At 30.2% G+C, this 81186-nt stretch carries 75 protein-coding genes, 1 pseudogene and 1 riboswitch (1 of these 77 cut by a window edge); of the genes and pseudogenes, 18 read left to right on the top strand and 58 right to left on the bottom strand.

What is annotated here, in order from left to right; all coding sequences use genetic code 11:
• The 4 genes and pseudogenes from HMPREF2782_RS08190 to HMPREF2782_RS08175 all read left to right on the top strand — a co-directional run.
• Positions 1-1085 (top strand): annotated as a pseudogene (locus HMPREF2782_RS08190) (MobA/MobL family protein); the annotation flags it as partial.
• An 87-nt stretch (positions 1086-1172) separates the two neighbouring features.
• Positions 1173-1532: a DUF3796 domain-containing protein gene (locus HMPREF2782_RS08185; protein WP_070642215.1), complete on the top strand. Its 360-nt coding sequence runs from the start codon at positions 1173-1175 to the stop codon at positions 1530-1532.
• Positions 1525-1728 (top strand): helix-turn-helix transcriptional regulator, encoded by a 204-nt coding sequence (locus tag HMPREF2782_RS08180; protein ID WP_070642212.1) that lies wholly within the window; start codon positions 1525-1527, stop codon positions 1726-1728. Before HMPREF2782_RS08185 ends, HMPREF2782_RS08180 begins: the two co-directional genes overlap by 8 nt.
• 100 nt (positions 1729-1828) lie before the next feature.
• A complete protein-coding gene (locus tag HMPREF2782_RS08175; RefSeq protein WP_070642209.1) occupies positions 1829-1993 on the top strand; it encodes a transposon-encoded TnpW family protein in 165 nt (54 codons plus the stop codon).
• A gap of 179 nt (positions 1994-2172) precedes the next feature.
• Here the strand turns inward: HMPREF2782_RS08175 and HMPREF2782_RS08170 are convergent, their stop codons facing one another.
• The 3 genes from HMPREF2782_RS08170 to HMPREF2782_RS08160 all read right to left on the bottom strand — a co-directional run bounded on the left by HMPREF2782_RS08170 (position 2173) and on the right by HMPREF2782_RS08160 (position 6411).
• The gene (locus tag HMPREF2782_RS08170) at positions 2173-3507 is read right to left on the bottom strand and encodes a sodium-dependent transporter (RefSeq protein WP_070642206.1); all 1335 of its coding nucleotides are present in this window, start codon (positions 3505-3507) and stop codon (positions 2173-2175) included.
• A 199-nt stretch (positions 3508-3706) separates the two neighbouring features.
• On the bottom strand, positions 3707-4981 hold the full coding sequence (locus tag HMPREF2782_RS08165) for an amidohydrolase family protein (RefSeq protein ID WP_070642203.1): 1275 nt from the start codon (positions 4979-4981) through the stop codon (positions 3707-3709).
• 8 nt (positions 4982-4989) lie between these two features.
• On the bottom strand, positions 4990-6411 hold the full coding sequence (locus HMPREF2782_RS08160; RefSeq protein ID WP_070606463.1) for an NCS2 family permease: 1422 nt from the start codon (positions 6409-6411) through the stop codon (positions 4990-4992).
• Positions 6412-6469: 58 nt separating this feature from the next.
• A riboswitch (purine riboswitch) is annotated at positions 6470-6566 on the bottom strand.
• A gap of 201 nt (positions 6567-6767) precedes the next feature.
• On the opposite strand from HMPREF2782_RS08160, the gene HMPREF2782_RS08155 reads away from it, so the two are divergent.
• The gene (locus HMPREF2782_RS08155; protein WP_070642201.1) at positions 6768-7556 is read left to right on the top strand and encodes a hypothetical protein; all 789 of its coding nucleotides are present in this window, start codon (positions 6768-6770) and stop codon (positions 7554-7556) included.
• A 68-nt stretch (positions 7557-7624) separates the two neighbouring features.
• On the opposite strand, the gene HMPREF2782_RS08150 is transcribed toward HMPREF2782_RS08155, so the two are convergent.
• Together HMPREF2782_RS08150 and HMPREF2782_RS08145 are read right to left on the bottom strand one after the other, a co-directional pair.
• Entirely contained in the window at positions 7625-8926 is a 1302-nt protein-coding gene (locus HMPREF2782_RS08150; RefSeq protein WP_070642199.1) for a pyrimidine-nucleoside phosphorylase, read from the bottom strand.
• Between the two features lie 60 nt (positions 8927-8986).
• Complete coding sequence (locus tag HMPREF2782_RS08145; protein WP_070642195.1) at positions 8987-9211, bottom strand: hypothetical protein; 225 nt, start codon at positions 9209-9211, stop codon at positions 8987-8989.
• 92 nt (positions 9212-9303) lie between these two features.
• Here HMPREF2782_RS08145 and HMPREF2782_RS08140 point away from each other — a divergent pair, with 92 nt between their 5' ends.
• Entirely contained in the window at positions 9304-9708 is a 405-nt protein-coding gene (locus tag HMPREF2782_RS08140) for a hypothetical protein (RefSeq protein ID WP_019118623.1), read from the top strand.
• A 12-nt stretch (positions 9709-9720) separates the two neighbouring features.
• On the opposite strand, the gene HMPREF2782_RS08135 is transcribed toward HMPREF2782_RS08140, so the two are convergent.
• The 12 genes from HMPREF2782_RS08135 to xdhA all read right to left on the bottom strand — a co-directional run bounded on the left by HMPREF2782_RS08135 (position 9721) and on the right by xdhA (position 23315).
• Positions 9721-10161, bottom strand: a complete 441-nt coding sequence (locus tag HMPREF2782_RS08135; protein ID WP_070642192.1) for a hypothetical protein — start codon at positions 10159-10161, stop codon at positions 9721-9723.
• Positions 10162-10169: 8 nt separating this feature from the next.
• Positions 10170-11333: a M20 metallopeptidase family protein gene (locus HMPREF2782_RS08130; RefSeq protein ID WP_070642190.1), complete on the bottom strand. Its 1164-nt coding sequence runs from the start codon at positions 11331-11333 to the stop codon at positions 10170-10172.
• Positions 11333-12316, bottom strand: coding sequence for a molybdopterin-binding protein (locus HMPREF2782_RS08125; protein WP_070642188.1), 984 nt, complete (start codon positions 12314-12316; stop codon positions 11333-11335). The genes HMPREF2782_RS08130 and HMPREF2782_RS08125 overlap by 1 nt, the downstream gene beginning before the upstream one ends.
• A gap of 69 nt (positions 12317-12385) precedes the next feature.
• Positions 12386-13162, bottom strand: coding sequence for an XdhC family protein (locus tag HMPREF2782_RS08120; RefSeq protein WP_019118628.1), 777 nt, complete (start codon positions 13160-13162; stop codon positions 12386-12388).
• Complete coding sequence (yqeB, locus tag HMPREF2782_RS08115) at positions 13143-13964, bottom strand: selenium-dependent molybdenum cofactor biosynthesis protein YqeB (RefSeq protein ID WP_070642185.1); 822 nt, start codon at positions 13962-13964, stop codon at positions 13143-13145. The genes HMPREF2782_RS08120 and yqeB overlap by 20 nt, the downstream gene beginning before the upstream one ends.
• A complete protein-coding gene (locus HMPREF2782_RS08110) occupies positions 13951-14523 on the bottom strand; it encodes a nucleotidyltransferase family protein (RefSeq protein WP_019118630.1) in 573 nt (190 codons plus the stop codon). The genes yqeB and HMPREF2782_RS08110 overlap by 14 nt, the downstream gene beginning before the upstream one ends.
• On the bottom strand, positions 14513-15220 hold the full coding sequence (gene yqeC / locus HMPREF2782_RS08105) for a selenium cofactor biosynthesis protein YqeC (protein WP_148130029.1): 708 nt from the start codon (positions 15218-15220) through the stop codon (positions 14513-14515). The genes HMPREF2782_RS08110 and yqeC overlap by 11 nt, the downstream gene beginning before the upstream one ends.
• Before the next feature lie 257 nt (positions 15221-15477).
• Positions 15478-18114, bottom strand: a complete 2637-nt coding sequence (gene xdh / locus HMPREF2782_RS08100) for a selenium-dependent xanthine dehydrogenase (protein WP_222563145.1) — start codon at positions 18112-18114, stop codon at positions 15478-15480.
• On the bottom strand, positions 18114-19496 hold the full coding sequence (gene hydA / locus HMPREF2782_RS08095; RefSeq protein WP_070642182.1) for a dihydropyrimidinase: 1383 nt from the start codon (positions 19494-19496) through the stop codon (positions 18114-18116). Before hydA ends, xdh begins: the two co-directional genes overlap by 1 nt.
• A gap of 14 nt (positions 19497-19510) precedes the next feature.
• The gene (gene xdhC, locus HMPREF2782_RS08090) at positions 19511-20110 is read right to left on the bottom strand and encodes a xanthine dehydrogenase subunit XdhC (RefSeq protein ID WP_004839373.1); all 600 of its coding nucleotides are present in this window, start codon (positions 20108-20110) and stop codon (positions 19511-19513) included.
• Positions 20103-20987, bottom strand: coding sequence for a xanthine dehydrogenase subunit XdhB (gene xdhB, locus HMPREF2782_RS08085; RefSeq protein WP_070642179.1), 885 nt, complete (start codon positions 20985-20987; stop codon positions 20103-20105). The genes xdhC and xdhB overlap by 8 nt, the downstream gene beginning before the upstream one ends.
• Before the next feature lie 12 nt (positions 20988-20999).
• Complete coding sequence (gene xdhA, locus HMPREF2782_RS08080) at positions 21000-23315, bottom strand: xanthine dehydrogenase subunit XdhA (protein ID WP_070642177.1); 2316 nt, start codon at positions 23313-23315, stop codon at positions 21000-21002.
• A gap of 465 nt (positions 23316-23780) precedes the next feature.
• Here xdhA and HMPREF2782_RS08075 point away from each other — a divergent pair, with 465 nt between their 5' ends.
• On the top strand, positions 23781-25019 hold the full coding sequence (locus HMPREF2782_RS08075) for an MFS transporter (protein ID WP_070605972.1): 1239 nt from the start codon (positions 23781-23783) through the stop codon (positions 25017-25019).
• A 4-nt stretch (positions 25020-25023) separates the two neighbouring features.
• The gene (locus HMPREF2782_RS08070; RefSeq protein ID WP_070642174.1) at positions 25024-25872 is read left to right on the top strand and encodes a hypothetical protein; all 849 of its coding nucleotides are present in this window, start codon (positions 25024-25026) and stop codon (positions 25870-25872) included.
• A gap of 106 nt (positions 25873-25978) precedes the next feature.
• Here HMPREF2782_RS08070 and HMPREF2782_RS08065 read toward each other — a convergent pair whose 3' ends face one another.
• The 7 genes from HMPREF2782_RS08065 to dpaL form a co-directional block, all read right to left on the bottom strand.
• Positions 25979-27385: a uracil-xanthine permease family protein gene (locus tag HMPREF2782_RS08065; RefSeq protein WP_070605971.1), complete on the bottom strand. Its 1407-nt coding sequence runs from the start codon at positions 27383-27385 to the stop codon at positions 25979-25981.
• A 100-nt stretch (positions 27386-27485) separates the two neighbouring features.
• Positions 27486-28865, bottom strand: coding sequence for a uracil-xanthine permease family protein (locus HMPREF2782_RS08060; protein WP_070642173.1), 1380 nt, complete (start codon positions 28863-28865; stop codon positions 27486-27488).
• Between the two features lie 207 nt (positions 28866-29072).
• Positions 29073-30395 carry a putative aminohydrolase SsnA gene (ssnA, locus tag HMPREF2782_RS08055; protein WP_070642170.1) on the bottom strand — a complete coding sequence of 441 codons (1323 nt, stop codon included), beginning with the start codon at positions 30393-30395 and terminating at the stop codon, positions 29073-29075.
• A gap of 9 nt (positions 30396-30404) precedes the next feature.
• Positions 30405-33440, bottom strand: coding sequence for a putative selenate reductase subunit YgfK (gene ygfK / locus HMPREF2782_RS08050; protein WP_070642167.1), 3036 nt, complete (start codon positions 33438-33440; stop codon positions 30405-30407).
• A 303-nt stretch (positions 33441-33743) separates the two neighbouring features.
• Positions 33744-35063, bottom strand: coding sequence for a YgeY family selenium metabolism-linked hydrolase (locus HMPREF2782_RS08045; RefSeq protein ID WP_083304911.1), 1320 nt, complete (start codon positions 35061-35063; stop codon positions 33744-33746).
• 28 nt (positions 35064-35091) lie between these two features.
• Positions 35092-36306, bottom strand: a complete 1215-nt coding sequence (gene ygeW / locus HMPREF2782_RS08040) for a knotted carbamoyltransferase YgeW (protein WP_004839385.1) — start codon at positions 36304-36306, stop codon at positions 35092-35094.
• A 12-nt stretch (positions 36307-36318) separates the two neighbouring features.
• Positions 36319-37563, bottom strand: coding sequence for a diaminopropionate ammonia-lyase (gene dpaL, locus HMPREF2782_RS08035; RefSeq protein WP_070642165.1), 1245 nt, complete (start codon positions 37561-37563; stop codon positions 36319-36321).
• Between the two features lie 253 nt (positions 37564-37816).
• Here dpaL and selD point away from each other — a divergent pair, with 253 nt between their 5' ends.
• Genes selD through HMPREF2782_RS08015 form a run of 4 tightly spaced genes read left to right on the top strand, consistent with a single transcriptional unit; the run spans position 37817 to position 40828 of the window.
• Positions 37817-38836 carry a selenide, water dikinase SelD gene (gene selD / locus HMPREF2782_RS08030; RefSeq protein ID WP_070642163.1) on the top strand — a complete coding sequence of 340 codons (1020 nt, stop codon included), beginning with the start codon at positions 37817-37819 and terminating at the stop codon, positions 38834-38836.
• Between the two features lie 18 nt (positions 38837-38854).
• A complete protein-coding gene (gene yedF, locus HMPREF2782_RS08025; RefSeq protein ID WP_070642160.1) occupies positions 38855-39439 on the top strand; it encodes a sulfurtransferase-like selenium metabolism protein YedF in 585 nt (194 codons plus the stop codon).
• Entirely contained in the window at positions 39439-39708 is a 270-nt protein-coding gene (locus HMPREF2782_RS08020) for a putative Se/S carrier protein (protein WP_070642156.1), read from the top strand. The genes yedF and HMPREF2782_RS08020 overlap by 1 nt, the downstream gene beginning before the upstream one ends.
• On the top strand, positions 39695-40828 hold the full coding sequence (locus HMPREF2782_RS08015; protein WP_070642154.1) for an aminotransferase class V-fold PLP-dependent enzyme: 1134 nt from the start codon (positions 39695-39697) through the stop codon (positions 40826-40828). The genes HMPREF2782_RS08020 and HMPREF2782_RS08015 overlap by 14 nt, the downstream gene beginning before the upstream one ends.
• 14 nt (positions 40829-40842) lie before the next feature.
• On the opposite strand, the gene HMPREF2782_RS08010 is transcribed toward HMPREF2782_RS08015, so the two are convergent.
• The 9 genes from HMPREF2782_RS08010 to HMPREF2782_RS07970 all read right to left on the bottom strand — a co-directional run bounded on the left by HMPREF2782_RS08010 (position 40843) and on the right by HMPREF2782_RS07970 (position 47345).
• Positions 40843-41877 (bottom strand): sulfate/molybdate ABC transporter ATP-binding protein, encoded by a 1035-nt coding sequence (locus HMPREF2782_RS08010; RefSeq protein WP_070642151.1) that lies wholly within the window; start codon positions 41875-41877, stop codon positions 40843-40845.
• Positions 41870-42544 (bottom strand): molybdate ABC transporter permease subunit, encoded by a 675-nt coding sequence (gene modB, locus HMPREF2782_RS08005; protein WP_070642149.1) that lies wholly within the window; start codon positions 42542-42544, stop codon positions 41870-41872. Before modB ends, HMPREF2782_RS08010 begins: the two co-directional genes overlap by 8 nt.
• 6 nt (positions 42545-42550) lie before the next feature.
• Positions 42551-43417, bottom strand: a complete 867-nt coding sequence (gene modA / locus HMPREF2782_RS08000; protein ID WP_070642147.1) for a molybdate ABC transporter substrate-binding protein — start codon at positions 43415-43417, stop codon at positions 42551-42553.
• Complete coding sequence (locus HMPREF2782_RS07995) at positions 43407-43865, bottom strand: MOSC domain-containing protein (protein ID WP_070642143.1); 459 nt, start codon at positions 43863-43865, stop codon at positions 43407-43409. Before HMPREF2782_RS07995 ends, modA begins: the two co-directional genes overlap by 11 nt.
• A complete protein-coding gene (locus tag HMPREF2782_RS07990; RefSeq protein WP_070642140.1) occupies positions 43852-44343 on the bottom strand; it encodes a MogA/MoaB family molybdenum cofactor biosynthesis protein in 492 nt (163 codons plus the stop codon). The genes HMPREF2782_RS07995 and HMPREF2782_RS07990 overlap by 14 nt, the downstream gene beginning before the upstream one ends.
• Entirely contained in the window at positions 44324-44794 is a 471-nt protein-coding gene (moaC, locus tag HMPREF2782_RS07985) for a cyclic pyranopterin monophosphate synthase MoaC (protein WP_070642136.1), read from the bottom strand. Before moaC ends, HMPREF2782_RS07990 begins: the two co-directional genes overlap by 20 nt.
• The gene (gene moaA / locus HMPREF2782_RS07980; RefSeq protein WP_083304910.1) at positions 44795-45742 is read right to left on the bottom strand and encodes a GTP 3',8-cyclase MoaA; all 948 of its coding nucleotides are present in this window, start codon (positions 45740-45742) and stop codon (positions 44795-44797) included. It lies immediately after the preceding gene.
• Between the two features lie 175 nt (positions 45743-45917).
• Positions 45918-47063, bottom strand: a complete 1146-nt coding sequence (locus HMPREF2782_RS07975; RefSeq protein WP_070642132.1) for a double-cubane-cluster-containing anaerobic reductase — start codon at positions 47061-47063, stop codon at positions 45918-45920.
• A gap of 60 nt (positions 47064-47123) precedes the next feature.
• Positions 47124-47345, bottom strand: a complete 222-nt coding sequence (locus HMPREF2782_RS07970; RefSeq protein WP_070642129.1) for a putative Se/S carrier protein — start codon at positions 47343-47345, stop codon at positions 47124-47126.
• Positions 47346-47471: 126 nt separating this feature from the next.
• On the opposite strand from HMPREF2782_RS07970, the gene HMPREF2782_RS07965 reads away from it, so the two are divergent.
• Positions 47472-48185, top strand: a complete 714-nt coding sequence (locus tag HMPREF2782_RS07965; protein WP_070642127.1) for a GntR family transcriptional regulator — start codon at positions 47472-47474, stop codon at positions 48183-48185.
• 56 nt (positions 48186-48241) lie between these two features.
• Here HMPREF2782_RS07965 and HMPREF2782_RS07960 read toward each other — a convergent pair whose 3' ends face one another.
• The 14 genes from HMPREF2782_RS07960 to HMPREF2782_RS07900 form a co-directional block, all read right to left on the bottom strand.
• The gene (locus HMPREF2782_RS07960) at positions 48242-49423 is read right to left on the bottom strand and encodes a diaminopimelate decarboxylase family protein (RefSeq protein ID WP_070642124.1); all 1182 of its coding nucleotides are present in this window, start codon (positions 49421-49423) and stop codon (positions 48242-48244) included.
• 130 nt (positions 49424-49553) lie between these two features.
• Entirely contained in the window at positions 49554-50633 is a 1080-nt protein-coding gene (locus HMPREF2782_RS07955) for an ABC transporter substrate-binding protein (RefSeq protein ID WP_070642121.1), read from the bottom strand.
• The gene (locus HMPREF2782_RS07950; protein ID WP_070642119.1) at positions 50630-51427 is read right to left on the bottom strand and encodes an ABC transporter permease; all 798 of its coding nucleotides are present in this window, start codon (positions 51425-51427) and stop codon (positions 50630-50632) included. Before HMPREF2782_RS07950 ends, HMPREF2782_RS07955 begins: the two co-directional genes overlap by 4 nt.
• Positions 51417-52214: an ABC transporter permease gene (locus HMPREF2782_RS07945; protein WP_070642115.1), complete on the bottom strand. Its 798-nt coding sequence runs from the start codon at positions 52212-52214 to the stop codon at positions 51417-51419. The genes HMPREF2782_RS07950 and HMPREF2782_RS07945 overlap by 11 nt, the downstream gene beginning before the upstream one ends.
• Positions 52207-53319 carry an ABC transporter ATP-binding protein gene (locus HMPREF2782_RS07940; RefSeq protein WP_070642112.1) on the bottom strand — a complete coding sequence of 371 codons (1113 nt, stop codon included), beginning with the start codon at positions 53317-53319 and terminating at the stop codon, positions 52207-52209. The genes HMPREF2782_RS07945 and HMPREF2782_RS07940 overlap by 8 nt, the downstream gene beginning before the upstream one ends.
• 241 nt (positions 53320-53560) lie before the next feature.
• Positions 53561-53743, bottom strand: coding sequence for a hypothetical protein (locus tag HMPREF2782_RS09530; protein WP_186821669.1), 183 nt, complete (start codon positions 53741-53743; stop codon positions 53561-53563).
• A gap of 89 nt (positions 53744-53832) precedes the next feature.
• Positions 53833-54063, bottom strand: a complete 231-nt coding sequence (locus HMPREF2782_RS09370) for a restriction endonuclease subunit S (RefSeq protein ID WP_261668832.1) — start codon at positions 54061-54063, stop codon at positions 53833-53835.
• A gap of 38 nt (positions 54064-54101) precedes the next feature.
• Positions 54102-55232: a restriction endonuclease subunit S gene (locus HMPREF2782_RS07930; RefSeq protein WP_070642110.1), complete on the bottom strand. Its 1131-nt coding sequence runs from the start codon at positions 55230-55232 to the stop codon at positions 54102-54104.
• Positions 55220-57325, bottom strand: coding sequence for an HsdM family class I SAM-dependent methyltransferase (locus HMPREF2782_RS07925; protein WP_070642107.1), 2106 nt, complete (start codon positions 57323-57325; stop codon positions 55220-55222). Before HMPREF2782_RS07925 ends, HMPREF2782_RS07930 begins: the two co-directional genes overlap by 13 nt.
• Before the next feature lies 1 nt (position 57326).
• A complete protein-coding gene (locus HMPREF2782_RS07920) occupies positions 57327-57536 on the bottom strand; it encodes a helix-turn-helix domain-containing protein (RefSeq protein WP_070642104.1) in 210 nt (69 codons plus the stop codon).
• A 546-nt stretch (positions 57537-58082) separates the two neighbouring features.
• Complete coding sequence (locus HMPREF2782_RS07915; RefSeq protein ID WP_070642101.1) at positions 58083-58541, bottom strand: NUDIX domain-containing protein; 459 nt, start codon at positions 58539-58541, stop codon at positions 58083-58085.
• A gap of 53 nt (positions 58542-58594) precedes the next feature.
• On the bottom strand, positions 58595-61705 hold the full coding sequence (ileS, locus tag HMPREF2782_RS07910) for an isoleucine--tRNA ligase (protein ID WP_070642099.1): 3111 nt from the start codon (positions 61703-61705) through the stop codon (positions 58595-58597).
• Between the two features lie 308 nt (positions 61706-62013).
• Entirely contained in the window at positions 62014-62427 is a 414-nt protein-coding gene (locus HMPREF2782_RS07905) for an EamA family transporter (protein WP_026074082.1), read from the bottom strand.
• A 10-nt stretch (positions 62428-62437) separates the two neighbouring features.
• On the bottom strand, positions 62438-62929 hold the full coding sequence (locus HMPREF2782_RS07900; protein WP_070642097.1) for an AMMECR1 domain-containing protein: 492 nt from the start codon (positions 62927-62929) through the stop codon (positions 62438-62440).
• A gap of 147 nt (positions 62930-63076) precedes the next feature.
• Between HMPREF2782_RS07900 and HMPREF2782_RS07895 the strand changes: the two genes are divergently transcribed.
• The gene (locus tag HMPREF2782_RS07895) at positions 63077-64258 is read left to right on the top strand and encodes an NAD(P)/FAD-dependent oxidoreductase (protein WP_070642094.1); all 1182 of its coding nucleotides are present in this window, start codon (positions 63077-63079) and stop codon (positions 64256-64258) included.
• 32 nt (positions 64259-64290) lie between these two features.
• Here the strand turns inward: HMPREF2782_RS07895 and HMPREF2782_RS07890 are convergent, their stop codons facing one another.
• The 5 genes from HMPREF2782_RS07890 to HMPREF2782_RS07870 all read right to left on the bottom strand — a co-directional run bounded on the left by HMPREF2782_RS07890 (position 64291) and on the right by HMPREF2782_RS07870 (position 69989).
• Positions 64291-65511 carry an erythromycin esterase family protein gene (locus HMPREF2782_RS07890; protein WP_070642092.1) on the bottom strand — a complete coding sequence of 407 codons (1221 nt, stop codon included), beginning with the start codon at positions 65509-65511 and terminating at the stop codon, positions 64291-64293.
• A gap of 2 nt (positions 65512-65513) precedes the next feature.
• A complete protein-coding gene (locus HMPREF2782_RS07885; RefSeq protein WP_261668799.1) occupies positions 65514-67514 on the bottom strand; it encodes an FtsX-like permease family protein in 2001 nt (666 codons plus the stop codon).
• Positions 67492-68265, bottom strand: a complete 774-nt coding sequence (locus HMPREF2782_RS07880; protein WP_070642087.1) for an ABC transporter ATP-binding protein — start codon at positions 68263-68265, stop codon at positions 67492-67494. Before HMPREF2782_RS07880 ends, HMPREF2782_RS07885 begins: the two co-directional genes overlap by 23 nt.
• A 114-nt stretch (positions 68266-68379) precedes the next feature.
• Positions 68380-69132: a sensor histidine kinase gene (locus HMPREF2782_RS07875; protein WP_261668797.1), complete on the bottom strand. Its 753-nt coding sequence runs from the start codon at positions 69130-69132 to the stop codon at positions 68380-68382.
• 188 nt (positions 69133-69320) lie between these two features.
• Complete coding sequence (locus HMPREF2782_RS07870) at positions 69321-69989, bottom strand: response regulator transcription factor (protein ID WP_070642082.1); 669 nt, start codon at positions 69987-69989, stop codon at positions 69321-69323.
• A 363-nt stretch (positions 69990-70352) separates the two neighbouring features.
• On the opposite strand from HMPREF2782_RS07870, the gene HMPREF2782_RS07865 reads away from it, so the two are divergent.
• Positions 70353-70793, top strand: coding sequence for a GNAT family N-acetyltransferase (locus HMPREF2782_RS07865; protein ID WP_083304908.1), 441 nt, complete (start codon positions 70353-70355; stop codon positions 70791-70793).
• Positions 70794-70955: 162 nt separating this feature from the next.
• Here HMPREF2782_RS07865 and HMPREF2782_RS07860 read toward each other — a convergent pair whose 3' ends face one another.
• The 6 genes from HMPREF2782_RS07860 to ilvA form a co-directional block, all read right to left on the bottom strand.
• Positions 70956-71837, bottom strand: coding sequence for a GTP-binding protein (locus tag HMPREF2782_RS07860; protein ID WP_070642077.1), 882 nt, complete (start codon positions 71835-71837; stop codon positions 70956-70958).
• Positions 71838-72914, bottom strand: coding sequence for an NAD(P)-dependent alcohol dehydrogenase (locus tag HMPREF2782_RS07855; RefSeq protein ID WP_060802884.1), 1077 nt, complete (start codon positions 72912-72914; stop codon positions 71838-71840).
• Positions 72915-73295: 381 nt separating this feature from the next.
• Complete coding sequence (locus HMPREF2782_RS07850) at positions 73296-74588, bottom strand: NAD(P)H-dependent oxidoreductase (protein WP_019118696.1); 1293 nt, start codon at positions 74586-74588, stop codon at positions 73296-73298.
• Complete coding sequence (locus HMPREF2782_RS07845) at positions 74581-75783, bottom strand: aminoacetone oxidase family FAD-binding enzyme (RefSeq protein ID WP_070642075.1); 1203 nt, start codon at positions 75781-75783, stop codon at positions 74581-74583. Before HMPREF2782_RS07845 ends, HMPREF2782_RS07850 begins: the two co-directional genes overlap by 8 nt.
• Complete coding sequence (locus HMPREF2782_RS07840) at positions 75780-77210, bottom strand: UDP-N-acetylmuramoyl-L-alanyl-D-glutamate--2,6-diaminopimelate ligase (protein WP_070642072.1); 1431 nt, start codon at positions 77208-77210, stop codon at positions 75780-75782. The genes HMPREF2782_RS07845 and HMPREF2782_RS07840 overlap by 4 nt, the downstream gene beginning before the upstream one ends.
• Positions 77211-78395 carry a threonine ammonia-lyase gene (gene ilvA / locus HMPREF2782_RS07835; RefSeq protein WP_070642069.1) on the bottom strand — a complete coding sequence of 395 codons (1185 nt, stop codon included), beginning with the start codon at positions 78393-78395 and terminating at the stop codon, positions 77211-77213.
• A 464-nt stretch (positions 78396-78859) separates the two neighbouring features.
• Here ilvA and HMPREF2782_RS07830 point away from each other — a divergent pair, with 464 nt between their 5' ends.
• The 3 genes in view from HMPREF2782_RS07830 to HMPREF2782_RS07820 are tightly spaced (at most 24 nt apart) and all read left to right on the top strand, a layout consistent with a single transcriptional unit that may run on beyond the window.
• Positions 78860-79531 (top strand): N-acetylmannosamine-6-phosphate 2-epimerase, encoded by a 672-nt coding sequence (locus HMPREF2782_RS07830; protein ID WP_070642066.1) that lies wholly within the window; start codon positions 78860-78862, stop codon positions 79529-79531.
• Positions 79532-79544: 13 nt separating this feature from the next.
• On the top strand, positions 79545-81050 hold the full coding sequence (locus HMPREF2782_RS07825) for a PTS transporter subunit EIIC (protein ID WP_070642064.1): 1506 nt from the start codon (positions 79545-79547) through the stop codon (positions 81048-81050).
• Between the two features lie 24 nt (positions 81051-81074).
• Positions 81075-81186, top strand: the beginning of a protein-coding gene (locus HMPREF2782_RS07820; protein ID WP_019118702.1) for a MurR/RpiR family transcriptional regulator. It continues 707 nt past the right edge of the window; only the first 112 of its 819 coding nucleotides appear in the window; the start codon lies at positions 81075-81077; the stop codon falls past the right edge of the window.

Below are 81186 nucleotides of genomic sequence, written 5' to 3'. Positions count from 1 at the left end.
GATAAAAATGACGGAAACCCACACGCACATATCTTACTTACCATGCGACCATTAAACAAAGATAAAACATGGGGAGCAAAATCAAAAAAGGAATATATCCTTGATGAAAACGGAGAAAAAGTAAAACTCAAAAACGGCAATTACAAAACAAGAAAAATAGATACAGTCGATTGGAATGAGCAAGACAAAGCAGAAGAGTGGCGAAAGTCGTGGGCAGATATTACAAACAAGTATCTTGAAGAAAATAGCATAAAAGAAAAAGTAGACCACCGCTCTTATCAAAGACAAGGGATAGAACAAATACCGACCATTCATTTAGGAGTATCAGCAAGTCAAATGGAAAAAAAGGTATTGTTACAGACAGAGGAAATATCAACCGAGAAATCAAACATCAAAATATGATTTTAAGAGAAATCTCAAGACGAATAAAAGCCTTACTAAATTGGATAAGAGGAATTGGAAAAGAAGAAAAAGCAGAAATTGATAATCTCAAATCTACCCTCCAATCCAAAGAAAATTTGCTATCCATTTTTGAAAATCTTATCCGTAAAAAAGCAGATAGCAATAACACAGATTTAGGAAAGTATGTTGAAAGCTATCAGTTCTTAAAAGAGAAAAATATCATTTCTGTATCTGAACTGAAAGAAAATATAGTTACTTTAAGAGATAAGAACTACAAGACTACGAGAACTATTAAAGACACCGAAAAGAAAATAGATGATAGAGTACAACTTATCGACCACGCCGAGAAATATTTGAAGCATAAAGATACCTATAAAGCCTATACCAAGCTAAAGAAAAATAAACAAGATACTTTCTACAATGAACATACCGCAGAGATTATTTTATTTGAAAGTGCAAAGAAATATCTCAAAGAGCATTTAGGAGAAAGCAAGACCCTAAATATATCCAAATGGAAATCAGAAATAGGCACTTTGAGGAAAGAAAAAGATACTTTATATTCTCAAATCACAGATATACGAAAAGAAGTGGAGCAGGCTGAAAGTGTTAGAAGCTGTATAGAGAATCTACTAACAGAAAACAGAGGACTAACACAGGTTAAGAGAAATGAGTTGGACATATAATTTTAATATTAATTTGTTGACACCAAAAACTGAATGTGGTATATTTATATCATAAAGATAGAAATATACCACATTAGGAGGTCTATTATGAAAAGAAAATTAAATCCAGTCGGGTTTTTATCCTGTATTTCCATTATTGCGTTGATGGGGTTTATTACAAATAATCGAGGATGGTTTGGTTTTTTAGGTTTTCTTTATTATTTTAGATACTTTTGGATTATACCAGATGAATCTTTCCGAAATAATATCAAGAAATCAGCTACAGTCGCTTTTTCTGCTCAACTTTTTTCTTTAGCTCCATTATTGTTTTTAACCAAATTCTTAATAAGACACGAAAATTTTGTTCCTATATCATTTGGGATAAGCTTTTGCGTAGGGATTTTATTCTTTACCTTGACAATAGTTGTTTTGGAATGGAGGGAATCTAAAGGGATATCAAATGATTAAAAATAAGATAAAGGAATATAGGGCTAGAAATAATATGAAACAGGAAGAGTTGGCTCAAAAAGTAGGTGTAAGAAGAGAAACGATAGGAAATTTAGAAAAAGGTAGATATAATCCGTCTTTGGTACTTGCTTGGAATATAGCAAAACAGTTCAATGCTTCAATTGAAGAAATATTCACCGTAGAAGATGAGATATAAATTTATATTTTACAGAAGATAATGTAATGAGGATTCAAGAAACAGTAAATCGAAAAAGGTTTACTGTTTTTTCTTTGCTTAAAAACGGAAAGGAGGACACATGGAAGAAGAAAAAAGAAAAATAAAAACACCACCCAATAAACAATTAACAATGGATATTGGAAAGACAAAATATACTGTAAACCTACATTTCAAGCAAGGTACAGGGGAAACATACAAAGATAAAATACTAAGGCTAATCAAGAGAGAAACAGAGAAGATATAAATTTTTCAAAGAAATTTTGTTTATGTCCTTGACAAATCTTCCCAAATCAAGGCACAATCATCTAGTCGAGATGAGTTTTAGCATAATTTTATTTTTGAATTATTAATGAACTATTAAACTGACTTTGTCTGCGCTCTAACTAGATAAAATAATTATCTCGTTTACTTTTATATAATTTATCAGCCTATTCCTCCAAGAATTGCTCCTGCTATCAAGGCTATTAGTGCTGCTCCTACGTATATATATTTTGAAAGTAGAAAATAAAAATTTCCGACTGGTTTTTTTGCTCCTTGATTTACTGCTTTTAGGGCAAAATCTTTTCCTCCTACCCACAAAAACATTATTCCAGCAAGTCCTGCTCCCAATGGGCAAACATAAATCGAAATTACATCCATCCACTCTCCTACAATTTTTTGAATCAATATTGCCATTATGCAACCAAAAATATGAATTATAAGGGTTGATTTTTTTCTAGAAAAATTAAATTTTTCTTGCAAATAGGCTACTGATGATTCGTATAGATTTATAATTGAGCTAATTCCTGCAAACAAAACGCAAAGGTAAAAAATTATTCCCAAATATCTTCCAGCTGGCATAGAATTTAAAACATTTACTAAGTATATAAACATAAGTCCTGGCCCGCCAGTATCAAGCGGTGTATTTGTTGTTGCCATGGCTGGAATTATTACAAAAGATGCCATAAGTGATGCTATTGTATCAAAAATCGCTACATTTTTTGCGGATGCAATGAGATCTTCTTTTTTTGATAAATATGAGCCATAAATTATTGTTCCAGATCCTGCTACTGATAGTGAAAAAAATGCTTGGCCAAAGGCATATATCCAAACTTTTGGATTTTTTATTAAATCTTTGTTGATGGTAAAAATATATTCGTATCCTTTTGATGAGTCTTTCATTGTTGAAATATAAATTGCAAGAAATACAAATAAAATAAAAAGTGTTGGCATCATTATTTTATTTGATTTTTCTATTCCTTTTGAAACGCCCAAAATCATAATAAAAAAACTTACAATTATGGCTATTACTATCCAAAGATTTGCCTCGCTTGCTGTTTTTGAGAAAGTTTCGCCAATTAGGTCCATATTATTTCCCATAGCTTTCAAATCTCCAGAAAAAGCCATAAAAGTGTATTTAAAAATCCAAGCCATTACGCAAGTATAGCCAATAGCAAGGGCAAGCGAACCTACAACTGGAATTATTCCAAGTCTTTCTCCAATTTTTTTGTTCTTGTATCTTAATTCGGTGCATTTACCAAAAGCTCTAACAGTTCCAGATTCTGTAAATCTTCCCAAAGCCATCTCGCTTATAACTCCTGTTGATGCAATTAAAATTACAAATATAAAATATGGAATTAAAAAAGTCATCCCATCATATTGAGAAACAAGAATTGGAAATCTCCAAATATTTCCCATCCCAACAGCCGAACCTATACAAGCTAAAATAAAGCCCCACTTACTTTGAAATCCATCTCTTTTTAAATTCTTTTCTTTCATAATTTACTCCTAGTATTATTATAACAGAAAATAATAATTTTTATTTTATTTTAATAAATATTAAAAAAGTAGGCAAGTAAGTTTTATAACTTTGTAAAAAAGATTAAAATAAATCCATAAAAATCCTTCCGATTTTAAAATTTATAAAGAGTTTTTATTAACAAAAAAACTCCGCCTGCTTTAAAACAGGCGAAGTTTTTTAAAATATTTTATTTCCTCTTACAAATTTTGAAACTATATCTTCATCTTTTGACAAATATACTATTCTTTCAAGTCTTTGTTTTAAGTTGAATTTATCTTCTTCTAATAATTTTTCATCATCTATTACTATAGCATCGAATTCGTAGCCTTTTTCAAATGAACCGACCTTTCCAAAAAATTCTCCTCCGCCCAAAGTTGCCATATAAAATGCTTCTTCAAGGCTTAATGGTTTTATTTTTTCGTCAACTAATCTATATCTTAATTTTGAAACTTTTATGGCATCTGCCATGGCTTTAAAAATTGATGCGTGAGTTCCTCCTGCAACATCCGAACCAAGTCCAATTTTTTGTCCTTCTCTTAGATATTTTCCTGCTGGAGCAATTCCTGATGTTAAATTTGTATTTGAATCTGGACAATGTGCAATGAAAACTTCGTTTTCTTTTATCAAATCTTGTTCATCATCATTTGAATATACACAATGAGCCATTACTGTTTTGTTGTTTTTGCCAAATAAATCAAAAATATTGTAAGCATCTCCATAAAATTTAGCCTTTGGTACTAATTCTTTTACCCATTCTATCTCTCCCAAATTTTCTGATAAGTGGGATTGGATAGGAAGATTGTATTCATCTTTTATTTTTCTTAATTTTTCAAGCAATTCGTCAGTACATGATGGGATAAATCTTGGTGTTAAAATTGGATAGGTGTTTTTATATTTTCCTTTAATGGATTCAAGCCAATCAAGTGTGGCATTTTCTGATTCATCTGCATCTTTTTCTTCAAGGTCTACTCCACCATTTCTATCCATATTAACTTTTCCAACAAATGAAACCATTTTTGATTCTTCCATCAAATCCATCAAAATTTGTGTAGATTTTACATGAAGACTTGCAAAAATTACATGTCTTGTATTTGGTCCATATTTTAAATAATCTACAAATCTTTGGTAAGATCTTTTGGCATAATCTTTGTCTTTAAATTTTGCCTCGCTTGGAAATGTGTAAGTGTTTAACCAATCCAACAATTCCAAATCCATGCCCATACCCCTAAAATTATATTGAGGGGCGTGGATATGAAGGTCAACAAGACCTGGGCAAATTATTTTTTCTCCAAAATCTATTACTTCTATGTCTTTATATTTTTCATCTAATTTTTCGAAAACTCCCATTGATTTTCCATCTTGGCAAATAAGATAAGAATTTTCAAAACAATTTATTTCGTTTTGATTTTTGCTATAAATTATATTTCCCTTTAGGGCATAAGTTTTTATCATTTGTCCACCTACCCTAAGGTTATAAAGGCATACCTAAATACAAAGGTAAGGGCAATTATTAGTGTTAGTGGTTTTATTTGATCTTTTTGTCCTGTAAAGAATTTTGCTATACAATATGTGATTAAGCCAAGTGCTATACCATTTGCTATTGAATATGTAAATGGCATGAAAACTATTGTACAAAATGCTGGGAGTGCATTTGTTATGTCGTTAAAATCTATGTCTTTTACGCCACCAAGCATCAAAATTCCTACAAAAATTAAGGCTGGTGCTGTAGCTTGTGCTGGGATTATTGAAATAATTGGCACAAATATTATTGATAGTAAAAATAAAAGTGCTGTTGTAAGACTTGTAAGTCCTGTTCTTCCACCTTCTGCAATACCTGCTGATGATTCTACAACTGTAGTTACTGTACTTGTTCCAACCAAAGCTCCTGCTGCAGTAGAAATTGCATCACTCATTAGAGCCTTTTTCAAATTAATAACTTCTCCTTTTTCATCAACAAGACCAGATTGTTTTGCTGCTGCAAGCAAAGTTCCAAGTGAGTCAAACATATTTACAAGTGAAAAGCTTAGAACAAGCATAGTTACTGTAAAAATTGATGTCCACATATTTTCTCCCGCAAAAAGTCCTGCGAAATCTAAATTAAAAAATGAAACTTCAAAAAAGTCATTAACTTGTGCTCCCAAATTTAAGCTTAAATTTGAAATGTGAGTTAGTCCCATTGGAATACCTAAAAGAGTTGAAGCTAAAATAGAAATCAAAATTGCTCCCTTAACTTTTTTGTAAGATAAAATTGCTATCAAACAAAGTCCAATAAGTGAAAGGACTGCACCCATAACAAGTTCTACATTTGCATCAGGGCCTCTCCATTTTGCAAAATCTACAAGGGAAACCAAGGTAGCCTCATTACCTACAACAAGACCTGCGTTTTTCAAACCAATTATGGTAATAAACAAACCAATTCCAGGTGTCATAGCAAGTTTTATAGAATCGGGAATAGCACGAATAATTGCCTCCCTAATTCCAAGAGCTGTGATTACAATAAATAATATTCCTGAGATAAAAACAATTACAAGAGCTTGGGCATAAGAATATCCCATACCAAGCATAGTAGTATAAGCAAAAAATGCACTTAGGCCCATGCCGGGAGCTTGAGCAAAAGGAAGTTTTGCATAAAAAGCAACTAAAATTGTACCAATAAAGGCACCAAGACAAGTTCCGATAAATACACCGTTTGAAATTTTTTGAGCCATTTGGCTATCACCCATAATTTCAAAAGGCGAAGACAAAACTTGAGGGTTAATTATCAACACATATGCGATAGTGATAAAAGTAGTGATTCCAGCGATAATTTCAGTTTTTACATTAGTATTATTTTCATTAAGATGAAAAAACCTATTTAGAAAACCATTTGTTTTTGAGTCCATAAGGATCCTCCTTCATAATTTTTTTCTAATTTAATAGTTATAGTTATTTTAAGATTAACTATTAATCTTTAAAAGCCATAGCCACTTATTTACGGTAAGTCGTAGAAACTCTCAACCAATTATGAGATTATATCGCTTTTAGTCAAAACTTATCATTTGTCGACAATTAAGATAACGTTTTCTGTATTATACTACATACAACATTTCTTTGTCAATAGCTTATTAGCGAAATAAAGTTATTTTTTAATTTTTTTATAAGATTTTTTCAAAATTATGTTATTTTCAAAAAATAAAAATTAAAAATTCAAATTATTTTAAAAATGGGTAAATATCTATTGAGATTTTTAGGAGGACTTATGAAAAAGAAATTAAAAAATAAAAATTACCTAATCGGATTAATAATGTTCATTTTGACATTGATTTTTTCTTATATGGCTTATGTTGGAGTATTTTTTTTACACAAATATAAAGATATTTTAGAAATGTATGAAAATCCACTTGTACCCGACTTTTTTACTTTTTATATTTGGATTTTCATTTATATTTTTTCTCTTTTATTTTTGCTTTTGCCATATATAAAAAAACTTTCAATGACAAATGAGGAAATTTATTACGAGAAATTAATGCCACTTTTTATTTTTTGGAATATGGCAAATGGAATTTATGTAGTAATGGTAAACAATAATTATCTTATGCCCGCCCTTATAGGAGCAATGGCTTATGCTTTGATTTTGATTAATCTTGTAAAAACTATTGACCAAAATAAGGATTTTTCTAAAAAATACAAATATCTTATTACTCTTCCTACAGGAATTCATGCAGGATGGATTATTTTTTCGGTTTTTACAAATATAATGATGGTTCTTTTCGAAAATAGAAAAGACCCTTATTCAACTTTTGCAATAATTATAAGCCTAATTTTATTAATTCTTGCAAGTGCTGTGGTTTTATTTGTATTTAAAGAAAACAAAAACTCAGGCTTAATTATTGGATTTTTATTTTCCTTGATTGGAATAATAGGAAAACAAAGACCATCATCAAGTTTTCAAAATTCTAATTATATTGTATTTATTGAAGCGATTATTTTATTTATAATGACAAGCCTTGTCGCAATTTATATTTTTAAATTCATTAAAGAAAAGTAAAATTTAAAAATCCTAGCATTTTGCTAGGATTGTTTTTTTAAAAAAATTTTATTATTTTTACTTCAAAACTATTCCAAAATTTCTTCTACAACTGGAATTGGATTTGTTTTTTCATTTGAGTAGGAAAATGTATTGTAAAAACTTTCTATCCATTCATATGTTAGTTTTTCGTCGTGATAAACTGTTGCGAGAATATCGTCTTTTTTGATTTTATCGCCTTTTTTTACTTTCATTTCAAGTCCTACTGCATAATTTATATTATCTTCTTTCTTTTCGCGTCCTCCTCCAAGTTTCATTGATAAAATTCCAAGGTTCATTGAATGAATGTTATCAATATAACCTTCTTTTTGGGATTTCATTTGAGTTTTAAATTTTGCTTGAGGCAAAAGGTCTGGATCTTCTATTTGTTTTACATTTCCGCCTTGGTATTCAACCATTTTCTTTAACTTTTCAAAGGCTTTTCCAGAATTTATTGCATCTTCAAGCATAGCTCTTGCCTCATTTTTATTTTTGGCAATTTTTCCTTGAACAAGCATAATCTCTCCTGCAGTCAAAACCAATTCTGTAAAATCTTTTGGCCCATTTCCTTTTACAGTTTCAATTGCCTCTTTTACTTCAAGAGCATTGCCGATTGTATTTCCCAAAGGTTGATTCATATCAGTAATCATTGCCTTGGTGTCTTTGCCAAGTTTTTTTCCTATATTTATCATTGCATTTGCCAATTTTTTGGCATCTTCAATTGTGTGCATAAAAGCACCTTCTCCATATTTTACATCAAGTAAAATTGTGTCAGAGCCAGATGCAAGTTTTTTACTCATTATAGATGATGCAATAAGCGGAATCGAATCTACAGTTGCTGTAACATCCCTTAGAGCATACAATTTTTTATCAGCTGGAACCAACTCTCCTGTTTGACCAATAATTGCAAAGCCAATTTCATTGACTTGTTTTTTAAAATCTTCTTCTTTTAAAAATACATTGAAGCCTTCTATTGATTCCAATTTATCAAGTGTTCCACCAGTATGACCCAAACCGCGTCCGCTCATCTTTGCAAGTTTTAAACCACAAGCAGAAATTATTGGGCCAAGAGCAAGAGAAGTTTTATCTCCAACCCCACCAGTAGAATGTTTGTCAGCCTTTATTCCATTAATATCTGACAAATCAATTACATCGCCACTATTCATCATACACTCTGCAAGTTTTGCAGTTTCATGATCTGTCATGCCATTTAAAACAATAGCCATAAGAAGAGCAGAAGTTTGATAATCAGGAATTGATTCATCCGTTACACCATCAATCCAAAATTTAATTTCCTCATCTGTTAATTCTTCTTTATTTTTCTTTTTTTCAATTATATCTACAAATCTCATCATATCCTCCTAATTATATATAAATACCCATTTTTCAAATTTTTGAAAAATTTATATAAATCAAAAGTTTTCTTTATCAATTAATTTTTCAATATTCTTATTAAGCCTATCAAGTTGTTTAATCATAAGCCAATTTTGTGCAAATAAGGCATTGATTCCACCACTAGCAAACATAGTAGAATTATTAAAAATAAGGTCTAAATCCTCTTTCTTAATTTCTTCTAGTTCATAATAATCAACAATTTGTTCAAATGCTTTCTCATTTTTCCTATCAAAAATCGCCATATTTTCCTCCAATCTATATATTAATTTTACCCCATATAAAAAATATATATAAATTTCTTTTTATTATGATATTATTTATATAGGAGGATTTTATGATTAAAAAATTAATTAAGAATTTTAAACCTAATCTTTTTAGGGTTTTTATTTTACTAATTTTATTTTTAGCGATGGGCGGAGTATTTTTGGCAACAAATATGAGTGGAGCTGTACTTTTGATTGGAGATTTACTTTTTATTTTTGTTACCTTGCTTTTTTCAGATCATTTTGACTTGTATAAGTCCAAAAAATATAAAAATCAATTTTTAATAACCGTAGTATTTACAATTATTTTAATATTAATTTTGTCTATGGTTTTGGTTTCTTTGGATATGGATGTAAATGATTTTAAAGGATTTAAATCTATTTCATTTAACTTATATATGCTAACAGGAGCTTATATTTTATCCTTACTTTACAAGGAAATCAGATATTTTTTGGATAAAAGGGCAAAAAAATAAGAGCTTTTGCTCTTATTTTTTTAGTATATCCAAAGGATTAATTGCTTGTGGGCTTATGGATAATTTGTTTTTATTGTTGTAGAAAACAAAGATTGGAAAGTTTGTTTTGCCTTCTTCTAAGTTTTCTCCTAGGCTTTCTAGGAAAAATTTCATGTCTTCTTTGTTTATATTTTTCTTTTCTTTTTCAAGCCAAAATGGGGATATGGGTTTTATTTCTTCTATATCAATAAGGATTCCCACTTCATATTCCCTATTTAAAAAACTTGCCCCAAAGGCATAGATTCCATTTTCGTGGTCTTCTTTTTGGTCTATATTTAAATTTTTTGGAAGACTTACCACATCTATTTCCATTACATTTGTAATTTTTCCATTTATTTTTTCAAAATTTTCTAAAATTTTATCTTTTTCTAATTGTTTTTTTACTAGATTGTAGTATTTTTTGTTTTTTAACATGATCCCTCCTATTTTTGTAAATCCAAAACTGCATTTGCTATAACTTCTACTGCTGGCTTTATCGCCTTATCTGAGCAGTAGAAATTTTTGCTGTGGAGGGCTTCTTTTTTATGATTTTCTTCTCCGCTTCCAAACCAATAGAAAAATCCTGGGACTTTTTCCATATAGAAGGCAAAGTCTTCGCTTGCCATGGTTTGTCCTTCTTTTATTATATTTTCTTCTCCCAAAATTTTTTCTGCTGATTTTAAAACTTTCTCATACATTTTTTCTGGATTATAGACTAGGGGAATTTTTTCTGTGTATTTTATTTCGTACTTACATTCATAGGCATCAGCCACATTTTTTACAATCTCTTCCATTCTTTTTATTGATTTTTCCAAAGATTTTTTTGAAAGGGACCTTATTGTTGCAGACAGATGAGCCCTATCTACAACTAGATTATTTTCTGAGCCTCCATTTATGGAATTTACAGATAAAACTGTGGAGTCAAATGGATTTGTGTTTCTTGAAATAATTGTTTGAAGCGCCATAACTATATTTGATGCGCAAACAATTGGGTCAATGTTTAAATGTGGCATGGAACCATGTTGGCCTTTTCCTATAATTTCAATTTTAAAATTAACCTTTGTGCTCATAAGAGGGCCTTTTTTTAAAACCACCTTGCCATAGTTAATTTCTGGCCAATTGTGAAGGCCCAAAATCTTGTCGATTTTCACCTTTTCAAAAAGTCCCTTGTCCAAATATTCCTTGGCACCTGTCGTTATTTCTTCTGATTTTTGGAAAATAAAAACCACATCGCCTTTTAATTTTTCTTTATTTTTTGATAAAAGTTTAGCTATAGCAAGGACAACCGATGTGTGATAATCGTGACCACAAGCATGCATTACCTTATCATTTTTTGATTTGTAGGAAATTTCTGTTTCTTCTTTTTGTAAAAGAGCATCAATATCTGCCCTAAGACCAATAACTTCTCCATTTTTTCCAGTATTAAGCCTTGCGATTAAACCAGTTTCTATGGGAAAATCTATAATTTCCATCCCATCAATTTTTTCTAAAAATTCTCTTATGATTTTTGTTGTCCTAAATTCATTTTCAGAAATTTCTGGGTGCATGTGGATATCATGTCTTATTTTTATTATTTCTTCTAAATCTTCTTTCGAAATTTCAAGCATTATCTGTTTAAAAGTCCTCCCTCTCCAAGTTCAATAAAATCTTCTTTTTTAAGGTCGATTTTTGCAAAAATTCTTGGCAAAAATATGTCAAAACTTGTAAATTTTGAATGCATACTTGCTCCTGGCACTCCAACCAAATAAGTTTTTCCCTTCATTCCAACCGTAAGCATATTGCCTGGTTGGACTGGCATTCCTTGGATGATAAATTTGTCAGATAAATCTTTTATGGTTGATGGAGTTATATCGTCAGGATCTACACTCATCCCACCAGAAAATACAACAAGGTCTACGCCTTTTTCAAAGTATTTTTGACAAATATTTTCTATATATTCTCTATCGTCTGGGCATTTTTCGATTCCAATTAATTCGTGGTCAAAGTGGGATAATTTTTCCCTAACTACCGGCTCAAACATATCTTTTATTCTACCTGTAAAAACTTCATTTCCAGTAATAATTACACCAACTCTGAGCTTTTGAAATTTTTTCACTTCAAAAATCGGCTCATATTTTTTGGCGATTTTTTTAATATTTTGAACCTGATTTTCTTCGGTAAAAAGAGGAACAATCCTTCCCCCAACCAAATTGTCCCCTTCATTTACAATTGAATATGAAGGGATTGTTGCAAAAGTGTAATCTCCTTCCATATTTAGGTCAAAAAGTCCCTTTCTGTTTATCACAAAAAGTCCATAGGTCTTGCTTTTAAAGCCAATTTTCCCTTCTGATGGATTTGAATAGGAAATATTTTCTCCAATCAAATCATCTGCAACTTCTCTTATTGCATCTTCTTCGTGGACAAAACCTTTGTCAAGCTCTCCCACAAATATATTCTCTTTTCCAATATCTTTTAATTTTTCTATATCTTCTTTTTGGATTACATGGCCTCTTTTAAAAAGCACACCCTTAAAGCCACTTGCTTTTATTCCAGTTAAATCATGAAAAAGCACATGCCCAACTGCATCTTCTACTTTTATTTTTTTTAGCATAAATTCTCCTGTTTATAAATTTTTCCAAAAAATTACAAACCATTAAATATTTAATGGTTTGTATTTTTTTTAATTTTCTATTACTTTATTATTTTTAATTGAAATCATCAAGGATAGAATTGAAATTGCAATTTCCTCAACACTTCCATCGTCAATATCATAACCTACTGGAGCGTGAACTTTTTTAAGTAAATCTTCACTTACTCCTTTTTCTTTCAAATTATCAAAAACTCTTTTTACTTTTCTTTTTGAACCAATCATACCTAGGAATTTATAATCTTTGTCGATTACATTTTCCAAAACTTCCTCATCATAATCTGGTGTGCAGATTAAAATGTAGGTATTTTTGTTAAATTTATAGGTTGAAGCAAAATCTTTTGGATTTGAAATTACAAATTCTCTTATATTTTCCAAATCTTTTTTGTCTTCGAAATCTTCTCTTTGGTCAACTACGGTCACGTCAAAATTTGTATTTACAGCAACTCTTGCAAGCTTTTGTCCAACATGACCTGCCCCAAAAATAATCAAACTGGGATTTGCCCTAAAAATTTTGATATACCCCTTATTTCTTCCCCCACAAGACATTTTCACTTCTTGTTTTTCATTTAAAGTATAATCAAAAGATTTTTCTTCGTCATCTTCTAGAGCTTTTTTTGCTTGTTTAATGAGGTCAAATTCTATAGGACCTCCGCCGATTGTTCCAGAAATTTCTCCATTTTCAAAAACTGCCATAGAAGAATTGTCCTTGCCGGGAGCTGAACCCTTGGTTTCTGTAAGAATTACCAAGGCAACATTTTCTCCCCCATCAAGTTTTTCTACAATTTTTTTAAGAATTTGTATATCCATTTTCAATTCTCCTTTTTCCTATAAGAATAGCCTCAAGGCATCCTCCACCAATAAGCCTTGCCTTATCAGAAATAGTTTTTGCATTTTTTGGAATAACTCTTGGATCAACATCTCCAATTTTTAAACCCTTTGTAACAAAAGAGCCATTTCCAATCATGCCCCTAACCATTCCATCAAGTTGTGATTTTATTTCTTTTCCATTTACAAGAGCGACAACTTGGTCTTTTTTTACAACAGAACCAATATCTTCTATAACTTGGATTTGTCCATCGTCTACTGCTCTTAAAATTCTTTCACTTGTAAAGCCTTTAATATTTCCAGGAATTCCTGTATTTTTTTCTGCAAAACCTTCAAAAATTAACCTACCAAGGTCATGGCCCCTGTTTGTTTCAATTACATAATCAACATCAACTCCTGCCTCATAACCAGGTCCAAGAGCGATTGTAATGTCGGCCATATTTTTATTTGTTCCAATATTTTTTTTGGCAAGAGTTCCATCAACCACAGCCATAGGTTTTAATTCTTCTAAAATTTCAGCCTTTGGGTCAACAAAAACTGGAACTACATTTTCATCCCAGGCTTTTTTAATTTGTTCAAGACTTTCAACTTTTCTTGCAGTAAAATCTTCAATTTGCACTTCTCCATCAAAAATTGCTTGGGCAGTTGAAACATATCTTCTTATACAAAGAGGTTTTTCCATCTCCAAAACCAAAACCTTAAAACCAGTTCTAAATAATTTTTGGATAGAACCAGTTGCAACATCGCCACCGCCCCTAAAAACTACAATATTATTTAGAGGCATCTTCTAATTCCTCCAAATTTTTGTAGGTATCAATATCCCACAATTCTTTAATATCGTCAATTTTAACTTCATTTTTATTATCATCCTTAACCAAAATCATTCCGCCTTGGTCAAAATCTAAAGACAAAAGACCTTCCCTGTATTCTGGTGAAAATATTACAGGAGCTCCCCTTCTTTTTTCAGTTCTTGGATAGGTAATCAATTGATTTTCCTTATATTTTTCAATTAATTTATTAACAGTTTCAACTTTTAATAATGGTTGGTCAGCTACAAAAAACATCATAGCAGAATCCTTATCACAATTTAAAACTCCAAGCTTAATTGATGCAGATTTGCCAACTTCGTTGTTGTCGTTGAAAATCGCCTTAAATCCTCTTTTTTTGCCAGATTCAAGAATTTCATCATAAGATGAAACAAGGATAACATCATCAAAATCAATTTCTTCTACCAAATCAAGAACCCATTCATAAAGTTTGTCGCCCTTAAAATCAAGTAAAAGTTTGTTTTCTCCCATTCTTCTAGAAAGTCCAGACGCCATAACAATTGCACTAATTTTCATAATATTTCTCCTTTAAAATTGATCCATAAAAATATTTCAAATTTATTTTCTCTCTTAAATAACTTATTACCCCTTTTGCCTGATTTTTCTCAAAAATACTATCAGCTTGGTTAAAGAAAATAAATTTTTCTCCGCAAAAATCTCCGAAAATTCCAGATTTTATAAGTTTTTCAAAAACTTCTTCATCTACAATATCACTTTTTATATTCTCCCTAAATTCATCAAAATTATAAATGAAATCAGGAGAAATTTCTTTTCCATAAACTTTTATAGAAAAAATTCCAACAAGTTTATCTGTAAAATCATAAATAACTGGTTCATATTCTTTCCAAAATTTTAGGGGAAGATTTCTACATCCATCTGCTTCTATTATAATATAATCAAAGTCTTTTTTTATAGTTTTTAAATTATTTTCTCCAATAGACTTTAATTTATTAACTCCATCAAGCTTTTGGCCAATTCCTACAATCTTATTTTTAAAATCTTTTTTTATATAATCATCAAAAGATAAAAAAAGTTCGTCGACTTGGTCTTTTTCTGGAACTTTTATTTTTGTAGAAGTAGTAATTAAAACTGAACCTTTTTTCTTTAAAATATTTGCAAGATAAAACATAAGAGAAGTCTTGCCACCAGATCCTGTGATAGAAATCACATCATTTTTTTTGATTTTTAAAATCTCATCTAAATTTTTTTCCATAATAAAATAAATTAAAGGACTGTGAAAGACAATTTTTAAAAAAGCAGAAAATCGAAATGCTAAGAATATCATGCGGAAAAAATTGTTTTGATTTCAAATTTAAAACTTCGTCCAAAATCGCACTGTTTGAGGGCGTCGCCAGAGTTTGCGATTTTAGAAGTTTTAAATTTAGAAATCATCAATTTTTGTAGTCCGATATTCGTGCATGTCGATTTATCTACTTAATTAAAGTGTGAAATTCACAATCCTTTATTCTCCTATTTTTTTATAATTTTCTTTTTATTTTTACTATAAGCTGTATCTCTTAATGGAAGCTCTAATCTTAAATCGTGGTCTTTTGCATAATATGCTCCTTGAACTGCTGGTGCTGTTGGAATTGTTGCAATTTCTCCAATTCCTTTTGCTCCGTAAGCAAGGTCTAATAATTCATCTTTTTCAATTAAAATTGTATGAATATTTGGAGCATCTGGTGCTTTCCACAAGCCCATTGTTCCATATTTTGCTTTTAAAACAGAATTTTGAACTTTCAAATCTTCTGTTAAAGCATAACCAAGACTCATTATAACTCCACCTTCGATTTGGCCTTCAATTGTTGTAGGATTTACAACTTTTCCAGAATCGTGAGCAGCATAAACATCTGTAACTTTTCCATCATCATCTAAAATTGCAACATGGGCTGCAAAGCCGTAAGCAATGTGTGATTTTGGATTTGGTTTATCTGAGCCAAGTGGATCTGTTGGGTCATCATATTCGTAAAAATATTCTTTTTTATCAAGCTCTTCAAGGCTATGGTTTTCTAAATCTTTTGCAAGTTGTTCAGCACATTTTTTTGCAGCCTCACCAGTTATAAGGGTATGTCTTGAACCTGATGTTGTTCCAGAATCTGGACTTGTTAAAGTGCTTGGTGGCATAACTTTTATTTTGTGATATGGAAGTCCTGTTGCCTTTCCAACCATTTGTAAAATAATTGTACCAACACCTTGACCTATACAAGTTGCTCCAGAAAATACTCTTACAAAATCTTTTTCAACAACAATTTTTACCCTACCAATATCTTTTAGTCCAACACCAACTCCGGCATTTTTCATAGCAACTGCAATTCCTGCGTGATCTTTATTTTTTTCATAAATATCTTTTACAGCCTCAAGACATTCAACCATTGCAGTAGATCTATCAGCAATTTGTCCGTTTGGAAGAACTTCGCCTGGTTTTATTGCATTTCTATACCTAATTTCCCATGGAGAAATTCCAACTTTTTCTGCTAAAATATTTATGTTTGATTCCATTGCAAAATTTGATTGGCAAACTCCAAATCCTCTAAAAGCTCCTGCTGTAGGATTGTTTGTATAATATCCGTAGCCTTTTATATCTGTATTTTGATAATTGTAAGGACCTACTGAGTGAGTACAAGCTCTTTCCAAAACTGGTCCACAAAGTGAAGCATAAGCTCCTGTATCAAAATAAATTTCACATTCCATTCCTTGGAAAATTCCATTTTCATCACAGCCGATTGTAAATGTTCCTTCCATTGGGTGGCGTTTTGGATGCCATCTTAATGATTCATCTCTTGTAAATTTATGTTTTACTGGTATTTTGAAAAGGTAAGCTGCAAGAGCTGCTGGTGGTTGAACACTCATGTCTTCTTTTCCACCAAATCCTCCGCCGACAAATGGATTTACTACGACAATTCTTTCTGGATTATCTTCCCAATCAAACATAATTGACAATTCTCTTCTTGTATCATAAACTGATTGGTCGGATGAATAAACTCTTACTCCATCCTTGTATGGTTCTGCCACGCAACATTCTGGTTCAAGAAAAGCGTGTTCGCCAAGTGGAGTTTTGTAAGTGAAGGTTGCTGTATATTTTGAATTCTCCAAAGCTTTTTTTGCATCTCCACGAGAAACATGTCTTTGTTGACAAAGATTGTCAACGCCTTCGTGAACTTGTGGGGCATCTTCTGCCATAGCATCTTTGATTGAACTAACAGGTTCTAATTCTTCAAGCTCAACCTTTACAAGTTTTTTTGCTTTTTCCAAAGTTTTTTCATCTTCTGCAACTACAAAACAAAATGCATCTGCAAGGGAAGCTGTTGTTTGCCCAACATCAATAAATACTGGCCAATCTCTTTGGATGTGTCCAACTTTTTGTACTGGTAAATCTTTTGCTGTAAGAACTCCAACAACTCCATCAAGTTTTTCCGCTTCGCTTGTATCAAGACTTAAAAGTCTTGCTCTTGGGAATTTACTTCTTACACAAGAACCATAAGTCATATTTGGAAGTTCTATATCATCTGCATAAGTTCCCGTTCCAAGAATTTTTTCTTTTGCATCAATTCTGTCGGCTCTTGCTCCAACAAAAGATTCACTTTCCTCATTCTTTATTTCTTCTTCGCCTCTTAAAATTTTTCCGGCTAAAGTTATTCCATCAACGATTTTTTTGTAGCCTGTACACCTACAAATATTTCCTTTTATGGCTTCTCTTATTTCTATTTCTGTAGGATTTGGATTTTGTCTAATTAGACTTGATCCACTCATAACCATTCCAGGAATACAAAAACCGCATTGGACAGCTCCTGCCTTAGTAAAGGCATATGTAAAGGCATCTTTTTCTTTTTGAGATAGACCTTCGTTTGTTATAATTTCTTCTCCATTAAGTTTTGATAGCCTAACTATACAAGATTTTTTGTGAATATCTCCAACTATAACTGTACAAGTTCCACAAGCTCCTTGGCTACAACCATCTTTAACAGAAAATAATTTTAAGTCATCTCTAAGAAATCTTAATAAAGATTTATCTTCGTATGTTTCATAAGTTTTCCCATTAACTTTTATAATAAAGGGATCCTGTCCTTCTATTTTTTTTCCTATTAAAATCGTATCTTTATTTGTCATCATATTTCCTTATCTAATTTTCTTTTTATAAATTTGCCCATGCCTTTTTTTCCATAATATCCATTTTTATCCAAAATAATTTTTCCTTTTGCTATTACTGTATCTACTTTTACATCTGTTTTGTATCCTTCATAGCTTGTATAATCACATTTTGAATGTCTGTTTTCTTCTTTTATTGTGTAGGAATTTTTGGAAAATATCCCTATGTCTGCGTCCTTTTTTTCTTCTAAACTTCCTTTTTTATTTGAAAATCCAAAAATTTCTGCTGGATTTTTGCACAAAAGATTTGTCAATTTACTTAATGGAATATTTCTTTTTAAGCCTTCGGTTAAAACCACTTCCATTCTTTCTTCAACTCCAGGAATTCCTCCTGGTGCTTTTGTAAAATCATCAGCATAAGGTTTTTTTTCGCTCTCATATATAAATGGACAATGATCAGTTGCTATTACGTCAACATCTCCATTTTTTATTCCCTCCCACAAGGCTTCTATGTCTGATTTTTTTCTAAGGGGAGGTGCGCAAATATATTTAACCGCTTCTTCGTTTGGATTATCCATATATTTACTTTCATCATAAGTTAAATATTGGGTGCATGTTTCGCAATAAATATTTTTTAGTCCTCTGGCTCTTGCTGCTTTTATTTCATCAAGTCCTTCTTTGGTTGATGTGTGAACTATATATAATTTTGGATCATTTGCAACTTTTGAAAGGTAGGCAAGTCTATTTATTGTTTCTGCTTCGCTTTCATTTGGTCTTGTAAGGGCATGGTATTTTGGAGAAAGATTACCAGCTTCTATCGCCTCTTTTCTCAATTCTTTTATGAGCCCATCGTTTTCACAATGAACACAAACTATTGTTCCAACTTCTTTTGCTTTTTTCAAAACTCTTAGGATTTCATCATCTTCAAGTTTTCCTGCATAAGTTGAATAGATTTTGATGGATGGGATTCCCTCATCCATCAATTCCTCTATTTCTTCTATCAATTCATCATTTACTTCATACATTGCTCCGTGAAAAGAATAATCTATAACAGCTTTTCCGTCTGCAATATCGTGATAATGGTTGATTAATTTGTGAAGGCTTGCTCCTTTTTCTAAGGCTCCTATATGATCACAAATGGTAGTTGTCGCTCCACAACTTGCTGCTTTTGTTCCTGTATAAAAATCATCACAAGCAACAAATTTTCCCAAATCCAAAGACATGTGGGTGTGAACGTCTACTCCACCTGCCGTAACTATTTTATCTTTGGCATCAATAATTTTTTCAGCACTTAGGTTTAAATTTTTGCCAATTTTTTGGATTTTTTCATCTTCTATATAAATATCTAAATTTTCTATTTTTTCATCTAGAACTACCGTTCCATTTTTAATCAATATAGACACGCCTTCACCTGCTTTTACATATAATCTTTTTTATCTTCTTCTTTGATTTGATTTACTACATGTTCTTCTATTTCTTCAAAACCATTTTCAATATTATTTGCTTTTTGTACTGCTATTAAAATATTTTCGTAACCTGTACATCTACACATGTGATTTGCCAATTCTTTTCTTAGCTCATCAATTGTGTAATATTTTCCTCTTGAAATTATTTCTGTTGCTGAAACAATAAAGCCTGGTGTACAAAAACCACATTGAACTGCTGCTTCATCTACAAAGGCTTGTTGGATTATTGAAAGTGAACCATCAGATGCTGTCAAGCCTTCTGTTGTCCAAATATCTTTTCCTTCTGCCCAAATTGCAAGATAAATACATGAGTTAAAGCTTTCGCCGTCAATTAAAACTGCACAAGCTCCACATTCTCCAACTTCGCATCCTTTTTTTACACTTGTAAGGGCAAATTCATTTCTCAAAAAATCTGTAAGTGATGCTCTCACATCAACCATTTTTGTAACCCTGATTCCATTAATTCTACATTTTACAATTTTATATTGAGGTTCGTAATGTAGTTTTTCTTCTGGTTTTGGGCCGTATGGTCCATATTCTCTGCTATGCATTTAATCCCTCCTCATGTTTTTTTCTAATTTCTTTTAAACATCTTGTGGTTATTTCGTAAAGTATTTGTGTTCTTAAAGCTTTTGATGCTCTCCATGAATCTCTAGGAGATAATTCATCTAGAGCTTTTTTTGCAAATACATTTATATTATTATCTGTAAGTTCTCTTCCTACCAAAGTTTTTTCTGCTTCAAAAGCTCTAACCGGAATTGCAGCTGCAACTCCATAAGATATTCTTACTTCTTCTACTTTATTATTTTCATCAAATTTTACATTTGCTGATGCTGTTGATGTTGCTATATCCATAGCATTTCTCATTGCATATTTAAAATAGTGTCCGTAATGATTTTCGTAGGATTCTTTTTTAATTTTTATTGCTGTAACAATTTCAGTTTCTCTTATGTCTACTGTTGCATATTTTATATAAAAATCTTTTACAGGAACTTCCCTGTAGCCATTTTCGCCTTTTAATTCAATTATTGCATCATAAGCCATAACTGTTGTACAAGAATCTGCTGATGGAGCTGCGTTACAAATATTTCCACCAATTGTTGCAATATTTCTAAGTTGAGGACCACCTGCAGTGTCAACTGCTTCTCCCAAAGTATTTATATATTTTTGAATTATTGGATCATTTGTAATGTGAGTAAAGCTTGTCAATGAACCAATTCTAATTGTTCCATCTTCCTCCATGCTAACTCCCCTAAGCTCATCTATAAGGTAAAGTGAAATAAGCTCAAGGCCTGCCATTTTTCCTTCTCTAATTTTTACCAAAACATCAGAACCACCAGCTATATATCTTGCTTCAGGATGTTCTTTTTTTAATTGTATTGCCTCATCGATTGTATAGGCTTCATAAATTCTTTTTACATCATACATAATTTTTCTCCTTTAAGCATCATATTCAATATCTTGTTCGTAATCATTTTCAATTAGTCCAGCTTCTTTGAAAAGTGGGAACAAAACGTGTGGTGTCATTGGACATTTATTAACTTGTACTCCTGTTGCATTTAAAATTGCATTTCTTATTGCTGGAGCTGGAGAACAAGTTGGTGGTTCACCAAGTGATTTTGTATTAAATGGTGAAACTGGTGATGGATTTTCTATAAAGTAAACTTCAAAGTGTGGATGATCCATTGTTGTTGATAATTTATAATCGAGAAGGTTATTATTTAAAATTTGTCCCTTATCATTGTATTTTAATTCTTCTGATAAAGCATAACCTACTGCCATACTCATTCCGCCATGAGCTTGAGCTTCAGCAAGTCTAGGATTTATAAGTCTACCACAATCGTGAACATTTATAAGTCTTAGAAGTTTAACTTTTCCAAGTGAAATATCAACTTCAACTTCTGCAAATGAACAACCAAATGAGAAAGCATTATTTCTTATTGTATAAGTTTCTTCAGCAGAAATATGTTCACTATCACGAGTATCATACAAGGCTTCTGTTGCAAGCTCACCCAAAGTCATTAGTGGTTTATTATCAACTTTTCTAATTATCATACTATCAACAAGGTCAAGATTGTTTGGAGTATATTCCAAAATTTTTCTTGCCCTATCTAATATTTTTTCTTTAAATACTCTAGCAGTATTTGTAATAGAAAAACTTGAAACAAAAGTTTGTCTTGAAGCATAAGCTCCCAAACCAAATGGTGTTACATCTGTATCTTGAGTTGAAACTATATGAACATCTTCCATTTTTACACCAATAGCATCTGCTGCCATTTGTGAAAATGCTGTATCTCCACCTTGTCCAATTTCAGTTTCTCCAAGTTGCATTTGAACTGAACCATCTTGGTTTAAAACCATTCTACAAGAAGAAGATTCTAGAGAAATTGGATAAACTGCTGTGTTATACCAAAATGTTGCAAGTCCTATTCCTCTTCTTATATTTCCAGTTTGATTTTTATATTCTTCTTTCTTTTTATCATAGTCAATTGCTTTTCTACCAACTGCCATTGCTTCTCTAAATGAATCATAATAATTTTCATTTCTAGAGAAACCATCAACAAATCCTTTTGGCATTATATTTTGAAATCTCAATTCCAAAGGATCCATATTCATAGCTTTTGCAACATCATCAAGATGAGATTCAAAAGCAAACATAGTTTGTGGAATTCCATATCCTCTCATAGCTCCTGCTGTTGGAAGATTTGTATAAACAGTATAACCATCAGCTTGAGTATTATCGCAAGGATATAATTGATGGAAACAATTTGTTCCCTTTGCAGCTATAGAATGACCGTGAGATGCATAAGCACCATTGTTAGAAAATAATTCCAATTTTCTTGCAGCAAAAGTTCCATCAGCTCTTACATAAGAAATAATATGAAGTTTTTGTGAGTGTCTTGTTCTTGTTGAAACAAAAGTTTCTTCTCTTGATGTATCAAGTTTTACAGGATGACCTCCAACTTGAGTTGTAAGATAAGCTGCTAATGGTTCATACAAAGCATCTTGTTTGTTACCAAAACCTCCACCAATATATGGTTTTACAATTCTAATTTTTCCCCAGCCAATTCCCAAAGCTTGACCGCAAACACGTCTTACAATGTGAGGAATTTGAGTTGAAGCAATAACAACAATTTTTCCTTGCTCTTCATAAGCACAAGCAATTCCATTTTCGATATGAGAATGTTGAACGATTGGAGTTTCGTACCAGCCTTCAACTTTTGTAAGTCCTTCTTCTTTTATAGCCTCTTCATAATTTCCCCTATGATTTTTAGTATGACCTATAATATTATCAGGAAATTCATCGTGAATTGGTCTTAATCCATTATTCATTGATTCAATAGGATCCAAAACAACTTCATATTCTTCATATTCAACTTCAATTAATTTCAAAGCCTGACTTGCAGAAACTTCATTTTCTGCAATAACAACAGCCACATCGTCGCCATAATATCTAACATGTTCATTTAATAATCTTCTATCAGCAATATCTTGGTGGCCTTTGTCAGTTGACCAAGGGTGGCCTGCTGTTGGGAAAGTATGTTTTGGAACATCAAAACAAGTAATAATTTTTACAACTCCCTCAACTTCTTCAGCCTTTTTAGTATCAATTGAGATAACCTTTCCATGACCGATTGTTGAATGCAAAACTTTAGCAACATAAGCTCCCTTCATAATAAGGTCTTCTGTGTATTTTGCATGACCAGTTACTTTATCGTACGCATCTACTCTTTTAACACTTTTTCCTACATACATTTTAACCTCCTAAAATGTTTCAAAGCATTTTTCATTTATGTACATTTACATTACTATTGTATTTTGTATATAATATATTACCACAAAATACTAATCGTTTTCAAGGTTTTTTCGCAAATTTTTAATCAAATCAAAAATAATTTTCAAAATTTTTTCAAACAATATTTTAGAATTAATAAAATTTAGAATTTTTAAATTTTTTAATGAACTTTTCATTTATATAAATCTGATTTTATAATCTTTATTAAGCCGTCATTAGCAAATTTTTCTTTTATGCTCTTAAAAATAATTATAATTATTTTTGATATAATACTCATGCTAAGGTATGTTTAATTTATATTGCTATGAGAAATTATTAGATAATTTAGTTTGATAAAAATTAATTTCGTCATTATTATGGCATAGAATTTCTTATACAAAAACAAATTTATTAATGCAAACTTAAAAAAGAGAGGTTATTATATCTTGAATCAAAAAAATAAAAATTTTTCAAAGTTGCTACTTCTTTTAGGAAACTCTATCGGTCAACTAGGAAGTAGCATACTTTCTTTTGTACTTGGGCTTTATATTTTAAAAAAATTAAATTGTTCTATATTTTTTTATAGCCTTTCTCAAATTATAGGACCTTTAGTGGCAATTTTTTTATTGCCTATTTTAGGAAGTGCAATTGATAAATACAATAAAAATAGAATTATTAGATTTTCTCAATTTCTTAGTGCTATCTCCCTGTTTTTATTTATTATAACAAGTAGAAAAATAGAGATAGAATATATACATATTATAGGTCTGTTAATAATTTTAAAACTTTCCGATCAAATCCTATCTACAAGCTTAAATTCTTCTACTATTAATATAGTTGATGAAGAGGATATTCAATCGTTTAGAGCTCATCTACAAATAATTCAAGCAGTAAGTATGGTTTTATCTCCCATTATAGCAATATTTATTATTGATAAATTTGCACTAATTGGAATTTTACTTATAGAAATGTTTATGGAATTATTAGTATTAGTAATCTATTGGAAAGTTGATTTCAATAAAAATACAAAGAAAGAAGTTAATGAAAGTCAAAGCTTACTACTTTTGTTTAAAGAGGGGATTGATTTTATATTTAAATACAAAAAAATTGTATTTGGTTTAGCTTTTGTTTTAGTAGTAAACTTTATTCTTGGTATTGTTAATATAGGTTTACCATTTGTTGAAATAAAAATTTTAAATTTATCAAGCAAGAATTATGCTTTAAATGATAGTATTTTGGCTATAGGTTTATTATTAGGTTCATTAATTTCATCAAAAATTAAATCCCAAAAAACTTTAAATATTGCTAGAAATTCTATAAGCTTAATATCTTTAGTAACTTTTGTGTTAGGTTTGTTATTAACATTAGAATTAACTAAAAATATTTGGTCTATTATATTGGCAGGATATTTCTTAATAATCGGTATTTCAATTACTATATGTAATATACTTCTGTCAAGCTGGTCTATACTAAATATCCCTCAAGAATTTCAAGGAAGGGTTTTTAGTATATTAAACACATTAACTCAAGTGTCTTTGCCACTAAGTATGTTATTATTTGGATACTTATTTGAAATAATATCAGTATATATAGTTTTTGTAGGAGCTGGAATCTTTTTATTATTATTTACAATTGGTATTCCTTCTTTATTTAAAATTAATTTAAAAAATGATAAATTGGAGTAATTTTATGCAAATTAATGACATCAAGCAAATTCTTGAAATTTCTGAATCCGAATGGATTTATTTTTCAAATTTTATTAACCAGCAAATCAAAACTACTATCCTTGTAAATATGCCGTTTTTAAACAAAAATAAAAATTTACAATCAATTTCTCTTTATTCTCTGTACCCTTTATTATTTAGAAAAGAATTTAAATTATTCGGTTCAAACTTAGAGAATTTGATTGTATTTTCTCATAACCATTTCATGTCATTATTTATACTTGATAAGATATACGATTCACAAAAAGTTTACGAACCGATAGATCTTTTGGTTTTATTAGAGCAATATTCTAATAACAAATCTTTTCTTAAATCTTTAAATATTGAAGATGATACGTTTATATCTGAAAACATAACTAAAACATTATATGGATTATATAAAGAAAAATATGTATATAAATATAATAAAATCTTAACTCACAATGAAGAAATAGAATATGCCTATGACAAATATTCATTTGCCAAAATAGCCTTAAAAGTATTTAATCTTACTTCTGGCTATCCTATTAACGAAAAAGTTTTTGAAGAATTATGTCTTTCTCATAATTATTTTTCTTATGGAAGGCAAATATTAGATGATATAGAGGATTTTTCAGTTGATTTTGACAATAATCATTTTAATATTTATACAAATAGATACTTCTTTGAGACCAATTCTTTTGAACGTCCGTTATTCAAAAATTCTATATTTATAGATTTGCTATTAGAGTCAAAAAAATATTTTTATATGGCTTTAGATGTTCTTTCTATTGATTTCAAACTTTGGAGAAATTATATTAATTTCTACATATCTATTTGTGACAGATATTTGTAATTACCATCTGTTAAATATTAAAAAGTCTATAATATTGCGTAAAATATTTAACGCAATATTATAGACTTTTCTTTTATTTTATTATAAATTTTAAGCTTTTTAAATTTTATTCTTCTTCTAATTCTTCTAGTTCAAGATTTGCTAAAGAATCTTCTTTTGCTTTATCTTCTTCTTTTTCTGGAATAATTAAGTTCATTAAAACTGCAGAAATTGCTGCAAGTACAACTGGTGATGATCCGATTGCTACTGTTAATTCTTCTGGCATAAAGAAAACGCCAGCATTTTGTGCGCTTGCAACTACTGTAGTAAATCCAACACCAAGAGCTACAGAAACTCCAACTATTGAAGTATTTCTTCCACTTAGAGGTTGGCTTGCGATCATTCTAATTCCGTTCATTGTTATAGCAGCAAAAATTGAAAGTGTTGCTCCTCCCAAAACTGGATAAGGAATTGTTGTAAGAATTGATGATAATTTTGGAACAAGTCCTGATACTAAAATTATCAAAGATGCGAGAGTAAATACTTTTTTATTTACTACCTTATTTATTGAAACTATTCCTGCATTTTGTGAAAATGTAGCTGTTGGAAGACATCCAAAAATCGCTCCAACTAAGTTTGCAACACCATATCCAACAATTCCACCTCTTAATTCTTTTGGTGTAGGAATCCTATCCATACCACCTACTGTTGTTGAAGTCATATCTCCTATTCCTTCAATTGCTGTTACTATAAAAATAATTGTAATTGAAATTATTGCTGATGGCTCAAAAGCAATTCCAAAGTGAAATGGTTCTACAACTGAAATCCAACCTGCTTCTTTTACTGGAGAAAAATCTACCATTCCAAAAAACATTGATACTATGAATCCAATAATCATAGCAAATAATACATTTGCAAGTTTAAACATTCCTTTTCCAAAATGTGTAAATCCAAGTCCTAATATTAAAGTTATTCCTCCGACTAACCAATTTTGCCAAGCTCCCCAGCCTGCAACTTCTACGCTTCCTGCTCCTCCCATATAATTCATAGCTACAGGATAAAGTGAAAGTCCTATTACTAAAACTACTGTTCCTGAAACAAGTGGTGGGAAAAGTGGCATTATGTATTTTAATCCTAGTCCAAAAAGTATTGAACAAATTCCACCAACGATTTGCGCTCCCAATACTATGGCAACAACTTCAACAGGGCCTCGAGCTCCAAATTGATTGGCAAGTCCAATCATTGTAGGTACATACGCAAATGAAACCCCAAATATCATAGGAAGTCTTGATCCTATAATTTTAATTGGATAAATCATCAATAAAGTTGTAAGTGCTGAGCCTATAAGGGCAATTTGAATTAAAATCATTGTATCTTTTGGTGAAAGTCCACTTGCTCCTGCAAGCATTATTGGTGGTGTAATACAACTTGCAATCATTGCTACAACGTGTTGAAAGGCAAGTGGCAACGCCTCTTTTGTAGTTACCTCTCCGTCGAAACTAAAAAGTCCGCTAAATTTTTTTTCTTTTTCCATAAAAATTTTCCTTCTCTTTTATTTTTATTTTTTTCCGTAAGGAAGGGAGCTATTTTAAAACTCCCCTTATAATAATTTTATTTTTAAAACAAAATTATTATTATTTATCATCCATCGCCTTTCTTTCAGCTTCTTCTTCTGCTATAGTTTTCTTTGGCATTATTATATTTAGTAAGAAAACTACTAAAGTTGCTAAAACTACAGGTGATGATGTAAATACCATTCTAAACCATTCTGGAAATTGTGCTAAAGCCTGATCGCCTAGTTGAACAATTCCCATTCCAAGCGCTATTCCAAGTCCTACTATGGTTACATTTCTTGAGCTCATTTCGTCTGACATTATTAATTTCATTCCGCTCATTGTTATTTGTGCAAAAACTGTAATTGTTGCACCACCAATAACCGCTTGTGGAACTGAAAGCATCAAAGCTCCAAATTTTGGAATAAATCCTGCAACAAGAATAAGGCTTGCTGTGATTGCAAAAACTTTTCTTGCAACAACTTTTGTAAGTGAAACTATTCCTACGTTTTGGCTGTAAGTTGCTGTTGGCATTCCACCAATTAATGAACCAATCACTGAAGCTAAACCGTTTGCTTTAATTCCACCTTCAAGCTCATCTGCTGTTGGAACTCTATTAAGTCCTCCAGCTGTTGTTGATGATAAATCTCCTACAGCTTGAATTGAATTTACAACAAACATTACTGACATTGTAATAACTGCATCAATTGGAAATTCTAATTTAAATGGCATAATTCTTGGTAGAGTTACCCAAGCGGCTTCTTTTACTCCATCAAAATTAACTATTCCAAAAAATATTGATGCAACATATCCAACGCCAATTCCTATTAAAATAGCTGCAAGTTTTATAATTCCTTTTCCAAACATATTACAGCAAAGAGTTACTGCTAAAGTTAAAAATGCTACACCCCAATAAACTAAATCTCCTTGGTTCGGATTTCCATTTCCTCCTGCCATATAATTTAAGGCAACTGAATAAAGTGAAAGTCCAATTGTTAAAACTACTGTTCCTGAAACCATTGGTGGGAAGAATTTATAAATTCTTTTTATGTTCATTCCAACTATAAATGCTATGACACCACCAACCAATTGAGCTCCATAAACTGCTCCCAATCCATATTTTAAACCTATTGATGTTAAAACTGGAATATAGGCAAAACTTACTCCCATAATTACTGGAAGTTTTGCTCCGACTTTGAATACTGGGTATAATTGCAAAAATGTTGCTATTGCAGCTACAAACATTCCAGCTTGAATCAAATAAACTGCATCTTGAGCTGATACTGCAAATTCTGTATTCGCTAACTGTCCTGTAAGAACGATTGCCGGAAGTGTATTACCTACTATCATTGCTAATAAATGTTGGAGGGCTATTGGCAAACTCCTTTTAAAACTCGGATTTGCATCCATGTCAAACAAGGACGTGTTTGTGTTTTTTTCTTTTTTTTCTTTTTTTCCCATCTCATCTCCTTTTTTTTGATATAAATTTTTTCTATATCCTATATTAGAATTTTTTAAACTCCAATAATATGATACATTTACTTATAATTTAAACAAATAAATTAATAAAAAAATTTTTTCTTATATTTTAAAAATAAGTTCATAAAATATTTAAATAAGAATTTTATTTATTAAGCTAGTTTAAAAAATAAACTAGCTTAATAAATTTTAAAGATTTTTCCAAACTTTTGCAGCTCTTTGTCTTGAATCTGCATGGATTTTGGCTTGGTCGACTGTTGTAATTATTTTATCTTTCATTACAAATTTTCCATTTATAATTGTATCGTTTACAAGTCTTCCTGTTAGACCAAATAGGCTATGTCCACCCCAATTGTCTTTGTTGATTGGAGTGTATGGATCATAATTAAATGTAATTAAATCCGCATAAGCTCCCTTTTTAATTCTTCCTACTTCATTGTTTAGGAAATGTGAAACTATGTCAGGGTTATTTTTAAATTGCATTTCCAAAGTTTCTCCAAATCCTTTTGTTGGATCTTGGGTATTGTGAGCTTGGATTATATTTGCAACTTTCATTGATTCAAACATATCGTTTGTATAGGCATCTGTTCCTATTCCTACTTTTAATCCTTTTTCAAAAAATCTATTTACTGGAGGAACTCCTACTGCGTTGTTCATATTTGATTCTGGATTGAAAATTACTGGAGTATTATTTTTCTTTAATATATCCATTTCTCTTCCGTTTATATGAACGCAGTGGATAGCTAAGGAATTTTCATTTATTATGCCAAAATCATTTAATCTTTCTACAATTCTTTTGCCATATTTTCTTTGACAATCCCATTGGTCTTCGATTCCTTCTGCTACGTGAACATGGAAGCCGTTATAAACTCCATCCATTGCATCAAGAGCTTTCTCTAATGACTCATCTGAAAGAGTAAAAGATGCGTGAAGTCCAAATAATCCTCTTAGCATATCATCATTTTCTTTTTGAGAATATTTAATCCAATCTACGTTTTCTTTTATTTCTTTATCTCTAATTTCAGCTCCATCACGATCTGAAAGCTCGTAGCAAAGATTTGTTCTAATTCCTACTTCTTTTGCAGCTTCTCCAAGAGTAAATAGAGAATTTTCTACAGAATTTGGTCCTGAATGGTGGTCAATTACTGTTGTAACTCCATTAGCTATTGATTCCATATAAGTTGTTAGGGCATTTAATCTTACATCTTCTGTTGTAAGCTCCCTATCAAGAGACCACCACAAATTTTCTAAGACATTAAAGAAATTATCTGTTGGTTTTGAAACTGCCATTCCTCTTGCGTAAGCTGAATAAATATGTGAGTGAGCACAAATCATTCCTGGCATAAGAAGTTTTCCTTTTAAATCAATTACTTCTTCATCAGGATATTTTTTTAAAATATCCTGATTTTCTCCAACATCTTCTATTAATTTGTCCTTGATTAAAACTGCGCCGTTTTCATAAAAATTATTATTTTCATCGTTTGTAATTATTAGGCAATTTGATAATATCATCTTATCTCCTTATGAATTTAAAATTTCACTTGGCTTTATATAGTAAGCATAGTTTTCTTCGATAGCTTTTATTAATTTTTGCATATTTTCTGACAAATCATCTAAGTTTTCTGTTTCAATTACTTTGCCATTTTCAAGTCTAACTAGATATTTATTACCATCTTTTAAGAAACCTGTATTTGTTGAATCATCAAAGTCTTCTTTTGTCCAAAATACTGTAAGTTTATCTTTGTAAGGACGTCCTGCGTGTGGGCAATAGAATCCACAGTTGCCACATTCGTTACACATTCCATCTAAGTGGATTATTTGATGAAGATTTTCAAATCCATCAACTTTTATTGCTACGTTTGCTCTGTTTGGACAAACTTCTGTACACATTTCACAAATTTGATTACATTTTAAACATCTGTATCCTTCATTTTTGCCTTGGATTTTTTCTTGAAGTCTTCCTCTTTTTTCAAAAATTATTTTGTTTTGTTCTTTAACTTCAAATTTTTCAAAATCATTTTCTAGATTTTCTTTTGCTAAAATATCAAGACAAACTGCTTTTGCTTCTCCCATTGCTTTTACAATAGTGCTTGCTCCAGCTCTACAATCTCCAATTACATAAACATTGTCGATATTTGTTTCGTAATTTTCTGTAGTTTTTACATTGCCCCAATCATCTAAATTAATATTATTTTCTTTGAATGCGCTTGTGTCAACTCTTGCACCTGTTGCACCAATTACTGTATCAAATTCAAGATCAAGTTTTTCTCCTGTTGAATTGATTGATCTTCTTCCAGATTCATCAAATGCCCCAAGCTCCATTTTTTCGCATTTTAAAACTTTTCCGTCATAAGAATAAGGAGCTACTAATTCATAAATTTTGTGTCCTTCTTCTTTAACATCATTTACTTCTTCTTGAGTTGCAGGCATGTAAGCTTCTGTTCTTCTATAAACTAAGGCTACGCTTTCAACTCCATCAAGTCTTGCTGCAGTTCTTGTACAATCCATAGCTACATCTCCTGCACCTACAACTGCAACTTTTTTACCAACATTTGCCTTGCCATTCATTCTTACATCCCATAAGAAATCAAGAGCATCAAGGATATTTTCGCTTCCTTCTTTTACTGGAGATCTTCCCTTCTCCCAAGCACCTGTTGCTGCAATTATATAATCATAATCTTTTTTCAATTCTTCGTAAGATTCTTTTACTTCAGAATCAAAAATAAATTTTACGCCTTGTTTTACAGCAATTTGGTAATCTCTTTCGATTTGTTCATCAGAAATTCTAAATTTAGGAATAACATGGCTTACAATTCCGTAAGGTTTTGATAATTTTTCTCTTACTGTAACGTTCATTCCATTTCTTCTTAGATAAGATGCTACAGCAATTCCACCAGGACCTGCTCCTATAACAAGAACTTTTTTGTCTGATTTTATTTCTGATTCTTTAATATTTTCTACAAACTTATCTTGAGCCTTATCAGCTGCTATAAGTTTCATATCTCTTATTTGAAGGCTCTTTTCATAGTCAACTCTTGTACAATGATCTTGGCAATAATGTGCACAAAGTTTTCCAAGAATTGTTGGTGCTGTATTGTCCATCGCAATAACTTCAATCGCCTTATCGTATTCACATTCAGCAACTAATTGCAAATATTCAGGAATTTGTTGTTGGATTGGACATCCACCATCTTTACAAGGAGCCTTGTAGCAATCTGTAAGTGGAAGAGTTGAATTTGTTTTTCTTGATCCAACTTTTTCTCTGTATAATTTATTATTAACCCATTCGTTTATGATTTTATCTCTAAGTTTTACAGTTTTTTCTACATCAACATCGTGGAGTTTATCGCTTAATAAATCCTCAGTTTCTTTTGCCAATTGGTTAAATCTTAAATATCCACCTGGTTTAAGAATTGTTGTAGCAACTGTAATTGGTTGACCTAAAGCTTCAAAAATTTCTTTAATATTTCTAGCATCAGCACCACCAGAATATGACATTGGAAGTTTGCCATCAAATTTTTCTGAAAGCATAGCTGCCATAGAAATAGTTAATGGAAGAAGAGCTCTTCCTGACATATACATTTCTTCTGCTGGAAGTTCATTTCTTTTTACATCAACTGGGAAAGTATTTGTAAGCTTTACACCAAAGGCAAGATCATTTTTCTTTGCAAGTTCTAATAATCTTTCAATCATAACAACTGCATCTTCGTATTGAAGGTCATCTTTGAAATGGAAATCTGTAAAAGAAATATAATCAAAGCCCATATCATCAAGAGTTTTTCTTGCATATTCGTAACCTAACATTGTTGGATTACATTTTATAAATGTAGATATTTTCTTTTCATCTATTAGATATGATGCAATTTTTTCAATTTCTTCTGCAGGACAACCGTGAAGGGTTGAAAGTGTTATAGAATCACAAATATTTGTGCTGATTTTTTCTAAATCTTTTTTATCAAATTTTGAAAATTTATCGATATTTTCTTCAAGATATAATTTACATTCTTTAAATACTTCTGTGTCTTTAGCATTTCTTAAATTTTCAATATATGTATCAATTTTTTCAGATTTTATTCCTTCAAGATCATAACCTACTGACATATTGTAAGCAAAATCTTTTTTATCAGAAATATTTAATTCTTTCGCCAAAGCAATAATTGCAAAATATGCTTTTACATATTCATTGTAAGCTTCTTTTACTGTAAGCTCTGTTGACCATTCACAGTTATAACATTCATCTTCCGAATTTATACATGGCTTTGCAACAGCTTTTTGTATATCTACTCCATCAAGTTTTTGAACTGTTTTTAGCTCAATAAATCTTGCTCCTGCAAGATAGGATGCTAGAATATTTTGGGCAAGTTGAGATTGAGGACCTGCTGCAGGGCCTACTGCTGATGAAATCTCATCGCCAAAAACAGTTTTTAACATTTTTCCTGATTCATTTTTGTAGAATTTTTCTTTTTTAATTCCAAAAATAGAACCTTCATTCTTATATTCTTCCAAAGCCCAATCCATTAGGTCTTTAAAAGGTATAGGTCTCATAAATTCACTCATTTTTTACTCCTTTTTTATGGGTTTTTATTTTTCAAACCGACCAAAATAGCGTTTTCTTTTTCTATAATTTTTTTGAAAAATTTACAAAGATGAGGGTAGGAGAACTTCCCTCTCTTTTTTATTTTTCTAGTATATTTTTAAATAAGCAATTTTTTATAAGAAAGTCTTCCGCCAAAAAAGTGCAAATGACTTATTTTATTTTTATAAAAACTGATTATTTATTTTGCTATTTTAAAGTCAAATTTATAAAAATCTATAAAATTTATATCAAGAAAGGCTTAAACCTTTCTTGATATTTTTAATTTATTTTATATATTCAAGTGGAAGAACTGCGTATGTTGCTGCACAAGTTACTAAGTCTTGTTTGAATGTAACTTCGTTTGGTGCGTGAGCTTGATCTTCTGCTCCTGGTCCAAATCCTATTACTGGAATATTGTGTCTTCCCATTATAGCAACACCGTTTGTTGAGAATGTCCATTTATCTGTTAATGGTAAATCTTTTCTCTTTTCAATTTCTTTTTCTACATTTGGAGCTATTCTCTTATCTCCATAAAGACCTTTGTATGCTCTTTCTAATGCTTTTGTTACTTCGTGATCTTCTGGAATTACCCATGTTGGGAAATAGCATTCTTGTTTTTTGCTTACGCCAGTCCATGATGGTCTTTCGTAATCATACATTGTAACTTTTGCGCCGAATTTTTTAGCTGATGGTAAATCTTCAATTTCTTTTATGCAAGACTCCCATGTTTCTCCAGCTGTCATTCTTCTATCAAGTGAAATTGCACAAGAATCTGCAACTGCACATCTTGATGGAGAAGTATAGAAAATTTGGCTTGTTGTAACTGTTCCACGTCCTAAGAAGTTTGCTTCTTTGTATTCAGGATTGTATTTTTCGTCAAGCATTTTTACAAGACCTTTTATTTCTACTGAATCGTCTGCTGGATTTTCGTTTAATTGTTCGATTTCATTAAGGATTTTTGCCATTTTATAAATTGCGTTATCTCCTCTTTCTGGAGCTGAACCGTGGCAAGAAACACCTTTAACTTCTACACGAATTTCCATTCTTCCTCTTTGTCCTCTGTAGATTCCACCGTCTGTTGGTTCTGTTGAAACTACAAATTCTGGTCTGATTCCTTCTTCTTCAATCATATATAACCAGCAGTTTCCATCACAGTCTTCTTCTTGAACTGTTCCTGTAACTAAAACTCTATATTTATCATTTAAGAATCCTAAATCTTTCATGATTTTTGCGCCGTAAACTGCTGATACGATTCCACCTAATTGGTCTGAGCCACCACGACCACCGATTAAATTTTCATCTTCAAATCCTTCGTATGGATCAAATTCCCAGTTATCAATATTTCCAATTCCTACTGTGTCAATGTGACCATCAAATGCGATTTGTTTTTCGCCTGTACCCATTTCGCCAAGTACATTTCCTTGACCATCAATCCAAGCCTTATTAAAGCCTAGTTTTTCCATTTCTTCTTTTATTCTTTTTGATTTATCGCCTTCTTCGCAAGATTCTCCATGTTTTAAGATTAAATCTCTCAAGAAAGCATTCATATCTTCTGAATAATTTTGAGCAGTTTCTTTTACTAAATCATAATTAATTTCTGTCATTTAAATCTCCTTTTAAATTTTAAAATTCTTATTTATTTTCGTCTTCTTTGTCAACTAATCTTTCTTTGTTAGCTTCAATTAATTTTTCAATTGTAGCTTTAGGATCTTTAACTTTTTGTAAGAAGATCATTGCAGCAATTATATATGGTTTAAAGCTTGCTTCTTTGTAAAGTGGATCTCTATATCTATCAAATACAGATTCGTCAACTTCTCCATCTTCGCATGAAAGTCCTGTTATATCTGCTGGAAGACAGTGCATGTATAAAGCTTTACCATCTTTTGTAAGTTTCATCATTTCTTCTGTACAAGCCCAATCCATGTGTTCTTTGTTTTGTTCAAGAAGTCTTTGTTCAAGCTCATCAATTCCTTTTTGATCTCCTTTTGCATAAAGGTCTGTTCTTTCTTCCATAGCTGCAAATGGTGCCCAAGATTTTGGATAAACTATATCAGCATCTTTGAAAGCTTCTTCCATTGAATTTGTTTTTGTAAAGCTTCCGCCGTATTTTTTAGCATTTTCTTCTGCAATTTCTTCAACTTCTGGCATTATTTCATATCCTTCTGGATGAGCTAAAACTACATCCATTCCAAATCTTGTAAATAAACCTGAAATTCCTTGAGGAACTGAAAGTGGTTTACCATAAGATGGAGAATAAGCCCAAGTCATAGCAACTTTTTTACCTTTAAGATTTTCAATTCCACCAAATTCGTGAATTACGTGAAGTAAATCTGCCATAGCTTGAGTTGGATGGTCAATATCGCATTGAAGATTTACAAGGTGTGGTCTTTGTTCAAGAACGCCGTGATCATATCCTTCTTGTACATATTCAGCAAAGTCTTTCATATATTTGTAGCCTTTGCCTATATACATATCATCTCTTATTCCAACTGTATCAGCCATAAATGAAATCATGTTAGCTGTTTCTTTTACAGTTTCACCGTGAGCTTGTTGTGATTTTCCTTCGTCTAAGTCTTGAACTTCAAGTCCTAGCATATTTGCAGCTGATGCGTATGAAAATCTTGTTCTTGTTGAATTATCTCTAAATAATGAAATAGCAAGTCCTGAATCAAAGATTTTTGGAGAAATATTTTTTTCTCTCATTGCTCTTAATGTATCAGCAACTGTAAAAATTGCTTCAAGTTCATCTTGTGATTTATCCCATGTGTGGAAAAAGTCATCGTGGTATAAGTTTTCAAAATCTAAGCCTTCTAATTTTTCTAATAATTTGTTAATATCTTGTGTCATTAATTTTTTCTCCTATCTAATTATTTTTTTATATTCAAATTTTTCATCGTTTGTATAATATCCATCCCAAACTACTTTTCTGTAGTGTTCGAAGTCTGTATCGCCTTCTGTTGAGATAAATAAAATTACTGAATTTTCATCTAATTTTAATTTTTCTTTTATATCTTTTAAATCTTCTCTTTGTAAAATTTCACTAACAGCTCCAACAGTTGCTGCTCCAGATTCTCCAGATATAACTCTCTCATCTTCTCCAATTGGATTTCCCAAAATTCTCATTCCTCTTGCAGCTGCACTATCTGGAACTGATAAAAATGCGTCAACGTAAGATTTTAAAATTGGGTATCCAACAGTAACTGGTTCTCCACAAGCAAGTCCTGCCATGATTGTATTCATTTCGCCTTCAACGTTGTGGATTTTGCCGTCGTTTATTTTTGCTGTTAAGTAGTTACAATTTGCTTTTTCTGGTTCGATTAGTCCTATAAAAGGTTTCTCACTTCCCTTAAATTCGTCTGAGAAAAATCCTGTTACTCCAGTTGCAAAAGAGCCTACTCCTGCTTGTAAAAAGATGTGAGTTGGTTTTTTGCCTGCTTCTTTTAATTGATCAGATGCTTCTTTTGCAAGAGTTGAATATCCTTGAATGATCCATGTAGGAATTTCTTCATATCCTTCCCAAGCTGTATCTTGAACCATAATATATCCTTTTTCTTCAGCATATTTATTGGCAAGCCTTACGCAAGCATCGTAGTTAAGTCCATCCATAATGTCACATTTAGCGCCAGTTTTTCTGATATTATCTCTTCTTTCAAGAGCTGATCCGTCAGGCATCAATACCACACAATCTTGTTCTAATTGTTGGCTTGTCCAAGCAACTCCTCTACCATGATTTCCATCAGTTGCTGTAATAAAAGTTACCTTGCCTAATTTTTCTTTGATTTCAGGAGAAATCAATTTCTCATAAGGTAGATCATCTAAATCCATATCAAGTTTTTGGGCTATGTATTTTGCCATAGCATAAGATCCTCCCAAAACTTTAAAAGCATTGAGACCAAATCTTAATGACTCGTCTTTGACAAATATATCCTCCACACCAAATAAATCTGCAAGATTGTTTAATCTTTTTAATGGTGTTACAGAATATTGGGGAAAGCTCGCATGAAATTTTTGAGCTTTTGAAGATTCTTCTTCATTAATAAAACTTAAATCAGCTAAATCTTCCAAATTTCTTTCATTTAAAACTATATTAAAACTCTCTTTCAATCTTTTCTCCTTTCTAGAACTTCTTCTGGCATTATAGTAACATATCACACATCAAAATGCAATACTTTTTAAAAATGTTTTCAAAAAAATTTTTTAATTTTTATTTTTTAATATTTTTCTATTTTAAATTTTTATTTTTTTACGAAATTTTTTGAAAAATTTCTATTTAAATTTTTTCTTTCATTAAATTTTTCCTATAGTATAATTTAAATATATTCTTTAAAATTCAATAATTTATAGAAAGAAGGAAGATATGTCTAATATAGAACTAGAAGTTTGCGGGGGTTGTAATGCGAAAATCCCCCAAGAAAGTCTAGGCGAAACTTTATCTTCTATTAAAAATTTTAAAAGAGATGATGTTTTGATTGGATACGATACCATGGACGATTGTGCCCTTGTAAGAGTTGATAAAAATAATGGAATTGTATCTACCCTAGATTTTTTTCCGCCGATGGTTTCTGACCCATATATTTTTGGACAAATCGCTGCGGCAAATGCCCTATCAGATATTTATGCTATGGGAGCAGAACCAATTTGTGGGCTAAATATTGTTTTGTTTCCTGAAGATGAAAATATAAATATTTTGAAAAAAATTCTCCAAGGAGGTGCAAGCAAGGTTATAGAAGCTGGTGCATCTCTTGTAGGCGGTCATTCAATTCATGATCCAAAAATAAAATACGGACTTTCTGTAACGGGAAAAGTCGATATTGATAAGGTTTGGAAAAATAATACGCCAAATGAAAAAGATATTTTGATTTTAACCAAGCCTTTGGGTGTAACTTTAGTTACAAACGCCTACGGGATTGATATTCTTGGTCAAGAGGAGATGGATAAGGCCATTTCTTCTATGATATTTTTAAATAAATATGCCAAGGAGATTTTGGAAAAATATAGGATAAGCTCAGCTACTGATGTTACTGGTTTTTCTTTTATGGGCCACTTATCAGAAATGCTTGGCGATAAATATTCTGCCATAATTGATTCTAAAAATATCCCAATCCTTGATGGAGCAAAAAAAGCTGCAAGCGAATTTGTTTTTACCAAGGGAGGACAAAGAAACAGAATGCATATGGAAAATATGGTGGAATTTCTTGTTGACGACTTTGCTCTTGAGGAAGTTTTATACGATCCTCAAACATCTGGAGGACTTTTGGTAAGTATTCATAAGGATGATGCAAAAGACGCCTTGGAAGAATTAAGAAAAAATAATATAAATGCAAAAATTGTTGGTCAAATAAGTAAAAAATATGATAAATCAATATTTATCGAATAAAAATAAAGGAGTATGAAAATGAAAGAAATTGATGCTAGAGGAATCGAATGTCCAATGCCTGTAATTATGGCAAAAAGAGAAATTAAAAATGGAGAAGAAAATTTTTATGTGCTTGTAAATGAAGATATTGCTGTAGAAAATTTGAAAAAACTTGCAAAAGAAACTAACTTTGATATTGAAATCGAAGAAAAAGAAGATGGAGTTTTCAAATTAACTTTTAATAAAAATGAAGAAAAAACAGAGAAAGATGATAAGGAAGAAAGCCTATCTTCTTCTTATGTTGTAGTTTTTGATTCTGATAAAATCGGAGATGGAGATGAAGATTTCTCAAAATCTCTTTTGGAAAGCTTCTTAGTTTCAATAACTGAAGCTGATGTTCTTCCAAAATATGTAATTTGCTACAACAAGGGAGTATTTTTGACAACACAAAGAGAAAATACCATAGAAGATTTGAAAAAACTTGCTGATAATGGAGTTGAAATTATCTCTTGCGGTCTTTGCCTTGACCACTATGGAGTAAAGGAAGAATTAAAAGTTGGAAGAGTTTCAAATATGTACGAAATTTCTTCATTAATGAGAACTCATCACACCATTAGACCATAATGGAATATGTAATTTATACTTTCAAATCGTCAAATTTAGCCTATCTTGCCCTAAGCAAAGTCGAAAGTGAAAATATTAGGGCAAGGCTAGTCCCTCTTTTGCCAGAAATTGATGCAGGTTGCGGACTTTGTCTTAGGTATGAAAAAAAATTTGATGAAAAAGTAAAAGAAATTTTTTCAAAATATAAGCTCGATTTTGAAGAAAAGTTTGTGCTTATTTATAAAGAAAATGACAGAAAGCCAGAGGTTAAAGCTTATGATTTATCTTGATAATGCTGCAACTACAATCGACAAGGACGAATCAGTCGCAAGGGCAGTTTATAATGCAATAAATTCAAAATCTTTTGGCAATCCCTCAAGAGGAGCCTACAAGGTTAGCCTTGATGCCCTAAATTTATTAATGCAAACTAGAAAAAATGTCGGCTCTTATTTCGGTATGGACAATCCCTTAAATGTGGTTTTATGTCCAAACATAACTTTCGCCCTAAATTTTGTGATAAAATCACTTTTTACAAAAGGCGACCACGTCATAACAAGTCTTGCAGAACACAATTCTGTCCTAAGACCTCTTTATGATTTGGCAAAAAACGGAACAGAGCTTTCTTTTATCGATATAAAAGATGATTTTAGCCTTGATCTTGAAAAAATCGAAAGTTTAGTCAAAAAAAATACAAAAGCCCTAGTAATTACAGGAGCATCAAACGTATCAGGAGTTTTGACAGACCTTGATAAGGCTTATGAAATTTGCAAGAAAAACAATCTTAAATTAATAATTGATGGGGCCCAAGTTGCAGGATATGTGCCTTTTGATATAAAAAAATATCCCGAATCAATATTTTTATTTACAGGCCACAAGGGACTTCACGCTCCACAAGGAACGGGTGGATTTATTGTAAATGGGGATTTTGATTTCAAACAAGTTTTTGCTGGTGGATCAGGTTTTGATTCATTTTCAAAAACACAGCCTCATGTCTTGCCAGATTTATTTGAGCCAGGAACTGCAAATGTTCATTCCTTTGCAGGACTAAAAAGTGCCATAGAATTTTTGAAAAAAAATCCTCAAAAGGATATAAATGAGCTTACAAAAATTTTATATGAGGGCTTAGAAGAAATTGATGGAATAAAATTTTATTCAAATATAAATTTAAAACACGTTCCAATAATTTCATTTAATATAAAAGATATTCCAGCAAATTATATAGCAATGAAACTATGGGATGATTACGAAATTTGCGTAAGAGCAGGCAGCCACTGTGCCCCACTTTTTCACGAAAAAATGGGAACAAAAAAACAAGGCATAGTAAGGATGAGCCTATCATTTTATAACACAAAAGAAGAAATAGAAAAAACGATAGAAGCTGTAAAAAATATAGCAAAAGAAAAAAGCTAGGGTAATCCTAGCTTTTATTTTAAAAACATTATATTTTCTTCATCAAAAGTGAAATAAAGCTCTTTTTCCTTTTTCAATTTTTCCCATTTTTCTTTTTCTATAAAAACTGTAATTTGTCCTTCGCCTTTTTTTTTTCTTATTAGTAGGCAAGTGTTGAAAGTTTGGTCGATTTCTTTTATTATTTCCATTTGGAAAGAATTTTTTTCTTTTTTATTTTTGGAAATTTCTACATCATGACCTCTTATGCCTATAAATTTTTCATTGTGATTTTTTTCTAAATCTAAATCAAGGTTCCAAGCCTTGGCTTTATAAATATTTTCTCCAATTTTTTCAACTTTTGAGAAATTTTTGCAACCTGATAGCTCTGCTGCTGCCATGGTTTCTGGATTATGAAAAAGCTCCTTGGTTGGTTTTTTTGCTTCTGATTTTCCTTTTGTCATTATTACAATGTCATCGCACATTCTGTATATTTCATCTCTATCGTGGGAGACAAAAAGGGTTGGTATTTTATATTCTTCTATAATTTTTCTAACTTCAAGCTCAATTGACCATCTCAAATATCCATCGATTGCTGAATATGGCTCGTCTAACAAAAGAATTTCTGGTTCGTTTACCAAAATTCTTGCAAGAGCTGCTCTTTGTTTTTCTCCACCAGAAATCATTTCTGGCATTGAATTTTTTATATGTCCAATATGAAGTTCTTCTAATTTTTTATTTATTATTTTTTCAGAATTTCTATTTTTTCCCCTAAGTCCAGTTTTTATATTTTCATAAACTGTCATATTTGGAAAAAGTGCGTAATCTTGAAATAGATAGCCAACTTTTCTATCTTTGGTTGGTATATTTATTTTTTTATCTTTATCAAAAAGGATTCTATCATTTAAAACTATTCTTCCATAATCTGGTTTTATAATTCCTGCTATTGCTTTTAGGGTTAAGCTTTTGCCAGAACCTGACGCTCCCAAAATTCCCAAAATTCCTTCTTCATTTGTAAATTTTGCATCAAGTTTAAAATTTGTAAATTCTTTTTTTATTTCAACATCAAGCATAATTTTTTTCCTTTGGATTTGTATCTTCTAAGAAATTTATGGCAACAAGAACAACAAATGAAATCAAAACATTTATCATAACCCACTTATAAGCAACAGCGTCTTGACCGATTCTCCAAAATTGATAAACAGTTGTTGAAATGGTTGCAGTTTTTCCTGGAGTGTAACCGCTTACCATGGATGTTGCTCCATATTCTCCAAGGGCTCTTGCGAATGATAAAACTAAACCTGCCATAACGCCTTTTTTGCAATTTGGCATCAAAACTTTCCAAAAAATCCATGTATTTGACTTGCCCAAAGTTTGAGCAGCGTATGATAAATTTTGGTTATAAGCTTCAAAAGCTCCTCTAGTTGTTCTATACATCAAAGGAAATGTTACTATAACTGTTGCAAAAATTGCTGAATACCAATTCATTATAAGAGGAAATTTAAAATATTCTACTGCGATTTTTCCTAGTGGCGAATTTGTTCCTAGAATTTTTATTAGAAAAAATCCTACAACAGTAGGAGGCAATACCAAGGGTAAGGTTAATACCACATCTATTGCCCCCTTTACTTTTGCAGGTAATTTTTTAATATAATAGGCTGCAAATATACCAAGAAAAAATATTATTACCGATGATATACTTGCAATCCTTATTGAATTATATAAAGGATATAAGTCCATATCTATTTATTTAATGCCTTTATTTAATGGCTTAAATCCATATTTATCTAAAATTTCTGATGCTTTTTCGCCTTTTAAAAATTCTAAATATTTTTTGCCTTCTTCTGGATTTTTTGAATTTTTAAGTAAAGCTGCTGGATAAATTACTTTATTTTCTAGCATTGAATCATCAGCTACTGCTACTGTTTCAAGTCCTGCTGTTTTTGCGTCAGTTTTATAAACTATTCCACAATCAGCAGCTTTTTCACTTACCCATGATGTAACTTCTTTTACATTTGAACCAAGTGTAACTTTATCTTGAATCTTATCCCAAATTCCTAAATTTTTAAGAATTTCTTCTGAATATTGTCCAACTGGAACGTCAGCATTTCCTAGAGCGATTTTTTCTACTTCATCTTTTTCAAGATCTTTAAAATCTTTGATTTCTTTTTCATTTCCTTTGGCTACTGCAAGAGTTACTTCATTTTCAAGTAAATCAAATCTTGTTTCTTTGTCTATTTTTTCTTCTTTGTCAAGTTCATCCATTTGTTTTTGAGCTGCTGAAACAAATACATCACAGTCTGCTCCCTCATCAATTTGAGTTTTTAATGTTCCTGATGAATCAAAGTTGAATGTTAAATTAAGATTTGGATTTTCTTTTTCAAATTCTGTTTTTAATTCTTCTAAGGCTTCTGTCATTGAAGCTGCTGCGAATACTACAAGGTCTTTTTTCTCCATATTGCCCGCATTTTCATTTGATTTTTCTACGCTTGCATTTGAATTTGACATAGCTTCATTTGAATTGTTGTCATTTTTTTTGTTATTAGCACAGCCTGCTGTTCCGATTAATAATGCTCCTGCTAGAGCTGTCATTGCGATTTTTTTAATATTCATTTTCTTCTCCTAAAATTTTAATTTCATCACCTGTTTTTATTACGCCTTCTTTAATTACTTTTGCAAATATTCCCTCATAAGGCATAATACATTTTCCTACACTTTGCTTTATGGCGCAGCCCTTGTGACATTCTTTTCCAATTTGACTAACTTCCAAAATGCAATCGCCAATTTTTAATTTTTTTCCTATTGGAAGCTCATGCAAAATTATTCCTTGGGTTGTAATATTTTCTGCAAAATCCCCAAAAGCAAATTTGCGATTTTCATTTTCCATTTTTCTAATTGATTCTACTGCCAAAAGGCTTACTTGCCTGTGCCACTTTCCTGCGTGGGCATCATTTTCTAGCCCAAAATCTTTTTTAAATAAACCCTGACCTATCTGTTCCTTTCTCACACCCTTTGTCTTTGAAATATTTATTGATAAAACTGTTGCGTTAATTGTGTCCACTATTATCCCCTTCTAATATATCTAAGCCATGACTTAAAAAAGGCAAAATTCCTTCTATACTTTCTATGACAGCCTTGGGAGATCCTGGTAGGTTTATAATTAAAGAATTATTTTTTATTCCAGAAACTGCCCTTGATAAGGCCCACATATGAGTTTTTTCTTTTGAAATCAACCTTATTGCCTCGCTTATGCCTGGCGTTTGTTTTTCTATTACTTTTAAACTTGCCTCTGGTGTATTGTCCCTTTTTGAAAGCCCAGTCCCACCAGATGTTAAAATTAATTGGATATTTTCATCAACCAATTTATTTAATTCATTTTCAATATTTTCCAAATCATCGTTAATTATAGACTTATAAACCATCTTATAATTTTCTGGCATTGTTTTTGCACAAGCGTCAATACATCCGTCTTTATTTTCTCCGCTTGATCTGGTATCAGAAATTACCACAAAAGCGTAATTATAAATTTTTTCTTTCATAAAGACCAGATTTTCCTCCTGATTTTTTTACTAAATATATATCTTTTATAGTCATAGACTTATCAAGAGCCTTGCACATATCATAAACTGTCAAAAGACCAGCTGAAACTCCCGTCAAAGCTTCCATTTCAACGCCGGTTTTTCCTTGGCACTTAACTTTTACTTGGCAAAATAATAAATTCCCCTCAAAATTAAAATCTACATTTATTCCATTTAATAAAAGTGGATGAGCCATAGGAATTATTGAAGATGTATTTTTTACAGCTTGAATTGCTGCAACTTGAGCAATAGCAAGAACATCTCCTTTTTTTATTTTTTCATTTTTTATAGTTTCTATCGTTTCATTTTTTAATTCAATTGAACCTTTGGCTATGGCTTCTCTTTGGCTAATTTCTTTTTGAGAAACATCAACCATTTGCCCCCTGCCATTTTTGTCTAAATGTGTAAACATTTATCCTCCTATCCTATACATGGATTCTTTTATAACTTCTTTTTCCAAATGATGTCTTTGAGGTTTTTTCATAAGAGCCTCATCAATCAATTTTTCTATGTCCTTATTTTCTCTTATAGCTTTTTTCAAATCTATTTGTAAATCCGAATGAAGGCATGGTCTAATTTTGCCATCTGCTGTAAGTCTTAATCTGTTGCAAGTAGAACAAAACTTGTGGCTTAAAGGCTCAATTAGTCCAAGTGTATAATCAAAATCTGGTACTTTGTAAAGACTTGTCGGCGAATGAGTATCGGGATTTTTTATTGGAATTAAATTTAATTTTTTTATAATTTCATCGCTTGAAATAAATTTATCTTTTGAAAAATCTGCCGTATCTCCTATTGGCATTAGCTCAATAAATCTAAGCTCTATGTCATTTTCTTTGGCAAATTTTATAAAATCATAAATTTCTACATCATTAAATCCCTTTATCAAGACACAATTAATTTTTATTTTATAGGTAAAATTTTTAGCATAAGAAATTGCATCAAAGACTTTTTTTAAATCGCCACCTTGACTCATCATCTTATATTTTTCAGAATCAAGGCTATCAAGAGAAATATTTAATCTTTTTAGTCCATTTTCCCACAAAATTTTTGCCTTTTCTTTTAGAAAATATCCGTTTGTTGTCATTGCCAAATCTTTTAGTCCATCAATTTCAGCAAGCATTTTTACCAAACTTTCTACATTTTTTCTAACTAAAGGCTCGCCACCAGTAAGTCTTATTTTTTTGATTCCTTTTTTTACAAAAATTTTGCTTATTTCATTAATCTCTTCTAGAGTCAACATATCTTCATGATTTTTTTTGCAAGAAAGACCATCTGGCATACAATATTTGCACCTATAATTACAACGGTCTGTAAGAGATATTCTCAAATAATCTATTTTTCTTTCATACTTATCAAGCATATAATCAACTACTTTCTATATTTTTATAATATCCTAGCTTAAAACCAAATAAACAATATTTTTAAAATTTTTAAAAAAAATTGAACTTGGAAAGAAAGTAAATCTTCTAAATCTCATTAAATAACTAAAGTGAAAATTAAAAGATTTGCCCTCTTACACCAAGTTCACTATTAGCTTAAAGCATTTCTATAAAAGCTGCAATTCTTGTGTTTATTTGTCCAATATCTGTTTTTGAAAAATCTGTTTCCAAAGATAGGTATGGGATATTTTTTTCTTCTGTTACAAATTTTCTAATTGATGTAGTTTCTATTGCATAAGTGTGGCAAGCTTGAAGCTCTACATCCAAAACTGCATCAACTTTATATTTGTCGATTAACCTATCCAATAAATCAAATCTGTTTTTATTCGGGCTCATCACTGAACAACCAATATCTATGTATCTTTTTGCAATCGCCTTTATTGGATCGTCTGTATTTTCTTCTACAAGTCTATCATAATTTTTTTCGCCTGTACAGTTTTCGTAACTTACAACAACTGCCCCATTATCTTCAACAGCTTGTATGACTTTTTCAGTTGCTCCACCGATTGGACAACCTGTAATTAAAATTCTTGGTTTTTTCGGACGATTTTCATCATATTCTGCCATAATTTTTTCTGCCAATTTATTAAGCTCATCAGCAAGATTTTCCCTATCAAATTTAAAAGTTGAACCATACAAAACTTTAAAATAATCATAGCCTGACATAGGAGTTGGATCATTTGCCATAGTTGATGCAAGATTTTTGAAAGCTTTTCTAATTTTATTTTCAAGCTTAATTTGATTTTCTAAATTTTCATCAGAAATTTCTACTCCAAAAGTATCTTCAATTTTTTCTTTTACTCTAATAACTTCTTTTTCCCAAAGATTAAGGGCATCTTCTCCTTGGTTGTGAGGAAGATTCATAACATGAACTGGTTTAAATTCTCCCATAAGCTCATACATTTTTTGCTTTCCATCACAAGTAGTTTCCCCTATTACCAAATCTGAAAAATGAAAAAATGGACACTTGTCTGTGATTGCAAATCCATAAGATGATTTTATCAAAGGACAAAGATTAATTGGCAAATCTTTTTCAGCCTCACTTATAGTTTCATCTGATGTAGAACAGAGTGAAACTGTTCTTGCTCCCATGGCTTGAGCAATTTCTCTTGGAAAATATGTACAATACATCCCAACAACAGGCTTTCCACTATCTTTTATTTTTTTAACTTGCAAAAAAGAATTTTTTCTTTGCTCAGCAAATTCTTCAAAAACTTCTGGTAAATCTTTTACTAATTTCATTTTATCTCCTTGTGATAAAACACTTTTATGGCTTTATTTATAAATTCAAATCAAAAACAATTATATATCTAAAATTTTTAAAATCTTATACGATATATTTTCATCATTGAGGATTTTTTTTATTTTTTCAAAATTTTCATCATCAAATCTAAACGCCAAACCGCAACCTGCTCCAAATTCTTCTGGAACTGGAATTAATTCTCCATTTATTTTTTTGTTTTTGCAAAAATTTTCCATCAAAAGAGCATCGTTTGTCGTATCAAATCCTGCAACAAGTTTCATATATCCTCCTCATATTTATAAGTAGAGTATAACATATCACTAAATCCTTTTCAATGAAACGTTTGTAGATATTTATATTTCTGTTATAATATTTTTGTATAGAATAATTTGATAAAAGAGGAATTTATGAGCGAGAATAGTAAAAATAAAGTTAAAATAAAAAAAATAAGCAGGACTTTTGTAAAAGACGAGGCCTATAATTTGCTTGCACAAAGAATAATTAGCGGAGAACTTAAACCATGCGAAAGACTTAGAGTCCAAGAGCTTTCAGATGATTTGGGAATTTCTAGAACTCCAGTAAGAGAAGCTTTGTTGCAACTTGAAAGCGAGGGCTTAGTAATGACCAAGGCAAATCGTTGGACAATAGTTGCTCCTATAAATCCTTGTGAAGCAAAAGATATTTATCCAATTATCTATAGCTTGGAGGAGCTTGCTTTGATTGAAGCTTTCGACAAAATTGACGAGAATTTTATTGAAAAAATTCAAGATATTAATGAAGATATAAGTTATTTTCATAGAAAAAAAGACCAATTAAAAACTATAAAAAAAGATAACGAATTTCACGATGCTTTCATTGAACTTTCTGGAAATGCTGAAATAAAACCAATTATTGATAAGCTAAAAAGAAGAGTTGAAAGAATGGAAATTTATTTTTTTGAAACAGGCGATGAAAATTTCACAACTTATAAGGAGCACATGAACATAATTAACGCCTTAAAAGAAAAAAATTTGGATAAGGCAAGAAAATTTTTAGTTGAAAATTGGAAATCAACCATACATACTATAAATAAACTTTCCAAGGATTTGGAATTTGAAAATATAGAAGACCAAATAAAATAAATTAAAGGCTTTTGTAAAATATTAAAAATTTTACAAAAGCCTTTTTTTACTAAATTTTATAACAAAAATTCTTTTGGCAAATCATGGCTTGCAAAGTGTAAAATTGAAAGGCTAAAGCAATAAGCTCCAGCGTTTGTCACTTTCAATATATCGCCAATATTTGCTTTTTTTAATTCTATATCACTTGCTAACAAATCCAAACTTGTACACAAGTGTCCCCCAATATCTACGATTTCTGTTTGGGAATTTTCTCCAATAATTTCAAATTCGCATTGATTTTTTCCTGTATAAAGTGGCTCAAAGGCTTTTTCGCACTCATATCCCAAAGCTTGTTTTAGCATTTCTTTCATAGGGCCTTTGACAAAACCATTCATAGCATTTTTTACAACAAGGTAGGTTTTCCCATTTGAATATTTTTTGTCGATTATTGGCGTGTAGTAAACTCCTGAATCCATAACCAAAAATCTTCCGCTTTCTATCAAAAATTTTGCCCCAAGCTCATTTTTATTTTTTTCATATAAATCTTTCATAGTTTTTGCCAAAATATCCAAATTCACATCATCTTCATTTTTTTTGTCGTAGGCAACTCCTATTCCTGAGCCAAAATTTATAAATTTAATGTCAACATGTGATAGTTTTGAAAATTTCACTGCCAAATCATAAGTATTTTTGTAATAATTTGAAAGAAGATTTGTGTCAAGAATTTGGCTTTGAACGTGAACGTGAAGACCTACAAGTTTTAAATTTTTGTAAGTCCAATCGAAAGAAAAAATTTTATCTTCATCAATTCCAAATTTACTTGGATGAGCTTTTTTATCTGTCATAGAATAATTCGGATTTACTCTTATGCCAATTTCTAAAATTTCTCCGTGATTTTTTGCCAATTCATCTAACAAATCAAGTTCGTGAAAAGAATCTGCAATAAAAATACACTTATCCCAAGCTTTTTGTAAATCTTCCATAGTTTTTCCTGGAGCAGAATAATAAATATGATTTTTTTCAATACCAGCCTTTTTTGAAAGCAAAACTTCATTGCTTGATGCGGCATCAGAACCAATTCCATTTTCCCTTATAGTTTTTACTACTGGCATAAAGGGATTTGCCTTGATTGAATATAAAAATTCTATATTTTCAAATTTTTCCTGTAATTTTTGGCAAGATTTATCAATTATTTCTTTTTGATAAATATAACAAGGGGCATTTTCTCTTACAAATTCGTCAATATTTTTTGCTTGCATAATTTTCTCCTGTTTTTTGTGAAAACCTTTCTTCATGATTTAAATTTACTTCTTAAATCTATTATACAATAATTTAATTTATAAAAAAATCCTTGAAAACTTGCTGGCTAGTAAATTTTCAAGGAAATATTTAATCTGCTTGTGGCGAAATTTTTAAATCCAAAAACAAATCATTGTATAAAATTGTTGTTTCTTTGCCCAAATTTTTGAAAACTTCTAATTTTTCTATATCTTCATCATATGGATACAAGGTCTTATCATTTCTTGCTTCTTTGTCAATATATTTCATCGCCTTTTTATTTGGAGTTGGATACCAAACATAATCTGCATTTTTTGCTGCAACTTTTGGTCTTAATAAATAATTTATTAGAGCATAAGCTCCCTTTGTATTTTTTGAAGTTTTTGGAATAACCATGGTATCAAACCAAATATTTGAACCTTCTTTTGGAATAGCATAAGAAAGATTTGGATTTATTTCTTTTGCCATTGAGGCTTCTCCAGAAAATGTAATTCCAACATCAGCTTCTCCTTGCGCCATATACATTCTAATTTCGTCAGCAAGAATTGCCTTTACATTTTTCATAAAACCAACCAAGTCATCCTTAGTTTCTCTTAAAATTTTTTCATCTTTTTCATTTAGACTTTTTCCATTTGCCAAAAGACCAATGCAAAGTGTTTCTCTTGCTCCATCAAAAGATAAAATCTCTCCTTCAAATTTTTTATCCCACAAATTTTTCCAAGAAGAAAAATCTTCTTTTTTGTATTTTTTATTGTTATAAATTATACCAAAAGATCCCCAAAAATATGGAATCGAATATTGGTTGTTTGGATCATAAGAAAGATTTAAAAATCTTTGGTCAATATTTTCAAGACCTTTTATTTTTTTGTGGTCCAATTTTTTTAAAAGATTTTTATCTCTCATCATTTCAACCGTATATTCTGAAGGAAATGCCAAATCGTAGGAAGTTTTTCCCTGCTCAACTTTTGCCATCATGGCTTCATTTGAATCGAAAGTTTCATAAATTACATGATAGCCAGTTTCTTTTTCAAAATCTTTTATAATTTCAGGATCAATATAATCGCCCCAATTATAAAAATAAATATTTTTTGAATCCTGATCTTTTGCTTTTTCATTTAATTTTTTTTGTCCTACAAACAAAAGAAGGCAAAAAGTTAAAATTCCTAAGAAAAATTTATAAACCTTATTCATCTTGTCCTCCTTTTTTCTTCTCTACTTTGTATGACGTAATAGCCGATTGCAAGAATTAATGACAAAATAAAAATCAATGAAGAAAGTGCATTTATTTCCAGTGAAATTCCTGTTCTAACCCTTGAATAAATTTCTACAGAAAGAGTTGAAAATCCTGAGCCTGTCACAAAAAATGTAACTGCAAAATCATCCAAAGAATAAGTTAGTGCCATAAAAAATCCAGCAAATATTCCGCTTGCAATATTTGGAAGAATAATTTTATTTAAAATTGTAATATCATTTGCTCCCAAATCTTCAGCAGCCTTCATCATATCAGAATTTAGAGCGTAAAGCCTTGGAAGAACCATCAAAACCACAATTGGAATTGAAAAGGCAATGTGAGCAAGCAAAACCGAAAAAAATCCCATAGGAATTTTTAATAAAAAAGAAAATAAAATCAAAAATGAAGCGCCCATCATAACATCTGGCAAAACCATAAGGACTGAATTTAGACTTAAAACTTTCTTTTTTAATTTTTTATCTCTCATATAATAAATCGAAATTGCACCAAGTGTTCCAATAATTGTTGCAATCAAAGACGATAATAAACCAATTATTAAAGTATTTATTACAATATTTATAAGCCTTTCGTCATTAAAAACTTTTTTGTAATAATCTAGGGTAAAGCTTTCAAAAACATTCATATTTCCCCCGCTATTAAATGAATAAAAAATCAGAAAAGCTAAGGGCAAATACATTATTATAAATACAAAAAATAAATACAAATTTCTAATTTTATTTTTTTTATTTTCCATCTTTGACCGCCTTTTTATTTAAAATAGAAATAACTGCAAACATCATAAAAATCAAAACAAGACCAATAGTTGAACCCATGCCCCAATTTTGAGTAACCAAATAATGCTCTTCAACAGCTGTTCCCAATGTTATAATTTTATTTCCTCCAATAATTCTTGTTATAAGAAAAAGTGAAAGTGAAGGAATAAAAACCGCCTGACTTGCAGCCATCACTCCATCCATAGAAAGTGGGAGGATTATTTTCCTAAAAGTTTGAAATTTATTTGCTCCCAAATCTTCGCTTGCAATTATATATTCATTTGGAATAGAATCTATTGCCCTAAAAATTGGAATTATCATAAAAGGAAGTTCGACGTAGGAAGAAACTAAAATAAAGGCAGGATTTGTAAACAAAAATCCCTCACTTGCAAGTCCCAAAAATCCCATAATACTTCCATTTTTATTGAAAAGTCCAATAAAAGCGTAGGCTTTTAAAACCAAATTTATCCAAGTCGGAAGAATTACCAAAAGCAAAATAAAATCCTTGTGCTTGGCCTTTGATAAAAAATACGAAAATGGATAAGCCCACAAAAGTGTAAAGGCAGTTATTAAAAATGCAGTCAACAAAGAATTGAAGGTCATAATCATATAATTTTTATTTGAAAAGTAGGAAATGTAATTATTTAAAGTAAAATTTCCATAAATATCAAAAAATGATTGATAAATTAAAAGAAGAATCGGAGCGATAATAAAAATTAAAATCCACAAATAATAAATCGCAGATAATTTTTGGTATTTTTTAGCCATCATCTTCTCCAATCGCATATTTTTCAATTCTTTTATCAAAATCATCCTCGCTTTCGTTATAACGCATAACGTGGATGTTGTCTGCATCAATTTTTATTCCAATATCATCGCCTTCTTCAAAAGTTCTTGTTGTATGAATTTTCCACCTAAATTCAGAAGAATCAAAACAAATTAATTCATTAAAAACTCCCCTGTACAAAATATTATCGATATTTACAACAATATCCGCATCATCAACTGACACAACATTTATATCTTCAGGCCTAATTACAACTTCAACCCTTTCATTTTTATTAATTCCAGCATCGGAACAAGCGAAAGTTTTATTTGCAAATTCAACCTTATAATCATCAACCATTCTAGCCTTCAAAATATTACTTTCTCCAATAAATTGAGCAACATAACGATTGATTGGCTCATCATAAATATCTTTTGGACTTCCTTGTTGGACAATTTCGCCCTTATCCATTACAAAAATCCAATCGCTCATGGCAAGCGCCTCTTCTTGATCGTGAGTTACAAAAACAAAAGTAATTCCAAGCTCCCATTGCAAATCACGAAGTAAAACCTGCATAGATTTTCTAAGTTTCATATCAAGAGCAGACAAAGGCTCATCAAGTAAAAGCACATCAGGTTTATTTACAAGAGCACGAGCTATGGCAACTCTTTGTCTTTGTCCTCCTGACATTTGAGAAATTTCTCTTTTCTCAAATCCTGACAAATTTACCATATCAAGAGCCTTTTCAACTTCCCTTTTAATAATTTTTTTGTCAGTTTTTTTAATTTCAAGACCAAAGGCAACATTATCAAAAACATTCATGTGAGGAAAAAGAGAATAATTTTGAAAAACCGTATTAACCTTTCTCTTACTTGCAGGAACATCCAAAACATTTTCGCCATTAATATAAATCTCGCCAGAATTTGCATCCAAAAATCCAGCAATAAGATTTAAAATTGTAGTTTTCCCACAACCCGAAGGTCCCAAAAGCGTATAAAATTTCCCCTTCTCAAGCTCCAAATCAACAGATTTTAAAATCATTTCATCATCAAAAGACTTAGAAACATTTTTTAAAACCACAGAATATTTATCTAAATTTTCACACACACTATCACCTCCGCTAGTTTCTTTTAAAAGTATAACATAAAAAAATAAAAAACACTCACAATATACGAATTTTTAAGATTTTATCTTTAATATAACAATGAAATTTAATTCATATAATTAAATATAAAAGATACTTCAAGACCCTTATTTTTATTTTTTATTTCTTTTGACCCTTGTCTTATTTGCTCAATTTTTTCATGCAAAACTCCTTTCTTGTAAAATAACAAGACGATTAGATTTTTTAATTTCTAATCGCCTTGTTACTAAAAAATAAATCAATGTATATTAATTCACTTAATCTATTTTCAATTTCTTTTTTTATAATATCTATTGTTTTATATTTATCTGCAATAATGCTTTGCTTTTCTGAAAATACATCTCCATACATATCATATGGAATTGGTATCATCTCATCTTCTATCATACTTGGTGTGAGTTTTGTAAATTCATTTTTCCCTTTTAAACCCTTTCTTCCTTTGTTTTTGTTTCTAAGAATTGGCTCTAAAATATTTTTTACATAAGCAAAATCAATATTTCTACTTTTGGAATAAATACAACTCTATCTGCATTTGTAGAAAATTTCCCCTCTAAAATTGTTAAAACTCCTGCAATACCGTTTATTGATGAACTAAGATATTTACCATCATAATCATATTCATTTCTGTACCCCAATGGATTATTATTATCTGCTGAATATATTGGATATTCTCCCTTATTATTTTTGCAATAAGTTTTTGTATAAATCGACTTACCTCTTTGTATGTCAAATAAGTCCTTAATCCTTATATATATGGGGTTTCGCCATCGAACTGAACATTTGATAGCGTAAAAGGAAGACCCTTTTCTAAAATAGATTTTTTCATTTCTTCAATAGCTTTATACTTGCTTACAATTTGGTTTTGTTTTTCAAGGTCAAATATTCCATCTTTATTTATTGGAATTTTTAGCTTATCTTTTATCCCAATAATCATTTCTTTACTTAGAGTAGTATATTCATTTTTTTCTTGAGTCCCTAATCTCCCTTTTATATTTTTCCTAAAAATAGGCTCAAGAATAATTTTTAAAAACTCTAAATTTAGATCACTATATTTGTCTTTTAATAAAAGTATTCCTCTATGATTAGTAATGCTAAATTTTTCATTATCATGATGCATTATATATCCAGCCAAGCCATCTTTTGCCCATGTTAAATAACAACCATCGTAATCATATGAATTTATGTTTGCATATTCTCCATCTGTCTGACCAGAATACAATGGAAATTCCCCAACGTTTTGAGCTGAATACGTCTTAGTATATTTACCATCACCTAGAGATATATCAAAAATATCACTCACCCTATATTCTTTGTATTTGGAAATTTCAGTAGCCATAAAATCAACTTGGACATCTTTAAAATAATCTAACTTTTCTTTAAGTTCCTTTTTCTTTTCCTCTACAATTTCATATTTTTTTACAATTTCTTTTTGTTTTTCTATATCATAGTTCCCATTCTCATCAACTGGAATTTCAAATTCAATGTTTTTTATTCTGTATAATGATGCTTTCTTTGTCCAAGAAAAATCTTTAGAGGAAAATACTGACCTTAATTTAATTTCTATATATCTCAACGATATATTGCCTATATCTTCTTTCAAATACCATATTCTAGAATCCGATCCTAAAGAAAATTTTGTCTTTTCCCTATAAATGATAGTTCCTGCATTTGCACCATTTGTAGTTATTTGCAAACATTCCATATCATAATCGTAAGTGTTTATATAACCTTTATTCATATCGCCAGTTGTTTTTGCAGAATAAACTGGATATTCTCCTGAATTAGCATTTATATATTTAAGAGAATACTTTGAGTTTCCTCCTTGATTATCCATAATTTCATCTAATTTAACTTTTCTGTACCTTACTTCAGCCATTCCAATTCCTCCTTGAATTCATTCATTAGAGAAATCATATCGTCAAGTAACATTTGAAATTCATCTACTGTTACTACCTTCTTAGCCTTTTTAAGTCCTATTTCAATTTTTTCTTCTTCTGACCAAAAATTCTCTATTATCCAAGATTTATCCTTATCAAAATCTTTTATATCAATTAATTTTAATTTAGGATCTGATTCAATATGAGTTTTTATTAAATCTCTTAGGTTGTTTTTATCTTCTTTTCTATAGAAATTGTATTTGGCAACGGCTTCTTTTAAATCATTATCTTCTATGTCAAACCTATATACATCAAGACTTTCTCCTATACTCGTTGCAATATAAGTAAATACAGGATAATCTTGTTTTTTATTGTCTTCTTTTTCTCGTTCTGTTGCTTTTCTAACTGTCAATATATAAGTCTTTTTAGGTGTGTTGAAAAACGCTCCTACTGGTAGGGAAATTATTGCTTCTATAAAGAAATTGTTTAGCATATATTCTTTTAATTTAGAGTTAGCATAGTTTGAAAATATACCATCAGGCAATACAACATTTGCAGTTCCCCCTGGTTTTAGTGATTTTAAAATCCATTCTAAAAACAAGCTTTCGACACCAGCACCATTTAAATCGTAATATCCAGTAGCTTTTGCTGATTCCATCATTACCTTGCTTTGATAATACGGAGGGTTTGCAAGTATTAAATCATATTTATTTTCTTCTAACTCTCCTAATGTTCCAAGCATTGTTTGGTGTAGGTAATAAGAATCATTCAGTAAACTTTGAGATATGGTTTTAACATCTTGTAATGAGTTATTTTTCTTGAAAAGTTCAGAAAAATAAATAAGCATATTAGCCTTAGCAAGTATTATTGTTAAGTCATCTCTTTCAGACATCATCTTATCGTAGCCAATTATTTCAATTCGTTTTTCTAATTTTTTCTTTTTGTAGGTAAAATATTCAGAAATTTTATCTTCTATTGCTTCTAGGATAAATTTTCCAACCCCACAAGCGGGGTCACATATTGACATTCCCTCATATATATCAACCATCTCAATCATTTCATTTACTATCTTTAATGGTGTGAAAAACTGTCCCATATTTGATTTTTCATCACTATGTTTCATGAATGTTTCAAATAGTTTCGACTTGAAATCTGTACTTATATGGATAAATTTTCCATTTTCTTTTTCGTAATTTTCAAACTCTAAAACCACTTCTTTAAATATTTTATCTGTGTTATCTAGGCTTATATATTGATTATATTCATCTTTTTTAACATGAAAAACTTGACCATTTATAATGCTTGTACCGTCTTCTCCCTCTGGAAATAGAGTCTTCATAGTTTCTCTTGGACCATCTAAGTATTTACCTAATACTTTTGCGTCATTGATACTTGGGTCTATTTTTTTATATTCTTCCTTGTACATATTTGCAATATAAGAAAATGAACTATCTCCACTTAATACTCCAATGTCTGATAGATATTTGAATAAAAATAATTCAACAAAAGTATATAAAGACATTTTTGCTGAAGCAAAAGTCAAATTTACTAATTTTCTGTTTATTTTTACTGCTAAATCTGTTGGATCTAAAAATTCTTTTTTTAGTATCTGATCAGACTCATCATTTATTGAAATCAATATATCATTTATTAACTTAGCAACTTCTTTTCCATTTTCTTTTGGTTTGATTTCTAAATTAATTAAATTATTATTTTCATCAATAATTGGATTTCCAGTTTTAGGATTAATCCAAATATATGAACTCCCGTCACTAACTACATATATTTTTGCGTTTATTGCTTTTGCAACATAAAGTTCTTGATTTATAGCTTCCTTTATATCTTTTTCACTTTTTAACTTACTCGGTCTTTTTTGCTCGACATAGATAATTACATTTTTTTCACTATCAATTATTAATACATCGGGTTTTTTTGAGCCAATTTTTTTATTTACTGAATATTCTTTAATGATTGATGATTTCATTAAATTATTAATTGTAGTTGCACCTAAGCTTAAACACTCATATTTATCTAAAATAGTTGTATTGTTGCTATATATTTCATTTTGTATCATCTGTTCAGATTTGCCCATTCTACTTATCCTCCTTATAAATTTTAACAACATCTTCTATCTTACAATCCAATGCCAAGCAAACCTTTTCTAATGACTCTAAGTTCACATAAGAGTTTTTGCTCATTCTTGATACTATGTTACTTGTTATGTTTGCAACTCTTTTTAGATCTTCTTTGTTCATTTCTTTTTCTACTAATAAGTGCAATAATGGTTTGTAAGAAATTGCCATATTATTTCCCCTAATCAATTTTATTAATTAATTTATATTATATCTTAAATAGGCTAATAAGTCATTTTAGACTATTTTTTACTTGTGTTTACGTTAGTATTTGTTGAGATAGTCCTTGTTTTTTCCTTGTCCCACTTGGAAGTGCTCCAAATTAGTAGATCAAAAGGTTGGACTAAAATTTATTTTTACTATACAATCCTTGGCATATTTTTATCTCTTCCTATAATTAAGATTTTTGGCGCTTTTTCTATATTTTTTCATAAAAAAACTGACCTCATAAAATTAATTTTTATAACTTTTGTGGTCAGTTTGTTTGTACACATGAAATTTAAAAATTAAAAATAATCTTTTAGGATATTTGTCAAATCAAATTTATTACTAGGCTTAATTATTTGGTATAGATCTGTCCTTTAGCTGTAAATGAATTTTATCATCTATTGAATCTTTCTAAGATTTTCAGTCAATTTTATTATTTAACTTTAACATATTAGTAAGAGTTTTTATTTATTCTGGATTTGTTAAGATATTTTGTTCCTATATTAAAAATTAATGAAATTTTTTCCTGTCCTTATCTATATCCCAATAAATTTCCCTATATTTCCCATCATAAATTTTTAAAATTTCTGGCATAGAATCGCTCATCTTATCCATTTTTTTAAATTCGTCGTAATCTTTCCAAAATAATTTTCCTTCCCTATTATCTTCAATTAATTTTCCAGAAAAATCATTTGTTTGGTATAAAAGTCCAATGTCTTTTTGAAATTCGCCCTTATCATTTGTAAATGCCCAAGTAATTATTCCTACGAATTTGGGATTTTTTATTTCTAAATTTGTTTCCTCTTTTGCCTCTCTTATTACTGAATTTTCAAAAGATTCATTTTCTTCAACTTTTCCTCCAGGAAAGGTAAGGCCTTCCCAGCCGTATTTTTTCTTTTTATCTAAAACTAGAACCTTATTATTTTTTTCATCATAAATTTTTACCATATTCATAAGTACAATTTTCATATATACTCCAATCCACAAAAAAAGGAAGCAAGTTTCCCCACTTCCTCTTATATTTATTTTCTTTCTAGTTCAATTTTTACACTTTTATCATTTAATTCGAATTCTTCTATATCAAGATCTTTTACTTCCATTGTATCTGCTAAAGTTTCTTTTTTGATTTCTTCTTCAAATTCTTTTAAAGCATTTTTCAATTCATCATCTGCGCTGTAGAAAATATCAATTCTATCTGTAACTTCGTATCCATTATCTTTTCTAAGATTTTGGATTTTTGATACAAATTCTCTTGCATATCCTTCTTTTTTAAGATCTTCTGTGATTTCTGTATCTAAAACTACAAAGACATTTCCATCCATCTCAACATCAAATCCTTCTTTTGCTTGGATTCTTACGTCAAGATAATCTTTTTCAACTGTGTATTTTTCTCCATTTATTTCAATTTCTTGTGGAGAATTTTCAACCTTTTCTACAAATTCTTTTGCATCAACGCCAGCCAAGAATTTTCCAAAAGCTCCCACGTTTTTAGCAAAAATTTGTCCAACTTTTCTGAAATTTGGTTTTAGATAATAATCCATAAAGTCTGAAAGATCGTCTGCAAATTCAACTTCTTTTATATTTAATTCTTCTTTGATTAAGCCTGTCAAATCACCGATTGTGTCTTTAAATGATCCATCTACAATTATTTTTTCTAGAGGTTGACGAACCTTGATTGATTCTTTTTCCCTTGATGCACGACCAAGAGTTACCATTTTTCTTACAAGATCCATCTTCTCTTCTAATTTTTCATCAATCAAATCTTCATTAACTTCATCAAGTTTTTCAACGTGAACTGAAAGTCCGCCTGTTAAATTTCTGTAGATTTCTTCTGAAATAAATGGAGCTATAGGAGCTGTCATTTTTGAAAGACTTAGTAAAACATCGTAGCAAGTTTTATAAACTGCTTTTTTGGATTCTGTTAAATCTTCTCTCCAAAATCTCTTTCTATTTCTTCTTATATACCAATTTGATAAGTCTTCTACTACAAAATCATTTACTAAATGAACAACCTTGTTGTATTCAAAAGATTCCATTTGTTCGTAATAAGCTTTTAAAAGTGAATTTAATCTTGAATATAACCACTTGTCGATTTCTTCAAGCTCTACATTTTCAAAATTTTTGATCTCATCAAGTCCAATATTATCTGTATTTGCATAAAGAACAAAGAAATTATAAACATTTTCGATTGTCCTAAAGAAATTATTTTTAACTTCGATCAAACCTTTTTCGTCAAATTTTGTTGGAACCCAACAAGGAGATACATATAAAGAATAAAATCTTACTGCATCTGCCCCATATTTATCAAATAATTCAAATGGATTTAGGGTATTTCCTTTTGATTTTGACATTTTTTGTCCATTTTTATCAACAACTAGGTCATTTACCAAAACATTTTTGTATGGTGCTTTGCCTGTAATAATTGTTGAAATTGCCATTAGTGAATAGAACCATCCTCTTGTTTGGTCGATTCCTTCGCAAATGAAATCTGCTGGGAAATAATTTTCAAAATCTTCTCCCTTTGCAAATGGATAATGAACTTGTGAAAATGGCATTGCCCCTGAGTCAAACCAAACGTCAATTACATCTGGAACCCTGTGCATTACTTTGCCACAATCTGGACAAGTTATTGTCACATCATCAACATAAGGTCTGTGAAGTTCTATATCTTCACTTATATCTTCTCTAGCTTTTTCAGCTAATTCTTTTCTTGAACCGATTGATTCAATATGACCACAATCATCACATCTCCAAAGATTTAGTGGAGTTCCCCAATATCTTGATCTTGAAATTGCCCAATCTTTTACATTTTCAAGCCAATTTCCAAATCTTTTGTCCCCAATTGTTTGTGGATACCAATTAACCCCGTTATTATTTTCAACCATTTTTTCAGAAAGTTTGCTCATTTCTATATACCAAGATGGTTTTGCATAATAAACAAGTGGAGTTTTACATCTCCAGCAGTGAGGATAATTGTGTTCGATTGTTTGTTTTTTATAAACTTTTCCTTCATCTCTTAAATGTAGGAAAATTTCTTCGTTTGTATCAAAAATAAATTTGCCCTTCCAAGGAGTTTCTGTAAAGCATCCTTCAAGGTCAACTGGTTGAACAAATGGTAAATTATATTTTCTTCCAAGTTGGTAGTCGTCTTCACCAAAGGCTGGAGCTGTGTGAACAATTCCTGTACCGTCTTCTGCTGAAACATAATCAGCACAAGTTAGGAAAAATGCCTTGCCATCTGGTTTTACATATGGAAGTAATTGTTCATATTCAACATACTCAAGATCTTTTCCCTTCATCTCTTCAACAACTTCATACTCATGATCTGCCATAACTTTTTCAAGCAAAGATTTTGCCAAATAATAATAGCATCCATCAGTTTTATCATTTACTTTTACATAGCTAAGTTCTGGATGAACAGTTAAAGCTACGTTTGATGGAAGAGTCCATGGAGTTGTTGTCCAAGCTAGGAAAAATTCATTTTCGGCATCTTTTTTCTTAAATTTACAAATTAAAGTTATGGCCTTATCCATTTGATAACCTTGAGCAACTTCGTGACTTGCAAGACCTGTACCACATCTTGGACAATATGGCATAACTTTTGCCCCTTCATAAATTAATCCTTTTTTGAAAGCTTGGTTTAAAAGCCACCATTCAGTTTCAATATAATCATTGTCCAAAGTTATATAAGGATTATCCATATCGTAAAGAAAAGCCATTCTGTCTGACATATCTCTCCACATGTCTGAATATTTAAAAACTGAGTCCTTACATTTTTGATTGAATTTTTCAACGCCGTAAGCTTCGATTTGATCTTTTTCAGTAAAACCTAATTCTTTTTCAACTTCGATTTCAACAGGAAGGCCGTGTGTATCCCATCCAGCTTTTTTTAAGACCTTAAAGCCCTTCATATTTTTATATCTTGAAGTCATATCCTTCAAAGTTCTTGCTATAACGTGGTGGATTCCCGGTTTTCCATTTGCAGTTGGAGGTCCATCATAAATTATATATTCGTCTGCATCTTCTCTTGTTGTAAAAGTCTTATCCAATAGGTCTATATCAGCCCAGTATTTGGAAAGATCAAGTTCTCTTTGTTTAGTATTTTTTGTATCTAATGATTTAAAACTTGCCATAATTCCCTTTCTTTTTCATAAATTTTTCTTTTAAAATAAATTATAATAAAAAAACGCCCCCAGAAGGGACGGTCCACCCAAAAATTGAGTATGAAGTTAACGCCTATCTTACGTAATAAACTAATTTTTTCATTTATTAAGCTAAAAGATGATCTTCATAATAAAAAATGCATAGCCACTTTCACCTAAAGGCCTCTCTGTAAATTATTTTTTAAAATTACTCTTCTTTTAATTGCTTATATCTACTGACTAATTTACTATTTTTAAAGAAAAAAGTCAAATTGATTTTTATCTAAAAAAATATATATTTATAAAACCATAAAAAGCGTTCCAGCTGTAATTAAAATACATCCAATAATAGATTTTGCTGTAAATTCTTCGCCCAAAAATAAAAAGGCAAGAATCAAAGTTAAAACCACACTCATTTTATCAATTGGAACAACCTTTGAGGCATTTCCATATTTTAAGGCTCCATAATAACAAAGCCAACTAAGTCCAGTCGCAAGTCCTGATAAAATTAAAAATATCCAGGATTTTTTGCTAATATTATAAATTCCAGAAAATGAAGAAGTGATAAAAACCATGCCCCAGCTCATTATTAAAACTACAAAAGTCCTAATTGCAGTTGCAAGATTTGAATTTACCCCTTCAATTCCAACTTTTGCCAAAATTGAAGTTAGAGCTGCAAAAATTGATGAAAAAATCGCAAGTAAAAGCCACATAATATCTCCCTTATTTATGTATTTTCATTCTAAATTTATCAATAGAAAAATTATCCCAGCTATCAACATTAGAAATCTCTAGGGCTTTTTCTAGCATTTTTATATCAGAATCAAAGTCTTTTCTATAGACATAATAGTTTTCTTCCATAAAAGAGAGCATTATCCCATCATAATCTTTAAAATCTTCAATAAATCTAAGTTTTTCTACATCAAAATATTCAAAAACTTTTATCTCTAAATCTTTTAAATTTTCTTTTGTAATTGGATTAAATTTTAAATCAAAAAATCCTGCGTTTACTGCTTCATGGACTATATCAAGGCCCAAATTTTTTCTAGTTGGAAAAATTGAACCAGAAATTCCTTTTAGCCTTCCATTAATTTTCACTTCAACTCTTATTCCGTTATATTTATTTTCAAATTTTTTATCAAAATCCCTAGGATAAGATTTATTTTCTAAATAATATTTAATTGCATCATAAGCAAGTTTTACATAATCATCCATTTTAAAATTCTTTCTTTATTTTAATTTTCCAAATATTTGTTTTCTTTTTCTTTATTAATTTACCCAATTTATAGATAAATTAATTGAAAATGGGTAAATTAATAGGAAGAGAAAAAATTTTAGTTAATAAATAAAAGGAGAAAATAAATGTACGATTTTTTAATTGTTGGAAATGGAATAGCAGGTCAAAAGGCCGCTGAAACTATTAGAAAAAAAGAAGAAAATTCTTCTATTATTATAATTTCAAAATCAGCAAAACACACTTATTGGAGAACAAAATTATCTGAACTTATCGCAAAAGATTTTACAGATAATGAAATTTTGGTAAAAAAACCTGAATGGTACGAAAAAAATAATATAGAAGAAAAGCTTGAATATGAAGTAGAAAAACTTGACCTTGAAAATAAAAAGGCAATTTTAAAAAACGATGAAGAGATTGAATATAAAAAAGCCCTTATAGCAACAGGCTCTCATCCATTTGTACCACCAATAAAAAATATTGACGCTGATGGAGTTTTTGCAATTAGAACTGTTGAAGACTTAAATTCTTTCAAAAATCATATCAAAGAAAACAAGAAAGTTGTAGTAATTGGTGGAGGACTTTTGGGACTTGAAGCTGCTTTTTCTGTAAAAAATACAGGTTGCGAAGTCCTTGTTATTGAAACTTTTGACTATATTTTGGGAAAACAACTTGATAATGAGCTTTCCAAAAAGTTAGAAAAAGAATTAAATGATGCAGGAATAAAAACTTCTACAGGAAAAAATACCGCAGAAATTTTAGAAAAAGATGGTAAAGTTTGTGGAATAAAACTTGAAGATGGAGAAGAAATCGAAGCAAATACAATTTTGGTTCAAACAGGTGTAAGAAATAATCTAGAACTTGCAGAAAAATCTGGACTTGAAATTGAACGTGGAATCCTTGTAAATGAAAATTTAAAAACAAGTGATGATAATGTCTATGCAGCAGGAGATTGCATGCAATTAGGACAAGCTACAATCGGTCTTTGGACAGCCTCAATGGAAATGGGAGAAATTGCAGGAAGCAATATGACAGGAGATAAGAAAACCTACCAAACGCCAAAACCATTTTCATCTCTTCTTCTTGGAGATATAAAACTATTTTCAGCAGGCTTTAATTCAGGCGAAGGAATTGAAGAAATCAAAAAAGAAGACGGAGAAAAAGTCTACAAATTATTCAAAAAAGGCGAAGATTTTGTAGGAGGCATCCTCTACAAAGATATAAAATTCCAAAATGATGTTAAAAAAATAGTATTTGAAGACGAAGATCCAAAAAATACAAAACTTGGAAAAGAAATTTTTGGGATGTAAGAAATAAGCTCTTGGAAAAACCAAGAGCTTTTTTAATTTTCTATAATTTCAATCGGATGTGTTTCATATACAAAAATCATGGAATCAAAAATTTCTTTTGGAGATTTTTCTATTCTGTATGAGTATGGGACAAATTTCATTATCGGAGTGTAGCCTTCGCCTAATGATCCCATTTTTATTTTTGAATCTAAGATATTTTTGCAATCTCCATCTTCTACTTTTGAAAAATCTAAATAATAGGAATTGTTATAATTTTTTGCCTGGTAGGCAAAAGGATCTGCTGATATAAATTTTTGTATTGTCCTTTGATTTTTTTGCATAGTTTTTATATTTACCCTTGTTTTATAAAAATCTGTTCCTATTGGAAAATATGATTTTTTATATTTTTCCAGTAAATTTTCTCCCATATTTTTATACATCGGATCTTTTTTTCCAATATGACCATTGTGGCCTGCTATCATTATTCTTGAATTTTTTTCGTAATCTTTTATCCAAGAAATATTTTCTGCCATTTTCTTATCCCTATATTCACTTGATTTTACATAATCTCCAACCATCTTATAAAATGGAAAACTTGATAGAATATTTTCTATAAGTCTTTTTTCTTTTGTATTTTCATCAAGTTTTTCATCTAATTCTTTTAAATTTTCTTCCAAAATTTTAATCTTTGGATCTTTGATTGAAATATTATCTTTTTCTAAGACATCCAGACTTTTTATATCAAAGTCTATATTTTCTTTTTTTACAAAATCTTTTACAAGATTTACAGATTTTTCTGGATTTTGTATATCAAAACCGTAAAAGGAAATTTTTTGGTCGTGATTTTGGTTGTATTTTTTTATCCAATTTATTAAATCATTCATCTGATTTGTATGATAGATTGGAAAGGAGAAAATTTTTGATGGATTTTTTTGAAATTTTCCTGATTTTACATAAGAATCTATTTCCATTCCTTCTGAAAAATCACATTCCAAGGCAAAGGCCCTAACATTTGCATCTTTTACTAATTTTTTTAACAAGGTTAATTTTAATTCTTGAAATTCTTTGTTTCCATGTGTAGCCTCGCCAAGACCAATGATTTCTACTTGGTCGTCGATTTTTATATCTTCTATTTTTTGAGCATATTTTCCTAAATCTGAGATTTCTTTTTTGGCTTTAAATTCCGAAATTTTTGTCCACAAAAATATAAACAAAAATCCTAATACTGAAATTGAAATTATTATATATAGTAGAATTTTAAATATTTTTTTCATTTTTACTCCTTATTTAATTTTCCCATTTCAAAATATATTGGTAGGGTTATTCTAAATATCATTATATAAATTAATGAGTAAATTATTATACAAATTGCTTCTATTTCTACAAATTTTCTAAGCTCAAGCATGGCAAACATTTGAATCATCCCAAAAGCAAGTTTTGAAGCGATTAAAATATGAATTATTGAAATTATTAATGGACCAAAAAACGTGAAATAGTTTTGTTTTTTGACTGATTTTTTTATTTCTTTATTACTCATTCCAACTTTTTGTAGAATCTTTATATTTCTTCCATCTTCAAGTCCTTCTGCTGCTTGTTTGTAATAAATTACAATTATGGTTGAGATTAAAAATACTATAGCCAAGATAAGAACAACAATGTAGGCTCCTGTGTGGATTTTGTCAAATTCCATCCTATTTTCTATTGAATTTTTTACTAAAATTTTATCTTTATCAGATATATTTTCATTCAAATTTTTGTCCATATAGTCAATATTTTTTTGACTTTTATCTTTTAAGTCAAAATATATTCCTGACACACTTGGGAAAGTCTTAATATTTTTGCCATCAGATATTTTTTTTGAAAATTCATCCATATCATCTACTACAACTAGGATATTATGAAAAAGACTTGTTGTAGGATCCATTAAGACATAGGAAATATTTTTTGCATTTTCTTTTACTTTCAAATTTTGATTTTCTATAGAAATTTCATCGTATTTTTTCGCTTTGGAATCAAAGACTATAGCCTCGTTTTTGTTAATGGTAATATTTGTCTTATTTGCCATATTAAAGGACTTTATATCTGTTATGGATATAATTTTTGTTTTATCATCCATTATTGTTTTTCTTAAATCATCATCTCTTAGGATAGAAAATTTTCCAGGTGATTTTTCACTAACTACAAGACCTTTCCTTTTAAATTCTCCATAATTTTCTATTTTTTCCTTATCAATATTTTTTTCAAGGAAATTTTTTGTATATTTTTCGCTATTTATATCATTTTCTTGGTATTGGATCAGAAAATCACTTGGGGCAATCCTATCTAATAAATCATTTTTCCCAATAAACATGGCACTCATAACCACAAAACTTATTAGAAAAAGTGAAGAAATAATGGTAATTGATGAAAGGGCCATAGAAGATTCCTTGCTTCTTTTTATAAGTTCTCCGATAAAGGTCATATTTGTGCCCTTATAATAAATTTTTTTATTTTTTCTTAAAAGTTTTAAAATCCAAATCACAAGAGATCTGAAGAAAAAATATGTTCCAATTATTACAGCAATACTTGCCGGCAAAAATTTTGGAAGAGCTTGAAATATTCCACCATCAATTGAAAGGGCTGTATAATAGCCATAGCCAATTAAAATTATGGCGAAAATCATAGAAATTACATTTGACTTTGGCTCTTTTTCGCCTTTTTGGGAAAGTTTTGAAAGCTTGATTGGATTTGTTTTTCTAATTGAATTTAAACTTATTAAAGTTATTAAAATAAAAATTACGGAAAAAACCATAAGTCCCAAAACTAACTTAGAAAAATTTACAGAAAGTTTTATCTCCGTTTGAATTTTTAAAATTTTTGCCATCAAATTTACAAAAAGAGGTCCCAATAAAACCATAAGAAAACTTCCAATTATCAAGGTAGAAATTCCTATAATGAGATTTTCTATAATCAAAATTTTTCTCAAAGATTTTTTGCCCATGCCAAGCCCATACAAAAGTCCCAATTCCTTGTAACGATTTTTGACAATGGTTTTTGCCATGTAGACAAGAAAAATCAGAGAAAAAATCGCCACTATCCAAGAACCCATTTCCAAAAGACTTTTTATTATTTCACTTCCCCTAGATTCTAGAATAAATTTTTCACTCTTTAAATCTATTAAAAGATTAAAAATAAAAAGCATAAAACTTGATGCTAAAATGTAGGGAAAATACAAAAATTTATTATTTTTTATTCCCCTTGTGGCCATTTTAAAATTAAGCTTGTTCAAATCTCTCACCTCCAGATAAAATCATCATTTGAGATTTGACCAATTTTTCATACATTTGGTCATTGCTCCTATCTCCCTTATAAAGGTCATAGAAAATTTTCCCATCTTTTATAAATAAAACCCTAGATGCCCTCGCAGCAGCCATGGTTGAATGGGTAACCATCAAAATTGTTTGGCCATTTTTGTTTATATTTTCAAAAATATTTAAAAGCTCCATTGAAGAATTTGAATCCAAAGCTCCTGTCGGCTCATCTGCCAGTAAAATTTTTGGATTTGTAATTAAAGATCTTGCAACGGCAACTCTTTGTTTTTGTCCTCCAGAAATTTGGTAGGGAAATTTGTCCAAAAGATTAGAAATTTTCAATGCCTTTGCAATAGGAGCTAATTTTTCTTCCATAATTTTGTATTTTTCATTTGCCAAAACCAGAGGCAAAAATATATTGTCCCTGTTATTTAAAGAAGATAAAAGCGAAAAATCTTGGTAGACAAAACCCAATTTTTCCCTCCTAAATTTCGCCCTTTCCTTGTCACTTTTATTTTTTGTATTTTCATTAGATAAAATCACATCGCCTGAAGTTTGTTTATCCAAAGTTGCAATCAAATTTAAAAGAGTAGACTTCCCAGACCCACTCTCGCCCATTATAGCAACAAATTCTCCTTCTTCGACCTCAAAATTAATATCTTTTAAGGCAACAACTTCCGTATTTTTATTTTCACTATTATAAACTTTTCTTAAATTTTTAACTTCTAATATATTCATAACTTCCTCCTAAGTCTATATTACAAAAAATAAAAGAAAAAATCCCTAATCTAAACTTACAATTTTTCCCCTAAACTTACATTTTGTAAGATTAAAAAAATCGGCAAATGCCGATTAATTTTCAATAATACCAGATTTTTTAAGATTAATTGAAAATATAGTTCCGTTTTTTTCTTTAGATTTGATTTTATAAGCATATCCAAGTTTTTTTAATATATCATTTACCAAAAAAAGTCCTATGCCTGTTGAATTTGCATCTCTTTTATCACTATCTCCACTAAAACCAAATTTATTAATATTTTTCAAATCTTCCCTTTTAATCCCAATTCCAGAATCTTCAATTTTTAAAATAAAATCATGATAGGAAATTTTTATAAAACCCTTATCGGTATATTTTATAGCATTAAACAAAACCTGCTCAAGGACAAGTCCTAGCCATTTTGGATCTGAAACTATATTTTCATCTTCTATATCGAGAATTAATTTTAAGTTTTTATGGATAAAAAAACTCCTATATCTTTTTACAATATCTTTAATAAGCTTTTCAATAGAAAAAGATTTAAAAGAATAATCCAGACTATCTTGACCCAATTTTATAAAAGATAAAATCGATGCAATATAATCATCAATCCTAATAAGTTCTCTTTTTATGTCATAATTTTCTTCCCTCTCGCTAATTAGAGAAATACTTGAAAGGGGCGTTTTTATTTGATGGGTCCAAATAGTCAGAAGATTTTCTAAATCATTTTGCCTTAATTTGCTAGAAATTCTAAGATTTTCTACCTCTTTTTCCTTTCTTTCAAAAATTTCTTTCAAATGCCATTCATAAAGATTTTTCTCAAAAAAAGAAAAAGAATTTTTTTCCAAACACTTTTTGGCCTTAAAAAATCTAAAAATTCCTATAAATAAAAATATAAAAAATAAAATTATAAGACAATATGAAAAAATCCTAAAATCTATAGGAAAGGCCAAAGAAAATATTAAGGATGAGATAAGAAAAATAAAAAAGGAGAAAATATAAGCCCTATTTACACTAAAAAATAATTTCAAATTTTTCATTTTATAAAATATCCCACTCCCTTTTTTGTTTGAATAAAATCATCTAATCCAAGATTTTTCAATTTTTTCCTAAGTCTGTTGATATTTACAGTCAAAGTATTATCATCAATAAAAGAATCAGTCGCCCAAAGCTTATCCATAATAAGCTCTCTTGAAACAATTTTTTGTGGATTTTCCATAAGAATTTCCAAAATCAAAAATTCATTTTTAGAAAGATTTATTTCTTCGTCATTAATTTTTAAAATCATCTTATCTTTAATCAAAGAAATATTTTTATAAGAAAGATCAAAATTTTTCCCAGAAAAATCATAAGACCTTCTAAGAAGGGCCTTGATTTTCATATTTAAAACCTGCATAGAAAAAGGTTTAGAAATAAAATCATCCGCCCCATAATTTATAGCATTAATTAAATTTATATCATCAGCCGCACTGGTTAGAAAAATTATAGGAAGATTAGAAATTCCCCTAATTTTCTCACACCAATAAAAACCATTTTCAAAAGGAAGTTTCAAATCCATCAAAACAAGCTTATAATCTCTTTTTTGAAATTCCTCTAAAATATTAGAAAAATCATTTGGAACAAAACACTTATATCCCAAAAGCTCAAGCTGAAAAGAAAGCTCTTCACATATTTTTTTATCATCCTCAACAATAAATATATCCATAATAACTCCTTAAAATTATTATAATAGATTTTTATATTTTTTAAAAATTCCCACAAAAAAGAAACCTCCAATAGCTCTTAATCAGACATTTATTTACCTAATATCTATTTGGAATAAAGTTTTTTACCCTATCTTTTGCATATCTCTATTCATTTTTCTGACTTCTTAATACTTGTTTACTAATCCTAAAGTAAAAACAGTAATTTTGATTAGAAAAAAACGAGAATCAATTCATTTTAAAAATTTATAAAAATTAAGTTATGAAATACGGTATAATATTATATAAAAACTGCATAAAATATCAGAATTGCTTGATGAAGTCTTGGGATGATACTTACACTAATTAAGGAGGATGAGAAAGTAATGAATATTAGAGACATGAATATTGATGATATTAAAAGAGTAATAGATTTATATATTAATTATTATAATGAAATTGAAAAGTCTTGTTGGACAGAAAAAACAGCATATAAAAGAATACACCAAGTATTAACAATTGAGGATTCATATTCATTAATAATGGAAGATGCTGAAAATAAAGTTGTTGGTTTTGTTATGGGATATTTTAAACAATATGATGATATTTTAGGATATTGTTTAGAAGAAATTATTATTAAATATAATGAACAAAATAAGGGTTTTGGAAGAGAGTTACTAAATGAAATCGAGAAAAGAGTAGTTGAAAAGGGAGCTTCCTGTATTGAATTACAAGCAGTTAATGACAAAATGCATTCATATTTTTATTGTAAAGCTGGTTATCTGAATTCTGATAGCTTTGTAAATAAAGTAAAATGGTTTGCTTAGCCATTTCTATGAAATCTATACTTACTTCTCTTAATAAAAAAATGTATTGTATAAAAAAGGCTATGAGCATTTAAACTCATAGCCTTTTTACTTATCACCCAAAGATCTTTGAACTTACTTTTATAAAATCCTTAATTCAATGAGTTTTTTGGCTTCTTTTAATTATTTTTTAAAAAGTATATCAAAGGATTTTTCTTCTAGATTTTCTCCGATAAATATCAAAGAATTTGTAAAAGATTCTCCTTCGTATTTTTCTACTGAAAATTTATTATCGACCACATCTACTTTGACCTTTTTATCTTCTACATTTACAAGACCTTTTGCCCTAATTAGTTTTCCAAACCTATTTTGGCAAACTGCATTAAAATTTGTTCCAAGTTCATTGAAATCTTTGAAAACTACATTTTCATATGCCAAATTATCAAGGTGCAAATGTTTATAGTCCCCTCTTATTAGAGATTCCTTGTCATATTCCCCAATAAGAGAGTCCCATTCTTTTTTATCAAAATCCTTGTAGTGAGTGGTAAAAACTTTAGCTTTTGTTAAGTCTTCAAGTTTTTTTGCTTCTTTTTCGATTTTTTCTGTACTTATATTTTCAGTTTTTGATAATAGTATATAGGATGAATTTTGGATTTGATCTAGGAAAAGTTCTTTATATTCTCCAATAATCTTATCGATACTGTAATAGTCAACTATGGCTATTGGTTTTAAAATTTTGATTTTTTCATATTCAATTGGACTAATATTTTCAATTATTTTAGAAAGATATCCCAAACCTGTTGGCTCAATTATCAAATATTCTGGATTTATTGTATTTTCTATGCTCATAACTGTTGTTGCAAAATCTTTTTGTTTTGAACAACAAATGCAGCCTTCTTCCAAGGATAAAATTTCTTTTCCCGTATTTTTTAATAAATCTTTGTCTACATTTGCCTTGGCATAATCATTTTCTAAAATTACTACATCATCCAATTTTTTTGATAATTTTTCTATAAAGGTTGTTTTTCCACTTCCCAAAAATCCTGATACTATTATTATTTTCATCTAATCTTCCATTAAATCTTCTGCTACTATTACTACTGGTTTAATTAAATCTCTTGGCTTATCTTTCATCAAGTATAAAGCTTCTTCAACTTTTTCAAATCCATTAAATTTATGGGTAACAAGTTTTGAAAGATCTAATTTTCCACAAGAAACAAGTTTAGCAAGTTTTTCCATTCTAAGTCTTCCACCTGGTGTTAGGCCTCCACTAATTACTTTGTGGCCCATTCCAACTCCCCATTCAACTCTAGGAATTTTAATGTAATCTCCACCGTCAAGATAATTTACGTTACCAATTTTTGCACCTGGTTTCATAGCCTTGATTGCTTCTTCAAATGTATCAACTGTTCCACCAGCAATTATAACTCTATCAACTCCCTTACCATTTGTAAGTTCTAGAACTTGTTCAGAAATTGATCCGTCTTTGTAAGAAATTATATCTGTTGCTCCATAAAATTTAGCAGCTTCAACACAGTTTGGACGAGTACCTACTGCATAAATCCTACTTGCTCCTCTTAAATTTGCTCCTGCAACTGACATTAAACCAACTGGTCCAATTCCAATTACCAAAACTTCATCACCAAATTGAACATCTGCTTGTTCAACTCCGTGGAATCCTGTTGTAACCATGTCTGATAACATTGGAGCTAAAACTGGATCTACCCCTTCAGGAATTAAAGCAAGGTTAGCATCAGCATCATTTACATGGAAAATTTCTCCAAAAACACCGTCTTTAAAGTTTGAGAATTTCCATCCAGCAAGCATTCCACCTGAGTGCATAGGAAAACCTGCTTGACTTTCAAGAGATGACCAATCTGGAGTAATAGCTGGAACCAAAACCCTATCACCAGGTTTAAAATCCTTAACCAATTCTCCAACTTTTACAATTTCTCCTGCAGCCTCATGACCTAAAATCATATCGTGTCTATCTCCGATAGCTCCTTCCCAAACTGTGTGAATATCTGAACTACATGGAGCCAAAGCTATTGGTTTAACAAGAGCATCTAATGGTCCCATTTCTGGTTCCGGTTTTTCGATCCAACCTGTCTTACCAATTCCTAACATTGCAAACCCTTTCATAGAGTCCTCCTTATTTTTAAATTTTTTTTATTCTATGTTTTATTTACAATTTAATTTTAATTTATCTTTCAATACTTGTCAATCATTTATCATTTTATTTTTCTATTTTAAATTTTGATGAAAACAATAACTTTAAACTAATGCACAATACTATCATAATAAAATTAAAATTTCACAAATCAAATTTTTATTTTTAATTTTTAAATTATTTTAAAAATTTTTTCTAGAAAAAAATAATTGCAGATTAAATAGAGCAAAAAAATAAGACTGCCTATGCAGTCTTTAGCTTGTTGACAAAGTATAAATTTGACTAATATTTTATTTTAAAAATATAATGCCATCTATATTTATATTTATCTACGCTTTATAGTCTTTTTATTTCTATAATTTCATTGAATTTTGTCTTCTTCTTAATTTTGTTATTGTTGCTTCTTCGTCAAGTTCTATCATCGATAAATTTATTACTGTATCTTTTGGAATGTCTACTATGGCTTTTGTTTTTTCTGTGATTAGGGCTATTGGAAGTAGGTCTTCTTTTATTGATCTTGTGTGGTCGGTTAATTTTCCAAATACTTTATCTGATCCTATTCCCTCTAAATATTCTCCCTTTTTTATATCTCTTTTTGCAACTGAAACTGTATCGGCAACTTGACCGTGAAGTGGAGCTATTGTTGGCTCATTTTCTAAAACTGCGTTGTAGATTGTAATTGGTGTTTCAAGGCTTGTTAAGTGGTATGGTCTAAATAATAAATAATTTGGACCATCGCCAAAGCCTAAAAATTTCATCAAATCTCTTACTTCTTTTTTGTCGCTTGTTACAATTAGAAATACTCCTGGAGCCATTCCTGGTGAAAATTCTACAGTTTTATATGATGATAAAACTCCACCGTCTTCTTTTAATTTAAAATCTTCTACGGCAGTTTCTGGGCTTGTAGCAATTCCATGACAGCCAAATGTATCTGGCAAAAATCCAAGGCAGTTACAAACTGAATTTAATTCTATCATGGTATTTGTTCCATCGACAAAGCTTGTTAGCATTCTTGGAGAAAGTCCTTTTTCTTTTGCTTGGTCTTTTAAAATTTCTGCATTTGCATAGTTATCTAATGGATTATTTTTTCCTTTTGCTGCAACCAAAATCTCAAGTCCAATTCCATAAGCAAAATCGCAAAGATCTATTATTGAGCCTGGCTCATCTCCTGCAATTCCTGTATAAACAACTCCAGCTTTTTTTGCCATATCGTAAAGAATTGGTCCAACAACTGCATCACATTCTACATTGAGTGTAATAAAATGCTTATGATATTGAATTGATTTTGCTGCAAGCTCTGCTCCAAATGGTGGATTTCCTGTTGCATCAACTACGGCTGTAATTTGTAAAAGTTTGTAAGCAAGTCTATAATTTGAACTTACTACAACAAAACCCTTGTTCAAAGCCTCGTAAGCTTCGTCGTATGAGTCTGTATTTATAATTTTATCTTCAGAAATTCCTGAATCAATTAGGGCAATTTTTGCTTTTTGTGGTGTGTGTTCTATTACAAGAGAAACTTCTATTGCATCAATATCTCCCAATTGATTTATAAGACTTGCTCCCATTTTTCCACAACCAATTATCGCCAAAGAAATTCTTTCTCCATTGTGTTTTAATTCTTTTAGCTTTCTATTTATCTTAAACATTTAATCTCCTTATATCCTCTGAGGCAGTTTTTGCTGATGAGAATGCCCATTGAATATTATATCCACCGCAATCTCCAGCAACATCCATGACCTCTCCTATAAAATAACAATCTTTAATTTTTAAAGATTTCATAGTTTTCTTGTCGATTTCCTTACAAGATACTCCTCCCAAAGTCACTTGGGCGTTGTTCTTGTCATTTATATCCATAATATCAAAAGAAAGATTTTTCAAAATATTTGAAATTTTTTCCAAATCTTTTCTTGAAATATTTTTTTTGCCAGAATTTATTTTAACCCTTTTAAGTATATCAATTATGAGTTTTTTATCTAAATTCCCAATTAATAATTCTTCGATATTTCTATTAGGAAATCTTTTTGACTTTTCTTCTAATTTCTTTAAAAGTCCATCTTTTTTATACTCTGGATAAAAGTCAATGTCAAGACTAACTTTTTTACCATCTTTTAAGGCAAGAGAAATTAAATTTGAAAGATCCAAAATCGCAGTTCCTGTAAGGCCATAAGTTTGAAAAATCACATCATCAGTTGATGATTTTATAAATTTTCCATCTACTTTCAAACTTGCTTTTGCATTTACCTTAACACCCTTAGCTTTTTTTGATAGGGGATTTTTTGCCTTAAAATTTGTAATTCCAAAAGTCATATCTTCGATTTTTGTATGTTTTTCTAAAATTTTAAAAATAGAACCATCAGAACCTGAATTTTTTAAAGTTTTTCCACCAGATGCAATCACAAGAAGGTCGTACTTATATTTATTTTTTTCTGTTATGATTAATTTTTTGTCAAAATCTATATCCAAAACTTTTTGGTCAAAAATAAATTTTGCATTTTCATCTGCCTTCATCATAAGAACATCTTTTACAGTCTGTGAGCTCATTGTTTTTGGATAGCATCTTCCTGATGGCAAATTTGTCCATTCTATCCCCAAATATTCAAAATATTTTATCAAATCTTTGTTTGAAAAATTGTCCAAGGAATAATTTACAAAATCTTTTTCTTGTGAATAAAAATTTTCATAGGAAAGCTTTAAATTTGTAAAATTACACCTGCCGTTTCCTGTGGCAAGGAGTTTTCTTCCACTATCCTTGTTTGAATCTAAAACTGTTATATTTTTATTATCTAAAAAAGAGCAGAAGGCAAGCGAACTTACCCCTGCTCCTATTACAAAAATTCTCATAATTCTTCTAGAACTTCCCTTATGGTTTCTTTTTCGTTGTAGTAGGTTTTGATATTTCCCTTTAATTTTATGAAATTTTCTTCTCCTTTGCCAAGTAATAGAACGAAATCATCTTTTTTGGCATGGCTTATGGCATATTTTATTGCTTCTTTTCGGTCTTTAATTAGTACACACTCTCCATTATTTTCATCTACACCTTCTTTAATTTGATTTGAAATATTTTCAAAGGTATCAAATTTAGGATCGTCTGTTGTTATTACTGAAAAAATATTATATTTGGCAGAAATTTTTCCTACTGCTTTTCTAATGTCATAAGTCCTATCTCCAGTTATTCCATATACAGAGAATATTTTTTTATTTTTTGGTAGGTCTTTATAAATATTTTCAAAAGCCTTTGGTGTATGAGCGAAATCTACTACTATATTTATTCCAAGGTCATTTTCTATAAATTCAAATCTTGATTTTACTCCCTTAAATCCTTCTAGGGCTTTGGAAATTTCTTCCAATTCAAAACCAAGGTCATTTGCAATTGCTATTGCACAAAGAGAGTTATAAATATCATATAGCCCAAATCTTTTTAGATGAAATTTTACACCATTTACAAAAAATTCAAGACCCATATCTACTCTTTTTATATTTTCTGCCTTATAGGCTGAATCTTCGTTTATAGAAATTGTAAGGGCATCTTTGAAAATTTCTTTGGATTTTTTACCATAATCGTCGTCTAAATTCACGACTTGTTTTTTGGAATGATTTAATAAAATCATTTTTGCCATAAAATAATTGTCCATAGTTTTATGGTAGTCCATGTGTTCTGGAGATAAATTTGTAAAAACTCCATACTCATAGTCGATTCCATAGTTTCTTTTTAAACACAAACCATGAGATGATGTTTCCATAACTACATTTTTAATTCCATCTTTTTTGACTTCATTTAAAATATAGTTTATATCTGTAATTTCTGGTGTCGTATGCTCAGTTGGTAAAGTTTTGCCGTTAAAAAAAGCTCCATCTGTACCAATATTTGCACAAGGCTCTCCCAGTTTGTTCAAAAGAAATGAGATTATATTTGCAGTTGTAGTTTTCCCATTTGTTCCTGTAACTCCAATCATTCTAAATGATTTTGATGGAAAATCTGATAAGAAATTTGAAATTTTTGCAAGAGCTAATCTTGCATCTTCAACTTTTATATAATTTATTCCATTTTTAAATTCAACGTCATCATTTGTATAGACTATAGTTGATGCTCCATTTTCTAGGGCATTTTCTATATAATTATGTCCATCGAATTCAAATCCTCTTATCGCTACAAATATAAAATCTTTTTTTATTTCTTTTGAATTTGAAGAAACTCCTACAATTTCTCTATCATTTTGAATATTTTTTGAAATGTAGGAAATTTCTTCTAGTATCTTTTCTAATTTCATTTAATGAATATTGTATCCTTTCTCAGTAAGTAATTCTTTAATCTTCCTGATATGGTCTTTTCCATTTGTTTCAAGGGTTATTTCAACTTGGATATTTTTATATCTACTAGTTGCTGCAAGGCTATCGTGAAGTACCTCAACAATATTTGCTTTTGTGTAAGCTATAACATCAAGAAGATCTCTAAGCTTTCCAGGTGCATTTTGAAGTTCCACTGTAAATCTTGCAATTCTTCCGTCTTCATAAAGTCCCTTGTGGATTAGTTGAGAAATAAATGACATATCAATATTTCCACCACTGATTACGCAAACAACATTTTTATTTTTGCAACCAAGTTTTTTACTTGCAGCAAGACTTAATGCTCCTGAAGGCTCTGCTACTAGTTTATGTTTTTCCATCAAAGTAGTCAAGGCTACCATGATTTCTTCTTCAGTTACAGAAATATATTCATCAACATTTTCCTTGCAAATTTCGTAAGTAATATCTCCAACTCTTGCAACAGCAGTTCCATCTGCGATCGTATCAGCAGAATCCAAAGTTATTGGGCCACCTTTTTCCATAGCAGCTTGCATTGATGCAGCATTTGCTGGTTCAACACCAACTATTTTGATTTCTGGTTTCATTTCTTTTGCACATTTTGCAATACCAGAAACAAGTCCACCGCCACCGATTGGTACTAATATGTAGTCAGCTTCTTGTAAACTTTCTAAAATTTCAAGAGCAATTGTTCCTTGTCCTTCAATTACATCTTCATCATCGTATGGAGGAATAAAAGTATATCCTTTTTCTTTGGCAAGTTGTTGAGCGTATGTATTTGTTTCATCAAAAGTTTGTCCGTGAAGATCAACTTCAGCTCCATATTTTAAAGTTCCATCAACTTTAATCATTGGAGTTGTTTCTGGCATACAAACAATTGCCTTGATGCCTTGATGATTTGCAGAAAATGCTACACCTTGGGCGTGGTTTCCAGCTGATGCGGTTACGATTCCAACGGATTTTGATTCTTCATCCATTTTTGAAATCTTGTTATAAGCTCCCCTCAATTTAAAAGAACCAGTTCTTTGTAAATTTTCTGGTTTAATGTACACATTGTTTTTTGATAAATCTGAGAAAATTTCAGAATAAAATAAATGTGTTGGGTTAATAGCTTCGTCTACTCTTTTTTTTGCACTTTTAAAATCAAACATAAAATGCCTCCTTTTTCTTAAATTATATCACAAGAAAAAGGAAATAAGAATGTTTTTCTATATTTTTTTGAAAAAAGATTGCCAAATAAAATTAATCGCATAATTTCAATCTTTAAAATAAATTATTTTGAATTTATTTTGTAAAATTTTAAAAAAATATTTACGAAAAACGTTTTTTTGTTAGATATATTTTATTTTTTTAAAATTTAAAAATTTCTTTATAAATTTAAATGCGTAGGCAAGTCATCTAGCACGAATATATAACTTAAAAAAATTAATTTAAAAAATTTAAAATTTTTTGCTAATTTAAAATTTTTTTCAAATACCTTGAAAGTACTTCCAAATTCTTTTATTTTTGTCTTAAATTTGTCGCTTTTTGAAAGACTAACCTGTTTAGTTCATATAATTGAAAACAATTTCTTGTTTTTATATAATTTAATAAAGTAAATAGATAAGGAGGTTATATGGATTTAGAAAAATTAAGGGGGAAATTAATTGTATCGTGCCAAGCCTTAGATGATGAGCCTCTTCATTCTAGTTTTATTATGGGAAAAATGGCTCTTGCTGCAAAAATCGGCGGAGCAAGTGGTATTCGTGCTCAATCTGTTGAGGATATTAAAGAAATTCAAAAACAAGTTGACTTACCAATTATTGGAATTATTAAAAAAAATTATCCTGACAGCGAAGTTTATATCACTCCAACTAAAAAAGAAATTGAAGAATTAATTGATTCTAAGTGCGAAATAATTGCTCTTGATGCAACTGATAGGAAAAGGCCAAATGATGAAAAATTAATAGATTTACTCAAATTAATTCATGACAATAATATTTATGCCATGGCGGATTGTTCTACGATTGATGAATGTAAAAACGCTTTAGATCTTGGCTTTGATATTATTTCAACAACTCTTTTTGGCTACACTTCTTATAGTAATAATTTTGATGGTCCTGATTTTGAGTCTATTAAAAAAATTGTAGAATTTTCAAACAAGCCTGTTATAGCTGAAGGCAAAATTAATACGCCAGAAGATTTAAAAAAAGTTTTTGCTTGTGGGGTATTTTCTGCTGTAGTTGGTTCTGCAATTACTAGACCTCAATTAATAACCCAAAAATTTGCTGATGTTTTAAAAAAATAATTTAGGAGGAAATATGTTTAAGTATTTACAAAAAGTCGGCAAGGCTTTTATGCTACCGATAGCGTTGTTGCCTGCCGCAGGTTTACTTTTAGGAATTGGTGGTGCTTTTTCATCACAAGCTACAATTGATGCCTATCCTTTTTTAGCAAATAGTGTTTTACAAACTATTTTTAAGGTTATGGCTGGTGCTGGTAATATAATTTTTGCAAATCTTGCCATGCTTTTGTGTATTGGTATTATGGTTGGTCTTGCAAACAGAGAAAAAGGAGTTGCAGCTCTTGCTGGTGCCGTTGGATTTTTGGTAATGAATGCAACTATATCAACTCTTCTTTCAATTTTTAATCCAGATGGAGATCCAATTGATACTGGTGTTGTTGGTGCTTTGGTTATTGGTCTTATTGCAGTTTATCTTCACAATAATTATTACAATATTCAATTGCCACAAGTTCTAGGATTTTTTGGTGGATCAAGATTTGTTCCTATAGTTACATCTTTTGTTGCAATTATTGTCGGAGTATTTTTCTTTATAGTTTGGCCACCTTTCCAACACTTATTAATTTCTGCTGGAAAATCTATTGCAAAGCTTGGTGTTTTTGGAACATTTTTATATGGAATGCTAATGAGATTATCTGGAGCTGTTGGACTTCATCACATGATTTATCCAATGTTTTGGTATACTGAACTTGGTGGTGTTGAAATGGTTGCTGGAGAGCAAATTGTTGGTGCTCAAAAAATATTTTTTGCTCAATTAGCTGATCCAAATCACGTTGGATTATTTACAGAAGGTACAAGATTTTTTGCAGGAAGATTTTCAACAATGATGTTTGGTTTGCCTGCAGCTGCTCTTGCTATGTATAAGAACGCAAAAGAAGAAAATAAGAAAAAATTAAAGGGATTATTTTTGGGAGTTGCTTTAACTTCATTTATTACAGGAATTACAGAACCTCTTGAATATATGTTCCTTTTCGTTCAACCACTTTTATATGTTTTCCATTCATTCTTAGACGGTTTATCATTCTTAATTGCTGATTTATTAAATATAAATATTGGAAATACATTTTCTGGTGGAGTAATTGACTTTATTTTATTTGGTGTACTCCAAGGAAATGAAAAGACTCACTGGTTATTAGAAATTCCATTTGGATTAATCTGGGCAGCTCTTTACTATTTCTCATTCTCTTTCTTAATAAAGAAATTTAATATAATGACACCAGGAAGAGGCGATGATGAAATAGCTGATGAAAAAGAAGTTAAAAAAGATTCAAATTCAAATCTTCACGAAGAAGCTCTTGTGATTTTAGATGCACTTGGTGGAAGTGAAAATATAATTGACGTTGACGCTTGTATAACAAGGCTAAGAGTAAATTTAAAAGATCCAAAAATTGTTGATAAAAATATTTTAAAACAAACAGGGGCAACAGGAGTTCTTGACGTGCCAGGAGGAGTTCAAGTAATCTATGGAGCAAAGGCAGTCTTATACAAAAATGAAATTAATGATATACTTGGAGTAGTTGATTAGAAGATTTCAATAAAAGAGGTAGCCATGATAAAAAATTCCGCCATTGTTGCTATAGTTGATAGTTATGATAAATTTACAGAAGTTGAAAAACTAATTGCCGATTATTTTATAAAAAATAAACACAAGGAAGATTTTT

It is taken from the genome of Anaerococcus sp. HMSC068A02 (genome assembly GCF_001811125.1).
In the GTDB taxonomy this organism is placed as follows: Bacteria; Bacillota; Clostridia; order Tissierellales; family Peptoniphilaceae; genus Anaerococcus; species Anaerococcus vaginalis_C.
The sequence above is the reverse complement of the archived record's forward strand: the minus strand, read 5'-3'. Positions and strand labels throughout refer to the sequence as shown.

Coding starts and splice junctions, on each gene's coding strand:
- HMPREF2782_RS07830 (WP_070642066.1), top strand. CDS start 78,860: ATGGATTTAGAAAAATTAAGGGGGAAATTAATTGTATCGTGCCAAGCC.
- HMPREF2782_RS08180 (WP_070642212.1), top strand. CDS start 1,525: ATGATTAAAAATAAGATAAAGGAATATAGGGCTAGAAATAATATGAAA.
- ilvA (WP_070642069.1), bottom strand. CDS start 78,395: ATGTTTGATTTTAAAAGTGCAAAAAAAAGAGTAGACGAAGCTATTAAC.
- ygfK (WP_070642167.1), bottom strand. CDS start 33,440: ATGAGTGAATTTATGAGACCTATACCTTTTAAAGACCTAATGGATTGG.
- HMPREF2782_RS08015 (WP_070642154.1), top strand. CDS start 39,695: ATGATTTATCTTGATAATGCTGCAACTACAATCGACAAGGACGAATCA.
- HMPREF2782_RS08165 (WP_070642203.1), bottom strand. CDS start 4,981: ATGATAAAAACTTATGCCCTAAAGGGAAATATAATTTATAGCAAAAAT.
- HMPREF2782_RS07825 (WP_070642064.1), top strand. CDS start 79,545: ATGTTTAAGTATTTACAAAAAGTCGGCAAGGCTTTTATGCTACCGATA.
- HMPREF2782_RS07900 (WP_070642097.1), bottom strand. CDS start 62,929: ATGGATGATTATGTAAAACTTGCTTATGATGCAATTAAATATTATTTA.
- HMPREF2782_RS08110 (WP_019118630.1), bottom strand. CDS start 14,523: ATGAAAATTAGTGCAATTGTTATGGCGTCTGGACTTTCTAGAAGAATG.
- xdhB (WP_070642179.1), bottom strand. CDS start 20,987: ATGTATGATGTAAAAAGAATTTATGAAGCCTATACAATCGATGAGGCA.
- ileS (WP_070642099.1), bottom strand. CDS start 61,705: ATGGCAAGTTTTAAATCATTAGATACAAAAAATACTAAACAAAGAGAA.
- HMPREF2782_RS07990 (WP_070642140.1), bottom strand. CDS start 44,343: ATGAAAGAAAAAATTTATAATTACGCTTTTGTGGTAATTTCTGATACC.
- HMPREF2782_RS07915 (WP_070642101.1), bottom strand. CDS start 58,541: ATGAAAATTGTACTTATGAATATGGTAAAAATTTATGATGAAAAAAAT.
- HMPREF2782_RS07905 (WP_026074082.1), bottom strand. CDS start 62,427: ATGTGGCTTTTACTTGCGATTTTTTCATCAATTTTTGCAGCTCTAACT.
- HMPREF2782_RS07860 (WP_070642077.1), bottom strand. CDS start 71,837: ATGAAAATAATAATAGTATCAGGATTTTTGGGAAGTGGAAAAACAACC.
- HMPREF2782_RS07930 (WP_070642110.1), bottom strand. CDS start 55,232: ATGGCTGAAGTAAGGTACAGAAAAGTTAAATTAGATGAAATTATGGAT.
- HMPREF2782_RS08120 (WP_019118628.1), bottom strand. CDS start 13,162: ATGGATATACAAATTCTTAAAAAAATTGTAGAAAAACTTGATGGGGGA.
- HMPREF2782_RS08010 (WP_070642151.1), bottom strand. CDS start 41,877: ATGCTTGATGTTGAAATAAAAAAAGAATTTACAAATTTTAAACTTGAT.
- HMPREF2782_RS08045 (WP_083304911.1), bottom strand. CDS start 35,063: ATGACAGAAATTAATTATGATTTAGTAAAAGAAACTGCTCAAAATTAT.
- HMPREF2782_RS08170 (WP_070642206.1), bottom strand. CDS start 3,507: ATGAAAGAAAAGAATTTAAAAAGAGATGGATTTCAAAGTAAGTGGGGC.
- HMPREF2782_RS07975 (WP_070642132.1), bottom strand. CDS start 47,063: ATGAAATTAGTAAAAGATTTACCAGAAGTTTTTGAAGAATTTGCTGAG.
- selD (WP_070642163.1), top strand. CDS start 37,817: ATGTCTAATATAGAACTAGAAGTTTGCGGGGGTTGTAATGCGAAAATC.
- xdh (WP_222563145.1), bottom strand. CDS start 18,114: ATGACAAATAAAGATACGATTTTAATAGGAAAAAAAATAGAAGGACAG.
- HMPREF2782_RS08125 (WP_070642188.1), bottom strand. CDS start 12,316: ATGCTAAAAAAAATAAAAGTAGAAGATGCAGTTGGGCATGTGCTTTTT.
- HMPREF2782_RS08150 (WP_070642199.1), bottom strand. CDS start 8,926: ATGAGATTTGTAGATATAATTGAAAAAAAGAAAAATAAAGAAGAATTA.
- HMPREF2782_RS08070 (WP_070642174.1), top strand. CDS start 25,024: ATGCAAATTAATGACATCAAGCAAATTCTTGAAATTTCTGAATCCGAA.
- HMPREF2782_RS08185 (WP_070642215.1), top strand. CDS start 1,173: ATGAAAAGAAAATTAAATCCAGTCGGGTTTTTATCCTGTATTTCCATT.
- HMPREF2782_RS07965 (WP_070642127.1), top strand. CDS start 47,472: ATGAGCGAGAATAGTAAAAATAAAGTTAAAATAAAAAAAATAAGCAGG.
- HMPREF2782_RS07890 (WP_070642092.1), bottom strand. CDS start 65,511: ATGAAAAAAATATTTAAAATTCTACTATATATAATAATTTCAATTTCA.
- HMPREF2782_RS07920 (WP_070642104.1), bottom strand. CDS start 57,536: ATGGCAATTTCTTACAAACCATTATTGCACTTATTAGTAGAAAAAGAA.
- HMPREF2782_RS07970 (WP_070642129.1), bottom strand. CDS start 47,345: ATGAAACTTGTTGCAGGATTTGATACGACAAACGATGCTCTTTTGATG.
- HMPREF2782_RS08135 (WP_070642192.1), bottom strand. CDS start 10,161: ATGTTAAAAAACAAAAAATACTACAATCTAGTAAAAAAACAATTAGAA.
- HMPREF2782_RS08145 (WP_070642195.1), bottom strand. CDS start 9,211: ATGGCGATTTTTGATAGGAAAAATGAGAAAGCATTTGAACAAATTGTT.
- HMPREF2782_RS08065 (WP_070605971.1), bottom strand. CDS start 27,385: ATGGAAAAAGAAAAAAAATTTAGCGGACTTTTTAGTTTCGACGGAGAG.
- yedF (WP_070642160.1), top strand. CDS start 38,855: ATGAAAGAAATTGATGCTAGAGGAATCGAATGTCCAATGCCTGTAATT.
- ygeW (WP_004839385.1), bottom strand. CDS start 36,306: ATGACACAAGATATTAACAAATTATTAGAAAAATTAGAAGGCTTAGAT.
- moaC (WP_070642136.1), bottom strand. CDS start 44,794: ATGTTTACACATTTAGACAAAAATGGCAGGGGGCAAATGGTTGATGTT.
- HMPREF2782_RS08140 (WP_019118623.1), top strand. CDS start 9,304: ATGATTAAAAAATTAATTAAGAATTTTAAACCTAATCTTTTTAGGGTT.
- yqeB (WP_070642185.1), bottom strand. CDS start 13,964: ATGCCTCTAAATAATATTGTAGTTTTTAGGGGCGGTGGCGATGTTGCA.
- ssnA (WP_070642170.1), bottom strand. CDS start 30,395: ATGATATTATCAAATTGCCTAATAATTACAAACGATGAAAATAATAAT.
- HMPREF2782_RS07855 (WP_060802884.1), bottom strand. CDS start 72,914: ATGAAAGGGTTTGCAATGTTAGGAATTGGTAAGACAGGTTGGATCGAA.
- HMPREF2782_RS07865 (WP_083304908.1), top strand. CDS start 70,353: ATGAATATTAGAGACATGAATATTGATGATATTAAAAGAGTAATAGAT.
- HMPREF2782_RS07895 (WP_070642094.1), top strand. CDS start 63,077: ATGTACGATTTTTTAATTGTTGGAAATGGAATAGCAGGTCAAAAGGCC.
- HMPREF2782_RS07840 (WP_070642072.1), bottom strand. CDS start 77,210: ATGAAATTAGAAAAGATACTAGAAGAAATTTCCTACATTTCAAAAAAT.
- HMPREF2782_RS08020 (WP_070642156.1), top strand. CDS start 39,439: ATGGAATATGTAATTTATACTTTCAAATCGTCAAATTTAGCCTATCTT.
- HMPREF2782_RS08160 (WP_070606463.1), bottom strand. CDS start 6,411: ATGGACTCAAAAACAAATGGTTTTCTAAATAGGTTTTTTCATCTTAAT.
- HMPREF2782_RS09530 (WP_186821669.1), bottom strand. CDS start 53,743: ATGATAGAAGATGAGATGATACCAATTCCATATGATATGTATGGAGAT.
- HMPREF2782_RS08060 (WP_070642173.1), bottom strand. CDS start 28,865: ATGGGAAAAAAAGAAAAAAAAGAAAAAAACACAAACACGTCCTTGTTT.
- HMPREF2782_RS08155 (WP_070642201.1), top strand. CDS start 6,768: ATGAAAAAGAAATTAAAAAATAAAAATTACCTAATCGGATTAATAATG.
- HMPREF2782_RS07850 (WP_019118696.1), bottom strand. CDS start 74,588: ATGTTTAAGATAAATAGAAAGCTAAAAGAATTAAAACACAATGGAGAA.
- xdhC (WP_004839373.1), bottom strand. CDS start 20,110: ATGCATAGCAGAGAATATGGACCATACGGCCCAAAACCAGAAGAAAAA.
- moaA (WP_083304910.1), bottom strand. CDS start 45,742: ATGCTTGATAAGTATGAAAGAAAAATAGATTATTTGAGAATATCTCTT.
- HMPREF2782_RS07870 (WP_070642082.1), bottom strand. CDS start 69,989: ATGGATATATTTATTGTTGAGGATGATAAAAAAATATGTGAAGAGCTT.
- xdhA (WP_070642177.1), bottom strand. CDS start 23,315: ATGTATGTAGGAAAAAGTGTTAAAAGAGTAGATGCGTACGATAAAGTA.
- HMPREF2782_RS07845 (WP_070642075.1), bottom strand. CDS start 75,783: ATGAGAATTTTTGTAATAGGAGCAGGGGTAAGTTCGCTTGCCTTCTGC.
- HMPREF2782_RS07880 (WP_070642087.1), bottom strand. CDS start 68,265: ATGAATATATTAGAAGTTAAAAATTTAAGAAAAGTTTATAATAGTGAA.
- HMPREF2782_RS08130 (WP_070642190.1), bottom strand. CDS start 11,333: ATGCTTGAAATTTCGAAAGAAGATTTAGAAGAAATAATAAAAATAAGA.
- HMPREF2782_RS08175 (WP_070642209.1), top strand. CDS start 1,829: ATGGAAGAAGAAAAAAGAAAAATAAAAACACCACCCAATAAACAATTA.
- HMPREF2782_RS07925 (WP_070642107.1), bottom strand. CDS start 57,325: ATGGGCAAATCTGAACAGATGATACAAAATGAAATATATAGCAACAAT.
- modA (WP_070642147.1), bottom strand. CDS start 43,417: ATGAATATTAAAAAAATCGCAATGACAGCTCTAGCAGGAGCATTATTA.
- yqeC (WP_148130029.1), bottom strand. CDS start 15,220: ATGGAAAAAAATTTAGATGAGATTTTAAAAATCAAAAAAAATGATGTG.
- HMPREF2782_RS07950 (WP_070642119.1), bottom strand. CDS start 51,427: ATGGAAAATAAAAAAAATAAAATTAGAAATTTGTATTTATTTTTTGTA.
- modB (WP_070642149.1), bottom strand. CDS start 42,544: ATGGACTTATATCCTTTATATAATTCAATAAGGATTGCAAGTATATCA.
- HMPREF2782_RS07960 (WP_070642124.1), bottom strand. CDS start 49,423: ATGCAAGCAAAAAATATTGACGAATTTGTAAGAGAAAATGCCCCTTGT.
- HMPREF2782_RS07945 (WP_070642115.1), bottom strand. CDS start 52,214: ATGGCTAAAAAATACCAAAAATTATCTGCGATTTATTATTTGTGGATT.
- HMPREF2782_RS07955 (WP_070642121.1), bottom strand. CDS start 50,633: ATGAATAAGGTTTATAAATTTTTCTTAGGAATTTTAACTTTTTGCCTT.